Origin of the sequence: Streptomyces yangpuensis (assembly GCF_024666385.1) — a bacterium.
GTDB lineage: Bacteria > Actinomycetota > Actinomycetes > Streptomycetales > Streptomycetaceae > Streptomyces > Streptomyces yangpuensis.
Genome location: NZ_CP102514.1, coordinates 2,041,775 through 2,155,540, shown reverse-complemented (window position 1 = coordinate 2,155,540; position 113,766 = coordinate 2,041,775). Strand labels below are relative to the sequence as shown.

Annotated in this window: 103 protein-coding genes and 2 riboswitches (2 of these 105 only partly in view); of the genes, 67 read left to right on the top strand and 36 right to left on the bottom strand. The window is 72.2% G+C overall.

Features of this window, described 5'->3' with window-relative positions:
• The 4 genes in view from pelF to NRK68_RS09905 are tightly spaced (each overlapping or abutting the next) and all read left to right on the top strand, a layout consistent with a single transcriptional unit that may run on beyond the window.
• Positions 1–1,386, top strand: partial view of a GT4 family glycosyltransferase PelF gene (pelF, locus tag NRK68_RS09920; protein ID WP_183065081.1) — the 3' portion only. 168 nt of this gene lie to the left of the window's left edge; only the last 1,386 of its 1,554 coding nucleotides appear in the window; its start codon lies off the left edge, out of view; its stop codon occupies positions 1,384–1,386.
• On the top strand, positions 1,383–2,933 hold the full coding sequence (locus tag NRK68_RS09915) for a hypothetical protein (protein WP_257855603.1): 1,551 nt from the start codon (positions 1,383–1,385) through the stop codon (positions 2,931–2,933). Before pelF ends, NRK68_RS09915 begins: the two co-directional genes overlap by 4 nt.
• Positions 2,930–3,634 (top strand): spherulation-specific family 4 protein, encoded by a 705-nt coding sequence (locus tag NRK68_RS09910; RefSeq protein ID WP_257855602.1) that lies wholly within the window; start codon positions 2,930–2,932, stop codon positions 3,632–3,634. Before NRK68_RS09915 ends, NRK68_RS09910 begins: the two co-directional genes overlap by 4 nt.
• On the top strand, positions 3,631–4,467 hold the full coding sequence (locus NRK68_RS09905; RefSeq protein WP_257855601.1) for an endo alpha-1,4 polygalactosaminidase: 837 nt from the start codon (positions 3,631–3,633) through the stop codon (positions 4,465–4,467). Before NRK68_RS09910 ends, NRK68_RS09905 begins: the two co-directional genes overlap by 4 nt.
• A 71-nt stretch (positions 4,468–4,538) precedes the next feature.
• Here NRK68_RS09905 and NRK68_RS09900 read toward each other — a convergent pair whose 3' ends face one another.
• The 5 genes from NRK68_RS09900 to NRK68_RS09880 form a co-directional block, all read right to left on the bottom strand.
• Positions 4,539–5,705: a sensor histidine kinase gene (locus tag NRK68_RS09900; protein ID WP_183065577.1), complete on the bottom strand. Its 1,167-nt coding sequence runs from the start codon at positions 5,703–5,705 to the stop codon at positions 4,539–4,541.
• 73 nt (positions 5,706–5,778) lie between these two features.
• Positions 5,779–6,423 carry a hypothetical protein gene (locus tag NRK68_RS09895; protein ID WP_257857813.1) on the bottom strand — a complete coding sequence of 215 codons (645 nt, stop codon included), beginning with the start codon at positions 6,421–6,423 and terminating at the stop codon, positions 5,779–5,781.
• A gap of 56 nt (positions 6,424–6,479) precedes the next feature.
• Entirely contained in the window at positions 6,480–8,342 is a 1,863-nt protein-coding gene (locus NRK68_RS09890; protein WP_257855600.1) for a phosphatidylglycerol lysyltransferase domain-containing protein, read from the bottom strand.
• An 83-nt stretch (positions 8,343–8,425) separates the two neighbouring features.
• The gene (gene cobT / locus NRK68_RS09885; protein ID WP_257857812.1) at positions 8,426–9,481 is read right to left on the bottom strand and encodes a nicotinate-nucleotide--dimethylbenzimidazole phosphoribosyltransferase; all 1,056 of its coding nucleotides are present in this window, start codon (positions 9,479–9,481) and stop codon (positions 8,426–8,428) included.
• 115 nt (positions 9,482–9,596) lie between these two features.
• A complete protein-coding gene (locus tag NRK68_RS09880) occupies positions 9,597–10,802 on the bottom strand; it encodes a bifunctional adenosylcobinamide kinase/adenosylcobinamide-phosphate guanylyltransferase (RefSeq protein WP_257855599.1) in 1,206 nt (401 codons plus the stop codon).
• A 104-nt stretch (positions 10,803–10,906) separates the two neighbouring features.
• Here NRK68_RS09880 and NRK68_RS09875 point away from each other — a divergent pair, with 104 nt between their 5' ends.
• Positions 10,907–11,119 (top strand): hypothetical protein, encoded by a 213-nt coding sequence (locus NRK68_RS09875; protein WP_183065076.1) that lies wholly within the window; start codon positions 10,907–10,909, stop codon positions 11,117–11,119.
• A gap of 71 nt (positions 11,120–11,190) precedes the next feature.
• Here the strand turns inward: NRK68_RS09875 and NRK68_RS09870 are convergent, their stop codons facing one another.
• Together NRK68_RS09870 and NRK68_RS09865 are read right to left on the bottom strand one after the other, a co-directional pair.
• The gene (locus tag NRK68_RS09870; RefSeq protein WP_079025455.1) at positions 11,191–11,949 is read right to left on the bottom strand and encodes a class I SAM-dependent methyltransferase; all 759 of its coding nucleotides are present in this window, start codon (positions 11,947–11,949) and stop codon (positions 11,191–11,193) included.
• 50 nt (positions 11,950–11,999) lie between these two features.
• Positions 12,000–12,608 (bottom strand): DUF3043 domain-containing protein, encoded by a 609-nt coding sequence (locus tag NRK68_RS09865; protein WP_183065075.1) that lies wholly within the window; start codon positions 12,606–12,608, stop codon positions 12,000–12,002.
• Between the two features lie 270 nt (positions 12,609–12,878).
• Between NRK68_RS09865 and NRK68_RS09860 the strand changes: the two genes are divergently transcribed.
• Positions 12,879–13,673: a PspA/IM30 family protein gene (locus tag NRK68_RS09860; RefSeq protein ID WP_257855598.1), complete on the top strand. Its 795-nt coding sequence runs from the start codon at positions 12,879–12,881 to the stop codon at positions 13,671–13,673.
• Between the two features lie 13 nt (positions 13,674–13,686).
• Positions 13,687–13,965 (top strand): PspA-associated protein PspAA, encoded by a 279-nt coding sequence (gene pspAA / locus NRK68_RS09855; protein ID WP_183065074.1) that lies wholly within the window; start codon positions 13,687–13,689, stop codon positions 13,963–13,965.
• Positions 13,966–14,089: 124 nt separating this feature from the next.
• On the opposite strand, the gene NRK68_RS09850 is transcribed toward pspAA, so the two are convergent.
• Positions 14,090–14,884, bottom strand: coding sequence for a hypothetical protein (locus NRK68_RS09850; RefSeq protein WP_183065073.1), 795 nt, complete (start codon positions 14,882–14,884; stop codon positions 14,090–14,092).
• Positions 14,885–14,954: 70 nt separating this feature from the next.
• Between NRK68_RS09850 and cobS the strand changes: the two genes are divergently transcribed.
• Positions 14,955–15,776 carry an adenosylcobinamide-GDP ribazoletransferase gene (cobS, locus tag NRK68_RS09845; RefSeq protein ID WP_257855597.1) on the top strand — a complete coding sequence of 274 codons (822 nt, stop codon included), beginning with the start codon at positions 14,955–14,957 and terminating at the stop codon, positions 15,774–15,776.
• Between the two features lie 73 nt (positions 15,777–15,849).
• On the opposite strand, the gene NRK68_RS09840 is transcribed toward cobS, so the two are convergent.
• The gene (locus tag NRK68_RS09840) at positions 15,850–16,608 is read right to left on the bottom strand and encodes a hypothetical protein (protein ID WP_183065071.1); all 759 of its coding nucleotides are present in this window, start codon (positions 16,606–16,608) and stop codon (positions 15,850–15,852) included.
• 167 nt (positions 16,609–16,775) lie between these two features.
• Between NRK68_RS09840 and NRK68_RS09835 the strand changes: the two genes are divergently transcribed.
• Together NRK68_RS09835 and NRK68_RS09830 are read left to right on the top strand one after the other, a co-directional pair.
• Positions 16,776–17,507: a response regulator gene (locus tag NRK68_RS09835; RefSeq protein ID WP_257855596.1), complete on the top strand. Its 732-nt coding sequence runs from the start codon at positions 16,776–16,778 to the stop codon at positions 17,505–17,507.
• A 146-nt stretch (positions 17,508–17,653) separates the two neighbouring features.
• A complete protein-coding gene (locus NRK68_RS09830; protein WP_183065069.1) occupies positions 17,654–20,779 on the top strand; it encodes an efflux RND transporter permease subunit in 3,126 nt (1,041 codons plus the stop codon).
• A 107-nt stretch (positions 20,780–20,886) separates the two neighbouring features.
• On the opposite strand, the gene nadA is transcribed toward NRK68_RS09830, so the two are convergent.
• Positions 20,887–22,074, bottom strand: coding sequence for a quinolinate synthase NadA (gene nadA / locus NRK68_RS09825; RefSeq protein WP_183065068.1), 1,188 nt, complete (start codon positions 22,072–22,074; stop codon positions 20,887–20,889).
• Between the two features lie 292 nt (positions 22,075–22,366).
• Between nadA and NRK68_RS09820 the strand changes: the two genes are divergently transcribed.
• Positions 22,367–22,723 carry a HesB/IscA family protein gene (locus NRK68_RS09820; RefSeq protein ID WP_030029080.1) on the top strand — a complete coding sequence of 119 codons (357 nt, stop codon included), beginning with the start codon at positions 22,367–22,369 and terminating at the stop codon, positions 22,721–22,723.
• 91 nt (positions 22,724–22,814) lie between these two features.
• Here NRK68_RS09820 and NRK68_RS09815 read toward each other — a convergent pair whose 3' ends face one another.
• Both NRK68_RS09815 and NRK68_RS09810 read right to left on the bottom strand, forming a co-directional pair.
• On the bottom strand, positions 22,815–24,254 hold the full coding sequence (locus NRK68_RS09815) for a hypothetical protein (RefSeq protein WP_257855595.1): 1,440 nt from the start codon (positions 24,252–24,254) through the stop codon (positions 22,815–22,817).
• Between the two features lie 80 nt (positions 24,255–24,334).
• On the bottom strand, positions 24,335–24,574 hold the full coding sequence (locus NRK68_RS09810) for a hypothetical protein (protein ID WP_046775199.1): 240 nt from the start codon (positions 24,572–24,574) through the stop codon (positions 24,335–24,337).
• A gap of 143 nt (positions 24,575–24,717) precedes the next feature.
• On the opposite strand from NRK68_RS09810, the gene NRK68_RS09805 reads away from it, so the two are divergent.
• Complete coding sequence (locus NRK68_RS09805) at positions 24,718–25,692, top strand: carbohydrate kinase family protein (protein ID WP_183065066.1); 975 nt, start codon at positions 24,718–24,720, stop codon at positions 25,690–25,692.
• Positions 25,693–25,822: 130 nt separating this feature from the next.
• On the opposite strand, the gene NRK68_RS09800 is transcribed toward NRK68_RS09805, so the two are convergent.
• Positions 25,823–27,211: a cysteine desulfurase/sulfurtransferase TusA family protein gene (locus NRK68_RS09800; protein ID WP_183065065.1), complete on the bottom strand. Its 1,389-nt coding sequence runs from the start codon at positions 27,209–27,211 to the stop codon at positions 25,823–25,825.
• Positions 27,212–27,493: 282 nt separating this feature from the next.
• On the opposite strand from NRK68_RS09800, the gene ctaC reads away from it, so the two are divergent.
• The 4 genes from ctaC (at position 27,494) to NRK68_RS09780 (ending at position 31,963) form a co-directional block, all read left to right on the top strand.
• Positions 27,494–28,468 (top strand): aa3-type cytochrome oxidase subunit II, encoded by a 975-nt coding sequence (ctaC, locus tag NRK68_RS09795; protein WP_046775202.1) that lies wholly within the window; start codon positions 27,494–27,496, stop codon positions 28,466–28,468.
• The gene (gene ctaD, locus NRK68_RS09790) at positions 28,465–30,195 is read left to right on the top strand and encodes an aa3-type cytochrome oxidase subunit I (protein ID WP_183065064.1); all 1,731 of its coding nucleotides are present in this window, start codon (positions 28,465–28,467) and stop codon (positions 30,193–30,195) included. Before ctaC ends, ctaD begins: the two co-directional genes overlap by 4 nt.
• Positions 30,192–30,590: a cytochrome c oxidase subunit 4 gene (locus NRK68_RS09785; protein ID WP_030849356.1), complete on the top strand. Its 399-nt coding sequence runs from the start codon at positions 30,192–30,194 to the stop codon at positions 30,588–30,590. The genes ctaD and NRK68_RS09785 overlap by 4 nt, the downstream gene beginning before the upstream one ends.
• Before the next feature lie 128 nt (positions 30,591–30,718).
• A complete protein-coding gene (locus NRK68_RS09780) occupies positions 30,719–31,963 on the top strand; it encodes a L,D-transpeptidase (protein ID WP_183065063.1) in 1,245 nt (414 codons plus the stop codon).
• 51 nt (positions 31,964–32,014) lie between these two features.
• On the opposite strand, the gene NRK68_RS09775 is transcribed toward NRK68_RS09780, so the two are convergent.
• Positions 32,015–32,419 (bottom strand): hypothetical protein, encoded by a 405-nt coding sequence (locus NRK68_RS09775; protein ID WP_183065062.1) that lies wholly within the window; start codon positions 32,417–32,419, stop codon positions 32,015–32,017.
• Between the two features lie 199 nt (positions 32,420–32,618).
• On the opposite strand from NRK68_RS09775, the gene ctaE reads away from it, so the two are divergent.
• The 6 genes from ctaE (at position 32,619) to NRK68_RS09745 (ending at position 39,839) form a co-directional block, all read left to right on the top strand.
• Positions 32,619–33,239 carry an aa3-type cytochrome oxidase subunit III gene (gene ctaE / locus NRK68_RS09770; RefSeq protein ID WP_030849365.1) on the top strand — a complete coding sequence of 207 codons (621 nt, stop codon included), beginning with the start codon at positions 32,619–32,621 and terminating at the stop codon, positions 33,237–33,239.
• 76 nt (positions 33,240–33,315) lie between these two features.
• Positions 33,316–34,125: a cytochrome bc1 complex diheme cytochrome c subunit gene (gene qcrC, locus NRK68_RS09765; protein WP_030036316.1), complete on the top strand. Its 810-nt coding sequence runs from the start codon at positions 33,316–33,318 to the stop codon at positions 34,123–34,125.
• Positions 34,122–35,180, top strand: a complete 1,059-nt coding sequence (qcrA, locus tag NRK68_RS09760; RefSeq protein WP_183065061.1) for a cytochrome bc1 complex Rieske iron-sulfur subunit — start codon at positions 34,122–34,124, stop codon at positions 35,178–35,180. Before qcrC ends, qcrA begins: the two co-directional genes overlap by 4 nt.
• Positions 35,177–36,805, top strand: coding sequence for a cytochrome bc1 complex cytochrome b subunit (gene qcrB, locus NRK68_RS09755; RefSeq protein ID WP_257855594.1), 1,629 nt, complete (start codon positions 35,177–35,179; stop codon positions 36,803–36,805). Before qcrA ends, qcrB begins: the two co-directional genes overlap by 4 nt.
• Positions 36,806–36,969: 164 nt before the next feature.
• On the top strand, positions 36,970–38,034 hold the full coding sequence (gene trpD / locus NRK68_RS09750; protein ID WP_183065059.1) for an anthranilate phosphoribosyltransferase: 1,065 nt from the start codon (positions 36,970–36,972) through the stop codon (positions 38,032–38,034).
• A gap of 85 nt (positions 38,035–38,119) precedes the next feature.
• Positions 38,120–38,236, top strand: a riboswitch (SAM riboswitch).
• Between the two features lie 220 nt (positions 38,237–38,456).
• Positions 38,457–39,839, top strand: coding sequence for an aminotransferase class V-fold PLP-dependent enzyme (locus NRK68_RS09745; protein WP_183065058.1), 1,383 nt, complete (start codon positions 38,457–38,459; stop codon positions 39,837–39,839).
• 703 nt (positions 39,840–40,542) lie between these two features.
• Here the strand turns inward: NRK68_RS09745 and NRK68_RS09740 are convergent.
• Positions 40,543–40,824, bottom strand: a complete 282-nt coding sequence (locus NRK68_RS09740; protein ID WP_030036325.1) for an Lrp/AsnC family transcriptional regulator — start codon at positions 40,822–40,824, stop codon at positions 40,543–40,545.
• Complete coding sequence (locus tag NRK68_RS09735; protein ID WP_257855593.1) at positions 40,821–41,555, bottom strand: rhomboid family intramembrane serine protease; 735 nt, start codon at positions 41,553–41,555, stop codon at positions 40,821–40,823. The genes NRK68_RS09740 and NRK68_RS09735 overlap by 4 nt, the downstream gene beginning before the upstream one ends.
• A 124-nt stretch (positions 41,556–41,679) precedes the next feature.
• Here NRK68_RS09735 and NRK68_RS09730 point away from each other — a divergent pair, with 124 nt between their 5' ends.
• From NRK68_RS09730 to NRK68_RS09700, 7 genes are all read left to right on the top strand, one after another.
• Positions 41,680–41,919 (top strand): hypothetical protein, encoded by a 240-nt coding sequence (locus tag NRK68_RS09730; protein WP_030036330.1) that lies wholly within the window; start codon positions 41,680–41,682, stop codon positions 41,917–41,919.
• A 43-nt stretch (positions 41,920–41,962) separates the two neighbouring features.
• A complete protein-coding gene (locus tag NRK68_RS09725) occupies positions 41,963–43,327 on the top strand; it encodes an NYN domain-containing protein (RefSeq protein WP_183065574.1) in 1,365 nt (454 codons plus the stop codon).
• 252 nt (positions 43,328–43,579) lie between these two features.
• Complete coding sequence (locus tag NRK68_RS09720; RefSeq protein ID WP_183065056.1) at positions 43,580–44,608, top strand: C40 family peptidase; 1,029 nt, start codon at positions 43,580–43,582, stop codon at positions 44,606–44,608.
• A gap of 230 nt (positions 44,609–44,838) precedes the next feature.
• Positions 44,839–45,900 carry a C40 family peptidase gene (locus tag NRK68_RS09715; RefSeq protein WP_183065055.1) on the top strand — a complete coding sequence of 354 codons (1,062 nt, stop codon included), beginning with the start codon at positions 44,839–44,841 and terminating at the stop codon, positions 45,898–45,900.
• An 87-nt stretch (positions 45,901–45,987) separates the two neighbouring features.
• The gene (locus NRK68_RS09710; RefSeq protein ID WP_257855592.1) at positions 45,988–47,118 is read left to right on the top strand and encodes a hypothetical protein; all 1,131 of its coding nucleotides are present in this window, start codon (positions 45,988–45,990) and stop codon (positions 47,116–47,118) included.
• A gap of 20 nt (positions 47,119–47,138) precedes the next feature.
• Positions 47,139–48,281 carry a glycosyltransferase family 4 protein gene (locus NRK68_RS09705; RefSeq protein WP_183065053.1) on the top strand — a complete coding sequence of 381 codons (1,143 nt, stop codon included), beginning with the start codon at positions 47,139–47,141 and terminating at the stop codon, positions 48,279–48,281.
• 232 nt (positions 48,282–48,513) lie between these two features.
• Positions 48,514–50,127, top strand: a complete 1,614-nt coding sequence (locus tag NRK68_RS09700; protein ID WP_183065052.1) for a GMC oxidoreductase — start codon at positions 48,514–48,516, stop codon at positions 50,125–50,127.
• 42 nt (positions 50,128–50,169) lie between these two features.
• Here NRK68_RS09700 and NRK68_RS09695 read toward each other — a convergent pair whose 3' ends face one another.
• Complete coding sequence (locus tag NRK68_RS09695) at positions 50,170–51,966, bottom strand: AMP-dependent synthetase/ligase (protein WP_183065051.1); 1,797 nt, start codon at positions 51,964–51,966, stop codon at positions 50,170–50,172.
• A 243-nt stretch (positions 51,967–52,209) separates the two neighbouring features.
• Between NRK68_RS09695 and NRK68_RS09690 the strand changes: the two genes are divergently transcribed.
• The 6 genes from NRK68_RS09690 to NRK68_RS09665 all read left to right on the top strand — a co-directional run bounded on the left by NRK68_RS09690 (position 52,210) and on the right by NRK68_RS09665 (position 57,278).
• Positions 52,210–53,025: a metallophosphoesterase family protein gene (locus tag NRK68_RS09690; protein ID WP_257855591.1), complete on the top strand. Its 816-nt coding sequence runs from the start codon at positions 52,210–52,212 to the stop codon at positions 53,023–53,025.
• Between the two features lie 144 nt (positions 53,026–53,169).
• Positions 53,170–53,610: an SRPBCC family protein gene (locus NRK68_RS09685; protein WP_030765795.1), complete on the top strand. Its 441-nt coding sequence runs from the start codon at positions 53,170–53,172 to the stop codon at positions 53,608–53,610.
• 108 nt (positions 53,611–53,718) lie between these two features.
• Entirely contained in the window at positions 53,719–54,876 is a 1,158-nt protein-coding gene (locus tag NRK68_RS09680; protein WP_183065050.1) for an ArsA family ATPase, read from the top strand.
• 75 nt (positions 54,877–54,951) lie between these two features.
• Positions 54,952–55,416 (top strand): DUF5304 domain-containing protein, encoded by a 465-nt coding sequence (locus NRK68_RS09675; protein WP_183065049.1) that lies wholly within the window; start codon positions 54,952–54,954, stop codon positions 55,414–55,416.
• 61 nt (positions 55,417–55,477) lie between these two features.
• Positions 55,478–56,419 carry an ROK family glucokinase gene (locus tag NRK68_RS09670; RefSeq protein WP_183065048.1) on the top strand — a complete coding sequence of 314 codons (942 nt, stop codon included), beginning with the start codon at positions 55,478–55,480 and terminating at the stop codon, positions 56,417–56,419.
• A 97-nt stretch (positions 56,420–56,516) separates the two neighbouring features.
• On the top strand, positions 56,517–57,278 hold the full coding sequence (locus NRK68_RS09665) for an endonuclease/exonuclease/phosphatase family protein (protein ID WP_257855590.1): 762 nt from the start codon (positions 56,517–56,519) through the stop codon (positions 57,276–57,278).
• Positions 57,279–57,465: 187 nt separating this feature from the next.
• Here the strand turns inward: NRK68_RS09665 and NRK68_RS09660 are convergent, their stop codons facing one another.
• Positions 57,466–58,059, bottom strand: coding sequence for a hypothetical protein (locus tag NRK68_RS09660; RefSeq protein WP_183065046.1), 594 nt, complete (start codon positions 58,057–58,059; stop codon positions 57,466–57,468).
• Complete coding sequence (locus NRK68_RS09655) at positions 58,052–58,831, bottom strand: alpha/beta hydrolase (RefSeq protein WP_183065045.1); 780 nt, start codon at positions 58,829–58,831, stop codon at positions 58,052–58,054. Before NRK68_RS09655 ends, NRK68_RS09660 begins: the two co-directional genes overlap by 8 nt.
• Before the next feature lie 170 nt (positions 58,832–59,001).
• On the opposite strand from NRK68_RS09655, the gene NRK68_RS09650 reads away from it, so the two are divergent.
• From NRK68_RS09650 to NRK68_RS09630, 5 genes are all read left to right on the top strand, one after another.
• Entirely contained in the window at positions 59,002–59,742 is a 741-nt protein-coding gene (locus NRK68_RS09650) for a lysophospholipid acyltransferase family protein (protein ID WP_257857811.1), read from the top strand.
• 40 nt (positions 59,743–59,782) lie between these two features.
• Positions 59,783–61,000, top strand: coding sequence for a MacS family sensor histidine kinase (gene macS, locus NRK68_RS09645; protein WP_183065044.1), 1,218 nt, complete (start codon positions 59,783–59,785; stop codon positions 60,998–61,000).
• 59 nt (positions 61,001–61,059) lie between these two features.
• A complete protein-coding gene (locus NRK68_RS09640) occupies positions 61,060–61,704 on the top strand; it encodes a response regulator (protein ID WP_046775590.1) in 645 nt (214 codons plus the stop codon).
• Between the two features lie 154 nt (positions 61,705–61,858).
• Positions 61,859–62,887, top strand: coding sequence for a 6-phosphofructokinase (locus tag NRK68_RS09635; protein WP_183065571.1), 1,029 nt, complete (start codon positions 61,859–61,861; stop codon positions 62,885–62,887).
• 83 nt (positions 62,888–62,970) lie between these two features.
• Positions 62,971–63,276 carry a hypothetical protein gene (locus NRK68_RS09630; protein ID WP_183065043.1) on the top strand — a complete coding sequence of 102 codons (306 nt, stop codon included), beginning with the start codon at positions 62,971–62,973 and terminating at the stop codon, positions 63,274–63,276.
• On the opposite strand, the gene NRK68_RS09625 is transcribed toward NRK68_RS09630, so the two are convergent.
• Positions 63,257–65,191: an anthranilate synthase family protein gene (locus NRK68_RS09625; RefSeq protein WP_257855589.1), complete on the bottom strand. Its 1,935-nt coding sequence runs from the start codon at positions 65,189–65,191 to the stop codon at positions 63,257–63,259. The two genes, NRK68_RS09630 and NRK68_RS09625, sit on opposite strands and share 20 nt — an antisense overlap.
• Positions 65,192–65,523: 332 nt before the next feature.
• Between NRK68_RS09625 and NRK68_RS09620 the strand changes: the two genes are divergently transcribed.
• On the top strand, positions 65,524–66,885 hold the full coding sequence (locus NRK68_RS09620) for a class II 3-deoxy-7-phosphoheptulonate synthase (protein WP_183065041.1): 1,362 nt from the start codon (positions 65,524–65,526) through the stop codon (positions 66,883–66,885).
• A gap of 173 nt (positions 66,886–67,058) precedes the next feature.
• Positions 67,059–67,325 (top strand): (2Fe-2S)-binding protein, encoded by a 267-nt coding sequence (locus NRK68_RS09615; protein ID WP_183065040.1) that lies wholly within the window; start codon positions 67,059–67,061, stop codon positions 67,323–67,325.
• A gap of 63 nt (positions 67,326–67,388) precedes the next feature.
• Here the strand turns inward: NRK68_RS09615 and bfr are convergent, their stop codons facing one another.
• A complete protein-coding gene (gene bfr, locus NRK68_RS09610) occupies positions 67,389–67,865 on the bottom strand; it encodes a bacterioferritin (RefSeq protein ID WP_030037303.1) in 477 nt (158 codons plus the stop codon).
• A gap of 173 nt (positions 67,866–68,038) precedes the next feature.
• On the opposite strand from bfr, the gene NRK68_RS09605 reads away from it, so the two are divergent.
• Positions 68,039–68,671: a sulfite oxidase-like oxidoreductase gene (locus tag NRK68_RS09605; RefSeq protein WP_257855587.1), complete on the top strand. Its 633-nt coding sequence runs from the start codon at positions 68,039–68,041 to the stop codon at positions 68,669–68,671.
• 90 nt (positions 68,672–68,761) lie between these two features.
• Here the strand turns inward: NRK68_RS09605 and NRK68_RS09600 are convergent, their stop codons facing one another.
• The 5 genes from NRK68_RS09600 to thiO all read right to left on the bottom strand — a co-directional run bounded on the left by NRK68_RS09600 (position 68,762) and on the right by thiO (position 73,904).
• Positions 68,762–69,622 carry a deoxyribonuclease IV gene (locus NRK68_RS09600; RefSeq protein ID WP_257855586.1) on the bottom strand — a complete coding sequence of 287 codons (861 nt, stop codon included), beginning with the start codon at positions 69,620–69,622 and terminating at the stop codon, positions 68,762–68,764.
• Between the two features lie 6 nt (positions 69,623–69,628).
• Entirely contained in the window at positions 69,629–71,542 is a 1,914-nt protein-coding gene (gene pknB, locus NRK68_RS09595) for a Stk1 family PASTA domain-containing Ser/Thr kinase (protein WP_257855585.1), read from the bottom strand.
• Positions 71,543–71,737: 195 nt separating this feature from the next.
• Positions 71,738–72,532: a thiazole synthase gene (locus NRK68_RS09590; protein ID WP_046775231.1), complete on the bottom strand. Its 795-nt coding sequence runs from the start codon at positions 72,530–72,532 to the stop codon at positions 71,738–71,740.
• A 5-nt stretch (positions 72,533–72,537) separates the two neighbouring features.
• The gene (gene thiS / locus NRK68_RS09585) at positions 72,538–72,738 is read right to left on the bottom strand and encodes a sulfur carrier protein ThiS (protein ID WP_183065036.1); all 201 of its coding nucleotides are present in this window, start codon (positions 72,736–72,738) and stop codon (positions 72,538–72,540) included.
• Positions 72,735–73,904 (bottom strand): glycine oxidase ThiO, encoded by a 1,170-nt coding sequence (gene thiO / locus NRK68_RS09580; RefSeq protein ID WP_183065035.1) that lies wholly within the window; start codon positions 73,902–73,904, stop codon positions 72,735–72,737. The genes thiS and thiO overlap by 4 nt, the downstream gene beginning before the upstream one ends.
• Positions 73,902–74,013: riboswitch (TPP riboswitch) on the bottom strand. (Overlaps the previous gene by 3 nt.)
• An 81-nt stretch (positions 74,014–74,094) precedes the next feature.
• Between thiO and NRK68_RS09575 the strand changes: the two genes are divergently transcribed.
• The 5 genes from NRK68_RS09575 (at position 74,095) to NRK68_RS09555 (ending at position 78,454) form a co-directional block, all read left to right on the top strand.
• Positions 74,095–75,315, top strand: a complete 1,221-nt coding sequence (locus NRK68_RS09575; protein ID WP_183065034.1) for an NAD(P)/FAD-dependent oxidoreductase — start codon at positions 74,095–74,097, stop codon at positions 75,313–75,315.
• 85 nt (positions 75,316–75,400) lie between these two features.
• Entirely contained in the window at positions 75,401–75,766 is a 366-nt protein-coding gene (locus NRK68_RS09570) for an Rv2175c family DNA-binding protein (protein WP_046775235.1), read from the top strand.
• Between the two features lie 76 nt (positions 75,767–75,842).
• Positions 75,843–76,478 carry a thiamine phosphate synthase gene (gene thiE, locus NRK68_RS09565; protein WP_183065033.1) on the top strand — a complete coding sequence of 212 codons (636 nt, stop codon included), beginning with the start codon at positions 75,843–75,845 and terminating at the stop codon, positions 76,476–76,478.
• A 161-nt stretch (positions 76,479–76,639) separates the two neighbouring features.
• Positions 76,640–77,554: a methylenetetrahydrofolate reductase [NAD(P)H] gene (gene metF, locus NRK68_RS09560; RefSeq protein WP_046775237.1), complete on the top strand. Its 915-nt coding sequence runs from the start codon at positions 76,640–76,642 to the stop codon at positions 77,552–77,554.
• A gap of 42 nt (positions 77,555–77,596) precedes the next feature.
• A complete protein-coding gene (locus NRK68_RS09555; RefSeq protein WP_257855584.1) occupies positions 77,597–78,454 on the top strand; it encodes a chromosomal replication initiator protein DnaA in 858 nt (285 codons plus the stop codon).
• 121 nt (positions 78,455–78,575) lie between these two features.
• On the opposite strand, the gene NRK68_RS09550 is transcribed toward NRK68_RS09555, so the two are convergent.
• The 5 genes from NRK68_RS09550 to NRK68_RS09530 form a co-directional block, all read right to left on the bottom strand.
• Entirely contained in the window at positions 78,576–79,994 is a 1,419-nt protein-coding gene (locus NRK68_RS09550; protein WP_183065031.1) for a phytoene desaturase family protein, read from the bottom strand.
• A gap of 36 nt (positions 79,995–80,030) precedes the next feature.
• The gene (locus NRK68_RS09545; protein WP_183065030.1) at positions 80,031–80,657 is read right to left on the bottom strand and encodes a DUF4126 domain-containing protein; all 627 of its coding nucleotides are present in this window, start codon (positions 80,655–80,657) and stop codon (positions 80,031–80,033) included.
• Positions 80,658–80,764: 107 nt separating this feature from the next.
• Positions 80,765–81,166 (bottom strand): SCO2097 family morphological protein, encoded by a 402-nt coding sequence (locus NRK68_RS09540; RefSeq protein ID WP_030663992.1) that lies wholly within the window; start codon positions 81,164–81,166, stop codon positions 80,765–80,767.
• A 292-nt stretch (positions 81,167–81,458) separates the two neighbouring features.
• Positions 81,459–82,217: a methyltransferase gene (locus tag NRK68_RS09535; RefSeq protein WP_183065029.1), complete on the bottom strand. Its 759-nt coding sequence runs from the start codon at positions 82,215–82,217 to the stop codon at positions 81,459–81,461.
• Positions 82,218–82,290: 73 nt separating this feature from the next.
• The gene (locus NRK68_RS09530) at positions 82,291–82,797 is read right to left on the bottom strand and encodes an SAV_6107 family HEPN domain-containing protein (RefSeq protein WP_183065028.1); all 507 of its coding nucleotides are present in this window, start codon (positions 82,795–82,797) and stop codon (positions 82,291–82,293) included.
• Between the two features lie 172 nt (positions 82,798–82,969).
• Here NRK68_RS09530 and NRK68_RS09525 point away from each other — a divergent pair, with 172 nt between their 5' ends.
• The 3 genes from NRK68_RS09525 to NRK68_RS09515 are packed head-to-tail and all read left to right on the top strand — an operon-like array spanning position 82,970 to position 86,752.
• Positions 82,970–84,025, top strand: coding sequence for an ATP-binding cassette domain-containing protein (locus tag NRK68_RS09525; RefSeq protein WP_183065027.1), 1,056 nt, complete (start codon positions 82,970–82,972; stop codon positions 84,023–84,025).
• A complete protein-coding gene (locus NRK68_RS09520; RefSeq protein ID WP_257855583.1) occupies positions 83,997–86,090 on the top strand; it encodes a YhgE/Pip domain-containing protein in 2,094 nt (697 codons plus the stop codon). Before NRK68_RS09525 ends, NRK68_RS09520 begins: the two co-directional genes overlap by 29 nt.
• 29 nt (positions 86,091–86,119) lie before the next feature.
• The gene (locus tag NRK68_RS09515) at positions 86,120–86,752 is read left to right on the top strand and encodes a TetR/AcrR family transcriptional regulator (protein ID WP_183065025.1); all 633 of its coding nucleotides are present in this window, start codon (positions 86,120–86,122) and stop codon (positions 86,750–86,752) included.
• Between the two features lie 494 nt (positions 86,753–87,246).
• On the opposite strand, the gene NRK68_RS09510 is transcribed toward NRK68_RS09515, so the two are convergent.
• The 4 genes from NRK68_RS09510 to NRK68_RS09495 form a co-directional block, all read right to left on the bottom strand.
• Entirely contained in the window at positions 87,247–89,655 is a 2,409-nt protein-coding gene (locus NRK68_RS09510; protein WP_257855582.1) for a transglutaminase TgpA family protein, read from the bottom strand.
• Positions 89,652–91,019, bottom strand: coding sequence for a DUF58 domain-containing protein (locus NRK68_RS09505; protein ID WP_257855581.1), 1,368 nt, complete (start codon positions 91,017–91,019; stop codon positions 89,652–89,654). Before NRK68_RS09505 ends, NRK68_RS09510 begins: the two co-directional genes overlap by 4 nt.
• Positions 91,019–92,029 (bottom strand): AAA family ATPase, encoded by a 1,011-nt coding sequence (locus tag NRK68_RS09500; protein ID WP_037881272.1) that lies wholly within the window; start codon positions 92,027–92,029, stop codon positions 91,019–91,021. The genes NRK68_RS09505 and NRK68_RS09500 overlap by 1 nt, the downstream gene beginning before the upstream one ends.
• A 136-nt stretch (positions 92,030–92,165) precedes the next feature.
• Positions 92,166–92,717 (bottom strand): beta-class carbonic anhydrase, encoded by a 552-nt coding sequence (locus tag NRK68_RS09495; protein WP_046775248.1) that lies wholly within the window; start codon positions 92,715–92,717, stop codon positions 92,166–92,168.
• A gap of 362 nt (positions 92,718–93,079) precedes the next feature.
• Here NRK68_RS09495 and rsmH point away from each other — a divergent pair, with 362 nt between their 5' ends.
• From rsmH to NRK68_RS09415, 16 genes are all read left to right on the top strand, one after another.
• Positions 93,080–94,039, top strand: coding sequence for a 16S rRNA (cytosine(1402)-N(4))-methyltransferase RsmH (gene rsmH / locus NRK68_RS09490; protein WP_079025413.1), 960 nt, complete (start codon positions 93,080–93,082; stop codon positions 94,037–94,039).
• Positions 94,036–94,590, top strand: a complete 555-nt coding sequence (ftsL, locus tag NRK68_RS09485) for a cell division protein FtsL (protein WP_257855580.1) — start codon at positions 94,036–94,038, stop codon at positions 94,588–94,590. The genes rsmH and ftsL overlap by 4 nt, the downstream gene beginning before the upstream one ends.
• Before the next feature lie 261 nt (positions 94,591–94,851).
• Positions 94,852–96,873: a peptidoglycan D,D-transpeptidase FtsI family protein gene (locus NRK68_RS09480; protein WP_183065022.1), complete on the top strand. Its 2,022-nt coding sequence runs from the start codon at positions 94,852–94,854 to the stop codon at positions 96,871–96,873.
• Between the two features lie 45 nt (positions 96,874–96,918).
• Positions 96,919–98,628: a UDP-N-acetylmuramoyl-L-alanyl-D-glutamate--2,6-diaminopimelate ligase gene (locus NRK68_RS09475; protein WP_257855579.1), complete on the top strand. Its 1,710-nt coding sequence runs from the start codon at positions 96,919–96,921 to the stop codon at positions 98,626–98,628.
• Positions 98,625–100,055, top strand: a complete 1,431-nt coding sequence (locus NRK68_RS09470; RefSeq protein WP_183065020.1) for a UDP-N-acetylmuramoyl-tripeptide--D-alanyl-D-alanine ligase — start codon at positions 98,625–98,627, stop codon at positions 100,053–100,055. Before NRK68_RS09475 ends, NRK68_RS09470 begins: the two co-directional genes overlap by 4 nt.
• A complete protein-coding gene (mraY, locus tag NRK68_RS09465) occupies positions 100,052–101,122 on the top strand; it encodes a phospho-N-acetylmuramoyl-pentapeptide-transferase (RefSeq protein ID WP_183065019.1) in 1,071 nt (356 codons plus the stop codon). The genes NRK68_RS09470 and mraY overlap by 4 nt, the downstream gene beginning before the upstream one ends.
• Positions 101,104–102,699 carry a UDP-N-acetylmuramoyl-L-alanine--D-glutamate ligase gene (gene murD, locus NRK68_RS09460; protein WP_257855578.1) on the top strand — a complete coding sequence of 532 codons (1,596 nt, stop codon included), beginning with the start codon at positions 101,104–101,106 and terminating at the stop codon, positions 102,697–102,699. Before mraY ends, murD begins: the two co-directional genes overlap by 19 nt.
• A gap of 69 nt (positions 102,700–102,768) precedes the next feature.
• The gene (gene ftsW / locus NRK68_RS09455; protein WP_257855577.1) at positions 102,769–104,139 is read left to right on the top strand and encodes a putative lipid II flippase FtsW; all 1,371 of its coding nucleotides are present in this window, start codon (positions 102,769–102,771) and stop codon (positions 104,137–104,139) included.
• 6 nt (positions 104,140–104,145) lie between these two features.
• Positions 104,146–105,240 carry an undecaprenyldiphospho-muramoylpentapeptide beta-N-acetylglucosaminyltransferase gene (gene murG / locus NRK68_RS09450; protein WP_046775255.1) on the top strand — a complete coding sequence of 365 codons (1,095 nt, stop codon included), beginning with the start codon at positions 104,146–104,148 and terminating at the stop codon, positions 105,238–105,240.
• Positions 105,241–105,270: 30 nt separating this feature from the next.
• Complete coding sequence (locus NRK68_RS09445) at positions 105,271–106,125, top strand: cell division protein FtsQ/DivIB (protein ID WP_373023500.1); 855 nt, start codon at positions 105,271–105,273, stop codon at positions 106,123–106,125.
• Positions 106,126–106,404: 279 nt separating this feature from the next.
• The gene (ftsZ, locus tag NRK68_RS09440; RefSeq protein WP_030966140.1) at positions 106,405–107,610 is read left to right on the top strand and encodes a cell division protein FtsZ; all 1,206 of its coding nucleotides are present in this window, start codon (positions 106,405–106,407) and stop codon (positions 107,608–107,610) included.
• Between the two features lie 17 nt (positions 107,611–107,627).
• A complete protein-coding gene (gene pgeF, locus NRK68_RS09435; RefSeq protein WP_183065017.1) occupies positions 107,628–108,395 on the top strand; it encodes a peptidoglycan editing factor PgeF in 768 nt (255 codons plus the stop codon).
• Complete coding sequence (locus NRK68_RS09430) at positions 108,382–109,101, top strand: YggS family pyridoxal phosphate-dependent enzyme (protein WP_030966142.1); 720 nt, start codon at positions 108,382–108,384, stop codon at positions 109,099–109,101. The genes pgeF and NRK68_RS09430 overlap by 14 nt, the downstream gene beginning before the upstream one ends.
• Before the next feature lie 149 nt (positions 109,102–109,250).
• Positions 109,251–109,868 (top strand): cell division protein SepF, encoded by a 618-nt coding sequence (locus NRK68_RS09425; RefSeq protein ID WP_046775259.1) that lies wholly within the window; start codon positions 109,251–109,253, stop codon positions 109,866–109,868.
• Between the two features lie 60 nt (positions 109,869–109,928).
• Positions 109,929–110,225, top strand: a complete 297-nt coding sequence (locus NRK68_RS09420; RefSeq protein ID WP_030664053.1) for a YggT family protein — start codon at positions 109,929–109,931, stop codon at positions 110,223–110,225.
• Positions 110,226–110,307: 82 nt separating this feature from the next.
• Positions 110,308–111,516, top strand: a complete 1,209-nt coding sequence (locus tag NRK68_RS09415) for a DivIVA domain-containing protein (protein WP_183065016.1) — start codon at positions 110,308–110,310, stop codon at positions 111,514–111,516.
• A 789-nt stretch (positions 111,517–112,305) separates the two neighbouring features.
• Here the strand turns inward: NRK68_RS09415 and ileS are convergent.
• On the bottom strand, positions 112,306–113,766 hold the 3' end of the coding sequence (gene ileS, locus NRK68_RS09410) for an isoleucine--tRNA ligase (RefSeq protein ID WP_183065015.1). 1,686 nt of this gene lie beyond the right edge of the window; only the last 1,461 of its 3,147 coding nucleotides appear in the window; its start codon lies beyond the right edge, outside the window; the stop codon is at positions 112,306–112,308.

The window sequence follows — 113,766 nt, the reverse complement described above, 5'->3', positions numbered from 1 at the left end:
CGCAACGTCTACCGGCACACATCCGTCCCGCTCTGGGGCCCACCGCCCGGCCGCGGCCGACGCTCGGCCCTGCGCGGCCGGGCCCACCGCCGCTTCACTCAGGTCTACGAGAGCTTCCTGCTCTCCCTGCTCCACCCGTCGGCCGACCCCGCCGACCGCACCTTCTCCGAGGCCCTGCGCGAACTGGCCGTCCTGGCCCGCGCCGGGAAACTCGCCCCGGCCCTGCGCTCCGAATCGGTTCTGCGCCTCCTGATGAACGTCTGGACCCGGCGCGGCCTCTCCACCGCCGAGGCCGCCCCCACCATCCACGACGCCCTCACCGCCACCGACCTGCTGGAGCACGCCCTGCGCCCGCTCGCGGTGCGCATCCCGCCCGACAGCGTCGCCCACGCCGTCAGCAGCGGCCTCGCCACCCTGCCGGCCCTCGCCGCCAAGTACCTCGACGCGGTGCCCTTCCTCCTCACCGAGCACGGCATCTACCTGCGCGAGCGCTACCTCGGCTACCGCACCGCCGAACAGCGCTGGCCCGTCAAGGCGCTCATGCTCGGCTTCTACCGCGAGCTCAACACCGAGGGCTACCGCCAGGCCGACCTGATCACCCCCTGCAACCAGTACAACCGCCGCTGGGAGGAACGCGGGGGCGCCGACTCCACACGGATCCGCACCGTCTACAACGGCGTGGACCCGCACGCCTTCCCCGAGGCCGGCCCCGAACCGGACGTGCCCACCCTCAGCTGGTGCGGCCGCATCGACCCGATCAAGGACCTCGAAACCCTGATCCGGGCCTACGCCTTCATGCGCGAGGAGATGCCCGCCCTGCGGCTGCGCCTCTTCGGCCCCGTCCCCGCCGGCTGCGAGAACTACCGGCTCCGCCTGGAGAAGCTCGCCGCCGAACTCGGCGTGACCGACGGGATCACCTGGGAGGGCCGTATCGAGAAGGTGGCCCGGGCCTACGCGGCCGGCAGCATCGTGATGCTCTCCTCCATCAGCGAGGGCTTCCCCTTCAGCATCATCGAAGCCATGTCCTGCGGCCGTACCACCGTCTCCACCGACGTCGGCGGGGTCCGTGAGGCCGTCGGGGACACCGGCCTGGTCGTCCCGCCCCGCGAACCCGAGACCATGGCCCGCGCCACCCTCGCCCTGCTCCGCGACGACGAACGCCGCGCCGAACTCGGCCGGATGTCCCGCCGACGGGTCGTGGAGAAGTTCACCCTCCACCAGTCCGTCGACGGCTTCCGGCACATCTACCGGGAACTCGCCGGCCAGCCCGTCCTGCCCGTCCACGCGGGCGACGCCTGGACCCAGCGGCTCGCCGACCCCTGGTACCGCGAACTCGCCGCGCTGGGACGCCCCCAGGCGGAGTCCGGGGAAGGCAGGGTCTGGTGAGCGGATCCCTCTGGCTCAAACCCCCCGGTCCGGGCTCCGGCCCGGACTCCGGCAGGCTCCCGGCGATCCCCCGGCAGCGCGCCGGGGACCCCGGACCCGCCGCCGACCCGATGGACGAACTCGCCGAACGCCTCGACACGTTCATCGCCTCCGCCGTCCACCCCGACGAGATCGCCGCCGTCCTCGAATCCGACGGCATGACGGACGAGTACATCCGGCTCACCTACGGCCGCCACGACTCCTTCGCCCTCGCCGAGGAGCTCTACGCCCGGGTGCCCCGCTCCTTCCCGGAGCCGGGGCCCGCCCCCGACCCCTGGAAGGTCTCCCTCACCGCCTGCCTGCTGCGCGGCGTCATCTTCGCCCTGCCCGGCCTGGCCTACCTCCTGGGCGCGCCCCTCCTCGAAGGCCCCCAGGACCGCCTCGGCCTGCCGGCCGGAACGCTGACCCTGCTCGCCGGCGCACTCATCGGCTGGGTCTGGGACCAGACCCTCTCCCACCGCGCCTACTCCTGGCTCGGCCTCGGCGACCGGGCCGCCGCCGGACGCACGCTCCTCGTCGGCGCCCCCGTCGGAGCCCTGCTCGGCACCGCCGCCGCGCTGTCCGTACCCGGCGGGCCGCCGTTCTCCTACGCCTTCGCCGCCGGACAGGCCCTCTACGTCGGAGCCGCCACCGTCCTGCTGGTCCTCGGCCGGGAGCGGGTCCTGCTCGCCGCCCTCGCCCCGATGGCCGCCGGGGCCGTGACAGTGCTCCTCGTCGACCTGCCCGTACCGGTACGGGTGACCCTGCTCGGGGTGTCCCTGCTGGCCGCCTGCGCCCTCGCCGTACGGGAACTCCCGCTGGCCGAGGGGCTCCGGACGGCCGCGCACCGGATCCGGGACCGGTCGGCCCGCCGCCCCGCGCGGGTCGGCCCCGTGCGCTGGCAGATGCTGCGCGGGGCCGAGGAGGAGTACACGCCCCGCGGGCCCCGGCTCGGGGACTCGGTGCCCTTCGGCGTGTTCGGCCTGGGCACCGGCCTCCTCGTGCTCTACGCCGCCCTGGGCGAGGTCCTCGCGGGAGGCCCCGCCGAGGCCGTCGCAGCCCCCTCGGCGGTGGCCCTCACCCTCAGCATGGGCCCCGCCGAATGGCTCCTGCACCGCTTCCGCAGCGGCAGCCTCTCCGGACTCCGGGGCGCCCGCTCACCCCGGCAGTTCCGGCACCGGATGCTCGCCACCCTCTCCCGCTGCCTCGGCATCTACCTGGCGGTGCTCCTGGCCCTCGGCCTGACCGGAACGCTGCTGTGGCCCGGCGCCCCCGGCCTCACCGGAGTCCGCGTCGCCACCCTGCTGCTGCTCGGCGCGGTGATGTGGAGCGGGCTGCTCCTGCAGTCCTTCGGCGCCGTCCGGCCCGCCGCCGTGGTCTGCGCCTCGGCCGCCGTCGCCCAGAGCGTGGCCCTGCTGACCGGGCTCGGCCAGCCCCGGGTCGTCCAGCTGGTCGTGGCGGGCACGGCCGCCGCCGCCCTGGCCGTCCTGGTCTGCCTGCTCCTCGGCCGCGCGACCGCCCACCGATGACGCACGAGACGTACGACACGGACGAGAAGAAGGACCCCATGCTGCTGGTGCCCCTCTACGAGCATCCCGCCGACCGGCCCGAGGCCTGGGAGCGGCTCATCCGCTGCGCGGACCGGCTGCACTCGGTGGTGCTCAACCCCGACAGCGGGCCCGGAGCCGCCCGCGACGAGCGGTTCGCCCGCGTCGCCGAGCGGCTCCGGGAGGCCGGCGTGCCCGTACTCGGATACGTCGACACCGACTACGGGCGGCGCCCGCACGCCGCGGTGGTGCAGGACCTGCTGCGCCACCGCGACTGGTACGCCAGCGACGGGGCCTTCCTCGACCAGGCCTCCGCCGACCCCGATCTCCTCCCGCACTACGGGCGGCTCACGGTCGCCGCCCGGGCCGCGGGCGCCCGCACCCTCGTCCTCAACCACGGCGCCCACCCGCACCCCGGCTACGCCGAACTCGCCGACCTGCTCGTCACCTTCGAGGGCCCCTGGGACGCCTACCGGGAGGCGGCGGCGCCACCGGACTGGACGGCCGACCACCCCGCCCAGCGGTTCTGCCACCTCGTCTACGGCGTCCCGCCCGGCGAACTCGCCGCCCGGCTCGCCGGGGAACTGGCCGCGCAGCGGGGTGCGGGCGTGCACTGCGCCGTCCCCGGGAACGGCCCCCACCCGTGGGGGACCCTCCCGTACGCACTGGAGGCGGCGGAATGAGGGCCCCGCGGCCGCTGCGACTCCTGCGGCTCCTGCTGGTCGTGCCCCTGCTGCTGCTCGCCGCCTGCACGTCCGGACCGGACGACGAGGGCGACGACGCACCGTACCGCTGGCCGGAACTCGCCCCCGGCCAACGCTGGCAGCCCCCGCCCGGCACCGGCTGGCAGTGGCAGCTCACCGGAAGGCTCGACACCTCGGTGAAGGCACCGGTCTACGACATCGACGGTTTCAACACCACGAAGGCGCAGGTCGCCGAGCTGAAGAAGGCCGGCCGCAAGACCATCTGCTATCTCTCCACGGGCGCGTGGGAGGACTTCCGGCCGGACGCAGAAGCGTTCCCGCGGGACCTCCTGGGCAAGGGCAACGGCTGGGAGGGGGAGCGCTGGCTGGACATCCGGCGGGTGGCGGAGCTGGAACCGCTGATGGCCAAGCGGTTCGACATGTGCCGGGACAAGGGCTTCGACGCGGTCGAACCGGACAACATGGACGGCTATCAGAACACGTCCGGTTTCCCGCTCACCGCCGACGACCAGCTGCGCTACAACCGGCTGATCGCGAAGCTCGCCCACGACCGGGGCATGGCCGTCGGCCTGAAGAACGACCTCGACCAGATCCCGCAGCTCGTCGGGGACTTCGACTTCGCGGTCAACGAGCAGTGCGCGCAGTACGACGAGTGCGAGCGGCTGACGCCCTTCATCGAAGCCGGCAAGGCCGTCTTCCACGCGGAGTACGAACTCTCCACGTCCCGCTTCTGTCCACGCTCGAAGACGCTGAAGCTCAGCTCGATCCAGAAGCGGTACGACCTCGACGCCTGGCGCCGCGTCTGCTCGTAGCCGAACCCAGCCTCGCCGGCGTTTGAGGCGCGGGTCCGGGCGGAGCCCGGGAAAGGGAAAAGGATGGCCAGCTAAGCCCACGGCAATACGGCGTGGACGCGGTAGCCGCCGCCGAAGCGGGGTCCCGTGGAGCAGGAGCCCCCCAGGGCGGAGGCCCGCTCGCGCATCCCGAGCAGCCCGTGGCCACCGCCGGGCTCGGTGTCGACGGGCTCCGTGCCCCCGTCGTCGAGCACGGTCACCTCCACCGACGGCCCGACCCGGACCACGCTCACCTCGGCCCGCGCCCCCGGCCCCGCGTGCTTGCGCACGTTGGTCAGCGCCTCCTGGATCACCCGGTACGCCGCCAGGTCCACCGCGGCCGGCAACGGGCCCGTACCGCAGTCCAGCTGCACGATCACCTGCACCGGCAGCCCGGCGTGCCGGAAGGTGTCCACCAGTTCGTCGAGCACGCCCAGCCCCGGTGCCGGCTCGGTCGGTGCCTCCGGGTCGCCGGACTGCCGCAGCAGGCCCACGGTCGCCCGCAGCTCGTTCAGCGCCGACCGGCTGGCGTCCCGTACGTGGGCCAGCGCCTCCTTGGCCTGGTCGGGGCGTTTGTCCATGACGTGCGCGGCGACCCCGGCCTGCACGTTGACGAGGGCGATGTGGTGGGCGACCACGTCGTGGAGGTCCCGGGCGATCCGCAGCCGTTCCTCCGCGACCCGCCGCCGGGCCTCCTCGTCGCGGGTCCGTTCGGCCCGCTCGGCCCGCTCCCGGATGGCGTCGACGAAGGCCCGCCGGCTGCGTACGGCGTCCCCGGCGGCCGCGGCCATGCCGGTCCAGGCGAAGATCCCGAGATTCTCCTGCGCGTACCAGGGCAGCGGCCCGGCGAGCATCGCCACCCCGGTCAGGCCCGCCATGGTGAGCAGCCCGATCCGCCAGGTCGTCGGCCGGTCGGTGAGGGCCGCCACCGTGTACAGGGCGATCACCGTGCACATCGCGACCGGCGCCCGCGGCTCCCCGGTGGTCAGTTCCAGCAGCGAGAGCCCGCAGGTCACCGCGAGCACGGCGATCGGCTGCCGGCGCCGGAACACCAGCGCGGCCGAGCCGAGCAGCATCAGCAGCAGGGAGAAGGGCTCGGGGGTGCGGGTCCCGAAGGTGGGCCCGTGCGGGCCGTGCGGGTCGGCGAAGGAGCCGACGACCATGGCGACGAGCGCGCCGAACGCCAGCACGGCGTCGGTGGCCAGCGGATGAGCCCGCATCCACTGCCGGGTGGGGGCGAACCGCCCGAGGTCTGTCGTCACCCCGATACGGTACGGCCTGCCGGCCCGGCCCTCAGGGCGGAGGGCTCTGTGCCAGCGGGACGCGGGAGCGCACCGGACCCCATTGCGCCCGGACCACGCACACGGCCATGACGGCGGCGATGGCCGCGAGGTGCTCCTTGCCGGCGAGATTGTTCTTGATCAGGACCTCGCCGATCATCGCGAGGATCACCAGGGCGCCGGTCAGGTACGCCCGGTGGCGCCAGCAGAGGTAGAGGGCGAGGCCGACCACGGCAGCCGAGGGCCCGGTGTCGTTGACGACGCGGTCGGACATCGGCAGGCCGAAGGGGTGGTCCGGGCCCAGCGCGACGCCGATCCGCGCGTACGTGGTCCCGGCGAGGGTGGCGACGTAGCCGATCACCAGCGTGCGCCACCGGCCGAGGCAGATCTCCGCGATGCCGAACACCAGCAGCATCTGCGCGAGCGCCCCCCACACCGGCAGGTCGAGCGCCGGGACGAACAGCGACAGGGGAGTGCGCAGCAGGGCCAGCCAGAACGGGTCGACGGCCCTGACCGACCCGAGGTTCTGCACCGGCTGGAAGCCCCACGAGGTGTTCTGCACGATCTGGAAGACCGAGGTCAGGCAGACCGCGCCGAGGGTCATCGGGATCGCCCGCCACGTGTCGCGGACGAGGGCGTCGCGGACGGTCCAGAACATCGGGCCCCACTCGCGGCGGGCGAACCGCCGCAGTGGGGTGCTGCTGTTCCGCGCTGTCAACGGCGGGTCTCCAGGTGTCTGCGGTGCAGCCACTTCGGAAGGCCGGGGGCCTCCAGGAAGCCCTCGGCCCGGCCGGCCGCGACACCGATCCGCAGCAGGTCCGAACTCTTCTCGAAGAGCATGAACCGCGGTTCCCAGATCGGCCGGTATTTGGCGTTGGCCCGGTAGAGGGACTCGATCTGCCACCAGCGGGAGAAGAAGCTCAGCAGCGAGCGCCACATCCGCAGCACCGGGCCGGCGCCGAGCCGGGACCCGCGCTCGAAGACCGACCGGAACATCGCGAAGTTGAGCGAGACCTGGGTGACCCCGATCTCCCTGGAGCGTTCGAGGAGTTCGATGACCATGAACTCCATCAGGCCGTTCTCGGAGTCCCGGTCCCGGCGCATCAGGTCCAGCGACAGGCCACCCGGGCCCCACGGCACGAAGGACAGGACGGCTCGCAGGTCGCCCTTGCCGTCGGTGCACTCCAGCATCACGCACTGGCCGTCGGCGGGGTCGCCCAGCCGGCCCAGCGCCATGGAGAAGCCCCGTTCGGTGGCCCCGTCGCGCCAGTCGTCGGCGCGGCGCACCAGCTCGGCCATCTCCTCGGCGGGGATGTCGGCGTGGCGGCGGATCCGGACCGTGTACTCGGCCCGCTTGACGCGGTTGTAGGCCTGCCGGACGGTGCGCATGGCACGGCCCTCCAGGGTGAAGTCGGCGGTCTCCACGATCGCCTCGTCGCCGAGCTCCAGCGCGTCCAGGCCGTGCCGGGCGTAGATCTGCCCGGCTTCCTCGCTCGCGCCCATGACGGCCGGCACCCAGCCGTGCTCGCGGGCCTCGGCCAGCCACGGATCGATGGCGCCGGGCCATGCCTCCGGGTCGCCGATCGGGTCACCGGAGGCGAGCGAGACCCCGCCGACGACGCGGTAGGTGACGGCGGCCTTGCCGGTGGGGGACCAGATGACGGACTTCTCGCGGCGCAGCGCGAAGTAGCCGAGCGAGTCGCGGTCGCCCTGGCGGGCCAGCAGCGCCCGCAGCCGCTCCTCGTCCTCCTCGCTGATCGGGTCGACGGCGCGGCGCGAACGGAACGCGGCGAACAGCACGGCGAGGAGCAGCAGCATCGACATGACGTTGATGAAGACGTCCACCCAGCCGGGCGGGGCGATCGCCGCGGAGGCCCGGTCGTCGGGGGCCAGGGTGATCAGCCGCATCACGCCGTACTTCCAGCGTTCGGGGAAGGAGACGCCGGAGCCGTCCGGTGCGGTGTTGGCGGCGCCCACGAGCAGGGCCGCGACCAGCGAGGTGACGAGCAGGCCCACGGCGGCGACGGCCGCGGCGAAGGCCGGGTTGGAGCGGTCGCCCTTGGCGTAGAACTCGCGGCGGCCCAGCAGCAGGGCGCCGGTGAAGGCGGCGGTCAGGGCCAGCGAGACCCAGTTCTGCGGGTGCTCGCGGATCTCCTCGTACGCGAAGAGGGCGTAGGCGAGCAGCAGGGCGAGGAGGCCGCTCAGGACGAGGTTCAGGATCCAGGAGGCGCGCTTGCGGCGGCCGAGGGTGACGGCCAGCAGCAGCGTGAACAGGCCCGACGCGAAGCCCGCGGTGAGCATGTACGGGGTGTAGAAGTCCTCGATGTTGTGGCGCCGCAGGTCCTGCCCGAGTGAAACCCACACCGCGCTGAGGAAGTTGATGAAGGTGACGACGCGCAGGTACCAGACCGCGAACGCGGCTCCGCGCTGTGAGCGGGAGCTCCCCCGACCGGTCTCCCGGCCGCCCCCCGCCGCCTTGCCGGCGTCCCCGCCGGTCTCTTTCCTGCCGGATGACGGACCGGTCGCCGGTACGGCGGTGCGGTCGGTCTCTGCGCTGGTCAAACGGACCTCTCCCATAAAAAGCGATCATATGGGGCGTCGCTGTCCGTGATGGTGCGGTCGGGGACCGCGGTCTGGTCAGGACCGCGGCCCCCGGCGTCTCATTCCGTCGGCTCCTCGGCCGCCCGTTCAGGAAGCTCCGCCGCGAGTGCGGCGGCCGCCTGGACGAGGGGAAGAGCCAGCAATGCCCCGGTGCCTTCACCCACTGTGACGCCGTGATCGAGCACGGGGTTGAGCGCCATTCGGTCAAGTGCCTTCGCCTGACCCGGCTCGCCGCTCGCCTGACCCGCCAGCCACCAGTCCGGAGCCCGGAAAGCGGCCCGCTGCGCCACCAGTCCGCACGCGGCCGAAACAACACCGTCGAGGATGACGGGCGTACGGCGCACCGCGCACTGGAGCAGGAATCCGGTGATGGCCGCCACGTCCGCACCGCCGACCGCCGCCAGCAACGCGACCTGGTCGCCCAGCACCGGACGGGCCCGGCGCAGCGCGTCGCGGATCGCCGCGCACTTGCGCATCCAGGCCAGGTCGTCGATGGGCCGGCCGCCGCGGCCCGTCACCACCGACGAGTCCGTTCCACACAGCGCGGCGACGAGGGTCGCGGCCACGGTCGTCCCGCCGACGCTCAGGTCACCGAGGACGACCAGGTCGGTCCCCGAGTCGGCCTCCTCGTCCGCGATCCGCATACCGAGCCGCAGCGCCTCCTCGGCCTCCTCGACCGTCAGCGCGTCCTCGACGTCGATGCGGCCGCTGCCGCGCCGGACGCGGTGCGCCACGACGTCCTCGGGCAGCAGCCCGGGATCGCAGTCGAGCCCGGCGTCGACGATCCGTATCGTGGCGCCGAACCGGCCGGCCAGGACCGCGACGGGGCTGGACCCGTCGAGCACGTCCCGCACCAGCTCGTGACCGGTGGCCGCGGCCCGGGCGGAGACCCCCTGGGCGGCGATCCCGTGGTCGGCGGCGAAGAGCACCACGCGGGGCCGCTCGACCGCCCTGACCGGCACCTGCCCCTGCGCGGCGGCGAGCCACTCGGCGAGCTCGTCGAGCCGCCCCAGCGCCCCGGGCGGCACGGCGAGGCGCTCACGGCGTTCCTCGGCATCACGCCGGACGCCCCCGTCGGGGCGCTCGATCAGATCGGAGAAGTCGTCGAGATTCAGCGTGCTCATCTGCCAGAGAGTACAGCCGGTGAAGCCCTCCCTCAGGCCTCGGCGGCTCCGGCCGGTTCCGGCTCCTCCGGGACGTCCGCAATCCCGGTGAACACCCCGGCGGGGCCTACTCCTTGAGGACGACGGCCTGCCCCGCGACGACCAGCAGGACGTGCTCGCACTCGCCCGCCACCCGCGCGTTCAGCCGGCCCAGCTCGTCACGGAAACGCCGGCCCGAAGCCGTCGCCGGAACCACGCCCGAGCCCACCTCGTTGCTCACCAGCACCACCCGGCGGCGGGTCGTGCGTACGGCCGCCACCAGAGCCGCGGTCCGCTCCGCCAGCTCCTCCCGGCCGCGCTCCGCCCAGACCTCGTCGTCCCAGGCCCCGGCCCGGTCCATGGCCTCGGTCAGCCACAGCGCCAGACAGTCGATCAGCAGCGCAGGCCCGTCGTCGGCGAGCAGCGGGACCAGCTCGCACGTCTCCACCGTCCGCCAGGTCGCCGGCCGGCGTTCCCGGTGCAGGCCGACCCGCCGCGCCCATTCCGTGTCACCGTCCCGGGTGCCCCCGGTCGCCACGTAGACCACCTCGGGGAAGGACTCCAGCCGCCGTTCCGCCTCCACGGACTTGCCCGAGCGGGCCCCGCCCAGCACCAGCGTGCGCCGCGGCAGGTCCGGCACCGCCTCGTACGCCCCGACGAGCACGGTCGTCCCGTCCGGCACCGCCCGCGCCCCGGCGGCCGCCAGCCGGCGCTCCAGCTCCCGGCCCGGCGGCACATCGTGGTCGAGGTGGACGGCGATCACGTCGGTGGCCGGGCCGACGGCCCCGCTCGCCCGCAGCCGGGCCAGCGCCTCGGGCCGGCCCAGCACGTCGGCGAGCACCGTGTCGTACGGGCGCCGCCCGCTCTGCCCGGCGGTCCCCGCGGGCGCCCCGCCCGGCGGCAGGTACAGCAGCCGGCCGCCGTCCGGGCCGGTCACCTCGTACCCGGTGCCGGGAGCGTCCATCGCCGCCGCCCGTACCCGGTGCCCGGAGATCACCGAGAGCTCCTGCCCGTCCGGCACCCGGACGGCGGTCGGCAGCCCCGGCGGCAGCTCCACGGCGGGCCCGTCGTGCGGATGAGTCAGCAGGACCTGCCGCACCCCGGTCAGGGAATGCCCGGCCCGGGCGCCGGCCAGTACCGCACCGGGGGTCAGGTCGAGCAGCAGCGCCCCGTCGACGAGGACCGCCGTGGCGGCGCGGGAGCGCGTACCGACGCAGACGGCGCAGGCCGCACAGGGGCAGCCGGGACGGGGCAGCCCCACAGGGGTACCGGTGCCGAGCAGAGTGAGTTCCACAGGATGATCCTCCCGCGTCCCGGAGACTGCTGCGCGCCCGGTTACTCTGCGGGCACACTCAAGGCGAGAAGCGTGTGAGCAGCGGACGAGCAACGGAGGCGGACATGGCGTGGACGTGGCGGTTCGAGACGGCCGACGGCACGGAGACGAGCCCGGCGGTGGTACCCGAGGAGTTCACCACGCAGGGCGACGCGGAGTCCTGGATCGGCGAGTACTGGAAGGACCTGCTGGAAGGCGGTACCGAACAGGTGAAGCTGTCCGACGACGGCGGCACCGAGCTCTACACGATGAGCCTGCGCTCCGCCCTGGAGGCCTGACCCCGCGGGGCCACCGGCCCATCCGTCCGTTCGGCCCCGCCGGAGACCCGGCGGGGCCGAACGGACCGGGGTCAGCCCCGGACTCCGCAGAGGTGCAGCAGCGCGGCGACACCGCGGTACGGATCGCTGCGGCCCGCACGGTCCTCGGCGGCCAGCAGCCGCTCCAGCTCCTCGTCGGGCGGCAGCACCTCGCCGGCCTCGGTGCCGTCCGTGAAGACGCGTACGCCGTACCAGGCCTGCAGCGGCGCGCCGATCCCCGACAGCGTCGCGGTCAGCTCCGACAGCCGGTCGGCGCGGACGTCCAGGCCCAGCCGGTTCGTGTAGTCGGTGCTGTCGAAGGCGGCCAGCGCGCCCTGCCAGTCGCCGTCCAGCCCGTGCCGCATGGCGAGCGCGTCGCCGTTGCGCACCAGCAGGGACAGCAGCCCACCCGGGGCCAGCATCCGGGCCAGCCCGGCGAGCATGGCGTCCGGCTCGGGCACGTACATCAGCACCCCGTGGCACAGCACCACGTCGAAGCTGCCCGGCAGGAAATGGGCGCCGGTCTCGCGCCCGTCCCCCTCCAGCAGCTTGACCCGGTCACGGATCCCGGCGGGCTCCACGGCCAGCGCCTCGCGGGCGACGTCCAGCATCCCCGGATCCTGCTCCAGACCGGTCACCATGTGCCCGGCGCGGGCGAGGCGCAGCGCCTGGGTTCCCTGGCCCATGCCGACGTCGAGGACGCGCAGCCGCTGCCCCACGGGGAAGCGCTGCGCGATCTGCTCGTCGACCTGTCGGCCCACGAGTTCCTGACGGACCGCGTTGCGCAGTCCGCCCAGGCCCTCGAGCCACAGCCGTGCCCCCTCGGCAAAACCTTCCCCCGACGCGCCGGGCGTCCCTCCGCTCAGGGCCGTTCCCCGCGCTTGACCTGCGGCTTCGGCAGGCGCAGCCGACGCATCTGCAGGGTGCGCATGATGCCGTAGGCGACGGCGCCGCGGCGCGGCTCGTTCGGGAAGCGCGTGGTGAGCGCCTTGCGCAGGCGGAACACCAGACCGATCGAGTCCAGGATGATCAGCGCGATCACGGCGAGCCACAGCAGCAGCGCGATGTTCTGGATCGCGGGCTGGCGCACCATGCTGAGCACGAGGATCACGACGGCCAGCGGCAGGAACATCTCGGCGACCGAGAAGCGGGAGTCCACGAAGTCGCGGACGAACCTGCGGACGGGGCCCTTGTCCCGGGTGGGCAGGTACCGCTCGTCGCCGTTGGCCAGCGCCTCGCGCTGCTTGGCCATCTCGGCGCGGCGACGCTCGCGGGCTCGCTTCGCGTCCTCCTTGCGGTTGCCGGTCGAGGCCACCACGGCCTTGCGCTGTGACTGGGCCACGGAGCGCTTCGGCGTAGGGCGGCCCTTCGGGGCCTGCGGGTCACGGGGCTGCGAGAGGTCGGCGCTCACCTTGTCGGTGGCGGCGGCCTTCTCTTCCTTGGAGGAGCGGCTACCAAACACAAAACCCAAGCCTACGTGGTTGCGGGCACGGGCCCCACCCCGGCGGGGAACGATCCGGCAACGGCGGGCGTCCTTCCCTGTGCACGGTCCGAGCGGCGGGCCCGCCTCCGTACGGCCGGGGCTCATCTACTCCTCACGCCTGATACGGGGCGGGCAGAGTCGTCCTGGAGGAGGAGCGCATCCGTCCTCGAACAGTGCGGTAATGGAGACAGGGCCCGTACTGTGGGTTCTGTCGGTGATCTGGAGCACAGTCCGTCTAGAAGGGGGCGCGCGAAGCCCATGAGCGGTGTCATGAAGCGTATGGGGATGATCTTCCGCGCGAAGGCGAACAAGGCCCTTGACCGGGCCGAGGACCCGCGCGAGACCCTCGACTACTCGTACCAGAAGCAGCTCGAACTGCTGCAGAAGGTGCGCCGCGGCGTCGCCGACGTGGCGACGTCCCGCAAGCGCCTCGAACTGCAGCTGAACCAGTTGCAGGGCCAGTCCTCCAAGCTGGAGGACCAGGGCCGCAAGGCGCTCGCCCTGGGCCGCGAGGACCTGGCCCGTGAGGCCCTGTCCCGCCGCGCCTCGCTCCAGCAGCAGGTCAGCGACCTGGAGGTGCAGCACCAGACCCTCCAGGGCGAGGAGGAGAAGCTGACGCTGGCCGCGCAGCGGCTCCAGGCGAAGGTGGACGCCTTCCGCACGAAGAAGGAGACCATCAAGGCCACCTACACCGCGGCCCAGGCCCAGACCCGGATCGCGGAGTCCTTCTCCGGCATCTCCGAGGAGATGAGCGATGTCGGCCTGGCCATCCAGCGGGCCGAGGACAAGACCGCCCAGCTGCAGGCCCGCGCCGGTGCGATCGACGAGCTGCTGGCCTCCGGCGCGCTCGACGACCAGAGCGGCCTCGGGTCCAAGGACGACATCCAGGCCGAGCTGGACCGCCTGTCGGGCGGTACGGACGTGGAGCTGGAACTCCAGCGGATGAAGGCGGAGCTGGCCGGCGGCCCGTCCGCGCAGCAGCAGGCCATCGAGGGCGGCGCCCAGGGCAACGCCCAGCAGCCGCAGACCCAGCACCGGTTCGACAAGCAGTAGGACGGGGCCCGTCATGATCGTTCGCATCATGGGGGAAGGCCAGCTGGACGTGGCCGACGGTCATCTCGCCGAGCTGAACTCGCTGGACGACGAGCTGCTCGCGGAGATGGAGGGCGGCGACGAGGCCGGCTTCCGGCGCACCCTCGGAGCGCTGCTGGAAGCGGTCCGCCGGCTGGGCGAGCCGCTCCCGGACGACGCCCTGGAGCCGTCCGAGCTGATCCTCCCGGCGCCCGACGCGAGCCTCGACGAGGTCCGGGAGATGCTCAGCGACGACGGCCTGATCCCGGGCTGACGGCGGGCGGCCCCGGACCGGCCCCCCGGACCGCCCCCCGACCGGCCCCCGGACCGGACCGACCGGACGCACCGACACGACGACGGGCCCTCCCCGGGCAGGGGGAGGGCCCGCCGCCGTGTGCTCAGTCCCGCTGGGTCGGCGGGCTCTCCGGCTCCGGCGGCTTCTCCAGGGACACCGGCCGCGGGTCCGGGGTGCCGCCGATGAAGTCCTCGAACCTGCGGCGCCGCCGCGTCCAGCGCCGGTCGTGGTGGAAGGCCCGCAGCCCCGCCTTGGCCCGCGCACGCGGCCGGTTCACGTAGAACCGCTTCGCGTACGGGGAACCGGGCCGGGCCAGCCGGATCGCGCCGACCAGCGCCACGAAGGGGATGACGACGCCGAAGAGGGCGGTGCGCGCCTTGCCCTTCCACAGGGCGATCAGGGCGAGACAGAAGTTGCCGGCCGCGTTCATGACGACCAGCCCGCGGCTCTGGCGCTCCTCGGGCGACAGGTCGTTCACGCCGAAGGGCACGAAGCCGCCCAGGACCAGCGCCACCACCGCGGCCGTCACGACCACGATCTCCACGCTCTTGCGGCCCTGCTCGCTCCAGTAGACGTCGTCGAGGTGCAGGATCAGCGCGAACTCGTCCAGCACCAGACCCGCCCCCAGCCCGAAGATCACGGCCGAGAGGGCCGCGCCGAAGCTGTGCCGGGCGCTGCCGATCGCCCCGAACCCGCCGATGATCACGAGGATGACGCCCGGTACCACGTGGTGGATGTGCAGGCCGCCCGGAGTGACGTTCTTGAAGGGGCCCCGGCCGGCCCGGATCATGCGGGTGATCACACGGGTGACCAGGAACGACATCACGAAGGAGATCAGGGCGAGCAGCATGGGCAGCTTCCCCGGCTCGATGATGTTCCGATACCACCAGTGACCCATCCCACTGACTCCCTGTTTGGACCGTAATGGGTAATTTACCGTCCGTTCCGAGCGGGTAGCGTTCGCGCCGATGACAGATTCGTTCGACGATCCGGCCCCGACGCCGCCCGCGGAACGTGCCTCGTTCCCCGACGGCGTCCGCTTCGCCTTCGGCACCCTCACGGTGCTGCCCGCCCGCATCACCCGCTGGGACCGCCCCGCGGCCCGCACCGGAATGGCCTGCGCCCCGCTCGCCGGACTGGTCGTCGGCGTGCTCGCGGCCGTCCCCGGAGCGCTGCTCCTGCTGCTCGGCGGGGGACCGCTGCTCGCGGCGGCCGTCACCGTCGCCGTGCCGGCCGCCCTGACCCGCGGTCTGCACCTCGACGGGCTCGCCGACACGGCGGACGGCCTGGGCAGCGCCAAACCGGCCAACGAGGCACTGCGCATCATGAAGAAGTCCGACATCGGACCCTTCGGCGTGATCGCCCTGGTGATCGTCCTGCTCGTGCAGACGGCCGCCCTTGCCGAGCTGTACGCCGACAGCTGGGTCCGCGGCGCCCTCGCCGTCGTCGTCGCCGCCGTCACAGCCCGCCTCGCCCTGACCCTCGCCTCCCGCGAAGGTGTCCCGCCCGCCCGGCCCGAAGGGCTCGGCGCCGCGGTCGCCGGGGTCGTCCCGCGCCCGGCCGCCGCCGCCCTCGCCGCCCTCGTCACCGTCGCCGCCGCGGCGGCCGCCCTCCCGGTCGGCCTGCCCGCCGCGGCCCGGTCCGCGGCGGCGGTCCTCGCCGCCCTGCTCGCCGCGGAGGTCCTGCTCCGCCGCTGCGTACGCCGCTTCGACGGGGTCACGGGCGACGTCTTCGGAGCCCTGGCCGAGGTCGCGGCGACCACCGCGCTCATCGTCCTCGCCCTCGGCTAGGCCGTGCCTTGCCGATGAGGCAGGGCCGGGCTGCCCCGCACCGCACCCCCGGGTGGTCGCGGGCCTGGGCGGTTCAGCTGTGTCCCGTACGCAGGATGTGCGGATCGAGCTGCTTGAGGTCCTTTACCTCGATGTTCTGGGGTGTACCGCGGACGATTTCCACGGAGAATACGGCCTCGAACGGGGCGCCCTCGGTGACGACCGAGTGAGTCAGGAAATCCGGCTTGCCCAGCAACTGGGCCGCCGCGCTGGTACCGAAGCCGAAGCTGCCAGCCAGGATGACCACACTCCGCTCGGTGTTGAACGGATTGGCGGCCCGGATCACGATGCCCTGGTCGACGACGAGCCGGTTGTCGGCGTCACTGACCCACTCCCTGACGTTGTCCGTCTCGGCGTCGTAGATTTTCGCGTCGTGCGTCTCGGCCGGTCCGAACCTGAGTGTCAGGGGCAGTCGGCGCATGACCTCAGCGGTCACCTCGTTGGAATGCGGACCGCCGACGAGGACCAGGTTCCCCCGGTGCTCGGCACCGGTCAGCTGATGGCTCGGAGTGATGGGCAAGTGCCTCACCCCCACCTTCTGGAGTTGCTTCTCCAGCTCGCCCAGCGCCTGGACGTCACCGACACCCACCAGCCCGGACCGCTCCCAAATGTAGTGCTCGTCCTGGATGAACACCGACGTGACCACCCTGAGGTCATCGGTAACAAAATCCCGCCAGAAGGCCCGTGTCTTGCGGAAACGCCAGAGGTCCCGCAGCCGGTTGGCGAACCACCCGAAGGCGAAAGCGATCGCCGTGGCTATGAGGTTTACGCCGATCTCCACGAGGTTACTCACAGGCGAGCGCTCCCATTGTGACAGCGGCCAAGGACGGCCATGGGCCGTGCCTCCCCCCTGTGGGCCCCCGGGAAACGGGGGCGGGTGGTCGGGGAGCGGACCGGCGGCGGTTGGCTCGCGCGGGAGCCGGCTCAGCCGCCCGGCGCCCTGGTGCCTACCCTGACTGCATGACCGTGGTCGCTGACACCGATTCCTGCCCCACCGGGCCCATCAAGGTGCTGCTCGCCGACGACCAGGCCCTGCTGCGCAGCGCCTTCAAGGTGCTCGTCGACTCCGAACCCGACATGGAGGTCGTGGGGGAGGCCTCCGACGGGGCGCAGGCCTTCGCGCTCGCCCGGCGCGAACGCCCCGACGTCGTGCTGATGGACATCCGGATGCCCGGCACCGACGGGCTCGCCGCCACCCGCATGATCAGCGGCGACCCGGAACTCGCCGCCGTGCGCGTGGTGATGCTGACGACCTTCGAGGTGGACGAGTACGTGGTCTCCGCGCTGCGGGCGGGCGCCTCCGGCTTCCTCGGCAAGGGCGCCGAGCCCGAGGAACTCCTCAACGCCATCCGTGTCGCCGCCGCCGGCGAGGCCCTGCTCTCCCCGGCCGCCACCAAGGGGCTCATCGCCACCTTCCTCGCCCAGGGCGGAGGCACCGACCCGGCCGCCGCCGGCGCCTCGGCCGGGATGCACGCGGAGCGGCTGGCCGCGCTGACCGTCCGGGAGCGCGAGGTCCTCGTACACGTCGCCGCCGGGCTGTCCAACGACGGCATCGCCGGACGGCTGGAGGTCAGCCCCCTCACCGTCAAGACGCACGTGAACCGGGCCATGGCCAAGCTCGGCGCCCGCGACCGGGCCCAATTGGTGGTCATCGCCTACGAATCGGGACTTGTCCGGCCCCGCGTGGAGTAGCGAGGGGCCGGGGCGGAGTAGTGCCGCGTACTACAGACGCGGTATGCCGCACATAAGGACGGCACCTGCGAGCGACGAAACCGGCCCGCCGCATGGGACAGGGTGGCAGTGCCCTCGGTTCGTCACTGCAGAGAGATCCCATACCCATGTCCTGGCTGTCCCGCTTCAGCCTTGCCCAAAGGGCGTTGGTCGGCCTCGTGTCGATCGTCGCGCTCCTCTTCGGCGCCATAGCCATCCCGCAGCTCAAGCAGCAGCTGCTGCCCTCCATCGAACTCCCGATGGTGTCCGTGCTCGCGCCGTACCAGGGCGCCTCGCCCGACGTGGTGGAGAAGCAGGTCGTCGAACCGATCGAGGCCATGCTCAAGGGCGTCGACGGCATCACCGGCATCACCTCCACCGCCAGCGAGGGCAACGCCCTCGTCATGGCCACCTTCGACTACGGCGACAGCGGCACCAAGCAGCTCGTCGCCGACGTCCAGCAGGCCGTCAACCGGGCCCGCGTCCGGCTGCCCGCCGACGTGGACCCGCAGGTCGTGGCCGGTTCCACCGACGACATCCCGACGGTCATCCTGGCCGTCACCTCCGACAAGGACCAGCAGGCGCTCGCCGACCAGCTGGAGAAGTCCGTCGTGCCCGTCCTGTCGGACATCGACGGCGTCGGCCAGGTCAGCGTCGACGGCGTCCAGGACCTCCAGGTGACCGTCACCCCCGACGAGGCGAAGCTCGCCGCCGCCGGCCTCGACGGCGCCGGCCTCGCCCAGGGCCTCCAGGCGGGCGGCGCCGCCGTCCCCGCCGGCTCCTTCGACGAGGCGGGCAGGAACCGCACCGTCCGCGTGGGCAACGGCTTCACCTCCCTCGCCCAGGTCGAGGACCTGCGCCTGAGCCCCGGCCCGGGCAAGCCGGCCGTCCGCCTCGGCGACGTCGCCGCCGTCAAGCAGGAGCCGGCCAAGGCCGTCTCCATCACCCGCACCAACGGCAAGCCCAGCCTCGCCCTCGTCCTGACCATGGACAAGGACGGCAGCGCCGTCGCCATCTCCGACGCCGTCAAGGACAAGCTGCCCGAGCTGCGCTCCACCCTCGGCGCCGGCGCCGAGCTGACCGTCGTCAGCGACCAGGGCCCGGCCGTCGCCAAGTCCATCTCCAGCCTCACCACCGAGGGCATGCTCGGCCTGCTCTTCGCGGTGATCGTGATCCTGGTCTTCCTGGCGTCGCTGCGCTCGACGCTGGTCACCGCGGTCTCCATCCCGCTGTCCGTGGTCCTCGCCCTCATCGTGCTGTGGACCCGCGACCTGTCGCTCAACATGCTGACGCTGGGCGCGCTGACCATCGCCATCGGCCGGGTCGTCGACGACTCGATCGTGGTCCTGGAGAACATCAAGCGCCACCTCGGCTACGGCGAGGAGCGCGAGGCCGCGATCATCACCGCGGTCAAGGAGGTCGCCGGCGCGGTCACCTCCTCCACGCTCACCACCGTCGCCGTCTTCCTGCCCATCGGCCTCACCGGCGGCATGATCGGCGAGCTCTTCGGCTCCTTCTCGCTCACCGTCACCGCGGCCCTGCTGGCCTCGCTGCTCGTCTCGCTGACGGTCGTTCCGGTGCTCTCGTACTGGTTCCTCAGCGCCCCGAAGGGCGTCACGCCCGGGGACGCCGAGAGCGCCGCGAAGGCCCGGCGCGAGGCCGAGGAGAAGGAATCGCGCAGCCGCCTGCAGCGGTTCTACGTACGCGTCCTGGGCTTCGCCACCCGGCGCCGCCTGACCAGCGTGACCATCGCGGTGGTCGTCCTCCTCGGCACCTTCGGCATGACCCCGATGCTGAAGACCAACTTCTTCGACCAGGGCGAGCAGGACCTCCTGACGGTCAAGCAGGAGCTGGCCCCCGGCACCTCGCTGGCCGCCTCCGACGAGGCGAGCCGCAAGGTCGAGAAGGTCCTCGGCTCGGTCGACGGCGTCAAGAGCCACCAGGTCACCGTCGGCTCCTCCGGCTTCCTCGCGGCCTTCGGCGGCGGCACCGGCTCCAACCAGGCCTCCTACCAGGTCACCCTGAAGGACGCCGGCGACGCCGAGACCGTGAAGAAGCGGATCGAGGAGCAGCTCGCCGCCCTCGACGGCATCGGCGAGACCCGCGTCGCGGCGGGCGACGCCTTCGGCAGCCAGAACCTCAGCGTGGTCGTCAAGGCCGGCGACGGCGAGGTCCTCGCCAAGGCCGCCGAGCAGGTCCGCGCCGAGGTGGCGAAGCTGGACAACGTCACCGACGTGCAGAGCGACCTGTCCCAGTCCGTGCCCCGGATCTCGGTGACCGCCACCCCCAGGGCGGCGGAGGCCGGCCTGAACCAGGCCGCGCTCGGCGCACTCGTCGCCCAGGCCGTACGGGGCAACCCGGCGGGCAAGGCCGTACTGGACGACACCGAGCGGGACATCGTCATCAAGTCCGCGCAGCCGGCCACCACCCTGGCCGAACTGCAGGCGCTCCCCGTCGGCCCGCTCCGGCTCGGCGACATCGCCGAGGTCAAGGAGGTCCCCGGCCCGGTCGCGATGACCCGGATCGACGGCGCCCGCGCCGCGACCATCACCGCCCGTCCGCAGGGCGACAACACCGGCGCGGTCAGCGCCGCACTCCAGACGAAGCTCAAGGCCCTGGACCTGCCCGACGGCGCCACCGCGTCCATCGGCGGTGTCTCCGAGGACCAGGACGAGGCGTTCGGCTCGCTCGGCCTCGCCATGCTCGCGGCCATCGCGATCGTGTTCATGCTGCTGGTGGCGACCTTCCGGTCGCTCGTCCAGCCGCTGATCCTGCTGGTGTCCATCCCGTTCGCCGCGACCGGCGCGCTCGGTCTGCTCCTGGTCACCGGAACCCCGATGGGCGTCCCGGCGATGATCGGCATGCTGATGCTCATCGGCATCGTCGTCACCAACGCGATCGTCCTGATCGACCTCGTCAACCAGTACCGCGCCCAGGGCCTGGGCGTCGTCGAGGCGGTCGTCGAGGGCGGCCGGCACCGGCTGCGCCCGATCCTCATGACGGCCCTGGCGACGATCTTCGCCCTGCTCCCGATGGCGCTGGGCGTCACCGGCGAGGGCGGCTTCATCTCGCAGCCGCTCGCGGTCGTGGTGATCGGCGGCCTGGTCAGCTCGACCCTGCTGACGCTGCTCCTGGTGCCGACCCTCTACACGATGGTGGAGCTCCGCAAGGAACGCCGCCGCGCGAAGAAGGCCGCCCGCCTGACGGCGGTCCCGCCGCAGGAGCAGGCGGAGGAGGCCCCGGCCAAGGTCTGACCGGTGGCGCGGGCCCCGCGGGGCCCGCGCCGTCCGGCGGCCGGAACACGAGGAAGGGGCGCCCCCGGCCGGGGGCGCCCCTTCCTCGTCTGTCCGGACCGAACCGGCTACGGGAGGGCGAGCATGCGCTCCAGCGCGAGCTTCGCGAAGCTCTCCGTCTCCTTGTCGACCTGGATCTGGTTGACCAGGGTGCCCTCGGCCAGGGACTCCAGCGTCCACACCAGGTGCGGCAGGTCGATGCGGTTCATCGTCGAGCAGAAGCAGACCGTCTTGTCGAGGAAGACGACTTCCTTGTCCTCGGCAGCGAATCGATTCGCCAGGCGGCGGACCAGGTTCAGCTCGGTGCCGATGGCCCACTTGGAGCCGGCCGGGGCCGCCTCCAGCGCCTTGATGATGTACTCCGTCGAGCCGACGTAGTCCGCGGCCGCCACGACCTCGTGCTTGCACTCGGGGTGGACCAGGACGTTCACACCGGGGATGCGGGCGCGGACGTCGTTGACCGAGTCGACCGAGAACCGGCCGTGCACCGAGCAGTGGCCGCGCCACAGGATCATCCTGGCGTTCCGCAGCTGCTCGACGGTCAGGCCGCCGTTCGGCTTGTGCGGGTTGTACAGGACGCAGTCGTCCAGGGACATGCCCATGTCGCGGACGGCCGTGTTGCGGCCCAGGTGCTGGTCAGGGAGGAAGAGCACCTTCTCGCCCTGCTCGAACGCCCACTCCAGGGCCTTCTTCGCGTTGGACGAGGTGCAGATGGTGCCGCCGTGCTTGCCGGTGAAGGCCTTGATGTCGGCGGAGGAGTTCATGTACGAGACGGGGACCGTCGCACCGGCGATGCCGGCCTCGGTCAGCACGTCCCAGCACTCGGCGACCTGCTCGGCGGTGGCCATGTCGGCCATCGAGCAGCCGGCGGCCAGGTCCGGCAGGACCACCTTCTGGGCGTCCGAGGTCAGGATGTCCGCGGACTCGGCCATGAAGTGGACGCCGCAGAAGACGATGTACTCGGCCTCCGGCTTGGCGGCCGCGTCCTTGGCCAGCTTGAAGGAGTCCCCGGTGACGTCGGCGAACTCGATGACCTCGTCACGCTGGTAGTGGTGGCCGAGGATGAAGACCTTGTCCCCGAGCTTCTCCTTGGCCGCGCGGGCGCGCTCCACGAGGTCCGGGTCGGACGGCGAGGGCAGGTCGCCGGGGCACTCCACCCCGCGCTCGCTCTTGGGGTCGGCCTCACGGCCGAGCAGCAGCAGGGCAAGGGGCGTCGGCTGGACGTCCAACGGCTGGGCGGTGGTCACGACACGCACCCTTTCTGTTCTGCGACGAGGGATTTCAGGATCATCGCTTCGACTTCTCGTCTACTTGACGCTATCTATCATAACCGCTTCACGTCAGTTTGACGATGCCGATAGTGTCAATGTGACGCATCAGCCCTCGATTCGCCGGGCCCACCCCCGCGCGCGGTGTGCGAGCATGAATGTCTGAAACAAGCGTCGGGTCCCGGAATGAATCCGCGGTCCCGCTCGTTGCCACCGACGGCAAGAGTCCGACGTTTCCCCGCGCCCCGCGGGGAGCCGCCCACTTCGGGAGTGAATGCAGATGTCCGTACAGGACGACAAGACCACCGTGAGCGACGGCATCCTCCTGTCCGACGCCGCCGCCGAAAAGGTCAGGACCCTGCTGGAGCAGGAAGGCCGCGATGACCTGGCGCTCCGCGTCGCAGTCCAGCCCGGCGGCTGCTCCGGCCTGCGCTACCAGCTCTTCTTCGACGAGCGCTCCCTCGACGGCGATGTCGTGAAGGACTTCGACGGTGTGAAGGTCGTCACGGACCGCATGAGCGCCCCGTACCTGGGCGGCGCCTCCATCGACTTCGTCGACACCATCGAGAAGCAGGGCTTCACGATCGACAACCCCAACGCCACCGGCTCCTGCGCCTGCGGCGACTCGTTCAGCTAAGCCTGAACGGCACGCACGACGAGGGCCCGCCCCCGGTCCCATCCGACCGGGGGCGGGCCCTCGGACGTGTCCGGCGGCGGGCCCGTGGCGGCTACTGCCGCGGGAGCTCCTTGCCCGTCGTGGCGTCCAGCACCTTCCGGTCGCCGAGCGGCTCCTTCAAGGTCACCGTCACCGACTTCTCCTCCGCCAGCATGATGCAGGCCTGGCCCGGCTTGTTCGGCGTGTCCGTGATCTTCACCATGACCGACTCCGCCTGCTCCCGCGCCTCCACGGCGTAGGTGCTGCACGGGCTGCCCCAGAAGTTCACCGTCAGCTTCCGGTCGGCCTCCTTGTACGAGAAACCGGGCACGGTACGACCACCGCTCGGACCCGGCGTGCTCTCCTTCGCGGACGCCGGCTCGGCCACCGTGTGCCCCGGCGCGCCGCCTTGGCCCGCCACCTCGAACAGCCAGGCCGGGACCAGGCCCCGCGCCCCGTCGACCGTCCCCGGAGCCAGCCCGAGCACCGCGCCCTTCACCGTCTCCGTCCGCGGCGGCTTCATGGGCCGCGGCTCCGGATTGCACGGCACCGTCTCCGCCGACCCCGTCGCGGCGTCCCCGGCCAGCGGCACCGCGCTCGCGCAGCCGCTGGGGCCGGTCCCGCCCTCGGAGCCGCTCGACCGCGCGTTCAGCCGGGCCAGCGCCTCCACGGCCCCGACCACCTGCTGGTCGGCCGCCCGCACCGGCGCCTTCAGCTCACCGTTGCCGCCCACCACCGAGCCGTCCGCACCCACGCTCACCTTGGTGGACCAGCCCTGCGTGGGCAGCCCGCCGACCACCGGATCCGCGGTCACCACCCGTACCGCACCCTGGGTGAGCAGGGCGTCCAGCGTGGCCCCGTCCTGCCCCAGGGCCTTCAGCACCGGGGCCGCGGCGGCCTTGGCGGCCTCCTCGGACACCGGCTTCCCGCTCCCGCCCGCACCCCCGGCGTCCTTCGGCAGGGTGGCGGGACCGCAGGTGTCCCTGCCGCGCACACAGTCGTCCCCGGCGCCGTTGCCCGCACCGTCGCCGCCCGCCTGGAAGCGGTTGAAGTTCCAGGTCCCCGGGCCTGTACGGGCCACCGTCAGCCGCGGCCCGGAGCCGTCGGCGGCCTCCCCGGCCAGCCAGACGTCCCCCTCCAGCCGCGGCGTGCCCGTGATGCCCAGGGCCGCCGCCAGCCGGGCCACATCGGCCTGCGCCACCTCGCCGGACACGCTGTAGGCGGGCGCCGTGGCCGGAGCCTCGGGCAGCTTCACGTCGGCCCGGTAGACCACGCCCGCGCCCGACGGATCCGGCTCCCCGGGGGCGATGCCCGGCCCCGAGGGGTCTGCCGCGTCACGGGGCGCGGAGGCCGCGCTGTCGCCCGTACGGCGGGCCGCGCCGTCACCCTGGGCCGCCGACGCCCAGTAGGCGGTGCCGCCGCCCGCGAGCAGGACGGCGGCCGCGATCGAGCCGACGACCCAGGCGGGCCGCCGTCGTGTGCCGCTAGACGTGCCGGGTTCTTCGCTGGTCACCGCATCGCTCCTTCACTTGTCCCGCAGTGTCTGACGCGGGTGTGACGGAACAGGGGCGCAACCGGTTCCCCTTCTGCCTCCTACTGGTCCCCGTACGCGGCGGTGGAGGCGATCAGCCGGGCCGAGTCGGCCGGAACCCGCACCCCGTGGATCTGCGAGGCCGCCACCCGGACCGGCCGGCTGCCCTCCTCGACGCCCCAGTGCGGGGCCATCCGGGCGCAGTCCCCCAGCAGACGGGCGAAGCCGGGCCGTCCCGGGCCTTCCGCTCCGCGCCTCTCAGCGGTGTACTCGGCGTAGCCGTAACCGTCGGTATAGGTCATGCAGGCACCGTAGGCACCGGACCTCTCGCGAAGAAAGACCTACTACGGGGTAGTTTCAGAGGTGAGGTGCGGGGTTCGGCCAGGGGCCACTCACCGGGTAGTTTTGACTGTCCCTCGCCGTCCTCAGCAGGAGCGTCCACGCCGTGCGCATCGCAGTCACCGGCTCCATCGCCACCGACCACCTCATGACCTTCCCCGGCCGTTTCGCCGACCAGTTCGTCGCGGACCAGCTGCACACGGTCTCCCTCTCCTTCCTCGTCGACAACCTCGACGTGCGGCGGGGCGGTGTGGGTCCGAACATCTGCTTCGGCATGGGGCAGCTCGGCATCCGCCCGATCCTCGTCGGAGCCGCCGGCTCCGACTTCGACGAGTACCGCGCCTGGCTCGACCGGCACGGCGTCGACACCGAGTCCGTCCGCATCTCCGAGGTGCTGCACACCGCGCGCTTCGTCTGCACCACGGACTCCGACCACAACCAGATCGGCTCCTTCTACACGGGCGCGATGAGCGAGGCCCGCCTGATCGAGCTGAAGTCCGTGGCCGACCGCGTGGGCGGGCTCGACCTCGTCCTCATCGGCGCGGACGACCCCGAGGCGATGCTGCGCCACACCGAGGAGTGCCGGACGCGGGGGATCCCCTTCGCCGCCGACTTCTCGCAGCAGATCGCCCGCATGGACGGCGACAACATCCGCACCCTGATGGAGGGCGCGACCTACCTCTTCTCGAACGAGTACGAGAAGGGCCTCATCGAGTCGAAGTCCGGCTGGACGGACGAGGAGATCCTCGCCAAGGTCGGCACCCGCGTGACCACGCTGGGCTCCAACGGCGTCAGGATCGAGCGGGCCGGCGAGGACGCGATCGTCGTCGGCTGCCCCGAGGAGAACGCGAAGGTCGACCCGACCGGCGTCGGCGACGCCTTCCGCGCCGGATTCCTGACGGGCCTGGGCTGGGGCGTCGGGCTGGAGCGGGCGGCGCAGGTCGGCTGCATGCTCGCGACCCTCGTCATCGAGACGCTGGGCACCCAGGAGTACACCCTGGCGCGGGCGCACTTCATGGAGCGCTTCACCAAGGCCTACGGCGACGAGGCCGCGGCGGAGGTCCAGGCCCACCTGGCGTGACGTTCAGCCTCGCCGGCGTTCGAGTCGCTGGGTCCGGGGCGGCGCCCCGGGGAACCCGGCTCCGCCGGGCACCGGGCTCCGCCCGGACCCGCTCCTCGAACGCCGGAAGGGCTGGGTTCGGCCGGAGGGGTTACGAGCGGCGGCGGACCGTGTAGGCGGTGCCGGCCGGGCGGGGGGATTCGCCCAGGTAGTCGTGCCCCCGCATCGCGCACCACGCCGGGATGTCCAGCCGGGCCACCTCGTCGTCCGACAGGACGGTCACCGTGCCGCCCACCGGGACCCGGCCGATGGCGCGGGCCAGCTCGATCACCGGCTGGGGGCACCGCAGCCCGAGCGCGTCGAGCTCCAGGGACTCCGCCTCCGGAGCCGCCGCGGCCACCGCGGGCGGCTCCGACACGCCGAGCCGCTCCCGTACGCCCGCCACCGCACCCGGCAGCACCTCCAGGAACGCGTTGACCTCCTCGGCGGGGGTGCCCGGCGGCAGGGACACCCGTACGTTCCCCTCCGACAGCACGCCCATCGCCCGCAGCACGTGACTGGGGGTCAGCGTGGAGCTCGTGCAGGAGGAGCCGGAGGAGACCGAGAAGCCCGCCCGGTCCAGCTCGTGCAGCAGCGCCTCCCCGTCGACGTACAGGCAGGAGAAGGTGACCAGGTGCGGCAGCCGCCGGTCCGCGTCGCCGACCACCTCCACGTCCGGGACCAGCCGCACCACCCGCCGCCGGATGCGGTCCACCAGGACCCGCAGCCGGGCCGCCTCCGTGTCCGCCTCCGCCCGTACGGCCCGCAAGGATGCCGCCGCCGCCACGATCGCGGGAAGGTTCACGAAGCCGGGGGAGCGCCCCGACTCCCTCTCGTCCGCGGGGCCTTGGGGCGAGTAACGGACCCCCTTGCGGACCGCGAGCAGGCCGACCCCGGGCGGGCCGCCCCATTTGTGCGCACTGGCCGCCAGGGCCGACCAGGTGCCCTCCACGGGACCCCAGGCCAGCGACTGCGCCGCGTCCACCAGCAGCGGCACCCCGGCCGCCGCGCAGACCTCGGCGACCTCGGCCACCGGCTGGACCGTGCCCACCTCGTGGTTGGCCGACTGCAGGCAGGCCAGGGCGGTCGCCGGGGTCAGCGCGCCGGCGTACCCGGCGGCGGACACCGCGCCCGAGCGGTCCACCGGGACCTCGGACACGCTCCCGCCGCGCGCCTCGTGCGCCGCCGCCGAATGCAGTACAGAACTGTGTTCGACCGCTGATACGACCAGATGGCCACCGACACGTCGCCGCCCGGCGAGGACACCCGCGATGCCCGAGTGAACCGCGTGCGTCCCCGAAGGAGTGAACACGAGCTCGTCGGCGCGGCATCCCACCGCCTCGGCGGCGGCCTCCCGCGCCGCGTCCAGGAGCAGTCGCGCGCGCCTGCCCTCCCGGTACAGCCTGGCCGGATCGGCCCAGCCCTCGTCCAGGGAGGCCTGCAACGCCTGCCGGGCCACGGGGTGCAGGGGAGCGGCGGACGCGGTGTCGAAGTACGGCATCCGGCCACGCTAACGCCGACCCCGAGCGTTCGAGGTCAGGGGGCGTCAGATGCGCCCCGGAGCCCGCCGTTCAGGGCTGTGTCCGCCGTCCCCCGGACGGCGGATCCATCCCTTCGGGGGCAGTAGCGGCGCGTTGGGCACCCTCCCCGCGCGACCCCAAATAGCGTCCAGTAGGGTTTGGTCCGCATAAACATCCAAACCCCTGCCTGCGTCAGGGCCGGCGACCGACCCGAACACGGCCGCGGCCGGCCGCGCGGGCCGAGACTCTCGGGAAGGCGCTACGTGAGTCCCTACGGCTCCGACCGCTCGCCGCGGCGCCCGATGCGGCGGAAGCTGCTGCAGGCGCTGACTGCGGGCGTGGTCCTGGCGACCGCCACTGGTTGCTCGTATACATGGAAAGACTTCCCCCGCCTCGGAATGCCGACTCCGGTAACCGAGGAGGCGCCGCGCATCCTCTCCCTGTGGCAGGGATCCTGGGCGGCCGCGCTCGTCACGGGCATCCTGGTGTGGGGCCTGATCATCTGGAGCGTCATCTTCCACCGGCGCAGCCGGACGAAGATCGAGGTCCCGGCGCAGACCCGGTACAACATGCCCATCGAGGCGCTGTACACGGTGGTCCCGCTCATCATCGTCTCGGTGCTCTTCTACTTCACCGCGCGTGACGAGTCGAAGCTCCTCGCCCTCACCCCGAAGCCGCCGCACACGATCAACGTGATCGGCTTCCAGTGGAGCTGGGGCTTCAACTACATCGAGAACGTCGACGGCGACGCGGCCACCCCGAAGGCGGGTGCGGTTCCCAAGGAGCTGGCCTCCATCCCGGACCGCTTCACCAAGGACTTCCCGGCGGGCGCCGAGGGCGTCTACGAGAAGGGCGTCCCGAGCGACCGCAACCCGCAGACGGGCAACCCGGGTCCGACCCTGGTCCTCCCCAAGGGTGAGAAGGTCCGCTTCATCCTGTCGTCCAACGACGTCATCCACTCCTTCTGGGTGGTCCCCTTCCTGTTCAAGCAGGACGTCATTCCGGGCCACACCAACGTCTTCGAGGTCGTCCCCAGCCAAGAGGGCACCTTCATGGGCAAGTGCGCCGAGCTCTGCGGCGTCGACCACTCCCGGATGCTCTTCAACGTCAAGGTCGTCTCCCCCGAGGAGTACAAGACGTACCTGAAGGAGCTGGCGGAGAAGGGTCAGACCGGCTTCCTCCCCGCCGGTATCAAGCAGACCGACCCGGCCCGGAATGCGGAAGTGAACAAACTGTGAGCATCCTCAACGAATCCCAGGGTGCCCCCGCAGCCGACTCGTACGAGAACGAGCTGCCGGTGCGGCGCAAGCAGCCGGGCAACGTGGTCGTGAAGTGGCTCACCACCACCGACCACAAGACCATCGGCACGATGTACCTGGTCACCTCGTTCGTGTTCTTCATCATCGGCGGTCTGCTGGCGCTCTTCATGCGCGCCGAGCTGGCCCGTCCGGGCACGCAGATCATGTCGAACGAGCAGTTCAACCAGGCGTTCACCATGCATGGCACGATCATGCTGCTGATGTTCGCCACCCCGCTGTTCGCGGGCTTCGCCAACTGGATCATGCCGCTGCAGATCGGCGCGCCCGACGTGGCGTTCCCGCGGCTGAACATGTTCGCGTACTGGCTGTACCTCTTCGGCTCGACCATCGCGGTGGCCGGCTTCGTCACGCCGAACGGCGCCGCCGACTTCGGCTGGTTCGCCTACTCCCCGCTGTCGGACGCGGTCCGCTCGCCGGGCATCGGCGCCGACATGTGGATCATGGGTCTGGCCTTCTCCGGCTTCGGTACGATCCTCGGCTCGGTCAACTTCATCACCACGATCATCTGCATGCGCGCTCCCGGCATGACGATGTTCCGCATGCCGATCTTCACCTGGAACGTGCTGCTGACCGGTGTTCTGGTCCTGCTCGCCTTCCCGGTCCTGGCCGCCGCGCTCTTCGCGCTGGAGTCCGACCGCAAGTTCGGCTCGCACGTGTTCGACAGTGCCAACGGTGGAGCACTGCTCTGGCAGCACCTCTTCTGGTTCTTCGGACACCCGGAGGTGTACATCATCGCGCTGCCGTTCTTCGGCATCGTCTCCGAGATCATCCCGGTCTTCTCGCGCAAGCCGATGTTCGGCTACATCGGCCTGATCGCCGCGACGATCGCGATCGCCGGCCTCTCGGTGACCGTGTGGGCCCACCACATGTACGTCACCGGCGGTGTGTTGCTGCCGTTCTTCTCCTTCATGACCTTCCTGATCGCGGTACCGACCGGTGTGAAGTTCTTCAACTGGATCGGCACCATGTGGAAGGGCTCGCTGTCCTTCGAGACCCCGATGCTCTGGACGATCGGCTTCCTGGTCACCTTCACCTTCGGTGGTCTGACCGGCGTCATCCTGGCCTCGCCCCCGATGGACTTCCACGTCTCCGACTCGTACTTCGTCGTCGCCCACTTCCACTACGTCGTCTTCGGCACCGTGGTGTTCGCGATGTTCGCCGGCTTCCACTTCTGGTGGCCGAAGTTCACGGGCAAGATGCTGGACGAGCGCCTCGGCAAGATCACCTTCTGGACGCTGTTCATCGGCTTCCACGGCACCTTCCTGGTGCAGCACTGGCTGGGCGCCGAGGGCATGCCGCGTCGTTACGCGGACTACCTCGCGGCCGACGGCTTCACCACGCTGAACACGATCTCCACGATCAGCTCCTTCGTGCTGGGCCTGTCGATGCTGCCGTTCATCTACAACGTGTGGAAGACGGCCAAGTACGGCAAGAAGATCGAGGTCGACGACCCGTGGGGCTACGGCCGTTCGCTCGAATGGGCGACGTCCTGCCCGCCGCCGCGGCACAACTTCCTCACCCTGCCGCGCATCCGTAGCGAGTCGCCGGCGTTCGACCTCCACCACCCGGAGATCGCCGCACTCGACCACCTCGAGGACCACGGCGCCAAGGCGGCCGTCACCGGTGGCAAGGAGGCCGGCAAGTGAAGATCCAGGGCAAGATGTTCCTCTGGCTCTCCTTCTTCATCCTGATCATGGCCGTCGTGTACGGCGTGTGGTCGAAGGAGCCCGTCGGAACCACCGCGCTCTTCCTGGCCTTCGGCCTGAGCGTCATGATCGGCTACTACCTGGCCTTCACGGCCAAGCGCGTCGACGAGATGGCCCAGGACAACCTGGAGGCCGACGTCGCCGACGAGGCCGGCGAGCTGGGGTTCTTCTCCCCGCACAGCTGGCAGCCGCTCTCGCTGGGCATCGGTGGCGCGCTCGCCTTCATGGGCGTCATCTTCGGCTGGTGGCTCATGTACTTCTCGGCCCCGATCATCCTGATCGGCCTGTGGGGCTGGGTGTACGAGTACTACCGCGGTGAGAACGCCAACCAGTAGGACGCAAAGCACCGCGCGGCCCGGCCGCGCACCACGTGGGGCCCGGACACCTCTTCGGAGGAGTCCGGGCCCCTCGTTTGCAGTCACCCCGCGCGCCGTAATTGTCATATCTTCATAGCGTTGGCCCCATGAAGCACTCACCGCGTCTTTGGACGGTACTCAGCTGCTCCCTGCTGGTCGCGTCCCTCGGGGCCGGCGCCACCGCATGCGGGTCCGGCGACAACCCGCTGTCGGCCCGCCCGGTCGACGCGGGCGAGCAGGTCGCCTTCAACCGGACCGCAGGCAGCCGCCCCGTCGACCCCAACCGGCCCCTGGAGATCACCGCCAGGAACAAGGGCAGCCGGATCACCGACGTGACGGTCGTGGACACCCACGGCCGCCGCCTGGCGGGCGAACTCAGCGCCAAGGGCGACCGGTGGCACAGCACCGCCCCCATGGCCGCAGGCGTCCGCTACACCGTCACCGTGAGCACCGAGGACCAGCGGGGCACCCCGGGCCGGCGCACGATGGCCTTCGACACCACCCCGTCCAAAGGCGTCCTGAAGGTCGAATTCGGCCCGGAGGAGGGCAAGTACGGCGTCGGACAGCCCCTCACCGCCGAACTCAACGAGCCCGTCAAGGACAAGGCCGCGCGCGCCGTCGTCGAACGGGGCCTGGTCGTCGACGCCCCGGACGGGGTCGAAGGAGCCTGGCACTGGGTCGACGACAAGAAGCTGCACTACCGCCCGAAGGACTACTGGCCCGCCAACACCACCGTCTCCGTACGGAGCAACCTGGAGGGCATCAGGATCACCGACGACCTCCACGGGGCCGCCGCCAAGCCCCTGAAGCTGGAGATCGGCGACCGCGTCGAGGTCACCACCGACGCCTCCGCGCACTGGCTGACCTTCAAGCGCAACGGAGAAGTGATCAATTCCATCCCCGTCACCACCGGCAAGCCCGGGTTCTCCACCCGGAACGGCATCAAGGTGGTGCTGGGCAAGCAGTACTACGTACAGATGCGCGGGGACACCGTCGGCATCGGCGGCAGCGAGTACTACAACCTGCCCGTCTACTACGCCACCCGCGTCACCTGGAGTGGTGAATACGTCCACGCCGCCCCGTGGTCCATCGGCTCCCACGGCTACGCCAACGTCAGCCACGGCTGCACCGGCATGAGCACCGGCAACGCCGCCTGGTTCTACGAGAACATCACCGAGGGCGACATCGTCCAGGTGATCAACAGCATCGGCGACGACATGGACATCTTCGGCAACGGCTTCGGGGACTGGAACATGGACTGGAAGGACTGGCGCGAGGGCAGCGCCCTCCTCCAGGGCACCCGGGAAGGCCGCAGCCACATCGACCAGGCGCGCCTCAGGCCCACGGTCTGACCGGCCGGGCCCCCGGACGCGGTCCGGGGGCCCGCCGGGCGTCCGCGGGCGTCAGGCCGCCGAGGAGGACAGCCTCGCCCGCAGCAGGGCCGCCAGGGCGTCCGCGAACTCCACCGGGTCCACCGGAAGGGTCACCGCGGCGTCCGCGCGGCTCCACGTGGCCAGCCAGGCGTCCTGGGGGCGCCCCATCAGCAGCAGCACCGGGGGACACCGGAAGATCTCGTCCTTGATCTGCCGGCACACACCCATGCCCCCGGCCGGAACCGCCTCGCCGTCCAGCACGCACACGTCGATGCCGCCCGCGTCCAGCTCCGACAGGACAGCCGGCAGGGTCGCGCACTCCAGGAACTCCACCGGCGGCAGATCCGCGGCGGGACGGCGGCCCGCCGCCAGTCTCACCTGCTCCCGGGTGCCCGCGTCGTCGCTGTAGACCAGAACCCGCGCAGTCGCCCGCATTTCGATCCTCCACGTGTCCCATGAATCACGTTGATGTTGCGCGGGATGCTACTCCTCCCCCCGCCCTGTCAACATCGGTTCGGACATGTGCACGGGGCCGTTCGGAGAGGTCATCTGATGGGCCGTTCGGGCCTTGCACACGCCCCTGACACTCCGAACGGCACCCCCCGGGGTGAGGGCGGGATAAGCGACCGACATAATGTCGGTCGTGGCGACAGCAACGACAGTAGATACCGGGCACGCGCACCCGACGGTCAACCGGCCGAACCTCGTCAGCGTCGGAACCATCATCTGGTTGAGTTCCGAGCTGATGTTCTTCGCGGCCCTCTTCGCGATGTACTTCACCCTGCGATCCGTGACGGGTCCCGAGTACTGGACGGAACAGGCGAACACCCTGAACCTCCCGTTCTCGGCGACGAACACGACGATCCTGGTGCTTTCCTCCCTCACCTGCCAGCTCGGCGTATTCGCCGCCGAGCGCGGTGACGTGAAGAAGCTCCGGACGTGGTTCATCATCACGTTCGTCATGGGTGCGATCTTCATTGGCGGCCAGGTGTTCGAGTACACCGAGCTGGTCAAGCACGAGGGCATGAGCCTCTCGTCCGGTCCGTACGGCTCGGTCTTCTACCTGACCACCGGCTTCCACGGTCTGCACGTGACGGGCGGTCTCATCGCCTTCCTGCTGGTCCTCGGCCGGACGTACGCGGCCAAGAGGTTCACCCACGAACAGGCCACGTCGGCCATCGTCGTGTCCTACTACTGGCACTTCGTCGACGTCGTCTGGATCGGCCTCTTCGCGACGATCTACCTGATCAAGTAGCGAACACGTCACCGGGCCCGACCCGGCACTCCATCCAGACACACCGACGCAGAAGATCCTGACACCGGGGTAATCCGTGAAAAAGCTCTCCGCACGACGACGCCATCCGCTGGCGGCGGTCGTCGTTCTACTCCTCGCGCTGGCGGCCACTGGGGGGCTGTACGCCGCCTTTGCTCCCGCGGGCAAGGCGCAGGCCGATGAAACCGCCCAGTCCCTCGCCATCGAGGAGGGCAAGAAGCTCTACGCCGTGGGTTGCGCAAGCTGCCACGGAACCGGCGGTCAGGGTTCCTCTGACGGCCCGAGCCTGGTCGGCGTCGGCTCCGCGGCCGTCGACTTCCAGGTGAGCACGGGCCGCATGCCCGCCCAGCAGCCCGGCGCCCAGGTGCCGAAGAAGCCGGTCATCTACACCCAGGCGCAGATCGACCAGCTGGCCGCGTACATCGCCTCCCTCGGCGCCGGCCCGATCACGCCGACCGAGAAGCAGTACGACCCGGCGGACGCCGACATCGCCAACGGTGGCGAGCTGTTCCGCAACAACTGCGCGCAGTGCCACAACTTCACCGGTGAAGGCGGCGCGCTGACCAACGGCAAGTACGCCCCCAACCTTGAGGACGTCTCGCCGAAGCACATCTACGAGGCCATGCAGACCGGCCCGCAGAACATGCCCTCCTTCCCCGACAGCACCATGCCGGAGAAGCAGAAGAAGGACATCATCGCGTACCTCCAGAACGTGAACGGTGAGAAGTCGACCAACCCCGGTGGTCTCAAGCTCGGTGGCCTCGGCCCCGTCTCCGAGGGTCTGTTCGGCTGGATCTTCGCTCTGGGTGCGCTGATCGCTGTCGCCGTCTGGGTCGCGGCCCACACCGCTAAGGCCAAGAAGTCATGAGTAGCCAAGAGATTCCCGAAGAGAAGCACCTGCCGAGCGAGCAGGGCGACGCCCACCACGGTGGCGTAGCAGTGGCGGACGACCCGTTCGCCGACCCGGGCCTGCCGGTCCACAAGCCGCGCATCCAGGACATCGACGAGCGTGCGGCGAAGCGTTCCGAGCGCACCGTCGCCATGCTGTTCACGCTGTCGATGCTGGCCACGATCGGCTTCATCGCCTCGTACGTGATCTTCCCGGTCGACAAGATCGTCTTCATCTTCCCGCTCGGGAAGGTCAGCGCGCTCAACTTCGCCCTGGGCATGACGCTGGGCACGGCCCTCTTCTGCATCGGCGCGGGCGCGGTCCACTGGGCCCGCACCCTGATGTCCGACGTCGAGGTCGCCGACGACCGCCACGAGATCGCCGCTTCGCCGGAGGTCAAGGCGAAGGTCCTGCAGGACTTCGCCGACGGCGCCAACGAGTCCGGCATCGGCCGCCGTCCGCTGATCCGCAACACGATGCTCGGCGCGCTGGCCATGCTGCCGCTCTCCGCCGTCGTGATCATGCGCGACCTGGGCCCGCTGCCCGAGGACAAGCTGCGCCACACCATGTGGGCCAAGGGCAAGCTGCTCATCAACCAGAACACGATGGAGCCGCTGCGTCCCGAGGACGTGCTCGTCGGTTCGCTGACGTTCGCCATGCCCGAGGGCCTGGACGAGCACCAGCACGACTTCCAGACGCAGATCGCCAAGGCCGCCCTGATGATCGTCCGCATTCAGCCGGAGGACATCAAGGACAAGCAGGAACTCGAGTGGTCCCACGACGGGATCGTGGCCTACTCGAAGATCTGCACCCACGTCGGCTGCCCGATCAGCCTGTACGAGCAGCAGACGCACCACGTGCTCTGCCCGTGCCACCAGTCCACCTTCGACCTCTCCGACGGCGCCCGCGTCATCTTCGGCCCGGCCGGTCACGCGCTTCCGCAGCTGCGGATCGGCGTGAATGGTGACGGCTTCCTCGAAGCGCTCGGCGACTTCGAAGAGCCCGTCGGTCCTGCATTCTGGGAGCGCGGATGAGCACCGCCACTGACAACAAGGCGCGCAAAGCGCCGGCCGGCGAGCGCGTAGCGGACTGGGCGGACGGCCGCCTGGGCATCTACAGCCTGGCCAAGGCCAACATGCGCAAGATCTTCCCGGACCACTGGTCCTTCATGCTGGGTGAGATCTGCCTCTACAGCTTCATCATCATCATCCTCACGGGTGTGTACCTGACGCTGTTCTTCCACCCGAGCATGAACGAGGTGGAGTACCACGGCAGTTACGTCCCCATGCAGGGCGTGCTGATGTCGGAGGCCTTCGCCTCGACACTCGACATCAGCTTCGACGTCCGCGGTGGTCTGCTCATCCGCCAGATCCACCACTGGGCGGCGCTGATCTTCGTCGCGGCGATGATCGTGCACATGATGCGCGTCTTCTTCACCGGCGCGTTCCGCAAGCCGCGCGAGGTCAACTGGATCTTCGGCTTCCTGCTGCTGGTCCTCGGCATGTTCACCGGCTTCACCGGTTACTCGCTGCCGGACGACCTGCTCTCGGGTACCGGTGTCCGCTTCATGCAGGGCGCGATCCTGTCCGTCCCGGTCGTCGGCACCTACCTGTCGATGTTCCTGTTCGGCGGTGAGTTCCCGGGCGGCGACTTCGTCGCACGCTTCTACTCGGTGCACATCCTGCTGCTGCCCGGCATCATGATGGGCCTCCTCGTGGCCCACCTGATCTTGGTCTTCTACCACAAGCACACCCAGTACGCGGGCCCCGGCAAGACGAACAACAACGTCGTCGGCATGCCGCTGCTGCCGGTCTACATGGCCAAGGCCGGAGGCTTCTTCTTCCTGGTCTTCGGTGTCATCTCGGTCGTCGCCGCGGTCGCCTCGATCAACCCGATCTGGGCCCTCGGCCCGTACCGCCCGGACCACGTGTCCACCGGTGCGCAGCCCGACTGGTACATGGGTATGCCGGAAGGCCTGATCCGTGCCATGCCCGGCTGGGAGATCAACCTGTGGGGCCACACGCTCGTCCTGGGCGTGTTCATCCCGCTGGTCCTCTTCCCGCTGGTCCTCGGCGCGATCGCCGTCTGGCCGTTCATCGAGTCCTGGGTCACCGGCGACAAGCGCGAGCACCACATCCTGGACCGCCCGCGCAACGTCCCGACCCGTACGGCCTTCGGTGTCGCCTGGATCGCGGAGTACATCGTGCTCCTCATCGGCGGCGGCAACGACATGTTCGCCCAGTACTTCCACCTGTCGATCAACGCGATCACGTGGTTCGTCCGGATCGGCTTCTTCGTCGTCCCGGTCGTCGCCTTCATCGTCACCAAGCGGATCTGCCTCGGCCTCCAGCGCCGGGACCGGGACAAGGTGCTGCACGGTCGCGAGACCGGCATCATCAAGCGCCTGCCGCACGGTGAGTTCGTCGAGGTCCACGAGCCGCTCCCGCAGGGCAATCTGCACACCCTCACCGCGCACGAGCAGTACAAGCCGATCGAGATCGGCCCGACGGTCGACGAGAACGGTGTCGAGCGCAAGGTGAAGGCCACCGAGAAGCTGCGCGCGAAGCTCAGCAAGGGCTTCTACGCCGAGGGGAACCAGATCCCCAAGCCCACGGTGGAGGAGTACAAGGAGATCCAGTCCGGCCACGGCCACCACTGATCCCCTGCACCACCGCATGAGGGACTGATTTCGGTCAGTCCTGGTGTCGCCACGGCGAGAGCCCCGTCCAGTGTCTGGACGGGGCTCTTTGCCGTAACCGGGGCTGGATAGGCTGATCTCCGACCCATTCGACGTGGAACCCCCATCAACAGCAGGAGCGGACCATGAACGTTGCGACCCCGGCAGGCGGCGACAGCGTGGCGGCCCGTGGCTGGCCGGCCGTCCTCGACGCCCTGCTGACCGGCCAGGACCTGAGCGCCGACGACACCGCCTGGGCCATGGACCGGATCATGCGGGGGGAGGCCACCGACGCCCAGATCGCCGGCTTCGTGGTGGCCCTGCGGGCCAAGGGGGAGACGGTCGCGGAGATCAACGGCCTGGTACGGGCCATGTACGGGCACGCCAACCTCATCGAGGTACCGGGCCGGACCGTCGACATCGTCGGCACCGGCGGCGACGGCGCCAAGACGGTCAACATCTCCACGATGTCGGCGATCGTCGTCGCAGGCACCGGCGCCAAGGTGGTCAAGCACGGCAACCGTGCCGCGTCCTCCGCCAGCGGCTCCTCCGACGTCCTGGAGAAGCTCGGCGTCAACCTCGACCTCCCCATCGACGGCGTGGTGCGGGTCGCGGAGGAGGCGGGCATCACCTTCTGCTTCGCCGTGAAGTTCCACCCGGCCCTGCGGCACGTCGCGGGCGCCCGCCGGGAACTGGGCATCCGCACCACCTTCAACGTCCTCGGCCCGCTGACCAACCCCGCCCGCGTACGGTCCCAGGCCAGCGGCGTCGCCGACCCCCGGATGGCCCCCATCGTGGCCGGCGTGCTCGCCGAGCGCGGCTCGTCCGCCCTGGTCTTCCGCGGCGACGACGGCCTCGACGAACTGACCACCACCGCGACCTCACGGGTCTGGTGGGTCCGCGACGGCAAGGTCTCCGAGCAGTCCTTCGACCCGCGTGACGTCGGCATCCCGCTGGTCGGCGTCTCCGCCCTGGCCGGCGGGGACCCCTCGTACAACGCGGACGTGGCCCGCCGCCTGCTGGCCGGCGAGACCGGACCGGTACGCGACGCCGTCCTGCTGAACTCCGCCGCCGCCCTGGTCGCCCTGGACCCGGGCCCGGGCACCCTGGAGGAGCAGATCGCGGCCGGCATCACCCGCGCGGCCGAGTCGATCGACTCCGGTTCCGCCCGGGCCGCACTGGAGCGCTGGGTGACGGCCAGCAACGCCTGATCCGGCACCCGTTTCGAGCCAAACCCCGGTCCACCATGCGGACCGGGGTCTTGTGCACGAGGATCTTGTGGCAGGATGCGGACCAGGTCACGAGTGACAGCGTTCAGGCCCCGGCTTGCTGTCCGGCAACCCTCCTTCCGTGGCGGGGTGCCCCGGGTGATGACCGGGCTGTAGGCAGCAAGGCCTACGGCAAGCGCGGATCCCTCGACACCAGGGGTCCTGGTCTCTCGAGGAGCGTTTTCCGTGAGCAAGCGAATGCGATAGGGCGACTGCCGCCCCTACTTCACCCTCGGACCAGGGTCATTTCGGCGTACCCCGACCGTCCCGTCCGAGGCCCCTCCCGTACCCCGGACGGCCGCAGCGCCGTACCCGCGTACGGGCACACCGAAGCCATTCAGCCCTGCCTGCCGGGAGATACCGCCATGTCCGCATCCCTGAACGCCGCCGTCGCCACCACTGCCGCGTCGGACCCCGCCTGCGCCGAGCCGCTCGCCGTCCTCGGCCGCGACGTCACCGTCCCCCTCGTCACCGGCGGCGAGGTCACCTACGCGGCCCTCGACTACGCGGCCAGCGCCCCCGCCCTCCAGCGGGTCTGGGACGACGTGGCCGCCTACGCCCCCTACTACGGCAGCGTCCACCGCGGCGCCGGATACCTCTCGCAGCTCTCCACCGACCTCTTCGAGCAGAGCCGGGCCACGGTCGCCGAATTCCTCGACTGCCGCCCCACCGACCAGGTCGTCTTCACCCGCTCCACCACCGACTCCCTGAACCTCCTCGCGGCGGTCATCCCCGCCGACTGCCAGGTGTTCGTCTTCGAGACCGAGCACCACGCCTCGCTCCTGCCCTGGACGAACGCGCAGGTCACCTACCTCAACGCGCCGCGCACCCCGGCCGAGGCCGTCGCCACCCTGGAGCGGGCACTCGCCGACCGCGAGCCGTACGGCCCGGCGCTCGTGTGCGTCACCGGCGCGTCCAACGTCACCGGCGAGCTGTGGCCGGTGAAGGAACTCGCCGCCGCCGCGCACGCCCACGGCGCGCGGATCGTGCTGGACGCCGCCCAGCTGGCCCCGCACCACCCCGTCTCCGTGCGCGACCTCGACGTCGACTGGGTCGCCTTCTCCGGCCACAAGCTCTACGCACCCTTCGGCTCGGGTGTCCTCGCCGGCCGCGCCGACTGGCTGCGGCAGGCCGAGCCGTACCTGGCCGGCGGCGGAGCCTCCCGCAAGGTCTCCCGCCGCGAGGACGGCGGCGTGGACGTCGAGTGGCACACCACGGCCGCGCGCCACGAGGCCGGCTCCCCGAACGTCATCGGCGTCTACTCCATCGCCTCCGCCTGCCGGGCCCTGACCGAGGCGGGCTTCGAGAACCTGGTGGCGCGCGAGCAGCGGCTGGTGGAGCGGGTCCGTGAGGGCCTCGCCGAGGTCCCGGCCGTCCGGATCCTGTCCCTCTTCGGGGACGACGCCCCGCGGGTCGGCGTCCTCTCCTTCGTCGTGGACGGCTGGAACAGCTCCCACTTCGCCGCCGCGCTCTCCGCCGAGTACGGGATCGGCGTACGGGACGGCCTGTTCTGCGCCCACCCGCTGGTGCGGACCCTGCTGGGCAGCGAGCCGCAGACGCAGGGCGAGTGCGGTGCCCCGGAGGCGGCGCCGGGGGAGCGGTCGCTGAACGCGATCCGCGTCAGCTTCGGTGCGGGCACGCCGGACGAGCACGTCGATCGCTTCGTGCGGGCGGTGAAGGAACTCGTCACGGACGGCGCGAAGTGGCAGTACCGCACGGAGGAAGGCCGCTGCGTCCCGGCGGTGTGACCTGCGGTGCCCCTGCGGGGTTGCTCGGCCGTGCCCCTGCGGGGTTGCTCGGCCGTGCCCCTGCGGGGTTGCTCGGCGGTGTCCTGTGCGGTGGTGTCGTGGGGCGGGGTGTGCGGGGTGGGGTGGTGCCCCGCACGAGGGTCTCCTCGGCTCGGCGCGTGCTGCCTTGTCGCGGCATGGCGGCCTTGGTTGCGCGCTCGTCCTGCGGGGACCCTCCTGCGTGTCCCCGCCCCACGGCAGCGCTCCGGCGACCCACGGCCGAGGGGAGCGGGGACGGTGTGGGGTGGTGCCCCGCACGAGGGTCTCCTCGGCTCGGCGCGGACTGCTTGTCACGGCCCAGGCGACTTTGGTCGCGCCTCGTCCTGCGGGGACCCTCCTGCGTGTCCCCACCCCACGGCAGCGCTCCGGCCGAGGGGAGTGGGGACGGGCCGGGGTGTCCCCGCAGGACGAGGCGGTACCAAGGCCGTCTGGCCGGGACGTACCCGCGCGCGCCGAGCCGAGGAGACACCCCGGACCGGCCCCGCTCCCCGACCCCGCCCGACAAACCGAACCCAAGCCAGAGCCGGAATCGCCGAGCGCGCCCGCAGGGCACACCGCTCCCCGACCCGGGCGGAGCCGAGGCCGGACTGCCGAGCCGCCTGCAGGGCAAGTCGCACCGGTGCCCGACCCCCGGCGGAGCCGAGGCCGGACTGCTCAGCCAGCGCTACGCGTCGAGGCCGATGGCGAACGCCGCCTCCAGGTCGTGCTGCGAGTACGTGCGGAACGCCACGTGCGTGTCCGTCGCCTCGACGCCCGGGATCTTGCTGATGCGGCCGGGGATGATGTCGGCCAGGTTCTCGTGGCGGTTCACGCGGACCAGCGCGATCAGGTCGTACGTCCCCGTGACGGAGTAGACCTCGCTGACGCTGTCCAGCGCGGCGATGGACTCGGCGATCTCGGGGATGCGGTCCACGCTGGTCTTGATGAGCACGATCGCGGTGATCACGGCTGGCTGTCTCCCTCGGTGGCCGTCGCTGGTCGCCTCACTCTAGTCGTACCCCGATAGCGGGCCCATGCGTAGAGGAAGCCGAGCGAGAACCCCACCAGATGGGCCAGATAGGCGACTCCCGGCCCGCTGTCGGCGCGGTGGGCCGCCACCCATTGGAGGGCGAACCAGAACAGCAGCACCATCCAGGCCGGGAAGCGCAGCGGCAGGAAGAAGAGGAACGGGAACAGGCTCGTCACCCTCGCCCGCGGGAGCAGGAAGAGGAAAGCGCCCAGTACGGCCGAGATCGCACCGGACGCGCCGACCAGCGTCTGCGCGGACTCCGCGTTGGCCGCCGCGTACGCCGCCAGCGCCAGGTAGCCCGTACAGAGGTAGAAGACGAGGAACGCGGGACGGCCCATCCGCTCCTCGGCCATCGCGCCGAAGACGAAGAGGAAGAGCATGTTCCCGAGCAGGTGCAGCCAGCTGCCGTGGACGAACAGCGCGGTCAGCGGCGTCAGCCAGGCGCGCGGGGTGTCCGTGAAGAGCTCGGCCGGGACCACGCCCCAGCGCCGGAAGTACGCGGTGCCCGCGGCCAGCAGGTCGTCACCCGTTCCGTAGCCGGGATCGAGCCCGGACGCGGGGCTCAGCACGAACACCACCGCGCAGCCCGCGATCAGCGCATGGGTGACCACCGGTCCCCGGGCAGCTTCGCGCACGGTCCGCCACCTTACGATCATGTGACAGAGCATGACGCAACGCGACCCCCCTGGAGCGGTGGCAGGCCGTAGGGTTACGAGCTGCGGTGCTCAGGCCGACGCGGACGGCCGAACGGACCGCTTTAATTGAATCAGCTACGAAGGAGAGAGCGGCCCGATGACGGTTCCCCTGCCGACCGACACCACGCGGTGGCGCTGCACCCTGTGCGGCAACCTCACCCGCTTCGACGTCACCCGCTCGTCGAAGGTCGTCGAGTACATCCACCTGGACCTCGCCGGGGAGCCCAAGGTCGAGGAACGCGAGGTGGTCAATGAGACCATCGAGTCTGTCCGCTGTCGCTGGTGCAACGCGGTGGACCAGATCGAGCTCGTGGACAGGCCGGGCGCGGACTCCTGAAGGAGCCCCGCCCGCAGGTAGACCATCACGGTAGGGGTGACGGATTGTGGAGCCAGCAAGCGGCGCCGGGGCGGCCGACGCGGCCGACGACGCCGCGGAGGCGCTCGACCGCCCGCTGCCGGAAGGCGTGCGGCGCCGGGTCGTCGCGCTCGTCTCGGACGCCTTCGGCGCGCTGACGGTCGCGGACCTGCCGGCGCAGCTGCGCCAGTACGCCCGGTTCACCCCGACCCGGCGCGCCAAGTTCGCGGGCAACGCCATGGCCGCCGCGGTCGAGACCGATCCGGTGTTCCGCAGCAGGGTCGCCGAGAAGCTGCGCGAGGCGCAGTCGGACCTGGCCGGCGCGCTGGAGTCGGGCGCGCCGCCGGCGGCCGCGGACCCGCTGGACGTGGCGGCCGCCGCTTTCGTCCTGCGGCCCGCGGGGTGGGTCAAGCTGGTGGCCGCCGCGGGCGAGGAGGCGCAGCGCGCCGACGCCGAGCGGGTCGGTGAGGAGAGCCGGCGCGAGCTGGAGCGGCTGCGCGAGGAGCTGGAGCACGTACGGGAGCTGCAGCGCACGGGCGGTGAGCAGGTTCGGGCCGAGCTGGAGGCGGCGCGCAAGGAAGCGGAATCGCTTCAGCGGCGGCTGCGCAGTGCGCTCAGCGACGTCAAGCGCGGCGAGGCGGCCCTGCGCAAGGTGACCGCCGAGATCGACGGGATCCGCGGCGAGGCCGCGACCCGCGTGGCGGCCGCCGAGAGCGAGAGCCGGCGGCTCAAGTCCCGTCTCTCGGAGGTGGAGACGGCGCTGGAGACCTCGCGCCGGGCCACCCGCGAGGGGCGCAGCATCGAGGACATGCGGCTGCGGCTGCTCCTGGACACCGTGCTGGACGCGGCGCAGGGGCTGCGCCGTGAGCTGGCGCTGCCACCGGTGAACACCCGCCCGGCCGACACGGTGGACGCGGTGGAGCCGGGCCGGATGACGCCGAAGGACATCGCGGCGCGCGCCCTGTCGGAGACCGATCCGGCGCTGCTGGACCAGTTGTTGGCGCTGCCCCAGGCCCATCTGGTGGTCGACGGCTACAACGTGACCAAGACCGGCTATCCGACGATGCCGCTGGAGAAGCAGCGGCTGCGGCTGCTGGGCGGGCTGTCGATGCTGGCCGCACAGACGGGTGCGGAGATGACCTGTGTCTTCGACGGCGCGGAGCTGGCGGCCCCGGTGCTGCTCGCGCCGCCGCGCGGGGTGCGGGTGCTGTTCTCCAAGGCCGGGGTGACGGCCGACGAGCTGATCCGGCAGCTGGTGCGGGCGGAGCCGCCGGGCCGGCCGGTGGTCGTGGTGTCCACGGACCGGGAGGTCGCCGACGGGGTGGCCAAGGCCGGAGCGCGGCCCGTAACGTCCGCTTTGTTGCTGAAGCGGCTTTCGCGCGTTTCCTAACTCCCGGCCCGAATGCCGGAATTGACGGGTCCTGTCGAGGACGCACCGTCAAGCACCCGGCACGGAGCGTGGGCTGAAGGTAAAGAACCTGGTCGGAGCCCGAGTTTTTTCCCGGCAGGATTTGAACTGATCACAGCAGGGTCACTAGGGTCTGCTCAAACCTTCGTGCGGTAGATCACTCATTCGGGGTGGCAGCGAAGGTGCTGCCGAGTTGCGTTCTTCGGCGGCTCCAGGAAGAAGGAGATCGCCTTCGTGGCGTCCCACCGTCGACCCAAGCAGCCGACCCGCGCTCGTGTGACCGTGCTCACCTCGGTCGCGGCCGCAGCCGTCGCCCTCACCGCACAGAGCGCCTCCGCAGCTCCGGCCAAGCCGAGCAAGGACGAGGTCAAGAGCCAGGTCGACGCCCTCTACGAAGAGGCGGAGCAGGCCACCGAGAAGTTCAACGGGGCCAAGGAGCGCCAGGCGACGCTCGAGAAGGAGATCGGGCAGATCCAGGACCAGGTCGCGCGCGGCCAGAGCGAGCTCAACGAGCTGCGCAGCGTGCTCGGTTCGATGGCGAGCGCCCAGTACCGCACCGGCGGCATCGACCCCTCCCTGGCCCTCCTCCTCTCCGAGGACCCCGACGGCTACCTCGACAAGGCCTCCTCCCTGGAGCACCTGAGCGGCAAGCAGGTCGAAGCGGTCCAGAAGATCCAGGCGAAGCAGCGCACCCTCGCGCAGCAGCGCCAGGAGGCTTCCGGCAAGCTCGCCGACCTCGACGCCACCCGCAAGGAACTCGCCGAGAAGAAGAAGGTCTCGTCCGAGAAGCTCGCCGCCGCCCAGGCCATCCTCAACACCCTCACGGCGCAGGAGCGCGCCGCGCTGAAGGACGAGGAGACGCGCGCCAGCCGCGCCGACAGCCAGCGCGTCGACCTCGGCGACGTCAAGGCCTCCGGCCGCGCGGGAGCCGCCCTCGCCGCCGCCAAGACCAAGGTGGGCAGCGCGTACATCTCGGGCCACGAGGGCCCCAGCTCCTTCGACTGCTCCGGGCTGACCCAGTGGGCGTACAAGCAGGCCGGCGTCAACATCAGCCGCGTCACCTACACCCAGGCCAACGACGGCACCCGCATCAGCCGCAGCCAGCTGCAGCCCGGTGACCTGGTCTTCTTCTACGGAGACCTGCACCACGTCGGCCTGTACGCCGGCAACAACATGACGCTGCACGCCTCGAACCCGCGCGGCGGCGTCAAGTACGAGTCGATGGACAACATGCCGTTCCAGTTCGGCGTCCGCATCGGCTGACGGCCGACGGACGCGCCGTACGCCGCCCATCCGGGCGAATTCCACGGCCCCGCTCTGACCACACGCCCCGCCGGTGACCTGCGTCTCCGGCGGGGCGTCGGCATGTGTGCCCGCCCCCGGTCGTTGGCCGGTGCGTGATCGCGCGGCTACTGTCTGCCAGCGCGGAACCCGGCACACGGCCGTCCACGGGGGCGGACCCGGGCCCGCCCAGCGGAAGGGAGCGGGTTCACATGGCGTCCCATCGTCGGCCCGGGCTCGGCGGCCTCGACCGGAACACCAAGGTCACCGTCCTCACCGCCGCCGCGGCCACCGCCGCGGTCGCCCTGGCGGGCGCACCCGCGGGCGCGGCCCCGAGCCTGCCGCAGGAGCCCGGCGGCGGCGCGAGATCCGGCGTCAGCGCCCAGGTCGACCGGCTCTACGAGGAGGCCGAGCAGGCCACCGAGCACTTCAACGAGGCGGGCGAGAAGGCCGACAGGCTCCGCACCGAGGTCAACCGGGCCCAGGACGCGGTCGCCCGCGGCCAGGAGCGCATCAACACCATGCGCGGCGTCCTCGGCACCTTCGCCGGGGCCCAGTACCGCAGCGGCGGCATCGACCCCGCCGTCGCGCTGATGCTCGCCCGGGACCCCGACTCCTACCTGGAACAGGCCGCAGCACTGGACCGGCTGACCGAACGCCAGGCCCGGCAGCTCGACGAACTGCGCCACGAGCAGCGCCGGCTCGGCCAGGTGCGCGCGGAGGCCTCCCGCAAACTCGCCGAACTCGACGCGCTGCGCTCCGACGTCGCCCGCCACAAGCGTGCCGTCACCGCCAAACTCGCCGCTGCGCAGCGGCTCCTCAACTCCATGCCGACCCAGGAGCGGGCCGACTTCGAGCGCTCCTCCCGCTCCGGCGGGCGCCACGACGGCCAGCCCGACCTGGGCCCGATGGGCGACGGCCCCTCCTCCGGCCGTGCCGCGGCGGCCGTGATGGCGGCCCGGGCCGCCGTCGGCCGCCCGTACGTGTGGGGCTCCACCGGCCCTTCCGGCTTCGACTGCTCCGGGCTGATGGTCTGGTCCTACCGGCAGGCCGGCGTCTCGCTGCCGCGCACCTCGCAGGCCCAGCGGCACGCCGGGCGCCAGGTGCCGCTGTCGCAGGCCCGCCCGGGCGACCTGGTGACGTACCGCTCCGACGCCAGCCACGTCGGCATGTACGTGGGCAACGGCCAGGTGGTCCACGCCCCCTACCCCGGAGCCCGGGTGCGTTACGACCCGGTCGGGATGATGCCGGTGTCGGCGGTGACCCGCCCCTGACCCGGCCGGCGGCGGCCCCGCCCCCGCCGCCCGCGGACCGGCCCCCGCCGCCCCCGCCGCCCGCGGCACCCTGCGTACGATCGGCGGATGCTCCCCGTCGTCCGTCCGGCGCGCACCCTGCCGCTCGTGGTGCTCCTGCTGTGCGCGCTGCTCGCCGGATGCGGTCCGGGGCCGGCCGGCCCCGCCGACACCGTCGGACGCGACGTCCGCAAGGCCGTCGCCGACTGGTCGCGGGCGACCCCCGAGGGGCTCGCCGGGATCCCCTTCGCCGAGCGGTCGTACGAGGTCTCCTCGGTGCGGCGGGACGGCGCGCGGGCCGTCGCCGCGGCCCGGCTGCGCCACCGGCTGGCCGGCTACGACACGGCGCCCGAGGAGTCCGCGCGCGAGGTGGACCTCGTCCGGGAGGGCGGGGTCTGGCGGGTCACCGCCGACCGCCCCGCGCCGGGCGCCCTGCCGCAGCTGTGGGACCAGGGCCCGGTGCGGGTGGCCGCCGGTACGCGCTCCCTGGTCCTCGGCGGGGCCGGGCAGAGCGCGGAGACGCTGCGGGAGATCGCGGCCGAGGCCGACCGGGCGGTTCCCGCGGTGAGCGCGGCCTGGCCCGGGCCCTGGGCGGGCCGGGTGGTCGTCCTGGTCCCCGGCTCCCTCGACGCGATGGCGCGGCTGCTGGGCCGCCCCGCCGACACCTACCGGGGGCTGGGCGCCGTCACCACCGGCCGGGTGGGCGCCGGCCAGGCCCCCGCGGACCGGGTCGTGGTCAATCCGGAGGGGTACGCCGGGCTGGGCGCGGAGGGCCGCCGGATCATCCTGACCCACGAGATCACGCACGTGGCCACGCGCTCGGCGACCTCGGCCGCCACCCCGCTGTGGCTCTCCGAGGGCTTCGCGGACTGGGCGGCGTTCCGGAGCGCCGCCACGACCCCCGAGCGGGCCGCCCCGGCGCTCGCCCGGGCGGTGCGGCGCGGCGCGCTGCCGGGGGAGCTGCCCCGGACCGAGGACTTCGCCTTCGGCGGTGACCCGGAGGCGGCGGCGCGGGCGTACGAGGGCGCGTGGCTGGCCTGCCGGCTGATCGCGGCGAAGTGGGGCGAGAAGGCCCTGGTGGAGCTGTACGGGCGGGCCGGCCGCGAACCGCTGGAGACCGCACTGCGGGCGACCCTCGGGGTGGACCGGGCGGGGCTGACGAAGGCCTGGCAGGAGTCCCTTCGCGAGGAGCTGCGCTGAGCGGGTACTGTCGGCAGGCGATGCACAAGACCCTGATCGTGACCAACGACTTTCCGCCGCGACCGGGCGGCATCCAGGCCTTCCTCCACAACATGGCGCTACGGCTGGATCCCGACCGGGTCGTCGTCTACGCCTCCACGTGGAAGCACAGTGCGGAGGGCCGCGAGGCCACCGCGGCCTTCGACGCGGAGCAGCCGTTCCAGGTGGTCCGTGACCGTACGACGATGCTGCTGCCGACTCCGCGCGTGACGCGGCGGGCCGTGGGCCTGCTGCGCGAACACGGCTGCGAGTCGGTGTGGTTCGGGGCCGCAGCCCCGCTCGGGCTGATGGGGCCGGCGCTGCGACGGGCGGGCGCCCGGCGGATCGTGGCGACCACCCACGGGCACGAGGCGGGCTGGGCCCAGCTGCCGGCCGCGCGGCAGCTGCTGCGGCGGATCGGCGAGGGCACGGACACGCTGACGTACCTGGGGGAGTACACGCGCTCCCGGATCGCCTCGGCGGTCACCGGCCGGGCGGCGGCGCGGATGGTCCAACTCCCGCCGGGGGTCGACGAGAAGACCTTCCACCCGGGGTCGGGCGGCGACGAGGTCCGGGCCCGGCTCGGCCTGACGGACCGGCCCGTGGTGGTGTGCGTGTCGCGGCTGGTCCCGCGCAAGGGCCAGGACACGCTGATCGAGGCCATGCCGCGGATCCTGGCCGCGGTCCCCGACGCCGTGCTGCTGATCGTCGGCGGCGGCCCGTACGAGGCGGACCTGCGCGCGCTGGCCGCGGCCACGGGGGTCGCGGACTCGGTGGTCTTCACGGGCGCGGTCCCGTGGTCCGAGCTGCCCGCGCACTACGGCGCGGGCGACGTCTTCGCCATGCCCTGCCGGACCCGGCGCGGCGGCCTCGACGTGGAAGGGCTCGGCATCGTCTACCTGGAGGCCTCGGCGACGGGCCTGCCGGTGGTCGCGGGTGACTCCGGCGGAGCGCCGGACGCGGTGCTGGACGGCGAGACCGGCTGGGTCGTGCGGGGCGGTGAGCCCGAGGAGGCCGCGGACCGGATCGCGGCCCTGCTGAAGGATCCGGACCTGCGCGCCAGGATGGGCGAGCGCGGCCGCGCCTGGGTCGAGGAGAAGTGGCGCTGGGACCTCCTGGCGGACCGCCTGCGCGAGCTGCTGTAGCCGGCGGCTCCTGCGGGTGGGGGCGCCGTGGCGGGGCCCTGCCCCGCGCCCCCGAGTCCCCGTGCACCCGCGCCCCCGAGTCCCCGTGCACCCGCGCCCCCGAGTCCCCGCGCCCCCGCGCCTCGAACGTCGGCGGGTCTGGACGACCGGGCGACGCCACCTCTGACTGTTCCTCGGATGTCTGTCAATACCGCGTCTGGGCGGACGGCTGGATTCCGCTCATGATGCGCCCATGACATCCAACCTGACGCGTCGTCACATACTGGGCCTCGGCGCCCTCTCGACCGCCGCCGCGCTCGGTTTCACCCGGATCGGGGCGGCCTCCGCCGCCGCCGTCGAGCCCGCCGCCGTCCCCTACGCCCCCGCCGTCGTCGTCGGCTCGGGCTACGGATCCGCCGTCGCCGCCCTGCGGCTCGGGCAGGCGGGCGTGCGGACCGTCGTCCTCGAAATGGGCCGGCTGTGGGACACCCCCGGACCCGACGGCAAGGTCTTCCCCTCCACCTCCGCCCCCGACCACCGCTCCATGTGGTTCCGCACCCGCACCGAGGCCCCGCTCGCGCAGTTCCTCTGGCTCGACGTGGTCAACCGCGACATCAGCCCGTACCCCGGTGTCCTGGACCGGGTCAACCACGGCGCCATGTCCGTCTACGTGGGACGAGGCGTCGGAGGCGGTTCGCTCGTCAACGGCGGTATGGCGCCCACCCCGCGGCGCTCGTACTTCACCGAGGTCTTCCCGGGCGTCGACGCGGACGAGATGTACGGCACCTACTACCCCCGGGCCCGCGCCATGCTCGGCGTGAACGACATCGACCCCGCCTGGTTCGAGTCCACCGAGTGGTACCGGTTCGCCCGGATCTCCCGCAAGCACGCCCACAACACCGGCCTGAAGACCGTCTTCGTGCCCAACGTCTACGACTTCGGCCACATGAAGCGCGAGGCGGCGGGAACCGCGCCCCGCTCGGCCCTGGCCGGAGAGGTCATCTACGGCAACAACCACGGCAAGAAGAGCCTCGACAAGACCTACCTCGCCGCCGCCGTCGGCACCGGCAACGTCACCATCGAGACCATGCAGCGCGTGGTCGGCGTACGGCCCGACCCGGCCGGCGGGTACGTCCTGACCGTGCGGACCAGCGACGTGACCGGAAAGGTCACCCAGGTCCGCGAACTCGGCTGCCGGCAGCTCTTCCTCGGCGCCGGCAGCCTCGGCACCACCGAGATCCTGCTACGCGCCCGCGAGACCGGCGCGCTGCCCGCGCTCAGCGAACAGGTCGGCCGCGGCTGGGGTCCCAACGGCAACGTCATGACCGCACGCGCCAACCACCTCTGGGACACCGTCGGCGCCCACCAGGCCACCATGCCCGCCCTCGGCATCGACGACTGGGACAACGCCGCGAACCCGGTCTTCGCCGAGATCGCCCCGCTCCCCATGGGCCTGGAACACTGGATCTCGATGTACCTGGCCATCACCAGGAACCCGGAGCGCGGGCACTTCACCTACGACGCGGCCACCGACTCCGCCCGCCTCAACTGGCGGCGGGAGCAGAACACGCCCGCGGTCGACGCGGCGAAGAACCTCTTCGACCGCATCAACCGGCGCAACTTCACGATCTACCGCTACGACCTGTTCGGCGGGAACAGGGCCTTCGCCGACGACTTCACCTACCACCCGCTCGGCGGCTGCGTCCTCGGGGACGCGACCGACACCTACGGGCGGGTCAAGGGGTACCAGGGGCTGTACGTGGTCGACGGCTCCCTGGTCCCGGGGTCGCTCGGCGTGAACCCGTTCGTCACCATCACCGCTCTCGCCGAGCGGAACATGGAACGGGTCCTCGCCGACCCCCGCTGACAGCGGCCTCCGGCCGCGAGCGCCGTGTGACCGGGGCCGCGGTCAGCCGCGGTAGAGCGCCTCGATCTCGTCCGCGTAGTCCTTCGCCACCACGTTGCGCTTCAGCTTCAGCGACGGCGTGATGTGACCCGACTCCTCCGTGAACTGGGAGGGCAGAATGCGGAATTTCCGCACCGATTCCGCCTTGGAAACCGCCGCGTTGCCATCGTCGACGGCCTTCTGGACGGCGGCGATCAGCTCCGCGTCCTCGCGCAGCTCCGCTGCCGTCACACCCGCCGGCTTGCCGTTCTCCGCCGCCCAGCGGCCGAGGAACTCCTCGTCGATCGTGACCAGCGCCGCCACGAACGGCCGCCCGTCACCGACCACCATGCACTCCGCGACCAGCGCGTGCGCCCGGATCCGGTCCTCGATCACCGCGGGGGCCACGTTCTTGCCGCCCGCCGTGACGATGAGCTCCTTCTTGCGGCCCGTGATCGTGAGGTAGCCGTCCTCGTCGAGAGTGCCGACGTCGCCGGTGTGGAACCAGCCGTCGGTCAGCGCCTCGGCGGTCGCCGCCTCGTTCTTCCAGTACCCGGTGAAGATCTGCTCGCCGTGCAGCAGCACCTCGCCGTCGTCCGCGATGCGCACCACGGAGCCCGGCATGGGCTGGCCGACCGTACCGATCTTCTGTTTGTCCCACGGGTTGAAGGTCGTCGCCGCACAGGACTCCGTCAGGCCGTAGCCCTCCAGGACCGTGAAGCCGATGCCGCGGAAGAAGTGGCCCAGCCGCTCGCCCAGCGGCGCGCCGCCGGAGATCGCGTACTCGCCGCGGCCGCCGAGGACCGCGTGCAGCTTGCTGTAGACCAGCTTCGAGAAGATCTTGTGCTTGAGCTTCAGCCCGAAGGACGGGCCGCGCGGGGTGTCCAGCGCACGGCTGTAGGCGATGGCCGTGTCGGCCGCCGCGTCGAAGATCCTGCCCTTGCCCTCGGCCTGCGCCTTGGCGCGCGCCGAGTTGTAGACCTTCTCGAAGACCCGGGGGACGCCGAGGATCAGCGTGGGCCGGAAGGACTGCAGCTCGTCGGTGAGGTCCTTGATGTCCGGTACGCAGCCCAGGCGGATCGGCGCCAGCACGGCCGCCACCTCCACGAGCCGCCCGAAGACGTGCGCGGCCGGCAGGAACAGCAGCACCGAGCACTCGCCGGTCTTGAACAGCGGCTTCAGGCGCTCCACCGCGTTGCCGCACTCCGCGAAGAAGTTGCGGTGGGTCAGCACGCAGCCCTTGGGGCGGCCGGTGGTGCCCGAGGTGTAGACGATGGTGGCCGGGTCGTCGGCGTTCGCGAGGCTGCTGCGCTCGTCGACCTCGGCGTCGGTGACGGCCGCGCCCGCGGCCTTCAGCGCCTCCACGGCGCCCTGCTCGATCTCCCAGACGTCGCGCAGCTCCGGCAGGCGGTCGCGCAGCGAGGCCACGGCCTGGCCGTGCCCGGCGTTCTCCACGACGGCGGCCACCGCGCCGGAGTCACCGAGGATCCACTGGATCTGCTCGGGGGAGCTGGTCTCGTACACGGGGACGGTGACGCCGCCCGCGCTCCAGATCGCGAAGTCGACCAGCACCCACTCGTAGCGGGTGCGGCAGATCAGGGCGACCCGGTCGCCGGGCCGGACGCCGGCCGCGATCAGGCCCTTGGCCGTGGCACGCACCTCGGCCAGGAACTCGGTCGCCGTCACGTCCTGCCACCGGCCGTCGGCCTTGCGGCTCATGACGGCGGTGTCTGGGTGCTGGGCGGCGTTGCGGCGGATGAGATCCGTCAGGTTCCCGTCCGACGGGACCTCGTACAGGGCCGGAAGGCTGAACTCGCGCAAGACTGCTGCTCCTCTGGGCGCCATCGCCACCATGTGGACCGACCGGACGTTACCCACCGGTAGTGGGTTCCCGATAGAGGGAACCGGCCAGATGTTCCGTGCGTCACATTCTGCACTCACAGGGTCCGTCCCCGACGCGCCGACAGTAGTCGACCCCCTCACAGACTCGGAAGTAACCGCAGGTAGGCCCCGCTTTCCCAAGCCCACTACCAGCTCCTCACCAGCCCCCCTAGGGTTGGCCGCATGGCTGGCAGCATGCGGGGCGGGAAGAACGGCACGAGCGGATCGAGCCGTACACGGGTCCACGTCGTGAGCGACGTGCACGGCAACACCGAGGCCCTCGCCCGCGCCGGCGACGGCGCGGACGCCCTGATCTGCCTCGGCGACCTCGTCCTCTTCCTCGACTACGCCGACCACTCCCGCGGGATCTTCCCCGACCTGTTCGGCGTCGAGAACGCCGACCTCATCGTCGAGCTGCGCACCCAGCGCCGCTTCGAGGAGGCCCACGCCCTCGGCCGGCGCCTGTGGGCGGGCCTCGACCGCGAGCGCATGATCGAGGACGCGGTACGCCGCCAGTACGCGGAGATGTTCGCCGCCTTCCCCCGCCCCACGTACGCCACCTACGGCAACGTCGACATCCCGGACCTGTGGCCCGAGTACGCCGACCGCCACGGCCTCACCGTCCTCGACGGACAGCGGGTCGAGATCGCCGGCCGCGTCTTCGGTTTCGTCGGCGGCGGACTCCCCTCACCCATGCGCACCCCCTACGAAGTGGACGTGGAGGAGTACGCCGCCAAGGTCGAGGCCCTCGGCGAGGTCGACGTGCTGTGCTCCCACATCCCGCCGGAAGTCCCCGAGCTCTGCTACGACACCGTCGCCCGCCGCTTCGAACGCGGCAGCGAGGCCCTGCTGGCAGCCATCCGCCGCACCCGCCCCCGCTACGCCCTCTTCGGCCACGTCCACCAGCCGCTCGCCCGCCGCATGCGGATCGGCGCCACCGAGTGCGTGAACGTCGGACACTTCGCCTCGACCGGCCGCCCCTGGGTCATGGAGTGGTGACAGCGCCGGCGACCGACCGGTTCCGGACGGCCCGCACCGCACCCGGGGAGCCACTGGAGTGGCGGCGTCCACACGCGCGGTAGCCTTCACGCGGCGGCCGGAGGCCGTACACATCCTCGAACAATCTCCGGAGGAGCGACCGCGATGGCGGAACACACCAGCTCAAGCATCACGATCGACGCCGCGCCCGGCGACGTGATGGCCGTGATCGCCGACTTCGCCCGCTACCCCGAGTGGACCGGCGAGGTGAAGGAGGCCGAGGTCCTCGCCACCGACGCCGACGGCCGGGCCGAGAAGGTCCGGCTGCTGCTCGACGCGGGCGCGATCAAGGACGACCACACCCTCGCCTACACCTGGAAGGGCACCGACGAGGTCAGCTGGACCCTGGACAAGTCCCAGATGCTGCGCCAGCTCGACGGCTCCTACCGGCTCGCCCCGGTGGACGGCGGCAAGCGCACCGAGGTCACCTACCAGCTGACCGTCGACGTCAAGATCCCGATGCTCGGCATGATCAAGCGCAAGGCCGAGAAGGTCATCATCGACCGCGCACTGGCGGGCCTGAAGAAGCGCGTCGAGTCCGTCTGACCCACCCCGGGAAGGTGCCGTGCCCGGCCACCGGACACGGCACCTCCCCATGGGATCCCGCCGCGGACCCCGCACGGCGGCGCACCCCCCGACCCGGAGCACCCGCACATGCACACCTTGCTCATCACCGGCCCCGGCGGGGCCGGGCGGACCACCGTGGCGGCGGCCACCGCCCTCGCCGCGGCCCGCCGGGGCAGGCAGGTGCTGCTGCTCTCCGGCGACCCGGGCGACCCGGTCGCCGAACTCCTCGGCGACCCGCTCCCGCCCGGCCTGAGCGTCGCCGCGGTGGACTCCGGCCAGGAGTTCCGCGACGAACTCGTCGCCCTCCAGGAACGCGGATCCGCCCTGCTCTCCATGGTCGGAGCCCGGCCGCTGGGCGCCGAGGAACTCACCGAACTGCCCGGCTCCGAACAGTTCGCCCTGCTCCGCGCGCTGCGCCGGGCCGCCGCCGCACCCGGCACCGACCTCGTCGTCGTCGACCTGCCCCCGCTCCACCAGGCCGTCGCCACCCTCGCCCTCCCCGCCCAGCTGCGCCGCTACCTCGCCCGCCTGCTCCCCGCCGAGAAGCAGGCCGCCCGCGCCCTGCGGCCCGTACTGGCCCAGCTGGCCGGCGTACCCATGCCCGCCCAGTGGCTCTACGAGGCCGCCGCACGCTGGGACGAGGAGCTCGCCGCCGTCCAGGCGGTCATCGAGGCCGACACCACCGAGGTACGCCTGGTCGCCGAGCCCGGACCGGCCGCCGCCGACGCGCTCCGGACGGCACGGCTGGGCCTCGCCCTCCAGCAGCTGCCCGTGCGCGACGTCGTCGCCAACCGGACGGTCCCGCCCGGCTCCGCCGACCCCTGGCTCGCCGGGCTCGCCGCCCAGCAGGAGAAGTACGCCGCCCAGTGGGCCGGCGACGGCCCCGTCGTCACCCTCGCCCACCTCGGACCCGACCCCCAGGGCCAGGACGACCTCGACCGGCTCGCCGCCCCCGGCGGACTCGTCCCCGACCCGCCCGCCCCCCGCCGGGCCTGGCCCGTCGAGGACCGGCTCGCCGAGGACGGCGTCCTCGTCTGGGTGGTTCCGCTGCCCGGCGCACACAAACGCGACCTCGACCTCGTCCGCCGCGGCGACGAGCTGCTGCTCACGGCGGGCCCGTACCGAAGGATCGTTCCGCTGCCCCCGGCGCTGCGCCGGTGCACCGTCTCCGGCGCCGCCCTCACCGACGGCGAGCTCCGCGTCCGCTTCACCCCGGACCCCGGCCTGTGGCCCCGTACACGCTGAACCGGATACCCCCGTTCGGGTACCGTCGAAGGTAGACAGCACGCACGCCCAGCAGCCGCCTCAGGAGAGTCCGCCATGAGCGAGGCCACCGACCGCCCCACCGACGACGACGCCTGGGCCAAGGCCTGTGCCGAGGACCTCGCCGCCGAGAAGGAGCGCCTGCGCGGGCAGGGCCAGGCGGGTCCCGGCGCCCCCGGGACCGCCGCCGAGGAGCTCTTCAAGCTCTTCGAGGCCGTCGCCGACAAGGTCTCCGGACTGAACAACCCGCTGTTCGGCGCCGCCGCACAGGGCGCGGTGCGCCAGATCGTCGACCAGGCCAAAAGCGCGGCGAAGCCCGTCATCGAACGCAACCCCGAGGTCTTCGACCACCTCGCGGCCGCCGGATCCGAGCTCCTCGCCGCCTACCGCTCCGCCGTCGAGGGCCACGAGGGCCGGTGGACCCGCGGCGAGACCGGCACCCCCCGGCAGGCGCCCGCGGACCGCGACCCCCGTGGTGACGGCCCCGAAGACGGCCCGGCGGAGCGGATCGATCTCGACTGAGCCCACGGCGCCCTCGGGTACCGTTGGCCGTGGCGGGGTTTGACCGGAAACCGAGGGACTAATGGGACTCACCATCGGCGTCGACATCGGCGGCACGAAGATCGCGGCCGGTGTGGTCGACGAAGAGGGCACGATCCTTGACACGTACAAGGTGCCGACCCCGCCGACCGCGGACGGAGTGACGGAGGCCATCTGCGCCGCCGTCTCCGAGGTCAGCAGCAACCACACCATCGACGCCGTCGGCATCGGCGCGGCCGGATACGTGGACGACAAGCGCGCGACCGTACTCTTCGCGCCGAACATCAACTGGCGCCACGAGCCGCTCAAGGACAAGGTCGAGCAGCGCATCGGCCTGCCCGTCGTCGTCGAGAACGACGCGAACTGTGCGGCCTGGGGCGAATACCGCTTCGGCGCCGGCCAGGGCCACGACGACGTCATCTGCATCACGCTCGGCACCGGCCTGGGCGGCGGCATCATCATCGGCAACAAGCTGCGGCGCGGACGCTTCGGCGTCGCCGCCGAGTTCGGCCACATCCGGGTCGTCCCGGACGGCCTGCTGTGCGGCTGCGGCAGCCAGGGCTGCTGGGAGCAGTACGCCTCCGGCCGCGCGCTCGTCCGCTACGCCAAGCAGCGCGCCAACGCCACCCCCGAGAACGCGGCGATCCTGCTCGCGCTCGGCGACGGCACCCCCGACGGCATCGAGGGCAAGCACATCAGCGAGGCCGCCCGGCAGGGCGACCTGGTCGCCGTCGACGCCTTCCGCGAACTGGCCCGCTGGGCCGGCGCGGGCCTCGCCGACCTGGCGTCCCTGTTCGACCCGTCGGCGTTCATCGTCGGCGGCGGCGTCTCCGACGAGGGCGACCTCGTCCTCGACCCGATCCGCAAGTCCTTCAAGCGCTGGCTGGTCGGTGGCGCCTGGCGTCCGCACGCCCAGGTGCTCGCCGCGCAGCTCGGCGGCAAGGCCGGACTCGTCGGCGCGGCCGACCTGGCCCGCCAGGGCTGACGCCGCCTGGGCTGAGCCGCCTGGGCCGATGCCTTCCACCCGGACCGCCCGCCGCGCCCCTTGGGGGAGCGGCGGGCGGCTGCGTATCTTGCGGTACATGGACCAGTCGCTGCCCTCGCTGCCGAAGTCCCGTACGGAGCCGGACGGTTCCGCCGTGATCCGGGTGCTCGGATACAACATCCGCTCGCTGCGCGACGACGAGGAGGCGCTGGTCCGGGTCATCCGCGCCTGCGAGCCGGACCTGGTCCTCGTACAGGAGGCGCCGCGGTTCTTCCGGTGGCGCAAACACGCGGCGAGGCTGGCCAGGAAGTGCGACCTGGTGGTGCTGGGCGGCGGCGCGACGGCGACCGGACCGCTCCTGCTGTGCGGCTTGCGAGTCTTCGTGGAGCGGACACAGGACGTACTGCTGCCGCACACACCAGGACTGCACCGGCGGGGCCTGGCCACCGCGGTCGTGCGCATCGGGGGCGTGCGCGTGGGCGTGGTCTCGGCGCACCTGTCCCTGGACCGGGCGCAGCGGCGGGCCCAGGCGGACCTCGTCCTCGACGGGGTGGCCGCGCTGGACACCCCGTACGGGATCGTCGCGGGGGACGTGAACGAGGGCCCGGACGGCCCCGCCTTCGGACGGCTCGCCTCCGTGCTGCAGGACTGCTGGGCGGTGGCGCCGTGGGGCGGGGAGCGGACCTTTCCGGCGGCAGCGGCGGACCGGCGGATCGACGCGGTGTTCGCCACGGCGGGGGTGGAGGTGCTGGCCTGCGGGGTCCCTGCGGGGCTGGCGGGGGTGTCCGGGGCGGACCTGCGGTCGGCTACGGACCACCTGCCGGTGCTGGCGGTGCTGCGGCTGCCGGCTGTCGCGTAGCTCCGGGGTCCGGGTGCGGCGCCGCCCCGAGCCCCCGCGCCTCAAACGCCGGCGGGGCTGGTTGGGCGGGGGCGCTGCCCCCGCGCCTCAGACGCCGGCGGGGCTGAAGAGCTGGCGGAGCTGGACAGAGCGGCGGCGCTGCCCCGGCCCCGCGCCTCACGTGCAGGAGGGCAGCCCCGCCGGTCGGTCAGACCACCGCGCCGCGGCCCGGGTCGTCGTCCTCGTCGTCGCCGTGCTGCATGCGGGCCACCAGCGTCGCGAAGCCGCCCAGGAAGCCGCCGATGCCGAGCGTCGTCAGCCACCAGGTCATGTCCCACTGCAGCAGCACCGCCAGCAGCAGGAGCACCGGGCCGCCGACCACCGCGAGCCACGCGAACTTCGCCGTCGTGTCCGCCGGCGGGAGCTCCGGCTCCGGCTGGACGAAATGACCCTCGTCCGCCGACGTCAGGTCGTCGTCGTCCGGCTCCGCCGGCGAGTGGTCACGCGGGCCCGCCATGCCCACGCCCGGGGCGAAGACCACCGAGCTGCCCAGCGCGGGCGCCGGCGCGGCCGGCGGCTCCGGCTCGGGCGTGGCCTTGGACTCCGGCTCGGCGTCCCGTCCCGGCTCCGCAGGCAGCGGTTTGACGTCCTCCTCGGGCAGCAGGAGGTTCTCGATGGGCCGGAACGGCCGGGACCCCGGCGGGTCCGGCGGCTCCTGCCCGTACCCGGCCACGATCGCGGCCCACGCTGCTTCCTCGTCCAGCGGCGGGATGCCGCCCGACTGCTCCTCGTGCTCAGCCACCGGCCTCCGCCCCCTCCCTGCCCACGCTCTCCGCCAGTCGGCCGACGAACGCAAAACTGTCCGCGAAGATCCGCTCCGCGTCATGGTCCAACGTCGCGACGTGGTAGCTCTGTTCCAGCAGGGTCTCCGTGACGTCCGTCGAGGAGACCCGGGCCAGCACCCGCGCCGAGTCGACGGGCGGCACCACGTGGTCCTGCGGGCTGTGCAGGAGCAGCAGCGGCTGCGTCACCTGCGGCAGCTCGGCGTCCACGAGCTGCAGGAACTTCCGCAGCGAGTGCGCGGCCCGCGTCGGGACCCGGTCGTAGCCGACCTCCACCGAGCCCGGCTTCGCGATGTCACTGGCGATCCCGGGGGTCGAGCGGATGAAGTGCTGGGCGACCGGCAGGGCGAAGGCCAGCTGGTCGTGCACCTTGTTGGCCGGGTTGACCAGCACGACGCCGCTGATGGCGTCCCCGTGCTTGGCCGCCAGCCGCAGGGCCAGCGCGCCACCCATCGACAGCCCGAAGACGAACACCTGCGCGCACCGGTCCAGCAGCTCGCGCAGAGCGCGGTCCACCTCGGCGTACCAGTCCTGCCAGCCCGTGAGCTGCATGTCCTGCCAGCGCGTCCCATGTCCGGGCAGCAGCGGCAGCGACACCGTCAGGCCCCGCCCGGCGAGGTACTCGGCCCAGGGGCGGAGGGACTGCGGGGAACCGGTGAAGCCGTGGCAGAGGAGGACGCCGACCTCTCCGCCCTCGTGGCGGAACGGCTCGGCTCCAGGGAGGACGGGCACCAGGGTCTCCTTGATCATGACGTACGTCGGGCGGGTGCGTTGCTCTGTGTGACTTCACCGTACGCGACGGGGGTGGCACCGGCCAGGGTCGTCGGGCCCCCGCAGGCGGGGGCACGGGATAAGGTCTGTTCGACAGACACAGGAAGGCTTTCGAGTTGATCTACGGCGCAATGAAGTTCTCCGTCGGCGGTTCCCTGAAACTCGCTTTCAGGCCGTGGGTGGAGGGCCTCGAGAACATTCCCGCGGAGGGGCCGGCGATCCTCGCGAGCAACCACCTGTCCTTCTCCGACTCCTTCTTCCTGCCGGCCGTGCTGGACCGGAAGGTGACCTTCATCGCGAAGGCGGAGTACTTCACCTCTCCCGGAGTCAAGGGCAAGCTGACCGCCGCGTTCTTCAAGGGCGTCGGCCAGCTCCCGGTGGACCGCTCCGGCGCCCGCGGCGCCGGCGAGGCCGCCATCAAGAGCGGCATCGAGGTCATCGAACGCGGTGAGCTGTTCGGTATCTACCCCGAGGGCACGCGTTCACCCGACGGCCGCCTCTACCGCGGCAAGCCCGGCGGCCTCGCCCGCGTGGCACTGGCCACCGGCGCACCCGTGATCCCCGTCGCGATGATCGACACGGAGAAGATCCAGCCGCCCGGCAAGGTCATCCCCAAGCTCATGCGCCCGGGCATCCGGATCGGCAAGCCGCTGGACTTCAGCCGCTACCACGGCATGGACAACGACCGCTTCATCCTCCGCTCGGTGACCGACGAGGTCATGTACGAGATCATGAAGCTCTCCGGCCAGGAGTACGTCGACATCTACGCCACGGCGGCCAAGCGCCAGATCGCCGATGCCGAGAAGGCCGCCAAGGACGCCGAGAAGGCAGCCAGGGCGGAGAAGTCCGACAGGGGCGACAAGGGCGAGTAGCGGCGCGGGCGGCGGGACCGCCCGTCAGGGGGTGGGGGAGATGGCGAAACGCGAACGCGTCGTACGCATGTCGGTCGAGCAGCCGCTCTGGCGCGCCCTGACCGCGTACCGGCTGCTGACCATGGCCTACGCGGTGCTGCTGTTCGCCTCGGCGTACAAGAAGTTCCCGCACCCCTGGCCGGCGGCCGGCTACCTCGCGGTGCTCGCCGTGTGGACCCTCGCCACCTGCCGCAGGGTGTCGAACGCCGCCAGCTGCACCAAGGGGTTCCTGGTGGCGGACCTCACCGTCGCGATCGTCGGGATCCTGCTCACGCCGATCGTCGACACCCAGGCGCGGATCGCCGGCGGCGGCCCCACCCTCCCCACCATCTGGACGGCGGGCGCGGTCCTCGGCTTCGCGATCAAGGGCGGCTGGCGCTGGGCCTGCTTCGCCTCCACCTTCGTGGCCATGGCCAACCTGGTGATCCACACCGGCCAGCCCACCCGGGACACCCTGCACAACGTCCTGCTGGTCTGGGTCGCCTCCGTGGCCATCGGCTACGTCGTCGAGGTCGCCCGGGCCAGTGAGAACACCCTCGCCCGCGCCCTGGAGATCGAGGCCGCCACCCGCGAGCGGGAGCGCCTCGCCCGGGACATCCACGACGGCGTCCTGCAGGTCCTCGCCATGGTCCAGCGCCGCGGCACCGAACTGGGCGGTGAGGCGGAGGAGCTCGGCAGGCTGGCGGGGGAGCAGGAGGTGGCGCTGCGCACGCTCGTCTCCAGCGGCCTGGTGCGGCCCTCCCGGATCTCGTGCGACGAGTCGCGCGGCGCGCTGGTGGACACCTACGAGGACGACGAGCCCGGCGCCGAGGACGGCGAGCTGGACCTGCGTACGCTCCTCGCCCCGCACGCCGGGTCCCGGGTCAGCTTCGCCGAGCCCGGCACCCCCGTACCGCTGCCCGTGCCCGCCGCGAAGGAGCTGGCGGCCGCCGTCGGCGCCGCCCTCGACAACGTGCGCAAGCACGCCGGGGACGGTGCCAGGGCCTGGATCCTCGTCGAGGACTGGGGCGACGAGGTGATCGTGACCGTCCGCGACGACGGCCCCGGCATCCCCGCCGGCCGCCTGGACCAGGCGGAGGGCGAGGGCCGGATGGGCGTGGCCCTGTCGATCCGCGGCCGGCTGCGCGACCTCGGCGGCAGCGCCGATCTGGTGTCCGTCCCCGGGCAGGGCACCGAAGTGGAACTGAAGGTACCCAGGGGCAGGACGGACAAGAAGTGAGCGAGCACACCGAAGTGAACGACCCGCAGCAGCCGCAGGACCGGAGCGAGCCGAGGGTGATGGTCGTCGACGACCACCCGATGTGGCGCGACGCGGTCGCCCGCGACCTCGCCGCCGCCGGCCTCGACGTGGTGGCCACCGCCGGCGACGGCCCCGAAGCGGTACGCCGGGCCCGCGCCGTCAACCCCGATGTCCTGGTCCTCGACCTCAACCTGCCCGGCATGCCCGGCGTACAGGTCTGCAAGGAGCTGGTCGGCGCCAACCCGGCGCTGCGGGTCCTGGTCCTGTCGGCCAGCGGTGAGCACGCGGACGTCCTGGAGGCGGTCAAGTCCGGCGCGACCGGATACCTGCTGAAGTCCGCGGGCGCCGAGGAACTGATCGACGCCGTCCGCCGCACCGCCGTCGGGGACCCGGTCTTCACCCCGGGCCTGGCCGGGCTGGTCCTCGGCGAGTACCGGCGGCTGGCCACCGACCCGGCGCCGACGGCCTCCGACGAGCCGAAGGCACCGCAGCTGACCGACCGCGAGACCGAGGTGCTGCGGCTGGTGGCCAAGGGGCTGTCGTACAAGCAGATCGCCGAACGGCTCGTCATCTCCCACCGCACCGTGCAGAACCACGTCCAGAACACCCTGGGCAAGCTGCAGTTGCACAACCGGGTGGAGCTCGTCCGGTACGCCATAGAGGCGGGCCTCGACGACGCCTGACCGCCGCTCACGCGGGCGTCGGTCGTCCTTACGTCCCCGTACGAGTGAACGGGCGTACGCAACGCCCCCGCGAATCCACCGGAATTGCCCCTTCAGATCCCTTGATGTGACCTGCGTCACCACTAGCGTGACCGTCATGGCGAAGGGAGATGCAATGAAGGTCGGAGTGCTGACCGGTGGCGGCGACTGCCCCGGGCTCAACGCGGTGATCAGGGCCGTCGTCCGCAAGGGCGAGCAGGAGTACGGCTGCGCGTTCGTCGGGTTCAAGGACGGTTGGCGGGGAGCGGTCGAGGGGCGCACGGTCCCCCTCGGCATCCCCGCCGTCCGCGGCATCCTGCCCCGCGGCGGCACCATCCTCGGCTCCTCGCGCACCAACCCGTTCAAGACCGAGAACGGGGTGCGCGACATCAAGGACAACCTGGCCAAGTACGAGGTGGACGCGCTCATCGCGATCGGCGGCGAGGACACCCTCGGGGTCGCCGCCCGCCTCCACGACGAATACGGCATCCCGTGCGTCGGCGTGCCGAAGACCATCGACAACGACCTGTCCGCGACGGACTACACCTTCGGCTTCGACACCGCCGTCGGTATCGCGACCGAGGCCATCGACCGCCTGCACACCACGGCCGAATCGCACATGAGGGTCCTCGTCGTCGAGGTCATGGGCCGGCACGCCGGCTGGATCGCCCTGCACTCGGGGCTGGCCGGCGGCGCCAACGTCATCCTCATCCCCGAGCAGCGCTTCGACGTGGACCAGGTGTGCGCCTGGGTGACCTCCCGGTTCAAGGCGAGCTACGCCCCGATCGTCGTCGTCGCCGAGGGCGCGATGCCCAAGGACGGCGACATGGTGCTGAAGGACGGCACCAAGGACTCCTTCGGGCACGTCCGCCTGTCCGGCGTGGGCGAATGGCTGGCCAAGGAGATCGAGGAACGGACCGGCAAGGAAGCCCGTACGACCGTCCTCGGGCACATCCAGCGCGGCGGCACCCCGAGCGCCTTCGACCGGTGGCTGGCGACCCGGTTCGGGCTGCACGCGATCGACGCCGTCCACGAAGGGGACTTCGGGAAGATGGTCGCGCTGAAGGGCACGGACATCGTCCGGGTGCCGATCGCGGACGCCACGGCGAAGCTGAAGACCGTCGACCCCGCCCTCTACCGGGAGGCCGGCGTCTTCTTCGGCTGAACACCGGCCGCGGCACCGCGAGTTCACCCGCACTTCACCGGACGGCCTTACGGGATGCGCGGGCGGCCGACTAGTTTCGGCCCGTGGACATTCCTTCCGCGGTCCGGTGGTTCCTGCTCGCCGTCGCCGCCGTGCAGCTCGTGTACGCGGTCAGGGCCCTGCGGCCCGCTCTCCGGGCGGTGTCGGGAGAGCGGGTGGACGCATGGCTGGCGTTCGCCGACCCCGCCGTCGGCGCGCCGGTGTCCGTGGCGCTGGCCGCCGACCACCTCACCGCCTTCCTCTGCGGGACGGCGGTGCTGGGCCCGATCCTGGCCTGGCAGCTGATCCGGTCGTTCGGCCGGGCCCGGGCATCGACCGGCAGGACACCTTCTAGGCCGGGGCCGGCCTAAGGACGGCGGTGAGGAGGTCGCGCAGCAGATCCGGGCCGCGCAGGGTGAGGACCGACTCCGGGTGGAACTGCACGCCCGCGAAGCCGCCGCCGGCCGAGCGGAGCGCGTGGACCTCCCCGGTCACCGGGTCGCGCGACACCTCCACGCCCGCCCGCGCCAGCCGGGCCGCGCCCGCGTCGTCGCAGTGCGCGGCGTAGGTGTTGTAGAAGCCGACCACCTCCTCGGCCCCGAACAGTGCGATCCGGGTCTGCGCGCCCTGCGCCGGCTCCGCCTTGCGGACCAGCGGCAGGCCCAGCTCGGCGGCGAGCAGCTCGTGCCCGAGGCACACCCCCAGCAGGCCGTGGCGGTGCCCGGCCAGCAGCTCCGCGGCCAGCCCGCGCAGCAGACGCATCTTCGGGTCGGCGGAGTCCGCCGGGTCGCCCGGGCCGGGACCCAGCACGATCGGCCCCTCCCAGGCCAGGGCCGCCTCCCGCAGCCCCGGCTCGTCGAAGCGCCGTACGGTCACCTCCGCCCCGGCCACCCGCAGCACGTGCGCCAGCATCGCCGTGAAGGTGTCCTCGCCGTCCACCACCAGCGCACGGCCCGTCGCAGCGGCCGGCCGCTCCTGCATCCGCAGCCAGAAGGGGGCCAGGCCGGCCCGCCGGGCGGCCAGGGCCGCCCGCACCCGGGGGTCGTCGGCCAACCGCGCGCCCCCGGCCGGCGGCCGCGGCGCCGCCGGCCGCACGCCGAGCGCCGCCAGCACCCCCGCCGCCTTCGCGTGCGTCTCGGCGACCTCGCCCGCCGGATCGGAGTGGCGTACCAGCGTGGCGCCCACCGGCACCCGCAGCCGTCCGTCCCGGGCGATGTCGGCCGTCCGGATCAGGATCGGGGAGTCGAGGGTCTGCGACCCCGCGGGGTCCAGGCCCAGCAGGGCCAGCGCGCCCGCGTAGTAGCCGCGCCCACCGCTCTCGTACCGCTCGATCACCCGGCAGGCGTTCTGCACCGGCGAGCCCGTCACCGTCGCCGCGAACATCGTCTCCCGCAGCACCTCCCGCACGTCCAGCGAGGAGCGTCCGCGCAGCTCGTACTCGGTGTGCGTGAGGTGGGACATCTCCTTCAGCCGCGGCCCGACGACGACCCCGCCCCGGTCCCCGACCGTGCACATCATCTTCAGTTCCTCGTCGACCACCATCGACAGCTCCTCGGTCTCCTTGCGGTCGCCGAGGAAGGCCAGGAGCGAGTCGGCGGTCGGCCCCGCGGCGGGATGGCGGTACGTCCCGCTGATCGGGTTCATCACGACCGTGCCCCCGGCCATCCGCACATGGACCTCGGGGCTGGCCCCGACCAGCGTGCGCTCGCCGGTGTGGACGACGTACGTCCAGTACGCGCCCCGCTCGCCCTCCAGCAGCCGCCGGAACAGGGCCAGCGCGTCCGCGCGGCCGAAACCGTCGATCCGGCCCCCGAACGTGCGCCGGATGACGAAGTTCGCGCCCTCGCCCCGGCCGATCTCGTCCCGGATCACCCGCTCCACCGTGTCCGCGTACTCCTCGTCACAGACGTCGAAACCACCGCCGTCGACCCGTACCGCGTGCTCCGGCAGCGCGGCCAGCGCCTCGGCGAGCGGGATCTCGTACACCTCCTCGGCGACCAGCGCGCTCAGCGGCGTGCCGTCGTCACGCACGTCGAACCCGCGCTCCCGGATCTGCCGGAAGGGCACGAGCGCGAGGGTGGGCAGCGGGCCGACGGGCAGGTCGGCGAGGCGCTCGGCCTCGTGGACCGGACCGAGGAGCACCTCGACGGTGTCGTGGTCGCGGCCGGGGGTCCGCCGGCGCAGCAGGGCGAACGGCGGGCAGGCGTCGTCGAGCAGCCGGCCCAGCGGGCCGGGTGCGCCGGGTGCGCCGGGTGCGTCGGGTCGGTTCGGTCGGCTGGTGACCATGGGCGGAGCGTCCTTCCGTCGGGGGAGGAGCGGCTCTCGCGGCCGGCGCGGAGGCCGGGAACGCGGAAGGCCGCCCCTCGGGGCGGCCTTCGCGTCGTGTGCGTGTCGTCAGGTACGCGCAGGAAGTGGGCCGCCGGGAGCGGGCCACCACCAGTACTGGTTCGTCTGCGCGTACATGCGGTGAACCATAGCCCAGTCCGGTGCCGCGGCGCCGGATCCCTCCCGCACCCCGGGCCGAACCAACGATTCCGTTCCGCCGGGCGTCCCTGGCCTTCGAGAAATCCGTCTCACGTTGTGGGCGGGGGGCCGGATGCCCCCCGTAACGCCGTAATGTGTACGAGGTGACCGTGAACGCTGAAAACCAAGCCCCCGCCGCCAAGGCGACCTGGCGAGACCTTCCCGCGGCGCAGCAGCCTTCGTACCCCGATGCCGAGGCTCTGCGCGCTGTCGTCGCGGACCTCGAGTCGTATCCTCCGCTCGTTTTCGCGGGTGAGTGCGACCAGCTGCGCGCCCGTCTGGGAGCCGTCGCCAAGGGCGAGGCGTTCCTGCTCCAGGGCGGCGACTGCGCCGAGGCCTTCGACGGTGTCTCCGCCGACCACATCCGAGCCAAGCTGAAGACGCTGCTCCAGATGAGCGCCGTCCTGACGTACGCGGCCTCCGTGCCGGTCGTCAAGGTCGGCCGCATCGCCGGCCAGTACTCCAAGCCGCGCTCCAAGGACACCGAGACCCGCGACGGCGTCACCCTGCCGACATACCGCGGTGACTCCGTCAACGGCTTCGCCTTCACCGAAGAGGCCCGCGTCCCGGACCCCGAGCGGCTGAAGCGCATGTACAACGCCTCCGCCTCCACGCTCAACCTGGTGCGCGCCTTCACCACCGGTGGTTACGCCGACCTGCGCCAGGTGCACGCCTGGAACCAGGACTTCGTGAAGTCCTCCCCGTCCGGTCAGCGCTACGAGCAGCTGGCCCGGGAGATCGACAACGCGCTGAACTTCATGAAGGCCTGTGGCACCGACCCGGCCGAGTTCAAGGCGGTCGAGTTCTACGCCTCCCACGAGGCGCTGCTGCTCGACTACGAGGGCGCGCTGACGCGTACCGACTCGCGCACCGGCAAGCTGTACGACACCTCCGGCCACATGGTGTGGATCGGTGAGCGCACCCGCCAGCTGGACCACGCGCACATCGAGTTCTGCGCGCAGATCGCCAACCCGATCGGCATCAAGCTCGGCCCCACCACCACGGTGGACGAGGCGCTGACGTACATCGACCGCCTGGACCCCGAGCGCGAGCCGGGCCGGCTGACCTTCGTCGTCCGCATGGGCGCCGACAAGGTCCGCGACAGGCTCCCCGAGCTGGTCGAGAAGGTCACCGCCTCCGGTGCGATCGTCGGCTGGGTCACCGACCCGATGCACGGCAACACCTTCGAGGCGGCCTCGGGCCACAAGACGCGCCGTTTCGACGATGTGCTCGACGAGGTCAAGGGCTTCTTCGAGGTCCACAAGGGTCTCGGCACCCACCCGGGCGGCATCCACGTCGAACTCACCGGTGACGACGTCACCGAGTGCGTGGGCGGCGGCGACGAGATCTTCGTCGACGACCTGCACCAGCGCTACGAGACGGCCTGCGACCCGCGGCTCAACCGCAGCCAGTCGCTGGACCTGGCCTTCCTGGTCGCGGAGCTCTACCGCGACTAGTCGGCGCGATCAGTAGGTGCGTTCCTACGACTGTGGGGCGCGGATCGATGTGATCCGCGCCCCACTGTCGTACCCGGGGCTTTTAGGCCACCCTAACTTTGGGTACGGTTAGGTAAGCCTCACCGAATAGGGGATGGCTCGCCGCACCACTCAGGACCACTCAGCGCCAGGAGGTGAACCGCGTGTACGTCTGCTCTTGCTTCGGGATCACCGACAAGCAGGTCAAGGAACACGCGGCTGCCGGGGCCTGCACGCCCCGCCAGATCGCCTCGGCCACCAAGGCCGGCACCGACTGCGGTTCCTGCGTGCGCACCATCCAGGGCATCCTCGGCCGCGGGGCCTGCCCGCGCAGGGAGCTGCTGGAGAAGGGCGACACGGTGTCCGTGCTCGCGGCGGACCCGGAGCCGGCACGCTCGCCCGAGCTGGCGGAAGTGGCGTAGAAGCGGGGCCCGGCCCACAGGCTGTCGGCGGACCGCAGGCGGCCCGCGGCGGCTCGCCGGAGGTCAGCTCGGCTGCTCGATGAGCTGCGCGATGTAGAGCGCCTCGCCCAGGGACTCGATGAGCTCCAGCTGGGTGTCGAGGTAGTCGATGTGGTGCTCCTCGTCCTCCAGGATCTCCTCGAAGAGCCGGGCCGAGGTGATGTCGCCCTTCCCTCGCATGACCTCGATACCCCGCTTCAGCCGGTCGATGGCCTCGACCTCGACCTGGCGGTCCGCCTGGAACATCTCGGTGATCGTCTGCCCGACGCGCACGTGGAAGAGACGCTGGTAGTTCGGCAGACCGTCGAGCATCAGGATCCGCTCGGTGATCTTGTCCGCGTGCTTCATCTCGTCGATGGACTCTTCACGCGTGTACTTGGCGAGCTTGGTCCAGCCCTTGTTGTCCTGGATGCGGTAGTGCAGCCAGTACTGGTTGATGGCCGTCAGCTCGCCGGTCAGCTGCTCGTTCAGAAACTCAAGGACCTCGGGGTCGCCCTGCATCGCAGAGGCTCCTTCCAGGCAATGTCAGCTATGTGACGGGGCAGTTGCGCGCATCCTTGCACCGCCACTGGGGACCGTCCAGTAAGTGCCTCCTTAGTGGGAGTTGCCGTGACTTGCCCGAATCGGCCCGGAGCTGGTCATGACCACCCTGCCCAGTCTGTCACCATGGAGTCATGGGTCAGCCGGAAAGCCGGGAATCTCCGGGAGCAGAGCAGCTGGAGCTTCCACCGGGGCAGAGGCTGCAGAAGGGCTGGCCCGTCACCCACTACGGTCCCGTACCCAAGTTCAAGCCGGACCGCTGGGAGTTCCGCGTCTTCGGCGCGACCGCCGACGGCGACAAGCACTGCTGGAACCACGAGGAGTTCACGGCCCTGCCGTTCTCCACCGTCGTGGCGGACCTGCACTGCGTCACGAAGTTCAGCATGCAGGGCGCCGAATGGGGCGGTGTGCTCGCCCGCGAAGTCCTCGCCCTGGCACCCCCCGCGCCGCAGGTCACACACGTGATGGTGTGGGCCGAGTACGGCTTCAGCTCCAACCTGCGGCTGGCCGACTTCGCCTCCGACCGGACCGTTTTCGCCACCCACCAGGGCGGCGAACTGCTCACCGCCGAGCACGGTTTCCCGGTCCGGCTCGTGGTCCCGCACCTGTACGCCTGGAAGGGCCCCAAGTGGGTCCGCGGCATCGAGTACATGACCGCCGACCGCCGCGGCTTCTGGGAGGAGCGCGGCTACCACAACATCGGCGACCCCTGGCGCGAGCAGCGCTACTCGTACCAGGAGGAGCCGGGGGAGGGCCCCGAGCTCTAGGGGGTGTCCGGCGGATCAGGGTCGGAGTACGCGGCGAGAGTCACCCGGACGGATGTACGCGGACCGGTGCCGACGGCTGGGGCCGCCGTATCACTGCGGGCCGCGCAGCTCCTTCAGCAGCGCCACGTCCGCCGCATGACCTTCCTTGCCGCCGGGCGTCTCGATGACCAGCGGAACGCCGTCCATCGCCGGATGCGTGAACAGCTCGGCGAAGGCGTCCCGGCCGATGTGGCCCTGCCCGACGTTCGCGTGCCGGTCCTTGTGCGCGCCCACGCCCTCCTTGGAGTCGTTCGCGTGGACCAGCTTCAGCCGGCCCTCGCCCACGGTGTCCACCAGCAGGTCCAGCGTCAGCTTCGTCCCGCCCGGCTCCGCCAGATCGTGACCGGCCGCGAAGATGTGGCACGTGTCCAGGCAGATCCCCAGCTTCGGATGGTGGTCCAGCGCATCGAAGTACGGGCCGAAGTCCTCGGCGAGCGAGCACAGCGAGGAGCCCTGCCCGGCGGTCGACTCCAGCAGCAGGAACGGGTCGTCGTCATGCGTCAGCTCGTCCAGCAGCGGCAGCATGTACTCGCTGATCTGCGCGTACGCCGCCTCCCGCGGGCGCCCGCCGGTCGCCGAGCCGGTGTGGACGACCACCCCGAGCGCACCGATCCGCCGCGCCCGGCGCAGCGAGTGGCGCAGCGACTCCACCGACCTCTCCACGGTGGCGGCGGTGTGCGAGCCGAAGTTGATCAGGTACGGCGCGTGCACGTACGCCGGGATGTCCTCCCGCGCGCACTCCTCCCGGAACCGCTCGTCCTGCGCCGGATTGCCGGCCGGGGTGGCCCAGCCGCGCGGATTGGCGACGAAGACCTGGACGACCTCGGCGCCCATCTCCCGGGCGTACGTCAGCCCGACCGAGGCCAGACCGCCCGCGACGGGGACGTGCCCGCCCACCGGATTGCGTACCACGTGCGCTTACAGCCCCTTGATCCGGATGGTGATCGTCAGACCCTCGGCGGCGGTCTGCCCGCCCAGCACCGACTGCGCGTCCACGGTCCTGCTGAAGGAGATCAGCGGGCGGTCCACCTTCACCTTGAAGCCCGCGGCCTCCAGGGTCTTGCGGGCGGTGTCCACGTCCTGGCCGACCACGTTCGGGACGGGGAGCTGGCGCGGGCCCTTCGACACGGTCAGCGTGACCGTGTCCCCGGCCGCCGCCTGGGTGCCGGCGCCGATCGACTGGTTGGCGACCGTACCGGGGTCGGAGGGCGCGTTCACCTGCTCGGGGGCCGTCGCCACCTTGAGGCCCAGCCCCTCCAGGGTGGCCTTCGCCTGCTCGAAGGGCAGACCCGTCACCCCCGGCACCGGCACCGGCCGGCCCTTGCTGACGACGAACGCGACCGCCGTGTCGGGGGCCCGCTTCTCGCCGCCCGCCGGATTGGTGCTGATCACCGAGCCCTGGGCGACGTCCTGGCTGAAGGCCTGCGTGACGATCCCGGGGGCCAGCCCGGTCCTGGCCAGCTCCTCCTTGGCCTCTTCCAGGGGCCTGCCCTTGAGGTTCGGCACGGACACGACCTCGGGGCCGCGGGAGATCGTGATCGTCACCGCGCCGTTGCCGCGGATCCGCCGGCCGCCCGCGGGATCGGTGTTCATCACCGTCCCGCGCTCGAAGGCGTCGCTGAACTTGCGGTCGACCCCCTTCACGCCGAGCCCGGCCTCGGACAGCTGGGCCCGGGCCTGCTCCTCGGTCTTGCCGAGCAGGTTGGGGACCTTGGTGAACTGGCCGGAGTTGATGTACCAGACGCCCGTACCGATGCCCAGCGCCAGCAGCACGCCGACGACGATCAGCAGCACGCCGCGGCGCGGCCGCCCGGCGGGGGCCGCGCGGCGCACGGGCGGGGCGGGCGGGTCCAGCGGGGGCGTCTCGAACCGGGAGGTGAGGTTCACGGGCTCCGCGGTCACCGGGCGCGGGATGACGCCGGTGCGGTCCTCGGCGGACGACCGCTCCACCGCGTAGGCCTGCGGCGGTACGGCGTCCAGCTCGTCGGCGGTGAGTCCGGCGCGGGCCTCACGGGTGAGGCCGAGCAGGGCGGCCGCGTCGTAGGGGCGCAGTTCGGGGTTGCGGGCGGTGGCGGACGCCACGAGCCCGTCCAGACCGGCCGGCAGTCCGGGGACCGCGGCGGACGGCGGCGGGACGTCCTCGTGGAGGTGCTGGTAGAGCACCTGTGCGGGGGAGTCGCCGAGGTGGGGCTTGGAGCCGGTGAGCATCTCGTACAGGACGACACCGCAGGCGTAGACGTCCGCGCGGGTGTCGGCGATCCCGCTCTCGATCTGCTCGGGGGCCAGGTAGGAGACGGTGCCGAGGACCGAACCGGTGGTGTTGGTGACCGAGTCGACGGACCGGACCAGGCCGAAGTCGGCGACCTTGACCCGTCCGTCGTCGCCGATCAGGACGTTCTCGGGCTTCATGTCGCGGTGCACGAAGCCGGCCCGGTGGGCGGCGCCGAGGGCGGCGAGGACGGGTTCGAGGATGTCGAGGGCCGCCCGGGGCTGGAGCGCACCGCGTTCGCGCAGCACGTCGCGCAGGGTGCAGCCGGAGACGTACTCCATCGCCAGGTAGACGTACGGCCCGTCCGTGCCCTGGTCGAACACGGCGACCACGTTGGGGTGCGCGAGGCGCGCCACGGACTTCGCCTCGCGGATGAACCGGTCGACGAAGGCGGCGTCGGAGGCGAGCGCCGGATGCATCACCTTCAGGGCGAGGATCCGGTCCAGGCGGGTGTCGACGGCCCGGTAGACCGTGGCCATGCCGCCGGCCGCGATGCGGGCATCGATGCGGTAGCGGTCGTCGAGCACGCGCCCGACGAGCGGGTCTTCCAGGGTCGTATCCACCCGCCGATTCTACGAGCCGACGCCGGGACCCCGGCGGGGGCGGGTCGCCTTGCAGCGCAGCTGTGACGTGGGGAGGGGGCGGGGCGGGCTCCCAGCCTGTAGTGGACCGGGCGGCCCGAAGGCCTGTGACCAGCACCCTCGGGGCCGGAAGGCGCGCCCCGCCGCGGGCCGCCGGGGCCTTCGCGGGCCGCCGGCTCAGAACGCCGGGCGTTCCGGGTCCAGGGCGGCCCGGCCCTCCGTGGGGGAAGAGGCCTCGGCGAAGCGGCGCTGGGGGATGCGGCCCGCGCGGAAGGCCAGCCGGCCCGCCGAGACGGCGTCCCGCATGGCGGACGCCATCAGGACCGGCTCCTGCGCCCGGGTCACGGCCGAGGCCAGCATCACGGCCGCGCAGCCCAGTTCCATGGCCAGCGCGGCGTCGGAGGCGGTGCCCGCTCCGGCGTCCAGGATCACCGGGACCCCCGCCCGCTCCGTGATGAGCTCGAAGTTGTGCGGGTTGCGGATGCCCATCCCGGATCCGATGGGGGAGCCGAGCGGCATGATCGCCGCGCAGCCCACGTCCTCCAGCTTGCGCGCGAGCACGGGGTCGTCGCTGGTGTACGGCAGGACGGTGAAGCCCTCGTCCACCAGGACCTCGGCGGCGTCCAGCAGTTCGACGCCGTCGGGCAGGAGGGTCCGCTCGTCCGCGACCACCTCCAGCTTGATCCAGTCGGTGCCGAGGGCCTCCCGCGCCAGCCGGGCCGTGAGGACGGCCTCGCCCGCGGTGAAGCAGCCCGCGGTGTTCGGCAGGACCGAGATGCCGAGCCCGGTCAGGACGGAGAGGACGGAGCCCTGCACCGTCGGGTCCAGGCGGCGCATGGCCACGGTGGTCAGTTCGGTGCCGGACGCGACCAGCGCGCGTTCCAGCACGTCCAGGCTCGGGGCGCCGCCCGTGCCCATGATCAGGCGGGAGGAGAAGGTCCGGTCGCCCAGGGTGAAGAGGTCGTCGGCCATGCCCGTCAGCCTCCCTGGACCGCGGTGAGGATCTCCACGCGGTCGCCGTCGCCCACGGGGGTGGCCGGCCACTGGCCGCGCGGGACCACGGTCTCGTTGAGTGCCGCGGCCACCCCGGAGGTGGCCGCGGTCAGGGTGGCGACGACGGTGTCGAGCGTGGCGCCGGCCGCGACCTCGCACGGCTCGCCGTTGACGGAGATGGTCATGCGTACGACTCCTGACGTGCGGCGGAGAAGCGGCGGGGGGCGAAGGGGCGTGCGATCTCGGGCAGTTCGCCGGTGACCAGCAGCTCGGCCATCACCTCGCCGGTGAGCGGGGTCAGCAGCACCCCGTTGCGGTAGTGCCCGGTGGCCAGGTGCAGGCCGGGCAGGTCGGTCGGGCCCAGCAGGGGCGCGTTGTCGGGGGAGCCGGGGCGCAGCCCCGCCCGGGTCTCGGTGAGCGGGAGTTCGGTGATGCCGGGTACCAGTTCGTGGGCGTCGCGCAGGAGTTCGTAGACCCCGCCCGCGGTGACGGTGGTGTCCCAGCCGAGTTCCTCGCTGGTGGCGCCGATGACGAGTTCGCCGTTCTCGCGGGGCACGAGGTAGACGTGGCTGCCGCGCACGACCGCCCGTACGGTGCGGGAGAGGAACGGCGCGTAGGCGGGGGGTACGGCGAGCCGCAGCACCTGCCCCTTGACCGGCCGTACGGGCGGCAGCACCTCGGCGGGTACGCCCGCCAGCCGGCCGCTGAGCGAGCCCGCGGCCAGGACCACCTGGTCGGCGCGCAGCTCCGTACCGTCGTCGAGGAGCGCGCCGGTCGCCCGGTCCGCGGTGGTGAGCAGCTGTTCGGCGGCCGCCCGGTGGACGGCCACCCCGGCGCCCTCGCAGGCGGCCAGCAGGGCGGCCGCGAGCCGGCGCGGGTCCACCTGGTGGTCGCCGTCGACGCGCAGTCCGCCGCGGACGCCCGGGGCGAGCATGGGTTCCAGGCGGCGGCACTCGCGGCCGGTGAGCCATTCGGGATCCAGGCCGCAGCGGCGCTGGAGGGCGTGCAGTTCGCGCAGGTGGAGGCGGTCGTCGGCGTCGAGGGCGACGGCGAGGGTGCCGCAGGCGCGGTAGCCGATGTCCATGCCGCCGCTGGTGTCGGCGAGCTCGGCGGCGAACTGCGGATAGCGTTCGGCGGAGGCGAGGCCGAGGCCGAGGAGGGCCTCCTCGCCGTAGTGCAGTTCGGTGACGGGGGCGAGCATGCCGGCCGCGACCTGGGCGGCGCCGCCGCCGGGTGCCGGGTCGGCGAGTACGGTGCTCAGTCCGCGGGCCGCGGCCCGCCAGGCGGTGACCAGGCCGATGATGCCGCCGCCGATGACGAGGACGTCGGATCCCTTTCGAGACGAGTGCATGGGCGTCCAGCCCCTCCCTTCGCCGGCATGACCCGGATCAGGTTCGTACGGTCGGAGGCCGGCCAGCCTCCCTCTCAGCCCGGTGCGCCGGACTCCCGCGATAGGTACGGCTGCCAGACTATCCCGGCCGTGGACGGCGGGTAAGGCGGCACCTGTTCCTGACGGAGCGTCAGGTGATTAGGGTGGCCGCGTGAGCGAGCAGACGGAACACAATCAGCGCGGCGTCGTGATCGCCGGCGCCGGAATGGCCGGGGTGCAGACCGCGGTCGCCCTGCGCGAGCAGGGCTTCACGGGCCCCGTGACCCTGCTGGGAGCCGAACCCCACCAGCCCTACGACCGCCCCCCGCTGTCCAAGGCGGTCCTGCTCGGCAAGGCCGAGGACTCCGCCTTCGACGTGGACTTCGAAGCCCTGGACATCGACCTCCGCCTCGGTACGGAGGTCACCGGGCTACGGGCCGCCGACCACGAGCTGGACACCGAGGCGGGACCGGTCCCCTACCGGACCCTCGTGCTGGCGACCGGCGCGCAGCCGCTGGCCCTCCCCGGCACCGAGGGCGTCCCCGGCGTCCACCTGCTGCGCACGCTGGACGACGCGGCACGGCTGCGCCCGGTCCTGACGGCCGCCGCCCGGGTCGTGGTCGTCGGCGCGGGCTGGATCGGCGCCGAGTTCGCCACCGCCGCCCGGGAGGCCGGCTGCGCGGTGACCGTCGTCGAGGCGGCCGACCGGGTGCTGGCGGGCGCCCTGCCCGCCGAGGTCACCGAGCCGATGGCGCGCTGGTACGGGCAGGCCGGCGCCGAACTGATCACCGGCGCGCAGGTGGCCGCCGTGGAGGAGGGACGGGTCCTGCTGACCGACGGCAGCGCGCTGCCCGCCGACGCGGTGGTCGTGGGCATCGGCGCGCGCCCCGCCACGGGATGGCTGGCCGGGTCCGGCGTGGAACGCGGAGCCGACGGGTCGGTCACCGCCGACGCCCACCTGCAGACCTCCCTGCCGGGGGTGTACGCGGTCGGCGACTGCGCCTCCTTCCCGTCCGGGCGCTACGGGGCGCGGCTGCTGGTCCACCACTGGGACAACGCCCTCCAGGGCCCGCGGACCGTCGCGGCGAACATCCTGGCCGGGGAACCCACCGCGGTCTACGACCCGGTGCCGTACTTCTGGTCCGAGCAGTTCGGGCGCTTCGTGCAGTACGCCGGCCACCACGGCGCGGCCGACACCCTGGTCCGGCGCGGCGACCCGGACGAGGAGACCTGGTCGGTGTGCTGGCTGCGCGGCGCCGCCCTGGTCGCGGTCCTCGCGGTCGGCCGCCCCCGCGACCTGGCGCAGGGCCGCAGGCTGATCGAGACCGGCACCCCGATGGACCCGGCCCGGGTCGCCGACCCCGGCACCCCGCTGAAATCGGCCACCGCATAGCCCGGCGACCCCGGCGGCCCGGGCGGCGTGCCACGGACGGGCCGCCCGGCTACCGGCTGTCGGTGGGAGGTGGCAGGCTTGGACCGTGACCGAGATTGACGCAAAGATCGATTCCCTCGTCCCCGACTGGCTGTACCTCCCCGACATCGCGGAGATGCTGGACGTCGAGGTGACGCGGGTCCGCCAGATGGTCAAGGAGGGGCAGCTCATCGCCGTCCGCCGGGGCGAGAACCGGGCCCTGCAGGTTCCGGCGCCGTTCATCGACGGCGACAAGGTGGTCAAGGGCCTCGTCGGCCTCCTGACCGTCCTGCGCGACGACGGCTTCTCCGACGAGGAGATGCTGGAGTGGCTCTTCACCGCCGACCCGACCCTGCCGGGCACCCCCGCCCAGGCGCTGAGCGAGAATCGCGGCACGGAGGTGAAGCGCCGCGCTCAGGCGCTCGCCCTCTGACCTGATCCGCAGTAGCTCCACCGCGGTGTACGGGCCCCCGCGCCCGTACACCGCCTCCATCACGGGGGGTACACCCATGCAGCTGTCCGACGCCCGGCTCTACCTGTGCACGGACGCCCGCAAGCGCCAGGGTGACCTCCCCGAGTTCCTCGACGCGGTCCTGGCCGGGGGCGTGGACATCGTCCAGCTCCGCGACAAGGGCATGGAGGCGGGCGAGGAGCTGGAACACCTCCAGGTGTTCGCCGAGGCCGCGCGCCGCCACGGCCGGCTCCTCGCCGTGAACGACCGCGCCGACGTCGCCCACGCCATCGGCTCCGACGTCCTGCACCTCGGACAGGGCGACATCCCGGTCCCCGCGGCCCGCGCCATTCTCGGCGGTCAGGTGCTCATCGGCCGCTCCTGCCACGCGGAGGACGAGGTCGCCGCGGCCGCCGCCGAACCGGGCGTGGACTACTTCTGCACCGGGCCCTGCTGGCCCACCCCCACCAAGCCCGGCCGCCACGCCCCCGGCCTGGACCTGGTCCGCTACGCGGCCTCCCTGGAACAGGACCGGCCCTGGTTCGCCATCGGCGGCATCGACGCCGGGAACCTGGACGAGGTGCTCGACGCCGGCGCCACCCGCGTCGTGGTCGTCCGCGCGATCACCGAGGCCTCCGACCCGGGTGCGGCCGCCGCGGACCTCGCCAAGCGGGTCCGCGCCCGCCTCGGCTGAGTCCCGACCCCGCGCCGCACCCCGCTCCACCCGTGGCATTCCGCGCCGCCGTGGCCCGTACAGGCCCTTACCGGCCAGAGGCGAGGCCGCCGGTGTCCAAAAACGTGTCCAAAAGGCGGACGCCACTTCGGGGAGCGCCGGGCCGCGTCTAACCTGCCCCCATGGCCTCTGGTACCGCTTCCACCTGGTCGGACCGCGCACACACGGTCCGCGACCTCCTCGCGTCCGGGCGCTCGTACTCCTTCGAGTTCTGGGCCCCGAAGACCGAGAAGGGCGAACGCAACCTCTGGAACGCCCTGCGCCGGGTCGAGGCGGTATCCCCGAGCTTCGTCTCCGTGACCTACGGAGCCGGCGGCTCCACCCGCGGCGGCACCGTCAAGGCCACCCAGGAGATCGCCGCGGACACCACGCTGACCCCGGTCGCGCACCTCACCGCCGTGGACCACTCCATCGCCGAGCTGCGCCACGTCATCGGCCAGTTCGCCGACGCCGGCATCCGCAACATGCTCGCCCTGCGCGGCGATCCGCCGGGCGACCCGATGGCCGACTGGGTGCCGCACCCCGAGGGCGTGCACTACGCCGCCGACCTGGTGCGGCTGCTGAAGGAGTCCGGGGACTTCTGCGTCGGCGTCGCGGCCTTCCCCGAGATGCACCCGCGCTCGACGGACTGGGATACGGACATCCGGCACTTCGTGGACAAGTGCCGCGCGGGCGCCGACTATGCGATCACCCAGATGTTCTTCGATCCGGAGAATTATCTGCGGCTGCGCGACAGCGTCGAGAAGGCCGGCTGCGAGACCCCGATCATCCCCGAGGTCATGCCTGTTGTGGGTATCAAGCAGCTCGACCGACTGCCCCAGCTGAGCACCGCGGTCTTCCCCTCGGATGTGAAAGACCGCATGCTCGCGGTCAAGGACGACCCGGCCGCTGTACGCTCCATTGGCATCGAGTTCGCCACGGAGTTCTGCGCGCGGCTGCTGTCCGAAGGTGTACCGGGACTGCACTTCATCACGCTGAACAATTCCACGGCGACTCTCGAGATCTACGAGAACCTGGGCCTGCACCAGCGGGCCTGACCGGCCGTACCCGTGTGACGGCCGTACCGAGAGGGGCCTTGCATGGGTATGACGGTCCTCTACATCGCGTTCGGAATCGTCGCGTTGTGGCTGCTTGCCGAGGTACTGATGCAGTACAAGGCCCGGCTTCGCTGGCGCCTGCTCGCCTTCGCCGGCTTCCTCGGCGTGGTCGCCGGGGTGATACTGCCCTCGGTGCCGGTCATCGGCGCCGGTGCCGCCGCGTTCGCCGTGGGCCAGACCCTGGTGACGCTCTCCTTCCGCAAGGGCTTCGTCGCCGGCTGGGCACTGCGCCGCGGCGGGGAGCCCGTACGGAAGGGGGGGCGCCGCCGGTCCGGGACCGCGACGGCGGAACCGGCGCTCCAGGTCACCGCCCTGGAGTACGACGACGTGGACGGGGCCCCGGACGAGCGGCGGCCGTCGCGGGCCGCGGCCGAGGAGGTCTACAGCCCGGAGCCGGTGCCCGAGGACACCGGGTCCTACGGGATACAGAGTTTCTCCACGCCCGCCCCGGATGCCGGCCAGACCGCGGCCTTCGCCTCGCCGTTCACCACCGCCGAGCAGGACGCCCACCAGTACGCGGCGTACTACGACCAGCAGAACCAGGGCGGTTACGACTACTCCGGCGGCTATCCGACGGGCGACCAGCAGCAGGTCTACGCCGCCTACTCGGACCCGTACATCGGCACCGGCGGCGGCGTCGTCCCGCCCCAGCCCTACGACTACACCCCGTACGCCGACTACGGGCAGCAGCAGTACTCCACGGACACCCCGCCCGGCGGCGTCTGGGTCCCCCAGCAGCGGTCCACCGAGGGCGGCCAGCCCTACCCGGCGGACGGGCAGGGCGAGCCGCCGCAGCAGTACCCGTACCAGCAGGGCGGGTACGAGCAGTACCGCTACTGAGCCGGCCCTGCGGCCACGGGCGGTGCCGTGTCCACAGCCGGTCCCGCGTCCGCGGGCGGTCCCGACGGAGCCGGTCCCGCGGCCACGGGCGGCTCCGGCCGGGACCGGGGCCGCGGCCCGGTCACTGTGAGCCGCGGAAGTCCGCGCCCTCCACGATCAGCCCGGCCACCAGGGCCCCGGTCATCCCGGCGTGCGCGAGCCCGCCGCCGGGGTGGGCCCAGCCGCCCGCCAGGTACAGCCCGGGCAGGGCCGTGGAGTTGGCCGGGTACAGCAGCCGGCCCCCCGCGCCCGCGAGGGCGGGCGGGGGCACCGCGCCGCCGAGGGCGCCGGTCGCGGCCTCCACATCGGCCGGGGTGCGCACCTCCTGCCACAACAGCCGCTCCCGCAGCCCCTGTACGGCCTTCTCCGCGAGGTTCAGCAGTTCCCCGGGCTCCGAGGTCCCCGGGCCGTCCACGGCGCTCACGGTGACCGCCTCGTGCTCCGCGTCGGGCCGGGTGGCGGGATCGTCCGGCCGCATCACGGTGACCTGGGCCCCGTCGGCGTGCACCAGGGTGCGGTGGACGGTCCCCGCGGGGCGCGCGCCGCGCAGCGCGAGCAGCAGCGTGATCCGGCCGGGCACGCCGTCGCCCCGGGCCGGGACCGCCTCGGCCGGCCACGGCAGCGAGCCGGCCGGCAACCGCCGCGGGTCGATCCCGCAGACGACGGAGTCGGCCGCCGCCTCGGCGCCGTCGGCCAGCAGCAGCCCGGCCGCCCGGCCGTCCCGCACGAGCACCTCCCGCACCTCCGCCCCGAAGACGAAGGCGACCTTCCGCTCCAGGCAGCGCTCGTACACGGCGGTGGCCAGCGCCCGCATCCCGCCGCGCACGTACCAGCTGCCGAAGGTCTGCTCCATGTACGGGAGCACGGCCGCCGAACCGGGTGCGGTCGCGGGGTCGAGCCCGTAGCCGCGGACCACGCCGGTCAGCACCTCCGCGAGCGGGCCGCCCAGCTCCCGGCCGGCCACCTCGGCGAGGGTCGGCGTACGCCGGCGGAGCAGGCCGCTGCGCCGCAGGGCCGGGTACGGGTCGCCGCTCAGCGTCCGCCGGGCGCCGCCTGGCAGGGGCTCCTCCAGCAGCGGGCGGCGGGTGGCGTCCCAGGCGTCGCGGGCCCGGCCCAGCACACCGTTCCAGCGCTCGCCCGCGCCCCGGCCGAAAGCGGCGTCGAAGGCGGCGGCGACTCCGCCGTGCGAGGCACCGGGGAGGGTGACGTCGATGCCGTGGCCGGGCAGGACGTGCCGGACGGCGGGATCGGCCTGCGCCATGTCGACGCAGTCCTCCAGCGGCCGCTTGCCGGTCTTGACGAACAGGTCCCGGTAGACGGCGGGCAGGTGCAGCAGCCCGGGCCCGGTGTCGAAGGCGAAGCCGTCGCGCTCGTACCACCCGACGGCCCCGCCGTAGGTGGCGCCCCGCTCGTACACCGTCACCCGGTGCCCCGCCACGGCCAGCCGGGCCGCCGTCGCCATCGCGCCCATGCCGGCGCCGATCACCGCAATTCGTGCCATGCGGCCGAGCCTATGGCCCCGTCGGGGCGCCCGCGGTCAGTGGGGTGGGGCCCCGGTGACCGCGCGGGCCTCGGCGGCCAGCCGCTTCTCCTCGCGGCGCTGGGCGCGCCGGCGCAGGAAGCGGCGGATCCGGCTCCAGAGGAAGACGACTATGGCCAGCCCGACGACCAGCAGGGAGCCCGCGATGATCGCGGCGGGGACCGGGTAGAAGATCGCGAGGGTGACGAGGCCCGCCACGCCGAGGTCCTCGGCGATGCTCATCGCCACGTTGGTGAACGGCTCGGGCGAGGTGTTGATCGCCATCCGGGTGCCGGCCTTCACGAAATGGCTGGCCAGCGCCGTGGAGCCGCCGATCGCCCCGGCGGTGATGTCGGAGAGCGAGCCGCTCTGCCCGGCCAGCAACGCGCCGATCACCGCACCCGTCAGCGGACGGACCACGGTGTGGACGCCGTCCCATATCGAGTCGACGTACGGGATCTTGTCGGCGACCGCCTCGCAGAGGAAGAGCACGGCGGCGGCGATCAGCACGTCCGTGCGCTGGAGGGCCGCGGGGACCTCATCGGACAGGCCGGTACGGCCGAAGATGCCGAGCAGGAGGACCACGGCGTAGGCGTTGATCCCGCTGGCCCAGCCGCTGGTGAAGACCAGAGGGAGCACACTCATCGGATCATCATGCCGTACGGGCGTACCCGCGAACCGCAGGGCGGCGCAGAACAGTGAGGGGACGGCCGCACGGCGGCGGCCGTCCCCTCACTCACGTGGTCCGGGGGCTACTGCCCCTGCTCGTCACGGCGGCGCTGCCACCGGTCCTCGATGCGGTTCATCATCGACCGACGCTGCCGGTTGTGGCCGCGGGCCGAACCGCCGGTACTTCCGGAGACGGGCTGCTCGCCTGGCTTGGGTGCCTTGCGCCAACCGGTGACCACCAGGACCGTACATCCCAGCATGACGAGGAAGCCCACCACGCTGATCCAGAGCACGTTCGGAATGATCACACCGGTCATGAGGAGCGCGATACCCACAACAATGCCTGCGACTGCCTGGTAGACCCGTCGCCGGGTGTACGTACGCAGGCCGCTGCCCTCAAGCGCTGTCGCGAACTTGGGGTCTTCGGCGTACAGCGCTCGCTCCATCTGCTCGAGCATTCGCTGCTCGTGCTCCGAGAGCGGCACGGGAGTCCTCCTCATCCGTCGGTCGCGGGGGTAGCGACCAGGGGTCCCCTTCAGGATAGGCGGGGAATCGCCCCCGTGACACCCGCCCTCAACGCACACGTTCCAAAATGACAAAGCACAGAAAGACAGAGCCGGTGAAGCCCCTGCGAAAACCGTACCGCCGCGGGAGCGGTCACTGAGGCCGTTATTCCCCAATGGCCCGTTCACCATGCCGGTCGCTGCTTCCGATCATACGGGGCGGACCGGCCGAGCGGAGGGTGAGCGGCAGACTCGGTGCGCGGAAGAGCGCAGTTCAGGCCCGCTTCTCGCCCAGGACGTGCAGCTGCGTGGCCACCGCGTGGAAGGACGGCAGCTCCGCCGCGGCCTCCTCCAGGCGCAGCAGCGCCTCCACCGCGCCCGGCTCGGTGTCCACCAGGACGCCCGGGACGAGGTCGGCGAAGATCCGCACGCCGTGCACCGCGCCGACCGACAGGCCGGCCCCGCCGACCAGCTCGGAGAGCTGCTCGGCGGTGAAGCGGCGCGGCACCGGGTCGCCGGAGCCCCAGCGGCCGGCCGGGTCGGTGAGGGCGTTGCGGGCCTCCGTGAAGTGGCCGGCGAGCGCGCGGGCGAGCACGGCCCCGCCGAGGCCGGCGGCCAGCAGGCTGAGCGTGCCGCCGGGGCGCAGGGCCGCCACCGCGTTGGCCACGCCCTCGGCCGGGTCGTCCACGTACTCCAGGACGCCGTGGCAGAGCACCACGTCGTACGCGTCCCGCTCCACCACGTCCAACAGACCCTGGGCGTCGCCCTGGACGCCCCGGACCAGGTCGGCGACACCGGCCTCGGACACCCGGCGCTCCAGCCCGAACAGTGCGTTCGGGCTGGGGTCGACCACGGTGACCCGGTGGCCCAGGTGGGCCACCGGCACGGCGAACTTGCCGGTGCCGCCACCGGTGTCGAGCACGTCCAGCACGTCCCGCCCGGTCGCCTTCACCCGACGGTCGAGCGCCTCCTTGAGGACCTCCCACACCACGGCGGTGCGGAGGGAGGCACGGGGGCGGGAAGTGTCCGACACGGCTGATGGCTCCTCGGCGCGGTAAGGGTGAGCGGTCTGTGCCCCACCCTATTGCCTCCCGCAGCCGGGCAGGTCATCCCGCGTCCGGACGCTCCGGCCGTGGCTGCGGCAGGGTCTCCTCCGGACTCCGCGGCGGGGCCTGGGCGGGCGTCCGTACGGCGAGCATCCGCTCCACCAGGCGCAGGAACATCGAGGCGGCGCGCAGCAGGTCGTCCGCGTCCCGGGCGCCGGCCGCGTCCGCTATCCCCGCCTCGGCCCGGGCCCGGCGGGCGGCGCCGGAGGCGAAGAGCGCGCTCCACTCCGCCAGCTCCGGTGCCAGCTCCGGCAGCACCTCCCACGCGCTGCGGATCCGGGGCCGCCGCCGCGGGCTCACCGGCTCGGGCCGTGCGCGCGCGGCGAGCACGGCCGCGGCGGTGCGCAGCGCTGCGAGGTGGGCCGTGGCGTAGCGCTCGTGGGGCCGGGTCAGCCGGGCGGCCTCGGCCAGGCCGCTGCGGGCCTTGTCGAGAAGGTCGAGGGCGGCCGGTGGGGCCGCCGACTTCCGCAGGACGGGGTGGACAGGGGACGGGGACGGTGTGGCCATGACGAACCTCCTGTCGTTGCGTTGTCTCCATCGTGACGGGCCCCACTGACAATCGCCCTGACCTGCGTTTTTGCCGTCATATGCACAGCAACTGCCCCCTCCTGCACACCTGGTGCGGAATGAGGTGGTAGTTTTTGAACTGACCGGTCAGTTCAAAAAGAAGGGGGACGGCGTGGACAGCCCGCACGGCGCGGCCGTCAAGGCCGAGAACTTCGGACTCAAGGGCCCGCGCGGCTGGGCCTTCCGGGGGGTCGGCCTCGACGCGGCGCCCGGCTCGCTCATCGCGGTCGAAGGCCCCTCCGGCAGCGGCCGGACCTGCCTGCTCCTGGCCCTCACCGGACGTATGAAGCCCACCGAGGGCCACGCCGAGATCGGCCGGCACCGGCTGCCGAAGAAGATGGCCGCGGTCCGCCGGATCGCCGCCCTCGGCCCGGTCCCCGGGGTCAACGACCTCGACCAGTCCCTCACCGTCGCCGAACAGCTGCGCGAGGGCGCTCTGCTCCAGCGCCACTACGACGCCCCGATCCGCTCCCTGCTGCGTCCCCGGGCCGAGCGCCGGGCCGCAGCGGCCGCCCGGATCGCGGCCGCCCTGGACACCGCCGGACTGGACCTCGCCACGCTGCCCAAGGGCGAACGCACCACCGTCCGGGACCTGGAGCGACTGGAGGCCGTCCGGCTCTCCGTCGCCATCGCCCTGCTCGGCTCCCCGCGGCTGCTCGCCCTCGACGACCTCGACATGAAGCTCTCGGACACCGAACGCACCGAGGTCTGGACCCTGCTGCGGTCGATCGCGGCCCGGGGGACCACCGTCGTGGCGGTGTGCAGCGAGGCACCCGCCGACGCCGTGGTCCTGCGGACCGGCCCGCAGGAGGACGGCGGCGCACCGGAGGCCGGACCGTCGGCCCCCGCTGCCGCCACCCCGAAGGTCACGTGGGGCGCCCGGGCGCAGGACAAGCCCGGGAAGGAGACCGAGGCCGAGGCCACCGGAGCCCCCGAGGACCCGAAGCCCGACCCGGAGCCCGACCCGGAGCCCGACCCGAAGCCGGACCCGAAGCCGGACCTGAAGCCGGACCCGAAGCCGGACCTGAAGAAGGCGTCCGGCACGGCACAGGATGCGGACGCCGACGCCGACGCAGCCGGCGAGGCCGACGCCGGCACCACCGAAGACACCGACAACGACGACACGAAGGGGGCGGACGATGCGCTCGCCGAAGCTGGCCGCGCTTGAGCTGAAGCGGTTCGGGCGGGGGAAGCTGCCCCGGGCCGCCCTCGTCGCGCTGCTCCTGCTGCCCCTGCTCTACGGAGCTCTGTACCTCTGGTCCTTCTGGGACCCGTACAGCCGCCTCGACAGGGTGCCCGTCGCCCTCGTCAACTCCGACCGGGGTGCGACCGTCGACGGCAAGCACCTGGACGCGGGCGGTGAGATCACCAAGAAGCTCCGCGACAGCAAGACCTTCGACTGGCGGGAGGTGAGCCCGGAGAAGGCGGCCAAGGGTCTGGAGGACGGTACGTACTACCTGACCCTGACCATGCCGGCCGACTTCAGCGAGAAGATCGCCTCCAGCTCGGGCGAGGACCCCGCCACCAGCGCCCTGCAGGTCCGCACCAACGACGCCAACAACTACGTCGTCGGCTCGATCTCGCGCACCGTCTTCTCCGAGGTCCGCTCGGCGGCGTCCGCCAACGCCTCCCGCGGCTTCCTCGACAAGATCTTCGTCAGCTTCTCCGACCTGCACGACAAGACCGCGGAGGCCGCCGACGGCGCCGACAAGCTCAAGGACGGCGCCGGCAAGGCCCAGGAGGGCGCCAAGGAGCTCGCCGACGGCCTCGACACCGCCGGGGAGAAGAGCGGCGAACTCAACAGCGGCCTGAAGAAGCTCAACTCGGCCGCAGGCAAGCTGGAGACCGGCACCCGGGACATCGCGAACGGCACCCAGGTCCTCGCCGACAAGGTCAACGGCGCCGCCGACAAGGCCCGCCCCTTCGTCAAGGACCCCAAGAGCCTGGCCGCCACCGCCGTACTGGTCGCCGACAGCGCGAAGGTCGTCAACAACCACCTCGACAAGTTCGTGGAGAAGGCGCCGGCCGCGGCGGCCGTCGCCAAGCGGGCCTCCACCGGCGCCGACGCCTACTACACCAAGCACTGCGTCACCCCCGGCGGCGAACCGCACCTCGCCTCCTGCCCCGACCTGAAGAAGGTCCGGGACGACGCGGCCGAGGCCGCCCTGCTCAGCGGTGACGTCAGCACCCTGGCCAAGAACGCCGGCGGGGACGTGGCCAAGCTCCGCACCCAGCTGACCGACCTGGAGAAGAAGGCCCGCGAGCTCGCCGACAAGGCCCCCCACCTCGCGAGCGACCTCGACGCGGCCGTCGCCAAGGTCAACGCCCTCAACACCGGCGCCCACAAGGTCGCCACCGGCATGTCCCAGCTGCACACCGGCCTCGGCACCGCCACCACCGGCTCCGGCGCCCTCAGCGACGGCGTCGGCAAGCTCGGCGACGGCGCCCACCGCCTCGACGGCGGCATGTACAAGCTCGTCGACGGCACCGGCGAACTCGCCGGCGGCCTGCACGAGGGCGTGGGCAAGATCCCCGACTACGACCAGCAGCAGCGGGACGCCCGCACCGAGGTCATGGCCGACCCGATCAAGCTCGCCAACCAGTCCCTGCACAAGGCGCCCAACTACGGCACCGGCTTCGCGCCCTACTTCATCCCGCTGTCCCTCTGGGTCGGCGCGATGGTCGCCTACATGCTGATCGCCCCGATGAACAAGCGGGCCCTGTCCGCGGGTGCCTCGCCGTGGCGGATCGCCCTCGCCGGCTGGCTGCCCGTCATGGGCATCGGCGCCGCCCAGGTCACCCTGCTGATGTCCGTCCTGCAGTGGGCCCCGGACCTCGGCCTCAAGATGGCCAACCCCGCCCTCACCATCGGCTTCCTGCTGCTGGTCACCGGCTGCTTCGCGGCGATCATCCAGTGGCTCAACGCCAAGTTCGGCGCGGCCGGGCGGATCCTGGTCCTCGCCGTCCTGATGCTCCAGCTGACCTCGGCCGGCGGCACCTACCCCGTCCAGACCAGCCCGGACTTCTTCAACGCCGTCCACCCGTACCTGCCGATGTCGTACGTCGTGGAGAGCCTGCGCCGCCTCATCACCGGCGGCGACCTCACCCCGGTCTGGCAGGGCAGCCTGGTCCTGGTGGCCTTCACCGTCGGCGCCCTCGCCCTGACCGCGCTCGCCGCCCGCGGCAAGCAGGTGTGGACGATGGACCGACTGCACCCCGAACTGAGCCTGTAGGGATGTGTTGACCTGTGACAATCAGCGCCATGGACAGCAGCAGCACCGGTACGGGTACCGGCGGGGGCCGTCGTGCGGCCACCCGGCAGAAGCTCTACGAAGCGGCCGTCACCCTCATCGCGGAGAAGGGGTTCTCCGCGACCACGGTCGATGAGATCGCCGAACGGGCGGGCGTGGCGAAGGGCACCGTCTACTACAACTTCGCCAGCAAGAACGACCTCTTCGAGGAGCTGCTGCGGCACGGCGTCGGGCTGCTGACGGCGTCGCTGCGGGCGGCGGCGGAGGAGACCGAGGCACGCGGCGGCAGCCGGGTCGAGGCGCTCGACGCGATGATCCGGGCGGGCCTGGTCTTCATCGACCGCTACCCGGCCTTCACCCAGCTGTACGTCGCCGAGCTGTGGCGGACCAACCGCACCTGGCAGTCCACGCTGATGGTGGTCCGCCAGGAGGCGGTGGCCGTCGTGGAGAAGGTGCTGCGCGAGGGCGTCGAACGCGGGGAGCTCAGCCCCGAGATCGACGTGCAGCTCACGGCGGCAGCGATGGTCGGGATGGTGCTGGTGGCCGCCCTGGACTGGCAGTCCTTCCAGCGGGAGCGGTCCCTCGACGACGTGCACTCGGCGCTGTCGCTGCTGCTGCGCGGCCGGGTCAGCGGCAACCGCTGAACCGGGCGGCACCCCCCACTCGGCGGTGCCGCGCGGGCGCGCCGGCCCGTACAACTGGTGGGGCCCGCCGCGGCCGCTGAGTATCCGTACCTAGGCGCGGAAATGAGTACGCACGCGGATGGGCTCCCACCTGCGAGGACGTCAGACTGGGAGCAACGGACAGGGGGCCTGGTCCGCACCGCCGACACGGGGCTGCGGAGCGGACCGGGTACCTCCTTCCGGAACCGGGAGAAGGCACGGGGGACCCGGTAGCAGAAGCGAGAACGCGGTGGGGCCCGGGGGGATCGGGCCTCGCCGCGTTCTCGCGTCCGCGGGTTCTGCGGATTTCCGGTGCCGGGTGCGGCGCCGTTGCGGGGGCGCTGCCCCCGTGCCCCCGCGCCTCAATCGCCGGCGAGGCTGGATGGTGCGGCGGGGCTGGATGGGCGGGGGCGCTGCCCCCGGGCCCCCGCGCCTCGAACGTCGGCGAGGCTGGACAGTGCTGCCGGGCCGGGTTGCTAGCCGCGGCTCCGGAGGGGGAGGCGGAGGCGGAGGGCCGTCAGGCGGGCCGAGACCGCGGAGGTCAGGGCCGAGCGGCGGGCCGAGACGGCCCAGGCGATACGGGCCGCCGACCGCGGCAGCAGCAGGGCGCGCAGCCGGGGCAGGCGTCCCGCCGAGGCCAGCAGGCCCGCCCGGGCCTGCCGTACGTCGTCCGCCAGGCCCGCGTACGAGACCTCCGCGCCGGGCGGCGCGTACAGGGCCCGTTCCACCGCGCCCGCCACCCGGTGCACCGCCGCGGCGGCGTCCGGCTCCAGCCGGCCCAGCTCCACGACCCGGCTCGCCGCCCGGCGAGGGGACAACGCCTCGTCCGGGGCGACGCCCACGTCCCAGGCCGCGTCGCCCAGCTCCCGCCAGGAGGCCAGGACCTCGCCGGACGCCAGACGGCGGGCCCGTAGCCGGTTGCGCCACAGCAGCGGGAGCAGCGGCAGGACCACCACCGCGAGCACCAGCGCCGCCCAGCCCAGGACCGCCGTCACCGACGGCCCGGCGCCGGCCGCCGCGTTCTGCTGCGGGGCGGTCGGCCCGCACTCGCCGAGCCGCTTGAGCGCCGGCGGGCACTCCGCGGACGCCGAGGGAGCCGGAGCCGGCTGCACCGCACCCTGCGAGGGCAGCGGCGCCGGCGCGGACGGCTGGGCCGTGGGGGCCGGCGGCCGGGAGTAGTCCGGCACGTTGAGGCCCGACCGGGGCGTCGGCTCGAACCGGGTCCAGCCCACGCCCTGGAAGTACAGCTCGGGCCAGGCGTGCGCGTCCCGCATCGACACGTTCACGATGCCGTCCGGCTGCTTCTCGCCCGGGGTGAAGCCCACCGCGACGCGCGCCGGGATGCCCAGGGTGCGGGACATCGCCGCCATCGAGAACGCGAAGTGGATGCAGAAACCCTCCTTGTCCGCGAGGAAGCGGGCGACGGCCTGCGGCCCCGTCCCGGAGGTGGTCTGGGTGTCGTAGCGGAATCCGCCGCTCACGGCGAAGAAGTCCTGCAGCTTCACCGCGCGCGAGTAGTCGTCCTTCGCGCCCTGCGTGACCTGGCGGGCCGTGTCGCCGACCACCTGCGGCAGGTTGTCCGGGACCCTCGTGTACTCCTCACGGACCGCCGGGTCCGGCGCCGGGGCCTTCTGGAGCTGCTGCGCGGTGGGCTTCAGCAGCAGGCTGCGCACCTTGTACTCGGCGCCCTGCACGGTCTGGAACCTGTCGCGGGCCAGCTGGTCCCCGACCAGGGTCCGGCCGACGGGCTCGAACCGCCACTTGCCCGGGATGTCCACCGAGGTCGCCGGATACGGCATGGGGAGGTAGCGCTGGGTGTAGCCGTCCGAGGCCGTGATGTTCGTGGTCACCTCGGTCGCGCCGAGGCGGACCTGCTCACCGAGGCCGGGCGGGACCGGCATCTGCTGCGGCACGTCGGTCAGGGCCCGGCCGGACGCCTCCCACTTCGAGCCGTTGAAATCGTCCAGGGCCAGGATGCGCAGGTACTGGTCGCCCTGCTGCGGGCTGTCCGTGCGGTACCTGAGCACCACGCGGTTGTCCTGCGCGTTCAGGTTGCTCTGCAGGGAGACCAGCGGGTTGACGGCCGAGATCGTGCCGCCGGAACCGCCGCTGCCCTCGCCCTCCTTCGGGCCGCCCAGCAGACCGTCGTCGAGGGCGGGCAGCGCCGCCGGCACCACCAGCGCCATGCCCAGGGCCAGGGCGCCGATCCGCCGGCCGAACCGCACCGGGGCCGTCGCCCGCACGTTGCCGCTGAGGCCGGAGTCGGCCGGCGCGCGTCCGCCCGGTGCCGCACCGAAGACCCGCCCCCACTGGGCGAGCCGGTCGCGGCCCTCGGACAGCAGCAGCATCAGGTAGCCGCAGCCCGCCAGCAGGAAGGAGAACCAGGAGGCGTCCCCGCCGCCCGACAGGCCCGCGGCGACCGAGTACAGCGCGAGCAGCGGCAGACCGGCCGCCGCGGCCGTACGCGCGGTCACCGCCAGCAGGTCCACCAGCAGGCCGATCACCAGCACCCCGGACACCAGCAGCAGCTGGATGCCGTCGGTGAGCGGCGCCGGTATCGCGAACTCGCCCACGTCGTGGACGCCCTGGGCGAACAGCGAGCCGAAATCCGTCACGAAGTAGGCCAGCGGCCCGCTGCCGGTGGACTCCACCTTCCCGGCGAAGAACAGCGCGAGCAGCAGCAGCGACACCAGCAGCTGCGCGGCCACGGTCAGCGACCGCGCCAGCGGCACCCGCCGGGCCCCCGCGCCCACCGCGCTCTGCACGGTGAGCAGCAGCGCGGCCTGGAGCAGCCAGGCCTGCGACTCCACCAGCGGGCTCAGGGACCAGGAGGTGAGCAGTGTCGCGAGTGCCGCGAACACCGTCAGTTTCGCCCGTCCGCTCATGCCAGGCCTCCGCTCGTTCCCGTACCGACGCGCGCGGTCCCGGCCTGGCGCCACAGTTCGCCGAAGGCGACCCCGGGGGTGGCGGCGAGCGCCGTCCAGCCCGCGTCGCGCAGCCTGCGCAGCCGCTCCTCCACGGGTACGACGTCGTGCCCGGGCGCGGGCCGGCCGCCCCAGGCCCCGGTGTCCAGGACGAAGGCCACCGCGCCGGAGGCGCGCTGGCGCATCCTGGCCGCCAGTTCGGTCTGTACGTCGTCCAGGTCGCCGAAGAAGGCGATGAGGAGCCCGTCGCCGCCGCCCTCGCCGAAGCCGCCGCCGCGTACGGCGTCGTAGGCGCGGGAGAGCCCGGCGCCGTCGGAGTGTCCGACCACGGCGAGGGTATCCATCATCAGCCCGGCGGCCTCCGCGGACTCGTGACCGCCGGCGGAGAACCCGCCGCCGCCCTCGCCGGGTGCCGCGCTCCCGGTGTCGGTGAGCAGCCGTGCCGAGAAGCCCTGTTCCAGGACGTGCACGAGACTGGAGGCGGCCGCGGAGACGGCCCATTCGAAGGCGGAGTCCGGTCCGGCGCCGTCGAAGGCGAGGCGGCGGGTGTCGAGCAGGACGGTGGCCCTGCTGCGCTGGGGCTGTTCCTCGCGGCGGACCATCAGCTCGCCGTAGCGGGCGGTGGAGCGCCAGTGCACGCGGCGCAGGTCGTCGCCGCGCCGGTAGCCGCGCGGGATCACGTCGTCGTCGCCCGCCAGGGCCAGGGAGCGGCGGCTGCCGTCGCCGTAGCCGTTGGACTCGCCGGTCAGCCGGACCGGGGGCAGGGGCTCGGTGCGCGGAATGACGGTGAGGGTGTCGTAGGCGCTGAAGGAGCGGGTCAGCTCGACCAGCCCGAAGGGGTCGGTGAGCCGCAGCTGGAGCGGGCCCAGCGGATAGCGGCCGCGCAGGTCGGAGCGGACCCGGTAGGACACCTCGCGGCGGCCGCCGGGCTCGACCCGGTCCAGGACGAAGCGGGGGCGCGGGCCCAGTACGTAGGGCACCCGGTCCTGGAGCATCAGCAGGCCGGTGGGCAGCCGGGAGATGTTGTCCATGCGCAGCTGCACCCGGGCCTCGGCGCCGGCGGGCACCCGGCCGGGGGACAGCCGACGGCTGCCGGAGACCCGGTGGCGGGTGCGGTGCAGGGCGTAGACGCAGATCAGCGGCAGGAGGGCGAGCAGCAGGCCGACGCGCAGCAGCGCGCCCTGGCCGAGGACGTAGGCGCAGACGGCCGCGGCGATCCCGGCGGCCACGAACGAACGGCCGCGGGTGGTCAGCCCGGACAGCGACGCGCGCAGCCCGCCGCCGTCTCCCGGGCCGCCGGCGCCGTGTGCGGCACCGGCGCTCATCAGAAGCCCCGGACGCCGGCGGCGGGCGGCATCTCGCCGCGGCCGTGCGCGGCCGGGACGGGGGTGCGCTGGAGGATCTCGCCGACGACCTGCTCGGAGGTGCGGCGGTTCAGCTGGGCCTGCGCGGTGGGCAGCAGCCGGTGCGCGAGGACCGGTGCGGCCAGGGACTGCACGTCGTCGGGCAGGACGTAGTCCCGGCCGGAGAGCGCGGCGGAGGCCTTCACGGCGCGCAGGAGGTGCAGGGTGGCCCGGGGCGAGGCGCCGAGCCGCAGGTCGGGGTGGCTGCGGGTGGCGGAGACCAGGTCGACGACGTAGCGCCGGACGGGCTCGGCGACGTAGACCTCGCGCACGGCCTCTATGAGCTTGACGATGTCGTGGGCGTGCGCGACGGACTGGAGGTCGTCGAGCGGGTTGACGGCGCCGTGCACGTCGAGCATCTGGAGTTCGGCCTCGGGGCTGGGGTAGCCGACGGAGACGCGGGCCATGAAGCGGTCGCGCTGGGCCTCGGGCAGCGGGTAGGTGCCCTCCATCTCCACCGGGTTCTGGGTGGCGACGACCATGAAGGGGCTCGGCAGGGTGTAGGTCGTGCCGTCGATGGTGACCTGGCGTTCCTCCATCGACTCAAGCAGCGCCGACTGGGTCTTCGGCGAGGCGCGGTTGATCTCGTCGCCGATGACGATCTGCGCGAAGATCGCGCCCGGCTTGAACTCGAACTCGCGGCGCTGCTGGTCGTAGATGCTGACACCGGTGATGTCGGAGGGCAGCAGGTCGGGCGTGAACTGGATGCGCTGCACCGAGCAGTCGATGGACTTGGCCAGCGTCTTGGCCAGCATCGTCTTGCCGACGCCGGGCACGTCCTCGATCAGCAGGTGCCCCTCGGCGAGGAGCACGGTCAGCGCGAGGCGGACGACCTCGGGCTTGCCCTCGATCACGTTCTCGACCGACTGGCGGACCCGCTCCGCCGTGCTGGTCAGATCCGCGAGGCTCGCTCGGTCGTCATACGTCGTCACCTGGTTCTCCTCGGCCATCTCCCAGGGCCGACGCCCTTGGCGCATGACCGGCCCACCCCGAAACACGGACACCGGATGCGGGGGTTCCCGGGTGGTGTCTCCCCGCATTCTTGACGGCGCCTGGGCCTTGTGTCACTCAGGAGCTGGGATCGATCTCCCGCAGGAGTCCGGTGTGCACGTCGAAGACGAAGCCTCGCACATCGTCCTTGTGGAGCAGGAACGGGTTGGTGCGGACGCGCTGCATGGACTGGCGGACGTCCTGGTCGACGTCCCGGAAGGCCTCGACGGCCCAGGCGGGACGCTGGCCGACCTCGTCCTCCAGCTCGTGCCGGAAGTCCTCGGTCAGACGTTCGAGGCCGCAGCCGGTGTGGTGGATGAGTATCACCGTGCGGGTGCCGAGGGCCCGCTGGCTGATGGTGAGCGAGCGGATCGTGTCGTCGGTGACCACGCCGCCCGCGTTGCGGATGGTGTGGCAGTCGCCGAGTTCCAGGCCGAGCGCGGCGTGGAGGTCGAGCCGGGCGTCCATGCAGGCCACGATGGCCACGTGGAGGACCGGGCTGGCGTCCATGCCGGGGTCGGTGAACTTGGCCGCGTAGCGCTGATTCGCCTCGACCAGCCGGTCGGTGACGGATCCGCCGGCGGATGCCTCGGATGCGGAGTCTGCAGGCAGGGATGCGGAAGTCGTCATGGGTACGACGTTAGTGGTCACGGGCGGCAGAGGCTTTGCGTGAGGGGGGACAAAGAACGTCAACGGGGCTTGTTGTGAGCTAACCCACAGGGGTGGGCGGGGAGCCGCCGTCCGGGTGGTTCGGCAGCATGTGCGGCTTCGGTCCGAGCGGCGCGTACGGCGCGCGGGCCGGTTCGTTGACCGCGGCGACCGTTGCACTAAAGTGACGCGAAACCGGCCGGAGCCCGGCCCTGACCGGCCTCCCGGCCACCGATGAAGACTCCGCGTGCGCGGCGCGTACGTACGGCCCGGCCCTCTTCCGCTCACCGGCCGGGGGAGCGGGCGGTGCGTACGCCTGCCGCGCCGTTATCTGAGAGGGCGCTTTGACTAGCGAGTCCCGACATGTCCCGGTGATGCTCCAGCGGTGCCTGGACCTGTTGGCCCCGGCGCTGGAGAGGCCCGGGGCCGTCGTCGTCGACTGCACCCTCGGCCTCGGCGGCCACAGCGAGGCCCTGCTGACCCGGTTCCCCGAGGCACGCCTGATCGGCCTCGACCGCGACAAGGAGGCCCTGCGGCTCTCCGGCGAACGGCTCGCCCCCTTCGGCGACCGGGCCACCCTCGTCCACGCGATCTACGCCGACCTCGCCGAGGTCCTCGACGGCCTGGGCCTCCCCTCCGTCCAGGGCATCCTCTTCGACCTGGGCGTCTCCTCCATGCAGCTGGACGAGGCCGACCGCGGCTTCGCCTACGCACAGGACGCCCCGCTGGACATGCGCATGGACCAGACGACCGGCATCAGCGCCGCCGAGGTCCTCAACACCTACGCGCCGGGCGAGCTCGTCCGGATCCTGCGCCAGTACGGCGAGGAGAAGCAGGCCAAGCGGATCGTGTCCGCGATCGTCCGGGAACGCGAGAAGGCCCCCTTCAGCAACAGCGCCCGGCTGGTCGAGCTCATCCGCGACGCACTGCCCCAGGCCGCCAAGCGGACCGGGGGCAATCCCGCGAAGCGCACCTTCCAGGCGCTGCGGATCGAGGTCAACGGCGAGCTCTCCGGCCTCGAGCGGGCCATCCCGGCAGCGGTCGACCGCATCGCGGTCGGCGGCCGGATCGCTGTCCTCTCCTACCACTCGCTGGAGGACCGGCTGGTCAAGCAGGTCTTCGCGGCCGGAGCGACCTCCACCGCCCCGCCCGGCCTGCCGGTGGTGCCGGAGAAGTACCAGCCGAAGCTCAAACTCCTCACGCGAGGAGCGGAGCTGCCGACCGAGGAGGAGATCGCCGAGAACCGGCGGGCCGCCCCGGCGAGGTTCCGGGGGGTCGAACGCATCCGGGAGGCGCGACTGTGACCACGGCCGGGAAGGTCGCCACGCTGACCCGCGGGCAGGCGGCCCGCATCGGCCGGGCCCTCGGCGCCCGCCCGGCCGGCCCGCGGCCAGGCGGGCAGGCGGCGCGGATGCCGTTCGTCCTGCTGGTCGTGGCGCTGCTGGCGGGCGGCCTGATCAGCCTGCTGCTGCTGAACTCGGCCCTCAACGAGGGCTCCTTCCAGCTGAGCCGGCTGAAGAAGGAGACCACCGCCCTCACCGACGAGGAACAGGCCCTCCAGCGCGACGTGGACGCCCACTCGGCCCCCGACGCACTCCAGCGCCGGGCGCGCGAACTGGGCCTGGTCCCGGGCGGCAGCCCCGTCTTCATCGGCCCGGACGGCAAGGTCTCCGGCAGCGTCTCGGTCGCCGAGGCACCGCCGTCACCGACCCCGACCCCGCCGACGGCGCCCGCACAGGCCGGACCGGGCCGCTCCCCGGCCCCGGCCCCCGCCGTACCGAACCAGTCCGTCCCCCCGGGTGCCCCGGCGGCGCCCGGCCCGACACCGCAGCCCCACCAGCCTGCCGGAAGGTGACGTCGTGACGCGGATTCCCGCGGGGGCCCAGCCCACCCCGCCCTGCCCCCGGCCACCGCGCGGAGGCACCCCCGCCTCCCGGGGCCCCGCCCGGGCCCGCGTTCCCAGCGCGTGCCCCGTGCCCGCCGCCCCGGACCCGTACGCCGGTGGCCACCGGGCACCGGCCCACCCGGCCCCGCGGCCCGGCAGGGCCACGGCCCCGGCCGGCGGCCACCGCGCCGGCCCGGTAACCCGTACCGCCGCACCGCGGACGGTGGCCGGGTGAGCCCGCAGGAGCCGCCACGACGGCGGGTGCCCGGCCCCGCCAGGCCCTCGCGGCCCGGCGACCGGCCCCGGGCCACCGCCCGCCCGGCCTCCCGGCCGGCGACCCGACGCCCCGCGGGCCCCCGCACACCGCACACGATCCGGCTCGGCAGCCCCCGGCCCCGGCTGCGCCTGGTCGGCGTCGGACTGACCCTCGTCATGCTCGCCTTCGTCGTCCGGCTGCTGCAGGTGCAGGCCGTCGACGCCTCCTCCTTCTCCGCCGCGGCCTCCAAGAACCGCTACACCAGCGTCAAACTGGCCGCCGAACGCGGCGAGATCACCGACCGCAAGGGCGTGGCCCTCGCCACCAGCGTCGACGCGTACGACATCACCGCCGACCCGAAGATGTTCACCCCGCAGGACAGCAAGGCCCCGGACGCCCCCGAGCAGGCCGCGGCCCTCCTCGCGCCCATCCTCGGCAAGGACGCCAAGGAGCTCACGGAGAAGCTCAAGACCAGGAACAGCCGGTACGTGGTCCTCGCCCAGCGCCAGACACCCCAGGTCTGGAACCAGATCAAGGACCTCAAGCGGGTCTTCTCCGAGAAGGCGAACGCCGACAAGAAGAACAACGCCCCCGGCGCCAACGTCCTGGCCGGCGTGTTCAAGGAGGACAGCAGCAAGCGCGTGTACCCGGGCGGGGACCTCGCCGCCGGGATACTGGGTTACGTCAACGCCGAGGGCAAGGGCGCCGGCGGCCTGGAGTCCTCCCTCGACAAGAAGCTGGCCGGCAAGGACGGCGAGATCACCTACGCCCAGTCCGGCGGCCGCAAGGTGCCCACCGCAGGCTCCAGCGAGAAGCCCGCCGTCCCCGGCGACGACATCGAGCTGACCATCGACCGGGACATCCAGTGGGCGGCGCAGAGCGCCATCGCCGAGCAGGTGCAGAAGTCCGAGGCCGACCGCGGCTACGTCATCGTCCAGGACACCCGCACCGGCGAGGTGCTGGCCATGGCCAACGCCCCCGGCTTCGACCCCAACGACCTGACCCGGGCCAGTACGGCCGCCATGGGCAACGCCGCGCTCCAGGACGTCTACGAGCCCGGCTCCACCGCCAAGGTCATGTCGATGGCGGCCGTGCTGGAGGAGAAGAAGGCGACCCCCGACACCCGCGTCGAGGTCCCCAACCGGCTGCACCGCGGCGACCGGCTGTTCAAGGACGACATCGACCACCCGACCTGGTACCTGACCCTCAACGGCGTCCTCGCCAAGTCCTCCAACATCGGCACCATCCTGGCCACCGGCCAGCTCGGCCCCACCCAGTCCGAGGCCAACGAGGTCCTGCACTCCTACCTGACCGAGTTCGGCATCGGCCGGCCCACCGGCCTGAACTACCCGGGCGAGTCCCGCGGCATCCTCGCCGAGCCGCGGAACTGGTCCACCTCCCAGCAGTACACGATCCCTTTCGGCCAGGGACTGTCCGTCAACGCCATGCAGGCGGCCTCCGTGTACTCCACCATCGCCAACGGCGGGGTCCGCATCGAGCCGACGCTGGTCCGCGGCACCAAGGGCCCCGACGGCCGCTTCACCCCGGCCCCGGCACCCGAGCAGAACCGCGTGATCAGCCAGGAGACCGCCAAGACCCTCGCCGAGATGCTCGAATCCGTCGTCGACGACCAGGAGGGCACCGGAACCAAGGCGAAGATCCCCGGCTACCGGGTCGGCGGCAAGACCGGCACCTCCAACCGGGTGGATCCGGCCACCGGCCGCTACAAGGGCTACACCGCCTCCTTCGCCGGCTTCGCCCCGGCGGACAAACCGCGCATCACCGTCTACTGCGCCATCCAGAACCCCACGAAGGGCAGCTACTTCGGCGGCCAGATCTGCGGCCCCATCTACAAGAAGGTCATGGAGTTCGCCCTCAAGACCCTCCAGGTCGCCCCCACCGGCACCGCCCCCGCCGGGCTCCCGGTCACCTACGAGCCCGGCCCGCAGGCCGCCCAGCAGCCCGCCCCGCAGCCCAGTCCGCAGCCCGGCCAGTGACCCTCGGCCACGGCCCGCCCGCCAGAAAAGCGTGAGGCACCATCAGTGACAACGATCACCCCGAAACCCGGGAACCGACCGGCCGCCGCAGCCGAGGCCGGGCCCTCACTTCGCGGCCCGGCCGCCGCGCCCGGTACGCTCACCGCCGTGCCCCACGCTGATCAGCCCAGAACCACCCAGCAAGACGCCCCGGCAGCGCCGCCGGGAGCACCCAGGCCCGCGTCCGCCGCTCCGAGCCCGCTGGGCGAGCTGGCCACGCTGCTGGGCGTCCCGTCACCAGGCGCTGCGCAGATCACCGGGATCACGCACGACTCCCGTGCGGTCCGCCCGGGAGACCTGTACGCGGCCCTGCCCGGAGCCCGGACCCACGGCGCGGAATTCGCCGCCCAGGCCGCCGGCCTCGGCGCCGCCGCCGTGCTGACCGACCGCTCCGGCGCCGAACGCGCCGCGGCCACCGGCCTGCCGGTCCTGACCGTCGCCGACCCGCGCGGCCGGATGGGCGAACTCGCCGCCGCGATCTACGGCCACCCCGGCGAAGGCCTGCTCCAGATCGGCATCACCGGAACGTCCGGCAAGACCACCACGGCCTACCTCGTCGAGGGCGGCCTGCGCGCGGCCGGCCGCAGCACCGGACTGGTCGGCACCGTCGAGATGCGCATCGGCGACGAGCGCATCAAGTCCGAGCGGACCACCCCCGAGGCCACCGACCTGCAGGCGCTCTTCGCGGTCATGCGCGAACGCGGCGTCCAGGCCGTGGCCATGGAGGTCTCCAGCCACGCCCTGGTGCTCGGCCGCGTCGACGGCTGCGTCTTCGACGTCGCCGTCTTCAACAACCTGAGCCCCGAGCACATGGAGTTCCACTCCGACATGGAGGACTACTTCCAGGCGAAGGCGGAGCTGTTCACGCCCCGCCGCGCCCGCCTGGGCGTGGTCAACCTCGACGACGAGTACGGCCGCCGCCTCGCCAAGGAGGCCACCGTCCCGGTCGTCACCTTCTCCGCCGCGGGCGACCGGGCCGCCGACTGGCGCGCCGAGGACGTCGTCACCGGCCACATGGACTCCACGCTCACGCTGGTCGGCCCCGAGGGGCAGCGCGTACGCGCCAAGGCCCCGCTGCCCGGCCCGTTCAACGTCGCCAACACCGTCGCCGCGATCGTCACGCTCGCCGCCGCCGGCCTCGACCCGCAGACCGCCGCCGACGGCGTCGCCGCGGTCCCCGGGGTCCCCGGCCGGCTGGAGCGGGTCGACGCGGGACAGCCGTACCTCGCCGTCGTCGACTACGCGCACAAGACGGACGCCGTGGAGTCGGTCCTGCGGGCCCTGCGCGAGGTCACCACCGGCAAGCTGCACATCGTGCTCGGCTGCGGCGGCGACCGCGACAACACCAAGCGCGCCCCCATGGGCGCCGCGGCCGCCCGGTACGCCGACGTGGCCGTCCTGACCTCCGACAACCCGCGCTCCGAGGACCCCCTCGCGATCCTCGCCGCGATGTTCGGCGGCGCCGTGTCCGTACCGCCCGCCGAGCGCGGCACCGTCCTCGTCGACGCCGACCGGGCGGCCGCCATCGCCGCCGCCGTCGCGCGCGCCGAGCCCGGCGACACCGTGCTCGTGGCGGGCAAGGGACACGAACAGGGCCAGGACACCGCAGGGGTCGTCCGCCCCTTCGACGACCGTACGGTGCTCCGCGCCGCGATCGAACGCCAACTCGTGCTCGATCGAACCAACCAGGTCCGACAGGCCGAGGTGAACCAGTGATCGCCCTTTCCCTCGCCGAGATCGCCGACATCACCGGCGGGCGGCCCCACGACATACCGGATCCGTCCGTCCAGGTCACCGGTCCCGTGGTCTACGACTCCCGCGAGGTCCGGCCGGGCAGCCTGTTCGCCGCCTTCGTCGGCGAACGGGTCGACGGCCACGACTACGCCGAACGCGCAATCGCCGCCGGCGCCGTCGGCGTCCTCGCGACCCGGCCGGTCGGCGTCCCCGCCATCGTCGTCCCCGACGTGGTGGCCGCCCTCGGCGCACTCGCCCGGGCCGTCGTCGCCCGCCTGGGCACCGACGTCGTGGCCCTCACCGGGTCCGCCGGCAAGACCTCCACCAAGGACCTCATCGCGCAGGTGCTCCAGCACCACGCACCGACCGTGTGGACCCCCGGGAACCTCAACAACGAGATCGGCCTGCCGATCACGACGCTGCGCGTCACCGAGGACACCCAGCACCTCGTCCTGGAGATGGGCGCCCGCGGCATCGGCCACATCCGCTACCTCACCGGACTGACGCCCCCTCGCATCGGTCTGGTCCTCAACGTCGGCACCGCGCACATCGGCGAGTTCGGCGGCCGTGAGCAGATCGCCCAGGCCAAGGGCGAACTCGTCGAGGCCCTGCCGGCCGAGGCGGAGGGCGGCGTCGCCGTCCTCAACGCCGATGACCTGCTGGTCCGCTCCATGGCCGCCCGCACGAAGGCCCGTACGGTGCTGTTCGGCGAGGCCGACGACGCCGAAATCCGGGCCACGGAAGTCCGCATGACGGACAAGGGGCAGCCTTCCTTCACACTGCACACACCGACCGGGTGCAGCGACGTGACCTTGCGGCTGTACGGTGAGCACCACGTGTCGAACGCGCTCGCCGCGGCCGCCGTCGCCCATGTCCTGGGCATGTCCGCCCTGGAGATCGCCACCGCGCTCTCCGGAGCGGGCACGCTGTCCCGGTGGCGGATGGAGGTCACCGAGCGGGCGGACGGTGTGACGATCGTCAACGACGCCTACAACGCGAACCCGGAGTCCATGCGGGCCGCACTGCGCGCGCTCGCCGCGATGGGCGGTGGCGGCAGTGCGGACGGGGGGCGCACGTGGGCGGTGCTCGGCCCGATGGCCGAGCTCGGAGACGACGCTCTCGCCGAGCACGACGCGGTCGGACGACTTGTCGTCCGGCTCAACGTGAGCAAGCTCGTCGCGGTCGGGGGCAGGGAAGCCTCCTGGCTGCAACTGGGCGCATATAACGAGGGTTCGTGGGGTGAGGAGTCGGTGCTCGTGTCCGACGCGCAGGCGGCGGTCGACCTGTTGCGCAGTGAACTGCGCCCGGGTGACGTCGTGCTGGTGAAGGCTTCCAGGTCGGCCGGTCTGGAGCGGGTGGCGCAGGCCCTGCTCGAGGGCACTGTCGAGGGCGAGGTCACCGGCCGATGAGGCAGATCCTGTTCGCCGGTGTCATCGGCATGTTCCTGACCGTCATCGGCACGCCGCTGCTGATCAAGCTGCTGGCCCGCAAGGGCTACGGCCAGTTCATCCGCGACGACGGTCCGCGCGGCCACGCCGGGAAGAAGGGCACGCCCACCATGGGCGGTATCTCCTTCATCCTGGCCACGCTCGTCGCGTACGCGCTGACGAAGATCCTCACCGGCTCGGAGCCGAGCTTCTCGGGCCTGCTCGTGCTGTTCCTGATGGCCGGCATGGGCCTGGTCGGGTACCTCGACGACTACATCAAGATCGTCAAGCGGCGTTCGCTGGGTCTGCGGGCCAAGGCCAAGATGGCCGGCCAGCTGATCGTCGGCATCGCCTTCGCGGTGCTCGCACTCCAGTTCAAGGACTCGCGCGACCTCACCCCGGCCTCCACCAAGCTGTCGTTCGTCACGGACTTCGGCTGGTCGATCGGCCCGGTGCTCTTCGTGGTCTGGGCGCTGTTCATGATCCTGGCCCTGTCCAACGGCGTGAACCTGACCGACGGTCTGGACGGTCTCGCCACCGGCGCCGCCGTGATGGTCTTCGGCGCCTACACCTTCATCGGCGTCTGGCAGTTCCAGGAGTCGTGCGCGATGGCCGCCGACCTCACGAACCCGAACGCCTGTTTCGAGGTACGCGACCCGCTCGACCTCGCGGTCGTCGCCTCCGCCCTGATGGGTGCCTGCTTCGGGTTCCTGTGGTGGAACACCTCGCCCGCCAAGATCTTCATGGGCGACACCGGCTCGCTGGCCCTCGGCGGCGCGCTCTCGGGCCTGGCCATCTGCTCCCGCACGGAGCTCCTGGTGGCGCTCCTCGGCGGCCTCTTCGTGCTCATCACGATGTCGGTCGTCATCCAGGTCGGCTCCTTCAAGCTGACCGGTAAGCGCGTCTTCCGGATGGCTCCGCTCCAGCACCACTTCGAACTCAAGGGCTGGTCCGAGGTCCTCGTCGTGGTCCGCTTCTGGATCATCCAGGGCATGTGCGTCATCGTGGGTCTCGGTATCTTCTACGCGGGATGGGCAGCCGACAAGTGAGCGCCTCCGACCTGGCCGGCCTGCTCGGCCCCGACGCCCTGGGCCGGTTCGGCCTGCCGGGCCGGATCACCGTGGCCGGCCTCGGCATCAGCGGCATCAGCGCCGCCCGGGCCCTGGCCGGGCTGGGCGCCCGCGTGACCGTCGTCGACAACGGCGACGGCGACACGCACCGGGCCAGGGCGGCCGAACTCGCGGAGCTGGGCATCGAGGTCCGCCTCGGGCACCTGCCCGACGGTGCCCGGGCCGGTGAGACCCTCCCCGAGGGCACCGAACTGGTCGTCACCTCGCCCGGCTGGCCGCCGCAGAGCCCGCTCTTCCTGGCCGCCGCCGAGGCGGGCGTCGACGTCGTCGGCGACGTCGAGGTCGCCTGGCGGCTGCGCGCGGCCGGCGTGGAACTCCGCGCCGCCCGCCGGGCCGCGGCCGCAGGCACCGGTGCCGGGACCGACGCGGCCCCGGCCGGGCCCGCCGAATGGCTCGCCGTCACCGGCACCAACGGCAAGACCACCACCGTCCAGATGCTCGCGTCGATCCTGAAGGCCGCCGGACTGCGCACCGCCGCCGTCGGCAACATCGGGACCCCGATCATCGACGTGGTCCTCGGCGAGCAGCCGTACGACGTGCTCGCGGTCGAACTCTCCAGCTACCAGCTGCACTGGGCGCCCTCGCTGCGCGTCCACTCGGGAGCCGTCCTCAACCTGGCCCCCGACCACCTCGACTGGCACGGCTCGATGCAGGCGTACGCCGCCGACAAGGGCCGCATCTACGAGGGCAACACGGTCGCCTGCGTCTACAACGTGGCCGACAAGGCCACCGAGGACCTCGTCGTCGAGGCCGACGTCGAGGAGGGCTGCCGCGCGATCGGCTTCACCCTCGGCGCCCCCGGCCCCTCCATGCTCGGAGTCGTCGACGGCATCCTCGTCGACCGGGCCTTCGTGGAGAACCGGCAGAAGAACGCCCAGGAGCTCGCCGAGGTCAAGGACGTCAACCCGCCGGCCCCGCACAACATCGCCAACGCGCTCGCCGCCGCGGCCCTGGCCCGCGCCTACGGCGTGGAGCCGCGCGCGGTCCGCGACGGGCTGCGCGACTTCCGTCCGGACGCCCACCGCGTCGCCCGGGTGGAGGAGGTCGGCTCGGTCGTCTACGTCGACGACTCCAAGGCCACCAACACGCACGCGGCGGAGGCCTCCCTCGCCTCCTTCGACAAGGTCGTCTGGATCGCCGGCGGCCTCGCCAAGGGCGCCACCTTCGACGAGCTCGTGCAGAAGTCGGCCGCGCGGATGCGCGGTGCCGTCCTGATCGGCGCCGACCGGGCGTTGATCGCGGAGGCACTGGCGCGACACGCCCCCGAGGTCCCGGTCGTCGACCTCGACCGGACCGACACTGGGGCGATGCTCGCAGCGGTCCGGGAGGCGGCCGCGCTCGCCGAGCCCGGCGACACGGTCCTGCTGGCACCGGCCTGCGCATCGATGGACATGTTCGCGAACTACAACAAGCGCGGGGACGCGTTCGCCGACGCGGTGCGTGAACTGGCCGCCGAGAACGCCGGGAAAGCCGAGAACGCTGCGGACACGGCCTAGGCCGGGGGCGCCGGACAGGTTCCCTCCGGCCGGATGCTCGCCTCGTACGAGTGGAGGGGAAGATCACAGATGCCGGCCAAGCAGATGCTGCCGGGGCGGCGGCCGTCCGCCGTGAAGGCGCAGGGCCGCAAGCGCCCCGCGGTGAAGGTGAAGCGCCCGGCGCGCCCCGCCGGGCGCGGCCCGCTGACCGGTCTCCGGCGTACGCAGCAGCAGTTGCGCAGGGCGTGGGACCGACCCCTCACGGCGTATTACCTGATTTTCGGCAGTTCACTGCTCATCACCGTGCTCGGCCTGGTGATGGTCTACTCCGCCTCCATGATCAAGGCGCTCCAGCTGGGCCTGGGCGACGCCTACTTCTTCAAGAAGCAGTTCCTGGCCGCCCTGATCGGCGCGGTCCTGCTGCTGGTCGCCTCACGGATGCCGGTGAAACTGCACCGGGCGCTGTCCTATCCGGTGCTGGCCGGCACGCTCTTCCTGATGGTGCTGGTCCAGGTCCCCGGGATAGGGGTCTCGATCAACGGCAACCAGAACTGGATCTCCCTCGGCGGCCCGTTCATGCTGCAGCCCAGCGAGTTCGGCAAACTGGCGCTGATCCTCTGGGGCGCCGACCTGCTGGCCCGCAAGGGCGACAAGGGACTGCTGAGCCAGTGGAAGCACCTGCTCGTGCCGCTGGTCCCCGTGGCCTTCCTGCTGCTCGGGCTCATCATGCTGGGCGGGGACATGGGCACCGCGATGATCCTCGGCGCCATCCTGTTCGGCCTGCTCTGGCTCGCCGGCGCCCCCACGCGGATGTTCGTCGGCGTACTGGCCTTCGCGGGTGCGATCGTCGCACTGCTCATCAAGACCAGCCCGCACCGGATGGACCGGCTCGAGTGCATCGGTGCGACAGAACCGGGCAAGAACGACCTTTGCTGGCAGGCCGTCCACGGAATCTACGCCCTCGCATCAGGTGGCTGGTTCGGTTCCGGACTGGGTGCAAGTGTGGAAAAATGGGGTCAACTACCCGAAGCCCACACCGACTTCATCTTCGCCATCACGGGGGAGGAACTGGGACTGGCGGGGACGCTGTCGGTGCTCGCCCTGTTCGCGGCTCTAGGCTATGCGGGTATCCGCGTGGCCGGACGCACGGAGGACTCCTTCGTACGGTTTGCCGCGGGAGGCGTGACCACCTGGATCACGGCCCAGGCCGTGATCAACATCGGTGCGGTGCTCGGTCTGCTGCCGATCGCCGGAGTCCCGCTCCCGCTGTTCTCCTACGGAGGGTCCGCCCTGCTGCCGACCATGTTCGCGGTCGGACTGCTCATCGCCTTCGCGCGGGAGGAGCCGGCCGCGCGCGCGGCACTCGCGATGCGCCAGCCGAAGACCGGCTGGAGGCGGACCGGGCTGAGATGGAAGTCGATGAGACGGCGCGTCAAGAAGCGACCGTCCGGAGAGCGGTGAATTTCGGTGCATGTCGTACTCGCCGGTGGGGGGACCGCCGGCCACATCGAGCCGGCGCTCGCCCTCGCGGACGCCCTGCGCAGGCAGGACCCTTCAGTGGGCATCACCGCCCTGGGCACCGAGCGCGGACTCGAAACCCGCCTGGTACCGGAGCGCGGCTACGAACTGGGGCTGATCCCCGCCGTACCGCTGCCCCGCAAGCCCACCCCCGAGCTGATCACCGTCCCCGGACGGCTGCGCGGCACCATCAAGGCCGCGGAGGAGATCCTCCTGCGCACCAAGGCCGACTGCGTCGTCGGCTTCGGCGGCTACGTGGCCCTGCCCGGCTACCTGGCGGCCAAGCGGCTCGGCGTACCGATCATCGTCCACGAGGCCAACGCCCGGCCCGGACTGGCCAACAAGATCGGCTCCCGCTACGCACACGCCGTCGCGGTCTCCACACCCGACAGCAAGCTGCGCGGCGCCCGCTACGTGGGCATCCCGCTGCGCCGCTCCATCTCCACCCTCGACCGGGCCGCCGTACGCCCCGAGGCACGCGCCGCCTTCGGTCTGGACCCCAACCTGCCCACGCTGCTGGTCTCCGGCGGCTCGCAGGGCGCACGGCGCCTCAACGAGACCATCCAGCAGGTCGCTCCGACCCTCCAGCGCTCCGGCGTGCAGATCCTGCACGCCGTCGGGCCGAAGAACGAACTGCCGCGTGTCGACAACATGCCCGGGATGCCGCCCTATGTGCCGGTACCGTACGTGGACCGGATGGATCTCGCGTACGCCGCCGCCGACATGATGCTGTGCCGCGCGGGAGCGATGACCGTCGCCGAACTGTCCGCCGTCGGGCTGCCCGCCGCCTACGTCCCGCTGCCGATCGGCAACGGCGAACAGCGGCTCAACGCCCAGCCGGTGGTCAAGGCCGGCGGCGGCCTGCTCGTGGACGACGCGGAACTGACGCCCGACTGGGTGCTCGGCCAGGTCCTCCCGGTGCTGTCCGATCCGCACCGCCTGTACGAGATGTCCCGCGCCGCCGGTGAGTTCGGCCGCCGGGACGCCGACGAGCTGCTGGTCGGCATGGTGTACGAGGCGATCGCAGCCCACCGAGCCCGCTGACGCGGGAGCACGGACGCAGGAGGCACAGGAGTGGCCGGAGCGACGACCGCACACCGCGGAACACCGTCTTCCGATCGGCCCGGCCGGTCGCCCCGCAAGGGCGCCGGCCCGGCCGGGCCGCCCAAGAGCCCCAAGTCCGCCAAGGCCCCGAAGAAGACCGCCCCACGGGGCCCCGGCAAGCACCTGCGCCGGGGTCCTGTGCTGGCCTCCCTCGCCGCGGCGGTACTCCTGGCCTCCGGCGGCACCTGGGTCCTCTACGGGTCCTCCTGGCTCCGCGTCGAGAGGGTCACGGCCACCGGCACGGAGGTGCTCACGCCCGAGCAGGTCCTCTCCGCCGCGGCCGTGCCCGTCGGCGCGCCCCTCGTGAGCGTCGACACGGACGAGATCGAGAGCCGGGTACGCGGCCGTCTGCCCCGCATCGATTCGGTCGATGCGGTGCGGGCCTGGCCGCACGGAATCGGACTCAAGGTGACCGAGCGCAAACCCGTCCTGCTCATCAAAAAGGACGCCAACTTCGTGGAAGTGGACGCATCGGGTGTGCGATTCGACACGGTTCCGAAAGCACCCGCGGGTGTTCCGGTCCTCGAATTGAACGCGGCGGGCTCCCCGAGCGCCCGCCGCTTCGACGAAGACCGTCTGCTGCACGAGGCCGTGCTCGTCGCCGGATCCCTTCCGGCGCCGATCGCGAAGGAAACGGTGCAGGTCAAGGTGGGTTCCTACGATTCGATCGTGCTGGAGCTGACCGGAGGCCGGTCCGTACGGTGGGGCAGCGGCGAACAGAGCGACGCCAAGGGGCGCGCACTGACCGCTCTGCTGAAGGCCGCACCGAAGGCCGCCCACTTCGACGTGAGCGTCCCCACCGCCCCTGCGGCGGCCGGGAGTTGACGTCAGGTCGAACAGCGGCGCACCCTGGTTGGCCAGCGATACGGGTGATCACATAGGGTGAAAAGAAAAACGGGAGGTTCGGCGTGTTCGTTGAACACGCGCTACTTGTCGACTTAGTGTCCTGTTCGGAAGAGTCCGAGGAACAGACACACCCCTAACCCTAAACTTCAGGGTGAGGGTTCGGGTCGGCGCGTTCGGACCGTCCCTATTTCGGCATCAGTCGTCGCAACGCAGGCCCGCGAGGCGGCGACACGTAACTCGAGGCGAGAGGCCTTCGACGTGGCAGCACCGCAGAACTACCTCGCAGTCATCAAGGTCATCGGTGTCGGCGGCGGTGGTGTCAATGCCATCAACCGAATGATCGAGGTCGGTCTCAAGGGCGTCGAGTTCATCGCCATCAACACGGACGCGCAGGCGCTGTTGATGAGCGACGCCGACGTCAAGCTCGACGTCGGCCGCGAACTCACCCGCGGCCTCGGCGCCGGCGCCAACCCGGCGGTCGGTCGCAAGGCGGCAGAGGACCACCGCGAGGAGATCGAGGAGGTCCTCAAGGGGGCCGACATGGTCTTCGTCACCGCCGGTGAGGGCGGCGGAACCGGCACCGGCGGCGCACCCGTCGTCGCCAACATCGCGCGCTCGCTGGGCGCCCTGACGATCGGTGTGGTCACCCGGCCGTTCACCTTCGAGGGCCGGCGCCGCGCGAACCAGGCGGAGGACGGCATCGCCGAGCTCCGCGAAGAGGTCGACACCCTCATCGTCATCCCCAACGACCGCCTGCTGTCCATCTCGGACCGCCAGGTCAGTGTCCTGGACGCCTTCAAGTCGGCGGACCAGGTCCTGCTGTCCGGCGTCCAGGGCATCACCGACCTCATCACCACGCCGGGCCTGATCAACCTCGACTTCGCCGACGTCAAGTCCGTGATGTCCGAGGCCGGCTCGGCCCTGATGGGTATCGGCTCCGCCCGCGGCGACGACCGCGCCGTGGCCGCCGCCGAGATGGCGATCTCCTCGCCGCTGCTCGAGGCGTCCATCGACGGCGCACGTGGCGTGCTGCTCTCCATCTCCGGCGGCTCCGACCTCGGTCTCTTCGAGATCAACGAGGCCGCGCAGCTGGTGAGCGAGGCGGCGCACCCCGAGGCGAACATCATCTTCGGCGCCGTCATCGACGACGCGCTCGGCGACGAGGTACGGGTCACCGTCATCGCGGCCGGGTTCGACGGCGGCCAGCCCCCGGCCCGCCGGGACAACGTCATCGGCGCCGCGTCCACGAAGCGCGAGGAGCCCGCCCCGGCCCCGGTCCGTGCCCCCGAGCCGGTCCGCCCGGCCTTCGGCGGACTCGGCACGGTCCCGCCGCGCGAGGAGCCCCCGGCTCCCGTCGAGCCGGCCCCGGTCGAGGTCCAGGCCCCCGCGCCGCAGGTCCCCACGGCCCGGCCGTACCAGGACAGCCCGGCCGAGGAACTGGACGTTCCGGACTTCTTGAAGTGACACCGGAGCAGCATCACGTGGGCGGCGCCCACTTCGCCTTCACCGACCGGTGGGGCGGAGTGAGCGCCGTTCCGTACGAAGAGCTCAACCTCGGCGGCGCGGTCGGAGACGACCCGGCCGCCGTTCTCGCGAACCGGGCCCTGGCGGCCCGGTCCCTGGGACTCGACCCGGACCGGGTGGTCTGGATGAACCAGGTGCACGGCCGGGACGTCGCGGTCGTCGACGGCCCCTGGGGACCGGACGCGGAGATCCCCGCGGTGGACGCGGTGGTGACCGCCCGCCGGGGGCTCGCCCTCGCGGTGCTCACCGCCGACTGCACGCCGGTCCTGCTGGCGGACCCCGTCGCCGGGGTCGTCGGGGCCGCCCACGCCGGGCGGCCCGGACTGGTCGCCGGAGTGGTACCGGCGGCGGTGGAGGCGATGGTCTCCCTCGGTGCCGAGCCCGCGCGGATCGTCGCCCGTACCGGACCCGCGGTCTGCGGACGCTGCTACGAGGTGCCGGCCGCGATGCGGGAGTCGGTGGCGGAGTCGGTGCCCGCCGCCCGGGCCGAGACCAGTTGGGGGACCCCGGCGGTCGACGTGGTCGCGGGGGTGCACGCCCAGCTCGTGGAGGCGGGGGTGGTGAACGGAGCCCGTTCCCCTGTCTGCACACTGGAGTCGCGGGACCATTTCTCGTACCGCCGTGACCGGGTGACCGGACGGCTTGCCGGATATGTCTGGTTGACGGAGCTTTCCCGGGGGGAGACCCCCGGACTCCCGGGGGAAAAGAAGAATGACGGATCGTAAGTCGGAGCTCGCCGAGAACCTGGCGCGGGTGGAGGAACGTATCTCGTCCGCCTGCGCGGCGGCGGGACGCGGCCGGGAAGAGGTGACCCTCATCGTGGTCACCAAGACCTACCCGGCGAGCGACGTACGACTGCTGGCGGAGCTGGGCGTCCGTCATGTTGCCGAGAACCGCGACCAGGACGCCGCCCCCAAGGCCGCGGCCTGCGCGGATCTGCCGCTCAGCTGGCATTTCGTCGGTCAGTTGCAGACCAACAAAGTCCGTTCCGTGGCGGGATACGCGCACGTGGTGCAGTCGGTCGACCGGCCCCGCCTCGTGACCGCCCTCTCGGCGGCCGCGGTGAACGCGGGCCGTGAGATCGGCTGCCTCGTCCAGATCGCCCTCGACGCCGAGTCGGGCGAGCGGGGGAGCCGGGGCGGGGCCGCGCCGGAGCAGCTCGCGGAGTTGGCGGACCTCGTCGCCGGGGCGCCCGGACTGCGGATCGACGGGCTGATGACCGTCGCACCCCTGTCCGGCCACTACGCGGGACGCGAACAGGCCGCCTTCGAGCGGTTGGTGGAATTGTCATCCCGCCTGCGCGCAGACCATCCGACTGCCACGATGGTGTCGGCCGGGATGAGCGCAGACCTGGAACAGGCCGTTGCGGCCGGTGCGACACATGTACGCGTCGGCACTGCGGTACTCGGCGCGAGACCCCGGCTCGGGTAACGTCGCGAAGAAAGTCGGACCACAGCAGAAAATATGGTCATTCCCGCCGATGAGCGGGCAGACCACGTGGATCGCGGGCAGTTGGTGACATTCGTGACACGGCGGCACCTGCGACAGGGCGATCCACCACAGAGCGGAGGACTCGGAGAATGGCCGGCGCGATGCGCAAGATGGCGGTCTACCTCGGCCTCGTGGAGGACGACCGGTACGACAACCCGGGGTACGACCCCGACGACGAGTTCGAGCCCGAGCCGGAGATGGAGCGGGCTCGGGAGCGGGATCGCCGACAGCAGCCCGTGCACCAGTCGCCCGTATCGGACGAACCGGTACGAGTCGTACAGCCTCCGGCGCAGCGGGAACCCATCCCAATTCCGGCGGAAAGCGGACGTCCTGCGCGAATTGCCCCCGTGGCATCCATCACACCTGATCGCACGAATCTGGAGAAGAACGCCCCCGTGATCATGCCCAAGGTCGTCTCCGAGCGGGAGCCGTACCGCATCACGACACTGCACCCCCGGACCTACAACGAGGCCCGTACCATCGGGGAACACTTCCGTGAGGGCACTCCGGTGATCATGAATCTCACGGAGATGGACGACACGGATGCGAAGCGTCTCGTGGACTTCGCCGCCGGACTCGTGTTCGGTCTGCACGGCAGCATTGAACGCGTGACACAGAAGGTGTTCCTGCTGTCGCCTGCTAACGTCGATGTCACGGCGGAGGACAAGGCCCGCATCGCGGAGGGCGGGTTCTTCAACCAAAGCTAGACCGATCCGTCAGATACGGGACCGGGAACAGATCGGGAAACGGGGAGAGGGAAGCACGGGATGGGCATCGCACTGCAAGTGGTCTACGTCGTGCTGATGTGCTTCCTGATCGTGCTGATCTTCCGACTGGTCATGGACTATGTGTTCCAGTTCGCACGTTCATGGACACCCGGCAAGGCGATGGTGGTCGTTCTGGAGGCCACCTACACTGTCACCGATCCACCGCTCAAGCTCCTGCGGCGGTTCATCCCGCCGTTGCGTCTCGGCGGCGTGGCACTCGACCTGTCCTTCTTCGTTCTGATGATCATCGTTTACATCCTCATCAGCTTCGTGAGCACCGCTGCGAGAAGCGTGTGAGCGATGAGCTTCCCCGTACGCGCGGGGACGGTCCCGATACGGTCTTGCCGACTGCCGACGACTACGTAGAGGTGAAGAAGACATGCCGCTGACTCCCGAGGACGTGCGGAACAAGCAGTTCACGACCGTCCGCCTCCGAGAAGGCTATGACGAGGACGAGGTCGATGCCTTCCTCGACGAGGTCGAGTCCGAACTGACGCGCCTGCTGCGCGAGAACGAGGACCTGCGCGCCAAGCTGGCCGCCGCCACGCGCGCCGCCGCGCAGAGCCAGCAGCAGCAGGGCATGCGCAAGCCCGAGCCCCAGGACCAGCGCGGCCCCGGTGCCCCCGTGCCCGCGGCCATATCCGGCCCGCCGCAGCAGCAGAACCCGCAGATGGGCCCGCCCCAGCTGCCGGGCGGCGCACCGCAGCTCCCGCCGGGCCCCGGCGGCCAGGGCCAGCAGGGCCCCGGCCCGATGGGCGGCCCCATGGGCGGCCCGATGCAGCAGCACCCCATGGGCGGACCGCAGGGCATGGGCCAGCAGCCCATGGGCCAGCAGCAGTCGATGGGCGGCCAGAACCCGCTCGGCCAGCAGATGCAGCCCATGGGCCAGCAGATGCAGCCGATGGGTCAGCAGATGCAGCCCATGGGCCAGCCCATGCAGCAGATGCAGCAGCCGCAGCTCCCGCAGCAGGGCCCCGGTGGCGACAGCGCCGCCCGCGTCCTGTCGCTGGCGCAGCAGACCGCCGACCAGGCGATCGCGGAGGCCCGCTCCGAGGCCAACAAGATCGTCGGCGAGGCCCGGTCGCGCGCCGAGGGCCTGGAGCGGGACGCCCGCGCCAAGGCCGACGCGCTGGAGCGGGACGCGCAGGAGAAGCACCGCGTCGCGATGGGCTCCCTGGAGTCCGCCCGCGCCACGCTGGAGCGCAAGGTCGAGGACCTGCGGGGCTTCGAGCGTGAGTACCGTACGCGTCTGAAGTCCTACCTGGAGTCGCAGCTGCGCCAGCTGGAGACCCAGGCGGACGACTCGCTGGCCCCGCCGCGCAACCCGGCCGGTCCCGCGCTGCCGCCGTCGCCGTCTCCGTCGATGGCCCCGGCCGGTGCGATGGGTCACAGCATGGGCGGCCCTTCCATGGGCGGTCCGTCCATGGGCGGCCCCTCCCCGATGGGTGCCGGTCCGTCCTACGGCGGCCAGCAGCAGATGTCCCCGGCGATGACCCAGCCGATGGCTCCGGTCCGGCCGGCTGCGCCGCAGCCGATGCAGGCGCCGTCGCCGATGCGGGGCTTCCTGATCGACGAGGACGACAACTAGGCGCGCCGCCGCGCAGTCGGCAGTCACGGGCCGGGCCCGGTTCCCCCAAGGGGGCACCGGGCCCGGCCCGTTCCCGTTCCCTGGCGGGGCGCTGCCGTTGCCCTGGCCGGGCGGTGCCGAGGTTTTTTGGGTGCGGCTCGGTGGCTGCCGTTGTCCTGGCCGGGCGGTGTGGGTGTTTTCCGGGTGCGGGCCGGTGGCCGCGCCTCAATCGCCGGCGGGGCTGGGTGGTGTCGCGGGGCGGAGTGGGAGAGGGGGTGGGGGTGCGGGGCCGCCGGGGGGTGTCTCCTCGGCTCGGCGCGTGCGGCCCTGTCCCGGCCGCCGGGCGGCGGTACCGCCTCGTCCTGCGGGGACACCCCCCACCGTCCCCACACCCCCACCGGGCAGCTCCCGCCCACCCCGGACGAGGCGAGTCGGGGCCCTTCGGGCCGTCTCGTGCGGAGCCGGGGCCGCCCCCACCCTCCTCCTTGGCGGGGTCGGGCCGTCTCCTCCGCAGCGGGGCCGTGGGGCGGGGGCACTGCGGGGGCTCCCCGCAGGACGAGGCGCGACCAAGGCCGTACGTTCGAGCCAAAGCCGCACGCGCCGAGCCGAGGAGAGCCCCCGGAGGGACGCCGCCCCACCCCACACCACCGACCACCCGGCCGACCCCGCCCAGGCGGCCAAACCCAGCCCCGCCGGCGATTGAGGCGCGGCCACCGGCCTGCAGACGGAAGACTTCGGCACCGCCCGGCCAGGGCAACGGCAGCGGCCCGCCCCCCCCGGAGGGGAGGGGCGGGCCGGGGGTGGGGTGCGTCAGGCCTTGCGGAGGCGGAACGTCAGGGACAGGGACTCGTCCGTGAAGGGGTCGCCGTAGGCGGCGTCGGCCTCGCCGGACGCGAAGTCCGTGGCGAGCACCTCGTCCGCGATCAGGCCCGCGTGGTCCGTCAGGGCCGTCACGACCTCCGGGTCCGCGGAGGACCACCGCAGGGCGATCCGGTCCGCCACGTCGAGCCCGGAGTTCTTCCGGGCCTCCTGGATCAGGCGGATCGCGTCACGGGCCAGGCCCGCCAGCCGCAGCTCCGGGGTGATCTCCAGGTCCAGGGCCACCGTCGCGCCCGAGTCGGAGGCCACCGACCAGCCCTCGCGGGGGGTCTCGGTGATGATGACCTCCTCCGGGGTCAGGGAGACCGGCTCGCCGTTCACCTCCACCGAGGCCTCGCCCGAGCGGAGGGCCAGCGACAGGGCCGCCGCGTCGGCCGCGGCCACGGCCTTCGCCACGTCCTGGACGCCCTTGCCGAAGCGCTTGCCCAGCGCCCGGAAGTTGGCCTTCGCCGTGGTGTCCACCAGGGACCCGCCGACCTCCGAGAGGGAGGCCAGGGAGGAGACGTTCAGCTCCTCCGTGATCTGGGCCTGGAGCTCCGGGGAGAGCGCGTCGAAGCCCGCCGCGCCGACCAGTGCCCGGGAGAGGGGCTGACGGGTCTTCACGCCCGATTCAGCGCGGGTCGCGCGGCCGAGCTCCACCAGGCGGCGTACGAGCTGCATCTGCTGGGACAGGGCCGGGTCGATCGCCGAGGTGTCCGCCGTCGGCCACGTCGACAGGTGGACCGACTCGGGGGCGTCCGCGGTGACCGGGACCACCATGTCCTGCCAGACCCGCTCCGTGATGAAGGGGGTCAGCGGAGCCATGAGACGCGTGACCGTCTCGACCACGTCGTGCAGGGTGCGCAGCGCGGCAGCGTCGCCCTGCCAGAAGCGGCGGCGCGAGCGGCGGACGTACCAGTTCGACAGGTCGTCCACGAAGGAGGAGAGGAGCTTGCCCGCCCGCTGGGTGTCGTAGGACTCCATCGCCTCGGTGACCTCGGCGACGAGGGCGTGCAGCTCGGAGAGGAGCCAGCGGTCGAGGACCGTGCGGTCGGCCGGGGCCGGGTCGGCCGCCGAGGGCGCCCAGTTCGACGTACGGGCGTACAGCGCCTGGAAGGCGACCGTGTTCCAGTACGTGAGGAGCGTCTTGCGGACGACCTCCTGGATCGTGCCGTGGCCCACGCGGCGGGCCGCCCACGGGGAGCCGCCGGCCGCCATGAACCAGCGGACCGCGTCCGCGCCGTGCTGGTCCATGAGCGGGATCGGCTGGAGGATGTTGCCCAGGTGCTTGGACATCTTGCGGCCGTCCTCGGCGAGGATGTGGCCCAGGCAGACCACGTTCTCGTAGGACGACTTGTCGAAGACGAGGGTGCCGACCGCCATCAGCGTGTAGAACCAGCCGCGGGTCTGGTC

What these genes read in the sequence shown, in the direction of transcription:
- NRK68_RS09910 (WP_257855602.1), top strand. Translation starts at nt 2,930, where the DNA reads ATGACGCACGAGACGTACGACACGGACGAGAAGAAGGACCCCATGCTG.
- NRK68_RS09905 (WP_257855601.1), top strand. Translation starts at nt 3,631, where the DNA reads ATGAGGGCCCCGCGGCCGCTGCGACTCCTGCGGCTCCTGCTGGTCGTG.
- NRK68_RS09900 (WP_183065577.1), bottom strand. Translation starts at nt 5,705, where the DNA reads ATGCGGGCTCATCCGCTGGCCACCGACGCCGTGCTGGCGTTCGGCGCG.
- NRK68_RS09895 (WP_257857813.1), bottom strand. Translation starts at nt 6,423, where the DNA reads ATGTTCTGGACCGTCCGCGACGCCCTCGTCCGCGACACGTGGCGGGCG.
- NRK68_RS09890 (WP_257855600.1), bottom strand. Translation starts at nt 8,342, where the DNA reads ATGGGAGAGGTCCGTTTGACCAGCGCAGAGACCGACCGCACCGCCGTA.
- NRK68_RS09875 (WP_183065076.1), top strand. Translation starts at nt 10,907, where the DNA reads ATGGCGTGGACGTGGCGGTTCGAGACGGCCGACGGCACGGAGACGAGC.
- NRK68_RS09860 (WP_257855598.1), top strand. Translation starts at nt 12,879, where the DNA reads ATGAGCGGTGTCATGAAGCGTATGGGGATGATCTTCCGCGCGAAGGCG.
- pspAA (WP_183065074.1), top strand. Translation starts at nt 13,687, where the DNA reads ATGATCGTTCGCATCATGGGGGAAGGCCAGCTGGACGTGGCCGACGGT.
- NRK68_RS09850 (WP_183065073.1), bottom strand. Translation starts at nt 14,884, where the DNA reads ATGGGTCACTGGTGGTATCGGAACATCATCGAGCCGGGGAAGCTGCCC.
- cobS (WP_257855597.1), top strand. Translation starts at nt 14,955, where the DNA reads ATGACAGATTCGTTCGACGATCCGGCCCCGACGCCGCCCGCGGAACGT.
- NRK68_RS09835 (WP_257855596.1), top strand. Translation starts at nt 16,776, where the DNA reads ATGACCGTGGTCGCTGACACCGATTCCTGCCCCACCGGGCCCATCAAG.
- NRK68_RS09830 (WP_183065069.1), top strand. Translation starts at nt 17,654, where the DNA reads ATGTCCTGGCTGTCCCGCTTCAGCCTTGCCCAAAGGGCGTTGGTCGGC.
- NRK68_RS09820 (WP_030029080.1), top strand. Translation starts at nt 22,367, where the DNA reads ATGTCCGTACAGGACGACAAGACCACCGTGAGCGACGGCATCCTCCTG.
- NRK68_RS09810 (WP_046775199.1), bottom strand. Translation starts at nt 24,574, where the DNA reads ATGACCTATACCGACGGTTACGGCTACGCCGAGTACACCGCTGAGAGG.
- NRK68_RS09800 (WP_183065065.1), bottom strand. Translation starts at nt 27,211, where the DNA reads ATGCCGTACTTCGACACCGCGTCCGCCGCTCCCCTGCACCCCGTGGCC.
- NRK68_RS09780 (WP_183065063.1), top strand. Translation starts at nt 30,719, where the DNA reads ATGAAGCACTCACCGCGTCTTTGGACGGTACTCAGCTGCTCCCTGCTG.
- NRK68_RS09775 (WP_183065062.1), bottom strand. Translation starts at nt 32,419, where the DNA reads ATGCGGGCGACTGCGCGGGTTCTGGTCTACAGCGACGACGCGGGCACC.
- ctaE (WP_030849365.1), top strand. Translation starts at nt 32,619, where the DNA reads ATGTCGGTCGTGGCGACAGCAACGACAGTAGATACCGGGCACGCGCAC.
- qcrA (WP_183065061.1), top strand. Translation starts at nt 34,122, where the DNA reads ATGAGTAGCCAAGAGATTCCCGAAGAGAAGCACCTGCCGAGCGAGCAG.
- qcrB (WP_257855594.1), top strand. Translation starts at nt 35,177, where the DNA reads ATGAGCACCGCCACTGACAACAAGGCGCGCAAAGCGCCGGCCGGCGAG.
- trpD (WP_183065059.1), top strand. Translation starts at nt 36,970, where the DNA reads ATGAACGTTGCGACCCCGGCAGGCGGCGACAGCGTGGCGGCCCGTGGC.
- NRK68_RS09745 (WP_183065058.1), top strand. Translation starts at nt 38,457, where the DNA reads ATGTCCGCATCCCTGAACGCCGCCGTCGCCACCACTGCCGCGTCGGAC.
- NRK68_RS09735 (WP_257855593.1), bottom strand. Translation starts at nt 41,555, where the DNA reads ATGCTCTGTCACATGATCGTAAGGTGGCGGACCGTGCGCGAAGCTGCC.
- NRK68_RS09730 (WP_030036330.1), top strand. Translation starts at nt 41,680, where the DNA reads ATGACGGTTCCCCTGCCGACCGACACCACGCGGTGGCGCTGCACCCTG.
- NRK68_RS09715 (WP_183065055.1), top strand. Translation starts at nt 44,839, where the DNA reads ATGGCGTCCCATCGTCGGCCCGGGCTCGGCGGCCTCGACCGGAACACC.
- NRK68_RS09710 (WP_257855592.1), top strand. Translation starts at nt 45,988, where the DNA reads ATGCTCCCCGTCGTCCGTCCGGCGCGCACCCTGCCGCTCGTGGTGCTC.
- NRK68_RS09705 (WP_183065053.1), top strand. Translation starts at nt 47,139, where the DNA reads ATGCACAAGACCCTGATCGTGACCAACGACTTTCCGCCGCGACCGGGC.
- NRK68_RS09700 (WP_183065052.1), top strand. Translation starts at nt 48,514, where the DNA reads ATGACATCCAACCTGACGCGTCGTCACATACTGGGCCTCGGCGCCCTC.
- NRK68_RS09690 (WP_257855591.1), top strand. Translation starts at nt 52,210, where the DNA reads ATGGCTGGCAGCATGCGGGGCGGGAAGAACGGCACGAGCGGATCGAGC.
- NRK68_RS09685 (WP_030765795.1), top strand. Translation starts at nt 53,170, where the DNA reads ATGGCGGAACACACCAGCTCAAGCATCACGATCGACGCCGCGCCCGGC.
- NRK68_RS09680 (WP_183065050.1), top strand. Translation starts at nt 53,719, where the DNA reads ATGCACACCTTGCTCATCACCGGCCCCGGCGGGGCCGGGCGGACCACC.
- NRK68_RS09675 (WP_183065049.1), top strand. Translation starts at nt 54,952, where the DNA reads ATGAGCGAGGCCACCGACCGCCCCACCGACGACGACGCCTGGGCCAAG.
- NRK68_RS09670 (WP_183065048.1), top strand. Translation starts at nt 55,478, where the DNA reads ATGGGACTCACCATCGGCGTCGACATCGGCGGCACGAAGATCGCGGCC.
- NRK68_RS09665 (WP_257855590.1), top strand. Translation starts at nt 56,517, where the DNA reads ATGGACCAGTCGCTGCCCTCGCTGCCGAAGTCCCGTACGGAGCCGGAC.
- NRK68_RS09650 (WP_257857811.1), top strand. Translation starts at nt 59,002, where the DNA reads ATGAAGTTCTCCGTCGGCGGTTCCCTGAAACTCGCTTTCAGGCCGTGG.
- macS (WP_183065044.1), top strand. Translation starts at nt 59,783, where the DNA reads ATGGCGAAACGCGAACGCGTCGTACGCATGTCGGTCGAGCAGCCGCTC.
- NRK68_RS09640 (WP_046775590.1), top strand. Translation starts at nt 61,060, where the DNA reads ATGGTCGTCGACGACCACCCGATGTGGCGCGACGCGGTCGCCCGCGAC.
- NRK68_RS09635 (WP_183065571.1), top strand. Translation starts at nt 61,859, where the DNA reads ATGAAGGTCGGAGTGCTGACCGGTGGCGGCGACTGCCCCGGGCTCAAC.
- NRK68_RS09625 (WP_257855589.1), bottom strand. Translation starts at nt 65,191, where the DNA reads ATGGTCACCAGCCGACCGAACCGACCCGACGCACCCGGCGCACCCGGC.
- bfr (WP_030037303.1), bottom strand. Translation starts at nt 67,865, where the DNA reads ATGCAGGGCGACCCCGAGGTCCTTGAGTTTCTGAACGAGCAGCTGACC.
- NRK68_RS09605 (WP_257855587.1), top strand. Translation starts at nt 68,039, where the DNA reads ATGGGTCAGCCGGAAAGCCGGGAATCTCCGGGAGCAGAGCAGCTGGAG.
- NRK68_RS09590 (WP_046775231.1), bottom strand. Translation starts at nt 72,532, where the DNA reads ATGGCCGACGACCTCTTCACCCTGGGCGACCGGACCTTCTCCTCCCGC.
- thiS (WP_183065036.1), bottom strand. Translation starts at nt 72,738, where the DNA reads ATGACCATCTCCGTCAACGGCGAGCCGTGCGAGGTCGCGGCCGGCGCC.
- thiO (WP_183065035.1), bottom strand. Translation starts at nt 73,904, where the DNA reads ATGCACTCGTCTCGAAAGGGATCCGACGTCCTCGTCATCGGCGGCGGC.
- thiE (WP_183065033.1), top strand. Translation starts at nt 75,843, where the DNA reads ATGCAGCTGTCCGACGCCCGGCTCTACCTGTGCACGGACGCCCGCAAG.
- metF (WP_046775237.1), top strand. Translation starts at nt 76,640, where the DNA reads ATGGCCTCTGGTACCGCTTCCACCTGGTCGGACCGCGCACACACGGTC.
- NRK68_RS09555 (WP_257855584.1), top strand. Translation starts at nt 77,597, where the DNA reads ATGGGTATGACGGTCCTCTACATCGCGTTCGGAATCGTCGCGTTGTGG.
- NRK68_RS09550 (WP_183065031.1), bottom strand. Translation starts at nt 79,994, where the DNA reads ATGGCACGAATTGCGGTGATCGGCGCCGGCATGGGCGCGATGGCGACG.
- NRK68_RS09545 (WP_183065030.1), bottom strand. Translation starts at nt 80,657, where the DNA reads ATGAGTGTGCTCCCTCTGGTCTTCACCAGCGGCTGGGCCAGCGGGATC.
- NRK68_RS09530 (WP_183065028.1), bottom strand. Translation starts at nt 82,797, where the DNA reads ATGGCCACACCGTCCCCGTCCCCTGTCCACCCCGTCCTGCGGAAGTCG.
- NRK68_RS09520 (WP_257855583.1), top strand. Translation starts at nt 83,997, where the DNA reads ATGCGCTCGCCGAAGCTGGCCGCGCTTGAGCTGAAGCGGTTCGGGCGG.
- NRK68_RS09515 (WP_183065025.1), top strand. Translation starts at nt 86,120, where the DNA reads ATGGACAGCAGCAGCACCGGTACGGGTACCGGCGGGGGCCGTCGTGCG.
- NRK68_RS09510 (WP_257855582.1), bottom strand. Translation starts at nt 89,655, where the DNA reads ATGAGCGGACGGGCGAAACTGACGGTGTTCGCGGCACTCGCGACACTG.
- NRK68_RS09505 (WP_257855581.1), bottom strand. Translation starts at nt 91,019, where the DNA reads ATGAGCGCCGGTGCCGCACACGGCGCCGGCGGCCCGGGAGACGGCGGC.
- NRK68_RS09495 (WP_046775248.1), bottom strand. Translation starts at nt 92,717, where the DNA reads ATGACGACTTCCGCATCCCTGCCTGCAGACTCCGCATCCGAGGCATCC.
- mraY (WP_183065019.1), top strand. Translation starts at nt 100,052, where the DNA reads ATGAGGCAGATCCTGTTCGCCGGTGTCATCGGCATGTTCCTGACCGTC.
- murD (WP_257855578.1), top strand. Translation starts at nt 101,104, where the DNA reads ATGGGCAGCCGACAAGTGAGCGCCTCCGACCTGGCCGGCCTGCTCGGC.
- ftsW (WP_257855577.1), top strand. Translation starts at nt 102,769, where the DNA reads ATGCCGGCCAAGCAGATGCTGCCGGGGCGGCGGCCGTCCGCCGTGAAG.
- NRK68_RS09430 (WP_030966142.1), top strand. Translation starts at nt 108,382, where the DNA reads ATGACGGATCGTAAGTCGGAGCTCGCCGAGAACCTGGCGCGGGTGGAG.
- NRK68_RS09425 (WP_046775259.1), top strand. Translation starts at nt 109,251, where the DNA reads ATGGCCGGCGCGATGCGCAAGATGGCGGTCTACCTCGGCCTCGTGGAG.
- NRK68_RS09420 (WP_030664053.1), top strand. Translation starts at nt 109,929, where the DNA reads ATGGGCATCGCACTGCAAGTGGTCTACGTCGTGCTGATGTGCTTCCTG.
- NRK68_RS09415 (WP_183065016.1), top strand. Translation starts at nt 110,308, where the DNA reads ATGCCGCTGACTCCCGAGGACGTGCGGAACAAGCAGTTCACGACCGTC.